This window comes from Prauserella sediminis, assembly GCF_014195435.1.
In the GTDB taxonomy this organism is placed as follows: Bacteria; Actinomycetota; Actinomycetes; order Mycobacteriales; family Pseudonocardiaceae; genus Prauserella; species Prauserella salsuginis.
In genome coordinates this window covers 765,001-880,004 of the sequence record NZ_JACIBS010000001.1, presented here as the reverse complement: position 1 = coordinate 880,004, position 115,004 = coordinate 765,001, and the positions used below count along the sequence as shown (strand labels likewise).

General features: G+C 70.8%; 106 protein-coding genes, 1 other RNA gene and 2 pseudogenes (2 of these 109 only partly in view). 70 read left to right on the top strand and 39 right to left on the bottom strand.

Annotation, left to right across the window (positions count from 1 at the left end; all coding sequences use genetic code 11):
• Together FB384_RS03915 and FB384_RS03910 are read left to right on the top strand one after the other, a co-directional pair.
• Positions 1-133, top strand: the final stretch of a protein-coding gene (locus tag FB384_RS03915) for an LOG family protein (RefSeq protein ID WP_183779220.1). 659 nt of this gene lie to the left of the window's left edge; only the last 133 of its 792 coding nucleotides appear in the window; its start codon lies beyond the left edge, outside the window; it ends in the stop codon at positions 131-133.
• A 2-nt stretch (positions 134-135) separates the two neighbouring features.
• Positions 136-705 (top strand): LOG family protein, encoded by a 570-nt coding sequence (locus FB384_RS03910; RefSeq protein WP_183784928.1) that lies wholly within the window; start codon positions 136-138, stop codon positions 703-705.
• A gap of 454 nt (positions 706-1,159) precedes the next feature.
• On the opposite strand, the gene FB384_RS03905 is transcribed toward FB384_RS03910, so the two are convergent.
• Complete coding sequence (locus tag FB384_RS03905) at positions 1,160-1,834, bottom strand: lysophospholipid acyltransferase family protein (protein ID WP_183779219.1); 675 nt, start codon at positions 1,832-1,834, stop codon at positions 1,160-1,162.
• Between the two features lie 76 nt (positions 1,835-1,910).
• Here FB384_RS03905 and FB384_RS26710 point away from each other — a divergent pair.
• A pseudogene (locus FB384_RS26710) lies at positions 1,911-2,222 on the top strand (DivIVA domain-containing protein); the annotation flags it as partial.
• A gap of 113 nt (positions 2,223-2,335) precedes the next feature.
• The gene (locus tag FB384_RS03895; RefSeq protein WP_308216712.1) at positions 2,336-2,935 is read left to right on the top strand and encodes a DNA-3-methyladenine glycosylase I; all 600 of its coding nucleotides are present in this window, start codon (positions 2,336-2,338) and stop codon (positions 2,933-2,935) included.
• A gap of 168 nt (positions 2,936-3,103) precedes the next feature.
• Here FB384_RS03895 and FB384_RS03890 read toward each other — a convergent pair whose 3' ends face one another.
• Positions 3,104-3,907, bottom strand: a complete 804-nt coding sequence (locus FB384_RS03890) for an enoyl-CoA hydratase-related protein (protein ID WP_183779215.1) — start codon at positions 3,905-3,907, stop codon at positions 3,104-3,106.
• A gap of 200 nt (positions 3,908-4,107) precedes the next feature.
• On the opposite strand from FB384_RS03890, the gene FB384_RS03885 reads away from it, so the two are divergent.
• Both FB384_RS03885 and FB384_RS03880 read left to right on the top strand, forming a co-directional pair.
• The gene (locus FB384_RS03885; protein ID WP_048807468.1) at positions 4,108-4,275 is read left to right on the top strand and encodes a DUF3117 domain-containing protein; all 168 of its coding nucleotides are present in this window, start codon (positions 4,108-4,110) and stop codon (positions 4,273-4,275) included.
• An 84-nt stretch (positions 4,276-4,359) separates the two neighbouring features.
• Positions 4,360-6,006, top strand: a complete 1,647-nt coding sequence (locus FB384_RS03880; RefSeq protein ID WP_228725956.1) for a leucyl aminopeptidase family protein — start codon at positions 4,360-4,362, stop codon at positions 6,004-6,006.
• A gap of 19 nt (positions 6,007-6,025) precedes the next feature.
• Here the strand turns inward: FB384_RS03880 and FB384_RS03875 are convergent, their stop codons facing one another.
• Positions 6,026-6,982, bottom strand: a complete 957-nt coding sequence (locus tag FB384_RS03875; protein WP_258938291.1) for a LysR family transcriptional regulator — start codon at positions 6,980-6,982, stop codon at positions 6,026-6,028.
• A 137-nt stretch (positions 6,983-7,119) separates the two neighbouring features.
• On the opposite strand from FB384_RS03875, the gene FB384_RS03870 reads away from it, so the two are divergent.
• Entirely contained in the window at positions 7,120-8,250 is a 1,131-nt protein-coding gene (locus tag FB384_RS03870) for an MFS transporter (protein ID WP_258938357.1), read from the top strand.
• A gap of 50 nt (positions 8,251-8,300) precedes the next feature.
• Here the strand turns inward: FB384_RS03870 and FB384_RS03865 are convergent, their stop codons facing one another.
• Positions 8,301-8,966, bottom strand: a complete 666-nt coding sequence (locus FB384_RS03865; RefSeq protein WP_183779209.1) for an O-methyltransferase — start codon at positions 8,964-8,966, stop codon at positions 8,301-8,303.
• Positions 8,967-9,250: 284 nt separating this feature from the next.
• Here FB384_RS03865 and sigE point away from each other — a divergent pair, with 284 nt between their 5' ends.
• From sigE to tatB, 4 genes are all read left to right on the top strand, one after another.
• The gene (gene sigE / locus FB384_RS03860; RefSeq protein WP_228725955.1) at positions 9,251-9,955 is read left to right on the top strand and encodes an RNA polymerase sigma factor SigE; all 705 of its coding nucleotides are present in this window, start codon (positions 9,251-9,253) and stop codon (positions 9,953-9,955) included.
• On the top strand, positions 9,952-10,788 hold the full coding sequence (locus FB384_RS03855; RefSeq protein ID WP_183779207.1) for an anti-sigma factor family protein: 837 nt from the start codon (positions 9,952-9,954) through the stop codon (positions 10,786-10,788). The genes sigE and FB384_RS03855 overlap by 4 nt, the downstream gene beginning before the upstream one ends.
• 166 nt (positions 10,789-10,954) lie before the next feature.
• On the top strand, positions 10,955-12,523 hold the full coding sequence (locus FB384_RS03850; protein WP_183779205.1) for a trypsin-like peptidase domain-containing protein: 1,569 nt from the start codon (positions 10,955-10,957) through the stop codon (positions 12,521-12,523).
• A 45-nt stretch (positions 12,524-12,568) separates the two neighbouring features.
• Positions 12,569-13,045: a Sec-independent protein translocase protein TatB gene (tatB, locus tag FB384_RS03845; protein WP_183779203.1), complete on the top strand. Its 477-nt coding sequence runs from the start codon at positions 12,569-12,571 to the stop codon at positions 13,043-13,045.
• Between the two features lie 670 nt (positions 13,046-13,715).
• On the opposite strand, the gene FB384_RS03840 is transcribed toward tatB, so the two are convergent.
• The 3 genes from FB384_RS03840 to FB384_RS03830 are packed head-to-tail and all read right to left on the bottom strand — an operon-like array spanning position 13,716 to position 16,709.
• A complete protein-coding gene (locus tag FB384_RS03840; RefSeq protein WP_183779201.1) occupies positions 13,716-14,861 on the bottom strand; it encodes an Mrp/NBP35 family ATP-binding protein in 1,146 nt (381 codons plus the stop codon).
• Positions 14,858-15,397 carry a DUF1003 domain-containing protein gene (locus FB384_RS03835; RefSeq protein ID WP_183779199.1) on the bottom strand — a complete coding sequence of 180 codons (540 nt, stop codon included), beginning with the start codon at positions 15,395-15,397 and terminating at the stop codon, positions 14,858-14,860. Before FB384_RS03835 ends, FB384_RS03840 begins: the two co-directional genes overlap by 4 nt.
• Positions 15,390-16,709, bottom strand: coding sequence for a magnesium transporter MgtE N-terminal domain-containing protein (locus tag FB384_RS03830; RefSeq protein WP_183779197.1), 1,320 nt, complete (start codon positions 16,707-16,709; stop codon positions 15,390-15,392). The genes FB384_RS03835 and FB384_RS03830 overlap by 8 nt, the downstream gene beginning before the upstream one ends.
• Positions 16,710-16,978: 269 nt before the next feature.
• Here FB384_RS03830 and FB384_RS03825 point away from each other — a divergent pair, with 269 nt between their 5' ends.
• The 5 genes from FB384_RS03825 to FB384_RS03805 all read left to right on the top strand — a co-directional run bounded on the left by FB384_RS03825 (position 16,979) and on the right by FB384_RS03805 (position 22,087).
• On the top strand, positions 16,979-17,500 hold the full coding sequence (locus FB384_RS03825) for a general stress protein (RefSeq protein ID WP_183779195.1): 522 nt from the start codon (positions 16,979-16,981) through the stop codon (positions 17,498-17,500).
• Between the two features lie 283 nt (positions 17,501-17,783).
• Positions 17,784-19,109, top strand: coding sequence for an ABC transporter substrate-binding protein (locus FB384_RS03820; protein ID WP_183779193.1), 1,326 nt, complete (start codon positions 17,784-17,786; stop codon positions 19,107-19,109).
• Positions 19,106-20,062, top strand: coding sequence for a carbohydrate ABC transporter permease (locus FB384_RS03815; protein WP_183779191.1), 957 nt, complete (start codon positions 19,106-19,108; stop codon positions 20,060-20,062). Before FB384_RS03820 ends, FB384_RS03815 begins: the two co-directional genes overlap by 4 nt.
• Positions 20,062-20,901: a carbohydrate ABC transporter permease gene (locus FB384_RS03810; protein WP_183779189.1), complete on the top strand. Its 840-nt coding sequence runs from the start codon at positions 20,062-20,064 to the stop codon at positions 20,899-20,901. The genes FB384_RS03815 and FB384_RS03810 overlap by 1 nt, the downstream gene beginning before the upstream one ends.
• A gap of 4 nt (positions 20,902-20,905) precedes the next feature.
• Positions 20,906-22,087 carry an ABC transporter ATP-binding protein gene (locus tag FB384_RS03805; protein WP_183779187.1) on the top strand — a complete coding sequence of 394 codons (1,182 nt, stop codon included), beginning with the start codon at positions 20,906-20,908 and terminating at the stop codon, positions 22,085-22,087.
• 84 nt (positions 22,088-22,171) lie between these two features.
• Here the strand turns inward: FB384_RS03805 and FB384_RS03800 are convergent, their stop codons facing one another.
• From FB384_RS03800 to corA, 3 genes are all read right to left on the bottom strand, one after another.
• On the bottom strand, positions 22,172-23,014 hold the full coding sequence (locus FB384_RS03800) for a ParB N-terminal domain-containing protein (protein ID WP_183779185.1): 843 nt from the start codon (positions 23,012-23,014) through the stop codon (positions 22,172-22,174).
• The gene (locus FB384_RS03795; protein ID WP_183779183.1) at positions 23,011-23,661 is read right to left on the bottom strand and encodes a metallophosphoesterase family protein; all 651 of its coding nucleotides are present in this window, start codon (positions 23,659-23,661) and stop codon (positions 23,011-23,013) included. Before FB384_RS03795 ends, FB384_RS03800 begins: the two co-directional genes overlap by 4 nt.
• 358 nt (positions 23,662-24,019) lie before the next feature.
• Positions 24,020-25,123: a magnesium/cobalt transporter CorA gene (gene corA / locus FB384_RS03790; RefSeq protein ID WP_183779181.1), complete on the bottom strand. Its 1,104-nt coding sequence runs from the start codon at positions 25,121-25,123 to the stop codon at positions 24,020-24,022.
• A gap of 488 nt (positions 25,124-25,611) precedes the next feature.
• Here corA and FB384_RS03785 point away from each other — a divergent pair, with 488 nt between their 5' ends.
• Entirely contained in the window at positions 25,612-26,721 is a 1,110-nt protein-coding gene (locus FB384_RS03785) for a DUF2332 domain-containing protein (protein WP_183779179.1), read from the top strand.
• Between the two features lie 55 nt (positions 26,722-26,776).
• Here the strand turns inward: FB384_RS03785 and FB384_RS03780 are convergent, their stop codons facing one another.
• Entirely contained in the window at positions 26,777-27,181 is a 405-nt protein-coding gene (locus FB384_RS03780; RefSeq protein ID WP_183779177.1) for an NUDIX hydrolase, read from the bottom strand.
• A gap of 268 nt (positions 27,182-27,449) precedes the next feature.
• Between FB384_RS03780 and FB384_RS03775 the strand changes: the two genes are divergently transcribed.
• The 6 genes and pseudogenes from FB384_RS03775 to FB384_RS03750 all read left to right on the top strand — a co-directional run bounded on the left by FB384_RS03775 (position 27,450) and on the right by FB384_RS03750 (position 31,169).
• Entirely contained in the window at positions 27,450-27,611 is a 162-nt protein-coding gene (locus tag FB384_RS03775) for a hypothetical protein (RefSeq protein WP_183657701.1), read from the top strand.
• A 19-nt stretch (positions 27,612-27,630) separates the two neighbouring features.
• Positions 27,631-28,191, top strand: coding sequence for a PH domain-containing protein (locus FB384_RS03770; RefSeq protein ID WP_183779175.1), 561 nt, complete (start codon positions 27,631-27,633; stop codon positions 28,189-28,191).
• Between the two features lie 88 nt (positions 28,192-28,279).
• Complete coding sequence (locus FB384_RS03765) at positions 28,280-29,152, top strand: PHP domain-containing protein (protein WP_183779173.1); 873 nt, start codon at positions 28,280-28,282, stop codon at positions 29,150-29,152.
• 7 nt (positions 29,153-29,159) lie between these two features.
• Positions 29,160-29,777 carry a MarC family protein gene (locus tag FB384_RS03760; protein WP_183779171.1) on the top strand — a complete coding sequence of 206 codons (618 nt, stop codon included), beginning with the start codon at positions 29,160-29,162 and terminating at the stop codon, positions 29,775-29,777.
• 31 nt (positions 29,778-29,808) lie between these two features.
• Positions 29,809-30,660: pseudogene (locus FB384_RS03755) on the top strand (RecB family exonuclease); the annotation flags it as partial.
• A 152-nt stretch (positions 30,661-30,812) separates the two neighbouring features.
• Positions 30,813-31,169: a hypothetical protein gene (locus tag FB384_RS03750; protein WP_183779167.1), complete on the top strand. Its 357-nt coding sequence runs from the start codon at positions 30,813-30,815 to the stop codon at positions 31,167-31,169.
• Between the two features lie 244 nt (positions 31,170-31,413).
• Here the strand turns inward: FB384_RS03750 and FB384_RS03745 are convergent, their stop codons facing one another.
• Positions 31,414-31,965 carry a sugar O-acetyltransferase gene (locus tag FB384_RS03745; RefSeq protein ID WP_221212637.1) on the bottom strand — a complete coding sequence of 184 codons (552 nt, stop codon included), beginning with the start codon at positions 31,963-31,965 and terminating at the stop codon, positions 31,414-31,416.
• Between the two features lie 90 nt (positions 31,966-32,055).
• On the opposite strand from FB384_RS03745, the gene FB384_RS03740 reads away from it, so the two are divergent.
• The gene (locus FB384_RS03740) at positions 32,056-33,003 is read left to right on the top strand and encodes a LysR family transcriptional regulator (RefSeq protein WP_183779165.1); all 948 of its coding nucleotides are present in this window, start codon (positions 32,056-32,058) and stop codon (positions 33,001-33,003) included.
• A 217-nt stretch (positions 33,004-33,220) separates the two neighbouring features.
• Here the strand turns inward: FB384_RS03740 and FB384_RS03735 are convergent, their stop codons facing one another.
• From FB384_RS03735 to FB384_RS03725, 3 genes are read right to left on the bottom strand one after another with little or no spacing between them, the layout of a single operon-like run.
• A complete protein-coding gene (locus FB384_RS03735) occupies positions 33,221-34,051 on the bottom strand; it encodes an alpha/beta fold hydrolase (RefSeq protein WP_183779163.1) in 831 nt (276 codons plus the stop codon).
• A 13-nt stretch (positions 34,052-34,064) separates the two neighbouring features.
• Positions 34,065-35,369 (bottom strand): Rv3212 family protein, encoded by a 1,305-nt coding sequence (locus FB384_RS03730; RefSeq protein WP_323985113.1) that lies wholly within the window; start codon positions 35,367-35,369, stop codon positions 34,065-34,067.
• Positions 35,370-35,374: 5 nt separating this feature from the next.
• On the bottom strand, positions 35,375-37,138 hold the full coding sequence (locus FB384_RS03725; RefSeq protein WP_183784916.1) for a DEAD/DEAH box helicase: 1,764 nt from the start codon (positions 37,136-37,138) through the stop codon (positions 35,375-35,377).
• 321 nt (positions 37,139-37,459) lie between these two features.
• Between FB384_RS03725 and FB384_RS03720 the strand changes: the two genes are divergently transcribed.
• Entirely contained in the window at positions 37,460-38,116 is a 657-nt protein-coding gene (locus tag FB384_RS03720; RefSeq protein ID WP_258938284.1) for a ferritin-like domain-containing protein, read from the top strand.
• A 72-nt stretch (positions 38,117-38,188) separates the two neighbouring features.
• Entirely contained in the window at positions 38,189-38,419 is a 231-nt protein-coding gene (locus tag FB384_RS03715; protein ID WP_183779159.1) for a DUF3107 domain-containing protein, read from the top strand.
• A 75-nt stretch (positions 38,420-38,494) separates the two neighbouring features.
• Here the strand turns inward: FB384_RS03715 and FB384_RS03710 are convergent, their stop codons facing one another.
• Positions 38,495-38,821 carry a DUF4873 domain-containing protein gene (locus tag FB384_RS03710; RefSeq protein ID WP_183779157.1) on the bottom strand — a complete coding sequence of 109 codons (327 nt, stop codon included), beginning with the start codon at positions 38,819-38,821 and terminating at the stop codon, positions 38,495-38,497.
• The gene (locus tag FB384_RS03705; protein WP_183779155.1) at positions 38,818-39,624 is read right to left on the bottom strand and encodes a TetR/AcrR family transcriptional regulator; all 807 of its coding nucleotides are present in this window, start codon (positions 39,622-39,624) and stop codon (positions 38,818-38,820) included. Before FB384_RS03705 ends, FB384_RS03710 begins: the two co-directional genes overlap by 4 nt.
• Positions 39,625-39,746: 122 nt before the next feature.
• Between FB384_RS03705 and FB384_RS03700 the strand changes: the two genes are divergently transcribed.
• Both FB384_RS03700 and FB384_RS03695 read left to right on the top strand, forming a co-directional pair.
• Positions 39,747-40,652 carry an AurF N-oxygenase family protein gene (locus FB384_RS03700; RefSeq protein ID WP_183779153.1) on the top strand — a complete coding sequence of 302 codons (906 nt, stop codon included), beginning with the start codon at positions 39,747-39,749 and terminating at the stop codon, positions 40,650-40,652.
• 20 nt (positions 40,653-40,672) lie between these two features.
• Entirely contained in the window at positions 40,673-41,656 is a 984-nt protein-coding gene (locus tag FB384_RS03695) for an alpha/beta fold hydrolase (protein WP_221213379.1), read from the top strand.
• Here FB384_RS03695 and FB384_RS03690 read toward each other — a convergent pair.
• Positions 41,595-42,218: a TetR/AcrR family transcriptional regulator gene (locus FB384_RS03690; protein ID WP_183779151.1), complete on the bottom strand. Its 624-nt coding sequence runs from the start codon at positions 42,216-42,218 to the stop codon at positions 41,595-41,597. The genes FB384_RS03695 and FB384_RS03690 overlap by 62 nt on opposite strands.
• A gap of 74 nt (positions 42,219-42,292) precedes the next feature.
• Between FB384_RS03690 and FB384_RS03685 the strand changes: the two genes are divergently transcribed.
• From FB384_RS03685 to FB384_RS03635, 11 genes are all read left to right on the top strand, one after another.
• Positions 42,293-43,366, top strand: a complete 1,074-nt coding sequence (locus tag FB384_RS03685) for an alpha/beta fold hydrolase (protein ID WP_183779149.1) — start codon at positions 42,293-42,295, stop codon at positions 43,364-43,366.
• A 51-nt stretch (positions 43,367-43,417) separates the two neighbouring features.
• Complete coding sequence (locus FB384_RS03680) at positions 43,418-44,593, top strand: DUF3152 domain-containing protein (RefSeq protein WP_323985112.1); 1,176 nt, start codon at positions 43,418-43,420, stop codon at positions 44,591-44,593.
• Between the two features lie 105 nt (positions 44,594-44,698).
• Positions 44,699-45,877 (top strand): adenylyltransferase/sulfurtransferase MoeZ, encoded by a 1,179-nt coding sequence (gene moeZ, locus FB384_RS03675; protein WP_183784912.1) that lies wholly within the window; start codon positions 44,699-44,701, stop codon positions 45,875-45,877.
• Positions 45,878-46,233: 356 nt separating this feature from the next.
• The gene (locus FB384_RS03670; protein ID WP_183779146.1) at positions 46,234-47,040 is read left to right on the top strand and encodes a TIGR02569 family protein; all 807 of its coding nucleotides are present in this window, start codon (positions 46,234-46,236) and stop codon (positions 47,038-47,040) included.
• A 265-nt stretch (positions 47,041-47,305) separates the two neighbouring features.
• A complete protein-coding gene (locus tag FB384_RS03665; RefSeq protein WP_267459306.1) occupies positions 47,306-49,606 on the top strand; it encodes a molybdopterin oxidoreductase family protein in 2,301 nt (766 codons plus the stop codon).
• Complete coding sequence (locus FB384_RS03660; protein WP_183779144.1) at positions 49,603-51,054, top strand: FAD-dependent oxidoreductase; 1,452 nt, start codon at positions 49,603-49,605, stop codon at positions 51,052-51,054. The genes FB384_RS03665 and FB384_RS03660 overlap by 4 nt, the downstream gene beginning before the upstream one ends.
• 69 nt (positions 51,055-51,123) lie before the next feature.
• Positions 51,124-52,512 (top strand): MFS transporter, encoded by a 1,389-nt coding sequence (locus FB384_RS03655; protein WP_183779142.1) that lies wholly within the window; start codon positions 51,124-51,126, stop codon positions 52,510-52,512.
• Between the two features lie 205 nt (positions 52,513-52,717).
• On the top strand, positions 52,718-55,237 hold the full coding sequence (gene nirB, locus FB384_RS03650; RefSeq protein WP_183779140.1) for a nitrite reductase large subunit NirB: 2,520 nt from the start codon (positions 52,718-52,720) through the stop codon (positions 55,235-55,237).
• Positions 55,234-55,596: a nitrite reductase small subunit NirD gene (nirD, locus tag FB384_RS03645; RefSeq protein WP_183779138.1), complete on the top strand. Its 363-nt coding sequence runs from the start codon at positions 55,234-55,236 to the stop codon at positions 55,594-55,596. Before nirB ends, nirD begins: the two co-directional genes overlap by 4 nt.
• Positions 55,593-56,708: a uroporphyrinogen-III synthase gene (locus FB384_RS03640; protein WP_183779137.1), complete on the top strand. Its 1,116-nt coding sequence runs from the start codon at positions 55,593-55,595 to the stop codon at positions 56,706-56,708. The genes nirD and FB384_RS03640 overlap by 4 nt, the downstream gene beginning before the upstream one ends.
• Positions 56,705-57,427 carry a sirohydrochlorin chelatase gene (locus FB384_RS03635; protein ID WP_183779136.1) on the top strand — a complete coding sequence of 241 codons (723 nt, stop codon included), beginning with the start codon at positions 56,705-56,707 and terminating at the stop codon, positions 57,425-57,427. Before FB384_RS03640 ends, FB384_RS03635 begins: the two co-directional genes overlap by 4 nt.
• A gap of 132 nt (positions 57,428-57,559) precedes the next feature.
• On the opposite strand, the gene FB384_RS03630 is transcribed toward FB384_RS03635, so the two are convergent.
• Complete coding sequence (locus FB384_RS03630) at positions 57,560-57,958, bottom strand: DUF3224 domain-containing protein (RefSeq protein WP_183779135.1); 399 nt, start codon at positions 57,956-57,958, stop codon at positions 57,560-57,562.
• A gap of 63 nt (positions 57,959-58,021) precedes the next feature.
• Between FB384_RS03630 and FB384_RS03625 the strand changes: the two genes are divergently transcribed.
• A complete protein-coding gene (locus tag FB384_RS03625; protein ID WP_183779134.1) occupies positions 58,022-58,999 on the top strand; it encodes a helix-turn-helix transcriptional regulator in 978 nt (325 codons plus the stop codon).
• A gap of 39 nt (positions 59,000-59,038) precedes the next feature.
• Here the strand turns inward: FB384_RS03625 and FB384_RS03620 are convergent, their stop codons facing one another.
• Both FB384_RS03620 and FB384_RS03615 read right to left on the bottom strand, forming a co-directional pair.
• The gene (locus FB384_RS03620; protein ID WP_183779133.1) at positions 59,039-59,419 is read right to left on the bottom strand and encodes a type II toxin-antitoxin system VapC family toxin; all 381 of its coding nucleotides are present in this window, start codon (positions 59,417-59,419) and stop codon (positions 59,039-59,041) included.
• A 10-nt stretch (positions 59,420-59,429) separates the two neighbouring features.
• Positions 59,430-59,693, bottom strand: a complete 264-nt coding sequence (locus FB384_RS03615) for a type II toxin-antitoxin system Phd/YefM family antitoxin (RefSeq protein WP_183779132.1) — start codon at positions 59,691-59,693, stop codon at positions 59,430-59,432.
• An 82-nt stretch (positions 59,694-59,775) separates the two neighbouring features.
• On the opposite strand from FB384_RS03615, the gene FB384_RS03610 reads away from it, so the two are divergent.
• Positions 59,776-60,624, top strand: a complete 849-nt coding sequence (locus tag FB384_RS03610) for a uroporphyrinogen-III synthase (RefSeq protein ID WP_183779130.1) — start codon at positions 59,776-59,778, stop codon at positions 60,622-60,624.
• Positions 60,625-60,640: 16 nt separating this feature from the next.
• Here the strand turns inward: FB384_RS03610 and FB384_RS03605 are convergent, their stop codons facing one another.
• Genes FB384_RS03605 through FB384_RS03595 form a run of 3 tightly spaced genes read right to left on the bottom strand, consistent with a single transcriptional unit; the run spans position 60,641 to position 62,335 of the window.
• On the bottom strand, positions 60,641-60,895 hold the full coding sequence (locus FB384_RS03605) for a hypothetical protein (protein WP_183779128.1): 255 nt from the start codon (positions 60,893-60,895) through the stop codon (positions 60,641-60,643).
• A 30-nt stretch (positions 60,896-60,925) separates the two neighbouring features.
• On the bottom strand, positions 60,926-61,987 hold the full coding sequence (locus FB384_RS03600) for a siderophore-interacting protein (protein WP_221212635.1): 1,062 nt from the start codon (positions 61,985-61,987) through the stop codon (positions 60,926-60,928).
• A gap of 57 nt (positions 61,988-62,044) precedes the next feature.
• Positions 62,045-62,335 carry an MGMT family protein gene (locus tag FB384_RS03595; protein WP_183779126.1) on the bottom strand — a complete coding sequence of 97 codons (291 nt, stop codon included), beginning with the start codon at positions 62,333-62,335 and terminating at the stop codon, positions 62,045-62,047.
• Between the two features lie 316 nt (positions 62,336-62,651).
• Here FB384_RS03595 and FB384_RS03590 point away from each other — a divergent pair, with 316 nt between their 5' ends.
• The 4 genes from FB384_RS03590 (at position 62,652) to FB384_RS03575 (ending at position 71,268) form a co-directional block, all read left to right on the top strand.
• Positions 62,652-66,062 (top strand): ATP-dependent helicase, encoded by a 3,411-nt coding sequence (locus FB384_RS03590; RefSeq protein WP_183779124.1) that lies wholly within the window; start codon positions 62,652-62,654, stop codon positions 66,060-66,062.
• Positions 66,059-69,499: an ATP-dependent helicase gene (locus tag FB384_RS03585; RefSeq protein WP_183779121.1), complete on the top strand. Its 3,441-nt coding sequence runs from the start codon at positions 66,059-66,061 to the stop codon at positions 69,497-69,499. The genes FB384_RS03590 and FB384_RS03585 overlap by 4 nt, the downstream gene beginning before the upstream one ends.
• A gap of 83 nt (positions 69,500-69,582) precedes the next feature.
• Entirely contained in the window at positions 69,583-70,590 is a 1,008-nt protein-coding gene (locus FB384_RS03580; RefSeq protein WP_183784907.1) for a potassium channel family protein, read from the top strand.
• Positions 70,591-70,779: 189 nt separating this feature from the next.
• Positions 70,780-71,268 (top strand): hypothetical protein, encoded by a 489-nt coding sequence (locus FB384_RS03575; RefSeq protein ID WP_258938268.1) that lies wholly within the window; start codon positions 70,780-70,782, stop codon positions 71,266-71,268.
• Between the two features lie 13 nt (positions 71,269-71,281).
• On the opposite strand, the gene FB384_RS03570 is transcribed toward FB384_RS03575, so the two are convergent.
• Together FB384_RS03570 and FB384_RS03565 are read right to left on the bottom strand one after the other, a co-directional pair.
• Positions 71,282-72,250 carry a neutral zinc metallopeptidase gene (locus FB384_RS03570; protein WP_228725952.1) on the bottom strand — a complete coding sequence of 323 codons (969 nt, stop codon included), beginning with the start codon at positions 72,248-72,250 and terminating at the stop codon, positions 71,282-71,284.
• Between the two features lie 145 nt (positions 72,251-72,395).
• Complete coding sequence (locus FB384_RS03565; RefSeq protein WP_323985111.1) at positions 72,396-73,361, bottom strand: neutral zinc metallopeptidase; 966 nt, start codon at positions 73,359-73,361, stop codon at positions 72,396-72,398.
• A gap of 542 nt (positions 73,362-73,903) precedes the next feature.
• Between FB384_RS03565 and FB384_RS03560 the strand changes: the two genes are divergently transcribed.
• The 6 genes from FB384_RS03560 (at position 73,904) to FB384_RS03535 (ending at position 80,587) form a co-directional block, all read left to right on the top strand.
• The gene (locus FB384_RS03560; protein WP_228725951.1) at positions 73,904-74,860 is read left to right on the top strand and encodes a hypothetical protein; all 957 of its coding nucleotides are present in this window, start codon (positions 73,904-73,906) and stop codon (positions 74,858-74,860) included.
• 54 nt (positions 74,861-74,914) lie between these two features.
• The gene (locus FB384_RS03555; protein ID WP_228725950.1) at positions 74,915-75,826 is read left to right on the top strand and encodes a hypothetical protein; all 912 of its coding nucleotides are present in this window, start codon (positions 74,915-74,917) and stop codon (positions 75,824-75,826) included.
• 61 nt (positions 75,827-75,887) lie between these two features.
• A complete protein-coding gene (locus tag FB384_RS03550) occupies positions 75,888-77,174 on the top strand; it encodes a M16 family metallopeptidase (protein ID WP_183779118.1) in 1,287 nt (428 codons plus the stop codon).
• Positions 77,171-78,556 carry a M16 family metallopeptidase gene (locus FB384_RS03545; protein WP_183779116.1) on the top strand — a complete coding sequence of 462 codons (1,386 nt, stop codon included), beginning with the start codon at positions 77,171-77,173 and terminating at the stop codon, positions 78,554-78,556. Before FB384_RS03550 ends, FB384_RS03545 begins: the two co-directional genes overlap by 4 nt.
• A complete protein-coding gene (gene nudC, locus FB384_RS03540) occupies positions 78,550-79,539 on the top strand; it encodes an NAD(+) diphosphatase (protein WP_183784896.1) in 990 nt (329 codons plus the stop codon). Before FB384_RS03545 ends, nudC begins: the two co-directional genes overlap by 7 nt.
• A 100-nt stretch (positions 79,540-79,639) precedes the next feature.
• Positions 79,640-80,587, top strand: coding sequence for a cobalamin biosynthesis protein CobD/CbiB (locus tag FB384_RS03535; RefSeq protein WP_183779114.1), 948 nt, complete (start codon positions 79,640-79,642; stop codon positions 80,585-80,587).
• Between the two features lie 25 nt (positions 80,588-80,612).
• On the opposite strand, the gene FB384_RS03530 is transcribed toward FB384_RS03535, so the two are convergent.
• The 6 genes from FB384_RS03530 to FB384_RS03505 form a co-directional block, all read right to left on the bottom strand.
• Positions 80,613-81,356, bottom strand: coding sequence for a M15 family metallopeptidase (locus FB384_RS03530; RefSeq protein ID WP_183779112.1), 744 nt, complete (start codon positions 81,354-81,356; stop codon positions 80,613-80,615).
• A gap of 243 nt (positions 81,357-81,599) precedes the next feature.
• The gene (locus tag FB384_RS03525; protein ID WP_183779110.1) at positions 81,600-82,346 is read right to left on the bottom strand and encodes a M15 family metallopeptidase; all 747 of its coding nucleotides are present in this window, start codon (positions 82,344-82,346) and stop codon (positions 81,600-81,602) included.
• 183 nt (positions 82,347-82,529) lie between these two features.
• On the bottom strand, positions 82,530-83,441 hold the full coding sequence (locus FB384_RS03520) for an SURF1 family cytochrome oxidase biogenesis protein (RefSeq protein WP_183779108.1): 912 nt from the start codon (positions 83,439-83,441) through the stop codon (positions 82,530-82,532).
• A 66-nt stretch (positions 83,442-83,507) separates the two neighbouring features.
• On the bottom strand, positions 83,508-84,416 hold the full coding sequence (locus tag FB384_RS03515) for a fructosamine kinase family protein (protein ID WP_183779106.1): 909 nt from the start codon (positions 84,414-84,416) through the stop codon (positions 83,508-83,510).
• The gene (locus FB384_RS03510; RefSeq protein WP_183784894.1) at positions 84,395-84,880 is read right to left on the bottom strand and encodes a low molecular weight protein-tyrosine-phosphatase; all 486 of its coding nucleotides are present in this window, start codon (positions 84,878-84,880) and stop codon (positions 84,395-84,397) included. Before FB384_RS03510 ends, FB384_RS03515 begins: the two co-directional genes overlap by 22 nt.
• A 51-nt stretch (positions 84,881-84,931) precedes the next feature.
• Complete coding sequence (locus tag FB384_RS03505) at positions 84,932-86,305, bottom strand: HNH endonuclease signature motif containing protein (protein ID WP_183779104.1); 1,374 nt, start codon at positions 86,303-86,305, stop codon at positions 84,932-84,934.
• Positions 86,306-86,663: 358 nt separating this feature from the next.
• On the opposite strand from FB384_RS03505, the gene FB384_RS03500 reads away from it, so the two are divergent.
• The 14 genes from FB384_RS03500 (at position 86,664) to FB384_RS03435 (ending at position 100,525) form a co-directional block, all read left to right on the top strand.
• Entirely contained in the window at positions 86,664-87,509 is an 846-nt protein-coding gene (locus FB384_RS03500) for a Nif3-like dinuclear metal center hexameric protein (RefSeq protein ID WP_183779102.1), read from the top strand.
• Complete coding sequence (locus FB384_RS03495; protein ID WP_183784892.1) at positions 87,506-88,243, top strand: zinc ribbon domain-containing protein; 738 nt, start codon at positions 87,506-87,508, stop codon at positions 88,241-88,243. Before FB384_RS03500 ends, FB384_RS03495 begins: the two co-directional genes overlap by 4 nt.
• On the top strand, positions 88,240-89,493 hold the full coding sequence (locus FB384_RS03490) for a bifunctional RNase H/acid phosphatase (RefSeq protein WP_183779100.1): 1,254 nt from the start codon (positions 88,240-88,242) through the stop codon (positions 89,491-89,493). Before FB384_RS03495 ends, FB384_RS03490 begins: the two co-directional genes overlap by 4 nt.
• A 38-nt stretch (positions 89,494-89,531) precedes the next feature.
• An RNA gene (rnpB, locus tag FB384_RS03485) (RNase P RNA component class A) lies at positions 89,532-89,955 on the top strand.
• Between the two features lie 51 nt (positions 89,956-90,006).
• Positions 90,007-90,708: a class I SAM-dependent methyltransferase gene (locus FB384_RS03480; protein WP_183779098.1), complete on the top strand. Its 702-nt coding sequence runs from the start codon at positions 90,007-90,009 to the stop codon at positions 90,706-90,708.
• 100 nt (positions 90,709-90,808) lie between these two features.
• Entirely contained in the window at positions 90,809-91,114 is a 306-nt protein-coding gene (locus FB384_RS03475; RefSeq protein ID WP_183779096.1) for a putative quinol monooxygenase, read from the top strand.
• 605 nt (positions 91,115-91,719) lie between these two features.
• Positions 91,720-91,986: a hypothetical protein gene (locus FB384_RS03470; protein WP_183779094.1), complete on the top strand. Its 267-nt coding sequence runs from the start codon at positions 91,720-91,722 to the stop codon at positions 91,984-91,986.
• Positions 91,987-92,001: 15 nt separating this feature from the next.
• A complete protein-coding gene (locus FB384_RS03465) occupies positions 92,002-92,517 on the top strand; it encodes a hypothetical protein (protein ID WP_183779092.1) in 516 nt (171 codons plus the stop codon).
• Between the two features lie 3 nt (positions 92,518-92,520).
• Positions 92,521-95,538 carry an ATP-binding protein gene (locus tag FB384_RS03460; protein ID WP_183779090.1) on the top strand — a complete coding sequence of 1,006 codons (3,018 nt, stop codon included), beginning with the start codon at positions 92,521-92,523 and terminating at the stop codon, positions 95,536-95,538.
• The gene (locus FB384_RS03455; RefSeq protein WP_183779088.1) at positions 95,535-97,613 is read left to right on the top strand and encodes a magnesium transporter; all 2,079 of its coding nucleotides are present in this window, start codon (positions 95,535-95,537) and stop codon (positions 97,611-97,613) included. The genes FB384_RS03460 and FB384_RS03455 overlap by 4 nt, the downstream gene beginning before the upstream one ends.
• A gap of 12 nt (positions 97,614-97,625) precedes the next feature.
• Positions 97,626-98,234, top strand: a complete 609-nt coding sequence (locus FB384_RS03450; protein WP_183779086.1) for a hypothetical protein — start codon at positions 97,626-97,628, stop codon at positions 98,232-98,234.
• Positions 98,235-98,237: 3 nt separating this feature from the next.
• Positions 98,238-99,239, top strand: a complete 1,002-nt coding sequence (locus FB384_RS03445; RefSeq protein ID WP_183779084.1) for a C40 family peptidase — start codon at positions 98,238-98,240, stop codon at positions 99,237-99,239.
• A gap of 17 nt (positions 99,240-99,256) precedes the next feature.
• The gene (locus tag FB384_RS03440; protein WP_183779080.1) at positions 99,257-100,258 is read left to right on the top strand and encodes a hypothetical protein; all 1,002 of its coding nucleotides are present in this window, start codon (positions 99,257-99,259) and stop codon (positions 100,256-100,258) included.
• A gap of 24 nt (positions 100,259-100,282) precedes the next feature.
• Entirely contained in the window at positions 100,283-100,525 is a 243-nt protein-coding gene (locus tag FB384_RS03435; RefSeq protein ID WP_183779078.1) for a hypothetical protein, read from the top strand.
• A 13-nt stretch (positions 100,526-100,538) separates the two neighbouring features.
• Here FB384_RS03435 and FB384_RS03430 read toward each other — a convergent pair whose 3' ends face one another.
• On the bottom strand, positions 100,539-101,483 hold the full coding sequence (locus FB384_RS03430) for an ATP-binding protein (protein ID WP_183779076.1): 945 nt from the start codon (positions 101,481-101,483) through the stop codon (positions 100,539-100,541).
• Between the two features lie 134 nt (positions 101,484-101,617).
• Between FB384_RS03430 and FB384_RS03425 the strand changes: the two genes are divergently transcribed.
• Positions 101,618-102,412 carry a helical backbone metal receptor gene (locus tag FB384_RS03425; protein WP_183779074.1) on the top strand — a complete coding sequence of 265 codons (795 nt, stop codon included), beginning with the start codon at positions 101,618-101,620 and terminating at the stop codon, positions 102,410-102,412.
• 21 nt (positions 102,413-102,433) lie between these two features.
• Here FB384_RS03425 and panB read toward each other — a convergent pair whose 3' ends face one another.
• Positions 102,434-103,333, bottom strand: coding sequence for a 3-methyl-2-oxobutanoate hydroxymethyltransferase (gene panB, locus FB384_RS03420; protein ID WP_183779072.1), 900 nt, complete (start codon positions 103,331-103,333; stop codon positions 102,434-102,436).
• Between the two features lie 222 nt (positions 103,334-103,555).
• Between panB and FB384_RS03415 the strand changes: the two genes are divergently transcribed.
• Complete coding sequence (locus FB384_RS03415) at positions 103,556-104,236, top strand: DUF998 domain-containing protein (protein WP_183779070.1); 681 nt, start codon at positions 103,556-103,558, stop codon at positions 104,234-104,236.
• A 15-nt stretch (positions 104,237-104,251) separates the two neighbouring features.
• Here the strand turns inward: FB384_RS03415 and FB384_RS03410 are convergent, their stop codons facing one another.
• The 3 genes from FB384_RS03410 to secA2 are packed head-to-tail and all read right to left on the bottom strand — an operon-like array spanning position 104,252 to position 109,275.
• Entirely contained in the window at positions 104,252-104,878 is a 627-nt protein-coding gene (locus tag FB384_RS03410; protein WP_183779068.1) for a methylated-DNA--[protein]-cysteine S-methyltransferase, read from the bottom strand.
• Between the two features lie 4 nt (positions 104,879-104,882).
• Complete coding sequence (locus tag FB384_RS03405) at positions 104,883-106,601, bottom strand: NAD+ synthase (RefSeq protein WP_183779066.1); 1,719 nt, start codon at positions 106,599-106,601, stop codon at positions 104,883-104,885.
• A gap of 55 nt (positions 106,602-106,656) precedes the next feature.
• A complete protein-coding gene (gene secA2, locus FB384_RS03400; RefSeq protein WP_183784890.1) occupies positions 106,657-109,275 on the bottom strand; it encodes an accessory Sec system translocase SecA2 in 2,619 nt (872 codons plus the stop codon).
• A gap of 58 nt (positions 109,276-109,333) precedes the next feature.
• On the opposite strand from secA2, the gene FB384_RS03395 reads away from it, so the two are divergent.
• Positions 109,334-110,893 (top strand): alpha/beta hydrolase, encoded by a 1,560-nt coding sequence (locus FB384_RS03395; protein WP_372497782.1) that lies wholly within the window; start codon positions 109,334-109,336, stop codon positions 110,891-110,893.
• 37 nt (positions 110,894-110,930) lie between these two features.
• Here FB384_RS03395 and FB384_RS03390 read toward each other — a convergent pair whose 3' ends face one another.
• Positions 110,931-111,707: an LppX_LprAFG lipoprotein gene (locus FB384_RS03390; protein ID WP_183779062.1), complete on the bottom strand. Its 777-nt coding sequence runs from the start codon at positions 111,705-111,707 to the stop codon at positions 110,931-110,933.
• 163 nt (positions 111,708-111,870) lie between these two features.
• Entirely contained in the window at positions 111,871-112,875 is a 1,005-nt protein-coding gene (locus FB384_RS03385) for a GlxA family transcriptional regulator (RefSeq protein WP_228725949.1), read from the bottom strand.
• A gap of 75 nt (positions 112,876-112,950) precedes the next feature.
• Between FB384_RS03385 and FB384_RS03380 the strand changes: the two genes are divergently transcribed.
• On the top strand, positions 112,951-114,246 hold the full coding sequence (locus FB384_RS03380; protein ID WP_183779058.1) for an MFS transporter: 1,296 nt from the start codon (positions 112,951-112,953) through the stop codon (positions 114,244-114,246).
• 24 nt (positions 114,247-114,270) lie between these two features.
• Positions 114,271-115,004: the 5' portion of a type I glutamate--ammonia ligase gene (gene glnA, locus FB384_RS03375; protein WP_183779055.1), read on the top strand. 610 nt of this gene lie beyond the right edge of the window; the window shows 734 of its 1,344 coding nt (coding positions 1-734); it begins with the start codon at positions 114,271-114,273; its stop codon lies off the right edge, out of view.

The following is a 115,004-nucleotide window of genomic DNA, read 5'->3' as shown; positions in this document are numbered from 1 at the left end:
GATCCGCGACACGGTGCTCGACAACGGGAAGATCGGCGAGCACGACGCCGACCTGCTGTACCTCACCGACGACGTCGACGACGCGGTGAAGGTCGTGCAGGAGTCGTACCAGGCTTGGGAGGACACGCACTAGTGCTGAGGCGGATCTGCGTCTTCTGTGGCTCGTCGGCGGGCGGCGACCCGGTGTACACCGAGGTGGCGGCCTCGATCGGGAAGTTGCTGGCCGGCCGGGACATCGGCGTCGTCTACGGCGGCGGTGACGTCGGCCTGATGGGCACGGTGGCCGACGCGGCGCTCGAGGCGGGCGGCGAGGTGATCGGTGTGATCCCGGAGCACCTCGTGCGGGCCGAGGTGGCCCACCGCGGCGTCACCGAGCTGAGGATCGTCGAGGACATGCACGAGCGGAAGGCCACGATGGCCTCGCTGTCGGACGCGTTCCTCGCGCTGCCCGGCGGCATCGGCACGCTCGAGGAGCTGTTCGAGATCTGGACCTGGGCCCAGCTCGGCCTGCACACGAAGCCGGTCGGCATCGTCGACGTGGCCGGGTACTACGCCAAGCTCGGCGAATTCGTCGACCACATGGTGGATTCCGGATTCCTGGGCACCTCGAGTCGCGAGCTGGTGCGGCTCGACTCCGACCCGGAGAAGCTGCTCGAGGCGTTCTCGCGGCACGAAGCCGTCGTGGTCGACAAGTGGGACGGCTGAGTCGGCGGTTCTCCCGTCGGATTCCCGCGGCGTGCGGTCCACGAATCCTGCTCGGCGCATCGCAGTGATTGTTCGACAGCGCCGAATTCGGTGACAATGTCCGTTGTGGCCATCCGCGGTTCGTCCGTTGTCCGTCCCTTGTAGACAACTGGAACGGGATGAGGTCGCGTCACAGCGGCATTGTCCGTGGTGAGCTCGATCATCGCGATGGTAGGGAACCGGTCCTGCGATCCCCCGGTTTCACGGGCGAAGATCGAGTCTCACGGGCGAACATCGATTCGCCGGTCGAGTTATTGGGTGTCGACACGGTTTCCGGTTCTGCAAACCCTGAGTCGACCGCCGCGCGACGGCGCCGTCGCCCGGCGGTCGAGTGCAGGACACGCGGTGCTGAGCGCAGGACACGCGGTGCTGAGTGCAGGACACACGGTGCCGAGTGCAGGACACGCGGTGTCGCTCAGGCGGCGTCGCCCTCGGGGCGCTTGTGATAGGCGTCGACGTACTCCTGGCCGGACAGTTCGAGGATCGCGTACATGACCTCGTCGGTGACGGCACGCCGGATCGGCGGCGACGCGGCGAGGCCGTCGTAGCGCGAGAAGTCGAGTGGTTCGCCGAACCGCACCGTGACGTTCGCGAGGCGGGGGATCTTCTTGCCGACCGGCAACAGGCCCTCGGTGCCGGACAGCGCGACCGGCACCACGGGCGCGCGGGTGGCGAGCGCCAGCGCGGCCACGCCGGTGTGCCCGCGGTGCAGCTTGCCGTCCAGCGAGCGCGTGCCCTCCGGGTAGATACCGAACGCACCGCCCGAGTCGAGCACCTTCTGCGCCGCGCCCAGTGCCGCGAGCCCCGCTGCCGCGTTGCCGCGCTCGACCGGCACGTACCCCAGTGCCGAAAGGAACGCCGCGCGTAGCCGGTCCTTCGGGCTCGCGCCCTGGAAGTACTCGGCCTTACCGAGGAAGGCCACGGGCCGCGGCGCGACGAACGGGATCACGGCCGTGTCGATCGCCGAGCGGTGGTTGGACGCGAAGATCACCGGCCCGTCGGAGGGCACGTTCTCGGTGCCGCGGACGTCCGGTCGCCACAGCATCCTGGCCAGAGGGGCGACTCCGCGGCGGATCAGCAGGTGCAGCACCCCTCAAGCATCGCACGACGCGGCAAGGCGACGTGAGGTCCGCGCGCGCAATGGAGGCCTGTGCCACGATCGGCGTGTGACCACCGCGCTCATCTATCTGCTCGTCATGTTGCTCGTGGCGGCGGTCGTGTTCCTGCTCGCGGCGCTCGTGTTCGGCCGCGGTGAGCAGCTCGCACCGCTGGCGCAGGGGGCTTCGCCGACGAGGCTGCCCGCCGAGGACATCACCGGCGACGACGTGGCGGCGGTGAAGTTCCAGCTCACCGCCCGCGGCTACAAGATGTCCGAGGTGGACTGGGTGATCGCACGGCTCGGCGGTGAGATCGACGGCCTGCGCGCGCGGATCGCCGACCTGGAGACCGAACTCGACGCGCGGGCCGCCCGTGGCGAACGCTCCGGCAGCCCCGAACGCTCCAGCGGCCCCGAACGCTCCGGCGGCCCCGAACATCAGGGGGCCGCCGAGGATCCCGGCTCCGCGGGGCAGGACATGAACAGGGCATCGCGGTGACGGCGGGCGAGACCGAACTGCCCGCGGCCGGCGTCGAGGAGCTGACCGGTCCCGACGGCGTGGCCCGCTGTGCGTGGGGCAACACCGCGTCCGACTACGCCGAGTACCACGACACGGAATGGGGCGTCCCGCTGCGCGGCGAGACGGCGCTGTTCGAACGGCTGTCGCTGGAGGCGTTCCAGTCCGGCCTGTCGTGGCTGACGATCCTGCGCAAGCGGGAGGCGTTCCGCAGCGCGTTCGCCGGGTTCGACCCCGGTGCCGTGGCGGCGTTCACCGACGACGACGTCGCGCGGCTGCTCGCCGACGCGCGCATCGTCCGCAACCGCGCGAAGGTCCACGCCACGATCGGCAACGCCCGCGCGATCGCCGAGTTGGACACCCCGCTGGACGACCTGCTGTGGTCGTTCGCACCGGACCGCCACGACCGCCCGGCGTCGATGGCCGACGTGCCCGCGGTGACGCCCGAGTCGACGGCGATGGCCAAGACGCTGAAGAAGCGCGGGTTCACGTTCGTCGGGCCGACGACCTGCTACGCGATGATGCAGGCCACAGGCATGGTCGACGACCACGTCGCCGGCTGCCACCGCGCGGTGTGACCCGTGGCCGGCGCCACGTCGGAACCGGCACGTCGACACCCGGCCACCGACCCGGAGCCCGCAACACGGGCCCCGGAACCCGCAACACGGCGGGTGGGTACCGGGCGCCCCGTTTCGCAGGAATCCGGGGCGCCCGGCCGGTGAGTGGGCCTCGGGTGTCGACCCCGGCTACTTCCCGGTGAACACCGGCTTGCGCTTGTTGACGAACGCGTCGACGGCCTCGGCGTGGTCGGCGGTGCTGCCGAGCACGGTCTGCGCCGCGTCCTCGGCAGCCAGCGCATCGGCGAGCGTGCCCTCGGCCGCCGTGGCCAGCGTCGACTTGATCTTCGAGTAGGCCACCGTCGGACCCGCCGCCAGTTTCAGGGCGACCTCGTGGACCCGGCTGGCCAGTTCGTCGTCGGCGACGACCTCGCCGACCATGCCGATGCGCAACGCCTCCGTGGAGTCGACCTTGCGCGCGAGCATCATCAGCTCCATCGCGCGGCCGTACCCGACGAGGCGCTGCAGCGTCCACGACGCGCCGCTGTCGGGTCCGAGCCCGACGCCCGCGAACGCCATGAGGAAGCTCGCCGACCCGGCCGCGATTCGCAGATCCGACGCGTACGCCAGCGCGGCGCCCGCGCCCGCGGCCGACCCGTTCACCCCGGCGATCACGGGCTTGGCCATGCCGGTGATCGCCTCGATGAGCGGGTTGTAGTGCTCGGCCACCGTGCGCAGCGGTGCGTCGTCGCCGGACCGCAGCAGGCCGACGTGCTCCTTCAGATCCTGGCCTGCGCAGAACGCCTTACCCGCCCCGGTGAGCACGACCGCGCGAACCCCGTCGTCGGCCGCCGCCTCACGCAGCGCGGTCAGCAGGCGCTCCTTCAGCTCGACCGTCAGCGCGTTGTACGCCTCGGGACGATTGAGTGTCAGCGTCCGCACCCCGGCGGGGTCCCCACTGTCGGTCACCTGCAGGACGTCGTCTGTCGTCACGGGAAAGCCCTCCGAATCGTTGTCTCGGCCGCGAGTCTGTCAGTCCTGTGAAGCGCATACCAGCGCCTATGCTCCGGCGCTAAGATCGGTCCGGCGTTCGCCGCCAACGGCCGATGGGGGACAATGGTGGGTGAGGTGCTTGACCCGGCTTATGACACGAACGCGAGCCGGGTGCTGGCTGAAGATGGAGGGAGCACGCTATGGCGGCCATGAAGCCCCGGACCGGAGATGGTCCCCTCGAGGTTGCTAAGGAGGGACGGGGCCTCGTGATGCGTGTACCGCTGGAAGGCGGCGGGCGCCTCGTCGTCGAGCTGACGGCCGAGGAGGCCAAGGACCTCGGCGCGGCCCTTCAGGAGGCCACGAGCTAGTCCGTCGTTCCCCGTAGTCCCCACCGCCGGTCGGGCAGTTACGTAGCCCGACCGGCTGATCTTCTTGTGCCTGGAGGGTCTCACATGGCGCGTGCCGTCCTGCCGCCCGTACCGAGTCCGATCGTCGAGGTCGAGGCAGGCGGTGCCGCCCGGCAAGGTGAACGGCTCGCCGTCGTCCACGCCGGTCCCGACGCCCTGACCGAGGCCGGTTACCCGCACGCCGACCTGGCGGCGGACCTGCACGTCACGGGCAAGGCGGGCGAGGTCGTCGACGTCCCGGTGACGGCCCTCACCGCCCGGCCCTCCGGCGCCCGGTCCGCTGGCGCAGCGTCCTCGGGTGCAATGTCCTCCGGTACAGCGTCCTCCACCGCACCGTCCTCCACCGCAGCGTCCTCCACCGCAGCGTCCTCCACCGCACCGTCCTCCGCGGCCGAGTCGGTCGGTGACGGGGCGCCGATGCCGACGTGGTTCGTGGGCGTCGGTGACGGGGAGCCCGCGCGGTACCGCTCCGCGGGAGCGGCGCTGGTGCGCGCGGCGCACGCGCTGGCCGAGGCGGAGTCCGACGCAGGCAGGCGCGTGCCCTCCCAGGTGGCGGTGCAGCTGCCCGCGGGTGTCGACGCCGAGCAGGCCGCCGCGTTCACGACGGGGGTCGTGCTGGGCGGCTACCGGTTCCGCGTGACAGGGGAGAAGCCGAAGCCGGCCGTCACCGCGGTGCGGTTCGACGGCGAGCCCGACGAGGAGCTGACCGCGGCCGTTGCCCGCGCCCGCGAGGTGGCCGCGGCGTCCGCGCTCGCACGGGACCTGGCCAACGCCCCCTCCAACGTCAAGAATCCCGCCTGGCTGGCCGACGTGGCCGCTCGGGTCGCCGAGCAGACCCGCGGGCTGACCGCGACCATCCGCGACGAGACGTGGCTCGCCGAGCAGGCGTTCGGCGGGATGCTCGCCGTCGGCGGCGGCTCGGCCAGTCCGCCCCGGCTCATCGAACTCGCCTACCGGCCGCGTGGCGCGACGTCGCACCTGCTGCTGGTCGGCAAGGGGATCACGTTCGACACCGGCGGCATCTCCATCAAGCCCGCCGCGGGCATGCACCTGATGCGCACGGACATGGCCGCGGGCGGTGCCGTCATCGCCGCCATGCGCGCGATCGCCGCGCTGCGCCTGCCGGTGAAGGTCACCGCGCTCGTGCCCGCGGCCGAGAACCACGTCTCCGGCTCGGCCTACCGGCCCGGCGACATCGTGCGCCACTACGGCGGCCGCACCAGCGAGGTCGGCAACACCGACGCCGAGGGCCGCATGGTGCTCGCCGACGCGCTCGGCTACGGCATCCAGCGGTTCCGTCCCGACGCGGTGGTCGACGTCGCGACACTCACCGGCGCCATGAAGGTCGCGCTGGGCCTGCGCACCGGCGGTGTGTTCGCCACCGACGACGCCCTCGCCGAGAGCGTGTGCGCCGCAGGGGATCGGGCGGGCGAGCAGTGGTGGCGGATGCCGCTGCTCGAGGACCACATGGGCGACGTGCGCAGTGAGATCGCGGACGTCAAGCAGGCCGCTCCCGGGCCCGGCGGGGTGACGGCGGCGCTGTTCCTGCGTGAGTTCGCGGGCGGACTGCCGTGGGCACACCTCGACATCGCGGGGCCCGCGCGGGCCGAGAAAACCTACGACGAGGTGGTGCCCGGCGGCACCGGTTTCGGTGCGCGCACGCTCGTCGAGCTCGCCGCGTCGTACAGCTGAGCCCCTACCGCTGAGCTCGTTACCGCTGAGCGATTCCCCGGTCCGCGTCGCCCGTCGAGGCGGGCGGCAGGGGCGCGCGGGCGCGCACATGGTCGCGGAACGCCGCCACGACCGGTGGCAGCGGCCGGTCGCCGTGCCAGGAAAGCCCGACGGTCCTGGTCACCCGCGGTCGCAGCGGCACTTCGACCACGCCGGCCGGGGTGCCCGGTTCGAACTTCGGCAGCAGCGTCACACCCAGTCCCGAGGCCACGAGCCCGCGTACGGTCTCCGATTCCTGCCCCTCGAACGCGACGACCGGCTCGAACCCCGCCTGCGCGCAGAGGTCGTCGGTGATCTGCCGGAGGCCGTAGCCGTGCTCGAGCATCACGAACACCTCGCGTTCGAGCTCGCCGAGGCGTACGTGGGAGCTGCCGGCGAGCCGGTGTCCCTGCGGTAGGGCGACGAACAGTTCCTGTTCGGTCAGCGGCAGCGAGTCGAGGCCGGGACCGTCGGCGGGCGGCGCGACCAGCGCGAGGTCGAGTTCGCCAGAGCCGAGCCTGTCGACGATGTCCTGGCGGGAACCCTGGACCAGCGTGAAGCGGGTGTGCGGGCGGGTTCGGCGGAACTCGCTCACCAGTCCGGGGACGAGGGATCGCCCGAGCAGGTGCAGGAAGCCGAGCGTGATGTGCCCGCGTTCCGGGTCGACCTCCTCCCGCAGCCTGCGCACGCCGTGGGCCAGCTCGGCCGCTGCCCGTTCGGCGGCGTCGGCGAGCAGCGTGCCCGCACGGGTGAGGCGGATGCCGCGGCCGTCCGGTTCGGTCACCGGTGTGCCCAGCAAGCCGGTCAGCGCCGCGAGTCGTCTGCTCGCCGTGGGCTGGGGCACGCCCAGTTCGGCGGCCGCGCGGGTGAGGTTCCCGGTGACCTTGAGCACCCGCAGCAGCGCCACGTGCGGTGCCAGCTCGGCCGTGACCCGCGCATCCTCGGATTCATGCACCACAGCATCGATTGTGGACCATATCTGCATTGGACGTATCGGTCGGCGGATACTTAGCGTCAGAAACCATGTCCGTTCGTACGTCCGCACCGGCCGGATCCGGCCCGCCGATCACCGCAACCGCGGTCCCGGTCCGCCGCGTGACCCTGGCGGTGACCGCGGCAGGGCTGTGCTCGTTCGCCCTGCTCTACGCGCCGCAGCCGCTGCTGCCGCAACTCGCCGAGCAGTATGCGCTCGACCCCGGCCGCGCGTCGCTGGCGATCAGTGTCGCGACCGGTGCGCTGGCGGTCGCCGTGCTGCCGCTCGCGGTGCTGTCGGAGATCGTCGGCCGCAAACCCGTGATCGTGGCGTCGGTGCTGGTCTCCGCGGTCCTCGGGCTGTTGCTTCCGCTCGCGCCGACGTTCGACGCGCTGCTGGTGATGCGCGTGCTGCAGGGCGTGGCCATCGCGGGTTTCCCCGGGGTGGCAGCCGCCTACCTGGCCGAACGTCTCGGGGCGGCAGGCGTGGCAGGGGCCGTCGGCGCGATGGTCGCCGGCAACACGCTCGGCGGGCTGTCGGGACGGCTCAGCGTCGGGTTCACCACGGACGCACTCGGCTGGCACGGCGCGCTGGCCGTCGTCGGTGGAATCGGCCTGGTGTGTGCGCTGATCACCGCGACCACGCTGCCCGGACTGCCCCGTCGTGCCACGCGGCCCCGGCTCGCCGACGTCGGTCGCGGCCTGGTCGCGGCCGCATCCGACCGCGTGCTGCTCGCCCAGTACGTCGTCGCCATGGTCGCGATGGGTTCGTTCGTCGCGCTGTACAACGTCGCCGGGTTCCGGCTCACCGGCGACCTGGGCCTGCACCCCGCGACCGCCTCGTTGGTCTTCCTCGCCTACGCGGGCGGCGCGGTCGCCTCGAGCAGGGCGGGACGGCTGGTCGCGCGGTTCGGGCGCCGGTCAACCGCGTGCGCAGGGCTGATCCTGACGATCGCCGGTGCGGCGCTGACTCTGCCGGACTCGGTGCCGCTGGTCGCGGCCGGTTTCGTCGTGCTCACGCTGGGCTTCTTCACCGCACACTCGGTCGCCAGCGGGTGGGCGGCCGCCGACGCCCCCGCCGCGGGACGTGGGCAGGCAGGCGGGCTCTACAACGCCTGCTACTACCTCGGCAGCAGCGTCGGGGGAGCGGCGGGCGCGGTCCTGTACGGCCACGCCGGGTGGGGCGGGCTCGTCGCAGCGGTCGCGGGCGCGCTCACGGTCGGCATCCTCGCGATCCTGTCCGCCGGCCGCTGAGTCCGACGCCCCGAAGGGCACCTCCGGGGCACGTGGCGGAGCGGCCGGGGTCAGGTCGAGGGGCCGACGACGGCGGCCGCGAGCAGCCCGCCGCCCAGGGGCAGCACGGCAGGGCGGAGGCGGTCGTCGTCGCGCATCGTCCTGGCGACCTCGCGGAGCGCGAGCAGTTCCGGGTTACGCCTGCCGTGGTCGCCGATGTGCACGTCGGCGAGCACGTTGTGGAGCACGATCACCCCGCCGGGCCGCAGCAGCTGCACCCCCTGGTCGAAGTAGCCGGGGTACTCGACGAGCGTGGCGTCGGCGAACACCAGGTCGTAGCCACCCGAGGTGAGCCGCGTGAGCACGTCGAGAGCCCGGCCCGTGATGGTGCGCACCCGGCCGGACGGGTAGCCCGCCGAGGTGAACACGCGGCGCGCGGTCCGGTGGAACTCCGGTTCCCAGTCGATGGTCGTCAGGACCCCGTCGGGCGCCATGGCCCGCAGTAGGTGCAGCCCGCTGACCCCGACGCCGGTTCCGATCTCGACGACCGACCTCGCCTGCACCGTCGTGGCCAGCAATCCGAGCGCGGCGCCCGTCGCGGGCGACACCGCGGGGCAGCCGAGCTCGCGGGCGCGTTCGCGAGCTCGGCTGATCACGTCGTCTTCGGCTGCGAAGCCGTCGACGAACCCGCTGACGGCATCGGCGAGCGCCGCAGTGGGATCGGTCTCCGAGGTCACGCGCGAAAGGTTAGCGTGCCCCCTGAGCAGGCCCGACCACCACGGCGCCACCCGGCCGCCATCGGCGACCGGCCAGGTTCTCAGGTCATTCTCAGCCGCACCTCATCGAATCCGTAAGGAAACCGGCAAGACTACGTCTCATCCACAGGAAGTGGCGGCCACGACCGAACCGCTCGGCGGAAGACGGGCGGCCCTCGGAGCTCGACTCACGGGGGAAATACAGGTCCGGCGGGAACATGGGGATCACGCCGGACGTTGAACGGCTAACGAAGGGGATCAGGCCGATGGAGGTGCCTCAGCTGTCGCAGAGCAGCACGACGCAACCCACGCAGGAGCAGCCGAGCGCGGCGGCGGTCGCCGAGCGGGTCGGCGGTGACAACGCGCCCGCGGCCACCGCTTCGGACGCAACCGGGAACGTGACGTCGGCGCCTGCCGCGTCGCCCGGCGATGTCGCCGCGACCTGGACCCCGCCGACGTGGGACGAGGTCGTCCGCGAACACGCCGACCGCGTCTACCGGCTGGCCTACCGGCTCTCCGGTAACGCCCACGACGCCGAGGATCTCACGCAGGAGACCTTCATCCGCGTGTTCCGCTCCCTCGCGTCGTACAAGCCCGGCACGTTCGAGGGCTGGCTGCACCGCATCACGACGAACCTGTTCCTCGACATGGCCCGCCGCCGTTCGCGCGTGCGTATGGAGGGCCTGCCCGAGGACACCGACCGCATCGTCGGCGACGATCCGAGTCCGGAACAGGTCTTCTCCGAGACGCACCTCGACCCCGATCTGCAGACCGCGCTGGCCGAGCTGCCGCCCGAGTTCCGCGCCGCCGTCGTGCTGTGCGACGTCGAAGGACTGTCGTACGAGGAGATCGGCGCGACCCTCGGCGTTAAGCTCGGGACCGTGCGCAGCAGGATCCACCGTGGCCGTCAGGCACTGAAGGCGTCGCTCGAGCGGGCGGCCGCCACACGTGAGCGGGAGGCGCTGGGATGAGCCGTCACCACGGGTCCGGCGGGTTCGGCCTTCCCGAGTCGCACCTGCTGCCGGACGCGGTCGTGGCGTTCGTCGACAACGAACTCTCGACGGGCGCCACCGAACGCGCCGCCGAACACCTCGCGCACTGCCCGTGGTGCGCAGCGGACGTCGAGGCCCAACGCCAGGCGCGGTCGGCCGTGCGTGATGCCGACGAACCGTCGATGTCGGCGGGCTTCCTGGCCAGCCTGCGGTCCATTCCCCAGGACACCGAACTCGACGAGACGCCGGACAACCTCGCGGTCACCGAGGACGGCCAGCTCGTCGCCGTGCAGCGACCCGAACGGGTGGCCGGCCTGCGCAGGCGTTCCGTCGGCGGGGCGGAGCCGCTCGGCGGTGGTTCGGCACCCCTCGGCGGTTCGACACCGCTGGGACAGTCCGACGCCGTGCTCGGCGGCGGAACCGGTGGAGGCAGGCGCCGTGCCGCGCAGGGGGCGGGCGTCGTCGTGTCCGGGCTAGTGCTGAGCGCACTCGCGCTCGTGACGACCACCGGCGGTACGTCCACCGATCCCGAGCGTCCCCGTCCCGGCGGGGGTGAGGTGAACACCAACGTGCTGCGTGCGCAGTTCGGCGGGGCCGGTTCGGCGGACTCGACGGGGGCACGCACGCCGACGTCGACACCGGCCGCGGCTCCGCGGTCCGGTGACCCTGCTGCCGGCACCACAGCGGCCGGCAGCACGGCCACCGGTGACGCACCGATGGTGACCACGTCGGCCCCGAACGAGGCGGCCACGACCTCCGGCGGTGCCGCAGCCACCGCCCCGGCGCTCACCCCGGCCTCCAGCGGGCGCTGACCGGCGCCGGCTCCGGCAGGCCGGGGCCAGAGGGGCCCACACTCATTTCACCGGTTTCGCGGCAGGATCATCTCGAGGTGTCTCACGGTGTGTGGGTACGGCGCGCCACGCACGCGTACTCTCCCTGCGAGGCACGAGCACGCGACGAACCGGATGCCGGGGGAAGATGAGCCAGCCACCGAACCCGTCCCACGAGGGCCCGTCCCACGAGGGGGACGAGCCACGGCTCCGGCCGCGTCCCCTCGCGCGCCCGTCCGTGGACCCGGCGGCCGCCTCGGCGTTCGGCAGGCCGCGCGGTGTGGAGGGCTCGTTCGACGAGCTGTCCCGCCCGGGCACGGCCACGGGTAACGGCAACGCGGCCGGCAACGGGAGCGGCCCCGTGCTGGCACCGCCGACACCGGAATCGCTGGCCCAGGCGTTCGGCCGGCCCGCCGGCGCTCGCGACGTCGTGTTGCAGCGTCCCGACGGCAGTGACGGCACCGCCAAGAACACCGCCACCGGCGCGGGTGATGAGGACGAGGACCCATTGTGGGCGTCGGAGGAGGATCCATGGCGGGATCCGGGCGCGGCCGCCGTCCTCGGCAGGCCCGCCGTCACCGGCGACGAGACCGGCGACGACACCGAAAAACCCCAGGGCGCGCAGCTGAGCCTGCCTGAGGTGCTGTTCGGCAGGCGCGTCAAACCCGTCGCGTTGGCGACGCTGGCCGTGATCGCTCTGCTGATCGGCGCCGCGGGCGGGCTTGTCGGCTGGGGAGCCGCCAGCACGGGCGACGAACTCACCGGCGAACTCAACGTCGCCGAGGCCGAAGCCGCGAAGGAACGCCCCGCCGGGTCGATCGCCGGTATCGCGAAACGCGTGGCGCCCGCGGTCGTGTCCCTGGAGGTCACGTCGGGCCAGAACGGCGGCGTCGGCTCCGGCGTGATGATCGACTCCGACGGTTACGTGCTCACCAACCACCACGTCGTCAAGCAGGCCGCGGATTCCGACGAGGCCGACATCACCGCCGTGTTCACCGACGGCACCAGGGCGAGCGCCGAGGTCGTCGGCACGGATCCGAAGACCGACCTCGCCGTCATCAAGGTGAACGTCTCCAATCCCGTCGTCATCCAGGTCGGCAAGTCGTCCGACATCGCCCCCGGCGACAGCGTCGTGGCCGTCGGATCGCCGTTCGGCCTGGACAACACCGTCACCGAGGGCATCGTCAGCGCCGTCGATCGTCCCGTCACCGCACCCGGACAGAACGGCGACGCCAACGTCACCTACGACGCCATCCAGACCGACGCCGCCATCAACCCCGGCAACTCGGGCGGTGCGCTCGTCGACTCCCGCGGCGCGCTCGTGGGCATCAACTCGATGATCCGCACCGTCGGCGAAGGCGAGGGCGGCAGCATCGGCCTCGGTTTCGCCATCCCCGTCGACCAGGCCATGCGCATCGCCGAGGACCTGATCAGCGACGGCAAGGTGCAGCACGCCGACATCGGCGTCAACGCCGCATCGGTGTCGGCGGGCAGTTCCGAAGGTGCCCAGGTGCAGAACGTGCGCGGCCAGGGACCCGCCGCCAAGTCGGGTATCAAGGAAGGCGATGTGATCACTCAGGTCGGCGAGCGGCAGGTGCGCAACGCCGCCGAACTGACCGTCGCCGTCCGCGAACACGAGGTCGGCGACACCGTTCCGGTGCGGCTCATGCGCGACGGCCGAGCACTTACCGTCGATGTCACTCTCGGTTCAGACTGACCTTGTAGGCTTGGCGGAGCGGCCGAGGAAGGCGGAGGTTCCCAGGTGTTCGAGAGCGTTGGCTGGTCCGAGATCCTCGTGCTGCTCGTGGCTGCCCTGTTCATCCTGGGCCCCGAGCGGCTGCCCGAGGCAGCGGCCTGGATGGGCCGGTCCGTACGCAAGGTCCGGGACTTCGCCACCGGCGCCCGGCAGCAGCTCAAGGACGAGATGGGCCCGGAGTACGAGGAGCTGCGCAAACCCATCGAAGACCTGCGCGGGCTGCGTAACTTCGACCCCAAGCGCGCCGTGACGCAGCATCTGTTCGACGGCGACCCCGACCCGGCCGGCCTGAACAACATCAACGGCACCCGGCCCGTCGGTGGTGACGGTGCGCAGACCACGCCGTATGCAGGCGGTACGCACGGCGGTGTCGGTGGCATCGGCGCGGGCAGTGCGGGAAGCGGTGCGGCACCCGCCACGAGCCCTGCTCAGGAACCGCTCAAGTCGGGGGAGAAGCCGCCGGTCGACCCGGACGCCACCTGACCTGCCACGCGTAGCACCGCGTGCGCCCGGTGCCGGACCTCCCACCACGCCGAGATCTGCACTCAACCCCGCGAGATCTGCGTTCAGTCCAGCGAGTTCTGCGTTCAGTGGGCTGATCTCTGCGTTCGGTCCCGTCGGATCCGCACTCGGCCCCGCGGGCGCTGTGTCCGTGCCCTCGCGGCCCGCATCCGCTCGGGTGACACCTGCTCTCGTTCCGTCACCGGACCACCGTCGCCCTGCCACCACGGAGCAGCCCGGCGCCCCGCGTCACGGGATCGGCGCCGCCCGCGACCCCCTACTTTCGTCGGGTCCTGCGCCCGGTCGGCAACCTTCGTCGGGTCGGATGCGTGAACCTCGTGTCCGACGGTTACGTGCCCGGACACCGGCCAGGGCCGAGGGCCTGACCGGCAGGTGGGTGACACCGGTTGCGGAGTGCGGCCAGCCACGGCAGGCGGTGTTCCGACCGGGGGAGCGCATGCGCGGATCGTGCACGCGCGGGTGGTCCCGAGGCATCCCTCGCACTGGGGGTGGAGGCCTCGGGACCACCGCTCACGCTCTGGTCACCGCCGCGACATCGGCCGAGTGCAGGACACGCGGACGGGCACAGTCGCGCGTCAGCGCGTCCGTGAGGGGCGGTGGCCGGGCGACGGGTGGGCGCAGGACACGCGGGTCAGCTGCCTGCGGGGGAGACGTTCAGCATCATCCCGGCCAGGCCACGTGCGCGGACCGACAGCTTCTCCGCCGCCGCACGCATGACCTCGGAGGCGGTGGCATCGGGGGCGGACAGCACGAGCGGAGTCCCCTCGTCGCCCTGTTCCCGCAACCGCGGGTCCAGCGGCACCTGGCCGAGCAGCGGCACCTCGGCGCCGACGGACTTCGACAGCGAGTCGGCGACCGTCTGCCCGCCGCCGGATCCGAAGATCTCCATCCTCGACCCGTCCGGGGCCTCGAACCACGACATGTTCTCGATCACGCCCGCCACGCGCTGGCGCGTCTGCAGCGCGATCGCGCCTGCGCGCTCGGCGACCTCGGCCGCTGCCTGCTGCGGCGTGGTGACGACCAGGATCTCGGCGTTCGGGATGAGCTGCGCCACGGAGATCGCGATGTCGCCCGTGCCCGGGGGCAGGTCGAGCAACAGGATGTCGAGGTCGCCCCAGAAGACGTCCGCGAGGAACTGCTGCAGCGCGCGGTGCAGCATCGGCCCGCGCCACACGACCGGGGTGTTGCCGGGCGTGAACATGCCGATCGAGATGACCTTCACGCCGTGTGCCTGCGGCGGCATGATCATCGACTCGACCTTCGTGGGCTTCTCGTCGGCGCCCAGCATGCGGGGCACCGAGTGGCCGTAGATGTCGGCGTCCACGACACCGACCTTGAGGCCGCGCTCGGCCATCGACGCTGCCAGGTTGACGGTGACGCTGGACTTGCCGACGCCGCCCTTGCCGGACGCGACGCAGTACACGCGCGTCATCGAGCCGGGCTGGGCGAACGGGATCACCGGCTCCTCGGCGTCCCCGCGGAGCTGCTTGCGCAGCTCGGTGCGCTGCTCGTCGCTCATGACGTCGAGCTCGACGCGCACTTCCGTCACACCGGGCAGTTCGGCCACGGCGGCCTTGGTGTCCTTGGTGATCGTGTCCTTCATCGGGCACCCGGCCACCGTGAGGTACACCTCGACGGTGACGACCCCGTCCTCGCCGACGGTGATGTCCTTGACCATGCCGAGCTCGGTGATCGGCTTGTGGATCTCCGGATCCTGCACCGAGTTCAGTGCGGTGCGGACGGTCTCGACACTGGGCTGTTCTTGCGTGGTGGTCACTGCTCGGGCACCGACCTTCTGTCGCTGGCGGCCTGCGGTTGCCTCCCCATGCTACGTGGCTGCCCGTCGAGGTCTTCGCGTAACTTGTCCAACTCGCTGCGCAGGTAATCCCGGGTCGCCACCTCGCCGACGGCCAGGCGCAGCGCGGCCAGCTCGCGTGCCAGGAACTCGGTGTCGGCCTTCGTCTGCGCGGCGCGTGCCCGGTCCTCCTCCAGGGAGACTCGGTCGCGGTCGTCCTGCCGGTTCTGTGCGAGCAGGATCAGCGGCGCCGCGTACGCCGCCTGGGTCGAGAAGGCCAGGTTGAGCAGGATGAACGGGTACGGGTCCCAGCGCAGCGTCACCGCGGTGAGGTTGAGCGTGATCCACACGACGACGAGCAGCGTCTGCCAGAACAGGTAGCGCCCGGTACCGAGGAAGCGGGCCAGGCGTTCGGCCGTGCTGCCGAACGACTCGGAGTCCAGATTCGGGGTGAACCGCTCGAAGCGGCGCGAATGCCGGGGTTGGTCGAGGCGCCTGCGGCTGGTCAGTTCAGGCATGGTCGCTCTCCGCGGGACTGTCGGGGGACGCCGGGGTCGCCGGGTCGAGGTCGCGCAGGCCGGTCTCGCGCCAGCCGTCGGGCAGCAGGTGGTCGAGCACGTCGTCGACGGTCACGGCGCCGAGCAGGTGATCGCGGGTGTCGACGACCGGTGCGCACGTGAGGTTGTAGGCGGCGAAATACCGCGTCAGCTCCGCGAGCGGGGCGGCGGGCGGCAGCGGCGGCAGGTCCGTGTCGGCGACGGAGGCGACGAGTTCCGCGGGCGGCCTGCGCAGCAGCCGCTGGAAGTGGACGCAGCCGATGTAGCGGCCCGTCGGGGTGGCTTGTGGCGGGCGGCACACGAACACCATGCTCGCGAGGGCCGACGTCAGATCGGGGTTGCGGATGTGGGCGAGCGCCTCGGCGACGGTGGCGTCGGGGGCGAGGACGATCGGTTCCGGGGTCATCAGCCCGCCCGCGGTGTCGGACGAGTAGGCCAGCAGCCTGCGCACCGGCCCGGATTCGTCGGGGTGCATCAGTTCGAGGAGCCGGGTCTGCTCGGTGGGCCCGAGTTCGCCGAGCAGGTCGGCGGCGTCGTCGGGGCTCATCGCTTCGAGCACGTCGGCCGCCCGCTCGTCGGCGAGGTAGTCGACGAGCTCCTTCTGGTCGTCCTCCGGCAGTTCTTCGAGGACGTCGGCGAGCTTCTCGTCGTCCATCGCGTCGGCGACCTCGTGCCTGCGCTTGAGCGGCAGGTCCCGCAATGTCGCGGCGACGTCGACGGCGCGCATCGTGTCGAACAGCATCAGCAGCTGGCCCGCGCCCTGCGGCTGGGTGCCGAGGTCGGCCAGGCCGAGGCCCGAGACGTCCTCCCAGCTCAGCACCTGCAGTCCACCCCTGCGGCCGGTGAGCTTCAACGGCCCGGTCCGCGGTTGCCGGACCGCCAGTTTGGCCAGCACCCAGTCGCGGGTGCGGGTCGGTTCCATCGCCGCGTCCACGACCGTGAGCCGTGCGCCCGAGGAAGCCAGGTGCGCGCGGGCGTCGAGGAGCTGGCCGAGCACGAGGACCTCGTTGGGCCGCTGGTGGAACCGCCGCATGTTCACCGAGCCCGTGGCGAGGGTGACGGCGTTCGACTCGATCGCCGTGACGCGCAACATCGGGACGAACACGCGGCGCCGGGTCGAGACCTCCACGACCAGTCCCAGTACCCGCGGCGGCTGGTGGTCCAGCCGGAGGCCCGCGACGAGGTCGCGGGCCTTGCCGATCGACTCACCGTCGGGTCCGAAGACCGGCAGTCCTGCCAGCTGAGCTGCGAAAACCCGGTTGACGGCCGCCATGGGACCAGCGTATGCGCGCCGTGGCCGGACTGCCCAGTGGTGATCACCTCACGGCGTGGCGCGGCCCGGCGTCACGCGCCGCGCGGCTTTCGCGCCGCGTCCGGTGATCACCCCGGCCCAAAAGTACGTATTGTTGTGGAGGATTCGCCGTTTCGCCCGGGTGCTCCCCGGGTGGGCGAACACGCATGAACGAGGACCACTGCGGGTACCCAGCCAGGTGGGCCGCTGCCTACAGTGCTGACAACGCAGCGAAGTCGAAAGCACAGGTGATGATCGTGACCGGTCCACTGTCGTCAGGCCGTCAGGCGCCCGGACAGCCGAAGCTGCCCACGCCGCCGACCGGGTGGCCGATCGGTTCGTACAACACCTACGAGGAAGCACAGCGAGCCGTCGATTATCTCGCGGACAACGACTTCGCCGTGCGTGACGTGACGATCGTCGGGGTCGACCTGATGCTCGTGGAACGCGTCATCGGGCGGTTGTCGTGGGGCCGCGTGCTCGGCACCGGTGCGGCGTCCGGCGCGTGGTTCGGCCTGTTCGTCGGCCTGTTGCTGAGCATGTTCAGCACCGCCGAGGGCATGGCGGCGGCGCCGATCCTCATCGGACTCCTCGTCGGTATCGGATTCGGTGTCGCGTTCGCGGCGGTGAGCTACGCGTCGACTCGCGGCAGGCGGGATTTCTCGTCGTCGAGTCAACTGGTGGCCGGCCGTTACGACGTGCTGTGCCAGCCGCGGAACGCCGAACAGGGCCGCGATCTGCTCGCGAAGCTGAACATGGGTACCCACGGCTGACGAGTACCGGCCCGGAGCCGACGAGTGTGGGCATCCGGAGCTGAGGTGATCGCGATACGCGCGGGCGCGAACGGCGTCCGCGCGTAGTTCTTTCGTCGGTAGTTGCCCGCGCCTTCGCCCCGAATCGTTACAGAGTGCGCTTGCCCTCCGTGATCATTGGGAATACCTTTCCCAATCGATCAATCGAGCGGTCGCAGGACCGTGAATTTCCCGGATTCTCATGCACGACGCGGTGCGGAGGCGGATTCCTCCGATCCGCGTGTATGACGTGGAGGAGGAGGAAATGGCGAAACGGCGGACGCGGCCCCGTCGGCACCGGCCACCCGCACGGGCGGCGGGCCTGGCGTGTGCTCTGGTCACCGGCGCAGGCCTGGTCACCGCGTGCGGCACCGACGACACCAGAACCATCGACGTCTACTACGCACCCGAGGACAACTTCCAGACGGTCGTCGACAACTGCAACGAGCAGGCCGACGGCCGCTACCGGATCGTCTACCACAAGCTGCCGCGTGACGCCGACGGCCAGCGGGAGCAGATGGTGCGCAGACTCGCGGCGGGCGACGAGACGATGGACGTGCTGGGGCTCGACGTCACGTGGGTTCCGGAGTTCGCCGAGGCGGGCTGGGTCGAGGAGTGGACCGGCGACCGCAAGGCGGAGGCACAGCGCGACGTCCTGCCAGGGCCGCTGGCGACCGCGAAGTGGGAAGGCAAGCTGTGGGCCGCGCCGAAGAACACCAACGTCCAGCTGCTCTGGTACGACGACCGCATCACACCGGAACCGCCGTCCACATGGGACGAGATGATCGAGGATTCGAAGCGGCTCAAACGTGAGGGCGAGCCGCATCAGATCCTGTTCACGGGCGCCCAGTACGAGGGCCTCGTCGTGGTCTACAACTCCATTGTGGAGTCGGCGGGCGGCCGGATCCTCTCCGATGACGGCAAGCGTGTGGTCATCGACGACGGTGCGGTCGAGGCGTTGCGCATCCTCAAGGAGGTCACCACCTCCGGGTTGACGGATCCGTCGCTGACGAACCAGCAGGAGGACGAGGTCCGCCTCGCGATGCAGCAGGGCCGCGGTGCCTTCGAGCTCAACTGGCCGTTCGTCTACGCCTCCTACGCCGCGGAGGAGCCGGACACCCTGCAGCACTTCAAGTGGGCGCCGTACCCGAGCGTGCAGCAGGGCGAGCCGGGCCGCAGCACCATCGGCGGCTACGACCTGGCCGTCTCGTCGGCGTCGACGAACAAGCCCGCTGCGTTCGACGCCGCGCTGTGCCTGCGCAGTGCGGAGCATCAGAAGTTCTCCGCGCTCTCCGACGGGGTGCCGCCGACCATCGAGTCGGTCTACGACGACACCGAGCCGCTCGACCCGTCGAAGTCGGCCGACCCCACCGGCAACCCGAGCATGGCGACCGAGTACCCGATGCGCGGCGCCATCAAGGAAGCCCTGCAGAACGCGGCGGTCCGGCCGTTGACGCCCGCATACCAGAATCTGTCCACGGTGATGGCCAAGGTGCTGTCACCGCCGTCCGACATCGACCCTCAGCGCACGGCGGAGCGTCTCCGTGAAGAGCTCACCGCCGCGCTCGACTCGAAGGGCGTGATCCCATGAGCCACGCGGTCACCGACGCCCCGGACGAGGGTTCCGCGGCGTCGCAGGCGAAGTCGAAGAAGGCCAAGCTCAGTGAAGGGAAGAAGGCCGAGCGCAGACTCGGCTGGCTGCTGTGCGCACCCGCGGCGATCGTCATGCTCGCCGTCACCGGGTATCCGATCGTCTACTCGATCTGGCTGTCGCTGCAGCGCTACGACCTGCGTTTTCCCGGCGAACAGGAGTTCGTCGGATTCGACAACTACATCGCCGTCCTGACGAACTCGTACTGGTGGACCGCCTTCGGCACGACGATGCTGATCACCGTCGTCACGGTGGCCATCGAATTCGTCCTCGGCATGGCGCTGGCGCTGGTCATGCATCGCACCCTCGTCGGCCGCGGGCTGGTTCGGACGGTCGCGCTGATCCCGTACGGCATCGTGACCGTGGCGGCGGCGTTCTCGTGGTACTACGCCTGGACACCGGAAACGGGATACCTCGCCAACCTCCTCGCCGAGGGCGGAGCCCCGCTCACCGAGTACGGGCCGTCGCTGCTGATCATCGCCCTGGCCGAGGTGTGGAAGACGACGCCGTTCATGGCCCTGTTGTTGATGGCGGGGCTGGCGCTCGTGCCGGACGACCTGATGCGGGCTGCCTCGATGGACGGGGCCAACGCGTGGCAGCGGTTCACCAAGGTGATGCTCCCGGTGATGAAACCGGCGATCCTCGTGGCGGTGCTGTTCCGCACGCTCGACGCGTTCCGGATCTTCGACAACATCTTCGTGCTCACCGGCGGGTCGAACGACACGTCGTCGGTGTCGATGCAGACCTACAACAACCTCATCAAAGGACTGAATCTCGGTATCGGATCCGCCATGGCGGTGCTGATCTTCCTGACGGTGGCGCTGATCGCGTTCGTCTTCGTGAAGGGCTTCGGCACGGCGGCACCGGGCAGTGACGACGGAGGTAAGCGCTGATGGCAATGCAGACGGCCACGGCAGGCCGCAAGGCGCGCTGGGCGCTGCTCGACATCATCGTCGTGGTGTACGCGCTCGTCCCGGTGCTGTGGATCGCGTCGCTGTCGCTGAAGTCGAAGGACACGATCGCCGACGGCAATTTCATCCCGCGCGAATGGACGCTGCAGAACTACAAGGACATCTTCGCGACCACGGAGTTCATCCGGCCGTTGTTCAACTCGATCGGCATCGCCCTCATCGCCACGTTCGTCGCGGTGATCCTGGGCATGATGGCGGCGTACGCGGTCGCCCGGCTGGAGTTCCCCGGCAAGAAGCTGCTCGTGGGGGTTTCGCTGCTGATCGCGATGTTCCCGCAGATCTCGCTGGTCACGCCGCTGTTCAACATCGAACGGGAACTGGGCCTTTTCGACACGTGGCCCGGCCTGATCCTGCCGTACATCACGTTCGCGCTGCCGCTGGCGATCTACACGCTCTCGTCGTTCTTCCGCGAGATCCCGTGGGAGCTGGAGAAGGCGGCGAAGATGGACGGCGCCACCCCGGCGCAGGCCTTCCGGAAGGTGATCGCCCCGCTGGCGGCACCCGGGGTGTTCACCACGGCGATCCTGGTGTTCATCCTGTGCTGGAACGACTTCCTGTTCGCGATCTCGCTGACCTCCACGGAGGCGTCGCGAACCGTTCCCGCGGCCCTGTCGTTCTTCACGGGTGCCTCGCAGTTCGAGGATCCGACGGGGACGATCTCCGCGGCCGCCGTCGTGATCACCATTCCGATCATCCTGTTCGTGTTGTTCTTCCAGCGCCGCATCGTCGCGGGGCTGACGTCCGGTGCCGTGAAGGGGTAAGGCAATGGCAGAGATCGTGCTCGACAAGGTGACCAAGCGCTATCCCGACGGGGCGCAAGCCGTGTCCGAGATGAACATCGAGATCGCCGACGGCGAATTCATCATCCTCGTCGGCCCGTCGGGGTGCGGCAAGTCCACCGCGCTGAACATGATCGCGGGCCTCGAGGACATCTCGGGCGGCGAACTGCGGATCGACGGGCAGCGTGCCAACGAGAAGTCGCCGAAGGACCGCGACATCGCGATGGTGTTCCAGTCCTACGCGCTGTATCCGCACATGAGCGTGCGGGAGAACATGGCGTTCCCGCTGCGGTTGGCGAAGGTCGACGACGCGACCGTCAACGAGAAGGTCGAGGAGGCGGCGCAGATCCTCGACCTGAACCAGCACCTCGACCGCAGGCCCGCGAACCTGTCCGGGGGACAGCGGCAGCGCGTCGCGATGGGCAGGGCGATCGTTCGCAGTCCGAAGGCGTTCCTCATGGACGAACCGCTGTCCAACCTGGACGCCAAACTGCGCGGTCAGATGCGCACGTCGGTGTCGAAGCTGCAGAAGCAGCTCGCCGTGACGACCGTGTACGTCACGCACGACCAGACCGAGGCGATGACGCTCGGCGACCGGGTCGTCGTACTGCGCGGCGGTCACGTGCAGCAGATCGGTTCGCCCCAGTTCCTCTACGAACAGCCCGCGAACCTGTTCGTCGCCGGGTTCATCGGCTCCCCGTCGATGAACTTCGTCCCCGGCACGCTTGAAGACGGGGTGCTCAAGAGCGTCCTCGGCACGACGGTGCTGACCGACCGGGTGCGCAGGCTCGTCGAGGCGGCCGGCGGACCGCGTGAGGTGATCGCGGGCATCCGGCCCGAGCACTTCGAGGACGTCTCGCTCGTGGACGAGAAGCACCGCGAGGCCGGTGCGACCTTCCGCTCCACCGTGGACGTCCTGGAATCGATGGGCGCGGAGAAGTATGCGTACTTCTCCCTCGACGAGCAGCTGACCGGCAGTGAGGAACTCGCCGAACTGGCCGCCGACGCGGGGTCGGCGGACGTGCCCGGCAGCGGGTCGACGATCGTGACCCGGCTCGACGCGGCCTCGGCCGCTGCCGAGGGCAGGGAGCTGGAGGTCTGGTTCGACCCGGAGCGGCTCCAGCTGTTCGACCCGAAGTCGGGCAAGAACCTGACCTTCGACGGCTGAGCGGGCGGCCCGCTGCCGGGACCGCCCACGCGGCGAAGGTGTGTCCCGCCGGGACGCACCTTCGCCGATTCGGCCGTTGCGGGGTCAGCGGCGCCGGGAGCGGATCGCTTCGATGACGGCGTCGTCCCACGAATGCGTCCGGATGAGCCGGTAGCGCTCACCCGCGACCCACAGGTACGCCTCGGCCTCGGTGCGCGACCCCACCAGGTCGGCCTGGCGCAGCATCCGAACCACCGGTTCGTACTCGTCGGTGTACCACCGCGCGGCGATCGTCGCCCGGTCGAGGAACACGCCGGAGTCCTGCATCAGCCGGAACCCCCACGCCTCGACGTGTTCGCCGAGTTCCGCGTAGTCCCACGGGTCGGTCACCACGACCGAGGCGCGGGCCTGGCCGGTGAGCGGCACGCGTTCGAGGAACAGCCGCCGGTAGTCCTTGACGATGAGGTCGCCGCGGTGGCGGATGCCGGCCGGGTCGAGTTTCGTGCGGACCTCGGTGACGAACGCGTCGATCGTGTCGAGCCCCAGGGCGTGCGCCACGGACACCCGGTGATGACCGTCGATGACGAAGTGCAGTTCGCCCACGCGGTACACCTCGATCGGCGGGATCGCCTCGCCGCGGCGACTGGCCAGCGCGAGGCGTTCCCAGCGCTGGCGGACCCGGCCCGAGGTCGGCCGGAACCGGCGGTCGAAGTCGGAGTCACGGTCGACACTGCCGACGATGCTGTCCAGCTTGATCACACGCAGGCCGAGGCGGCGCTGCCCCTCCCAGCCGAGCGCGGCGACCACCTCGCCGAACGGCAGCGTGATGTTCACGTCGTCGGGTTCGCGGCGCAGCCAGGTCGCGAGTCGCGACAGCACCTGCCGCCTGCGGGCGCGCAGGAAGTCGTGCTCGGCGTCGGCGCGGGGGAACCCGGTGTCGCGGTTCATGCCGAGCCCACCAGCGACCCGAGTTCGAGCACGTGGCTGCCCACGACGTTGCGCACCGTGGTGCCCGCCAGTCTGCGATCGCCCGCGGCCTCGCCCCAGGGGTGGATGTGGCCGTGCAGCAGCCACCGCGGCCGCAGTCGCCGGACGGTCTCGTGTAGACAGTCGAAGCCGTGGTGGGGCGGATCGTCGCGGTCGCCGACCCCGCGCGGCGGAGCGTGGGTCAGCAGGACGTCCACGGGCCGACCCCGGCACCGCCGGACCAGCCTGCGCGCTCTGCGTGCCTGCGCGCGCTGCGACCACTGGTTCGGCCCACCGTTGTAGCGCACCGATCCGCCGAGCCCTGCGATCCGCAGGCCCGCGGCCGTGACGACGCGGCCGTCGGCGTCGATCCCGCCGGCGGGCCCCGGCCAGGCCGTCGGGATGCCGCCCCGCAGCGGCAGGCCACGGTGACGCGTGAATCCCGTCAGATCCGGGTCGTGGTTCCCCGGCACGAACACCAGCGGCACGTCGAGCAGGTTCGCGAGGTGCTCGAGGTAGCCGAACGGCAGATCGCCCGCGCCGAGCACCACGTCGACCCGCGGGTCGAGGTCACGGCCGCACCACAGTGACTCGTCGACCTCGTCGGCGACCACCAGTGCTCGCACCATGGCGACAGGGTACGCCGACGCGGGCGCAGCACACGCGGTTCTGAGTGCAGGACACGCGTGGCTGAGCGCAGGACACGCGCGACGACGTAGCCGCGCGTCAGCGCGTCGCTAGGGGGTGGCGGCCGGGCGACGGGTGGGCGCAGGACACGCGCGACGTTTGGGTCAGCGCCGCCGCGTCAGTGGGTCACCGCGGCGGCGTCGGGGTTCATCGCGATGAACGCGATGACCACGACGAGCCAGGCGATGCCGAGCATGACGCCCCAGAACTTCAGGTCGGTGAGCTTGCGGATCATGACAACTCCCCATGAATGATCGATCGAACCCGGATGTGCCCCTCAGTGCCGGCCCGAGCGCGTGCTCAGAGCCAGCGGTTCTTCCGGAATATTCGATAGAGCAGCAGACAGAGGCCGAGAATGATCGCGAGCACCAGCGGATAGCCGAACTTGAAGTTCAGCTCCGGCATGTATTCGAAGTTCATGCCGTAGATGCCCGCGATCGCGGTCGGCACCGCGATGATCGCCGCCCAGGCGGTGATCTTGCGCATGTCCGAGTTGAGCTGCAGCGTGATCTTCCCCAGCGTGGCGTCGACCAGGGTCGTCAGCAGCTCGTCGAACGACTCGACGCGCTCGGCGACCGTCGTGACGTGGTCGTGCACGTTGCGGAAGTACGAGCGCACGTCCTCGGGCACCAGCCGGGTGTAGCCCTCGGAGAGCCTGCGCAGCGGCGTCGCCAGCGGCGAGACCGCACGCCGCAGCTCCAGCACCTCACGTTTGAACAGGTAGATCTGCTCCGACGTGACGCGGCTGCGCGGGGCGAACACCTCGGCTTCCATCTCGTCGATGTCGTCCTCGATCTTGTCGGTGACGTCGAGGAAGTGGTCGACGACGTGGTCGGCGATCGCGTGCAGGACGTCGGCCGGCCCGTTCTGCAGCCGCTCCGGATCGGCGTCCAGCTCGCGCCGCAACTGCGCCAGCCCCGTGTGGTTCCCGTGTCGCACGGTGATGATGAAGTCCTTGCCCAGGAACGCCATGAGCTCGCCGGACTCGACGATCTCGTTGGCCGTCGTCGGCGAGGAGTGCTCCACGTAGCGCACGGTGCGAAACACCATGAACAGCGTGTCGTCGTAGCGCTCGAGCTTCGGCCGCTGGTGCGCGTGCACGGCGTCCTCGACGGCCAGCTCGTGCAGGCCGAACGTCTCGGCGATGCCCTGGATCTGGGGTTCGGTCGGCTCGTGGAGGCCGATCCACACGAAGCCGTCGTCGCGGCCGCGGACCTCGTTGACCGCCTCTTCGTGTGTCCAGGTGCCGGGCTTGCGCTGGCCACCGATGTAGACGCCGCAGTCGACGACGGACGCCGACAGCGGCTGCGGCCGGCGCTGCGGGGCCTGCGCCGGGGCGCGGCGCCCACGGGCGCCTCTGCCGCCACGGCCCCGCAGGTTGCCGAAGGAAGGAATCGCAGGCATGGCTTCTCCAGGCTGAGTGTCGCCGGATCATCACTGAGGTGCCACGCCCGGCCGGTGTTCAACCGGTCGAGCTCGGCGGGTGCTCAGGACCGCTTCCGCGCTGGAGCGAACAGGGCTGCCACGGCGAGTGGACTCGCCGCCTGCAACCCGTGGCGCATGCCGCTCGCGGCAAGGGGAGGTGCGACTGGCCGACGTGGTCGGTCCGGACGCTGCTCGCCGGAGGGTCAGGCCGATTCGGGCCGGCGTGAGGAAGCGGTGCCCGTACTGAGCGGGCTGGCGGTACTGAGCGGACTATCGTCACTGCTCATCTGCATTCCTCACCTCCTTCGGCCGGTCTGCACGCGACGTGGTGTTGCTCGCGTTGACGCATTGCGCGCCGATGGTCAAGGGTACCTCTAGGGTTGTCTCGCATCATCGCTGGGGGATCTTCGAGGAGGGCTCTGACGTGCGGTTCGGAACTTGGGTGATCGTCGGGCCGGAGCGCCGGCATGGCTGATGTCGGCACGGTGAAGGAACGGCTGCGGCGGTTCGCCGACCACGAGGCGGCCGGGATTTCGCCGCTCTACTCCCATCTCGCGGGCCAAGCCGCCGAGGACGACGACGTCGCCGCGCTGCTGTCGGAGGCGGGCACCGACGGGGACACGCACCCGACGTTGCTGCTGGCGGCCGCGCACCGGCTGATCCAGGCGGAGCCGATCCACCCGCTGTCGCGGTACTACCCGTCGCTCGGCGGGATGGACGGCGTGGACGGTGCGACCTGGCCCGAGTTCCGCACGTTCCTGCTCGAACGCGCCGACCGTGTGGCGGACATCGTGCGCACCCGGTTCACCCAGACCAACGAGGTCAACCGCGCGGCCGTGCTGTATCCGGCCGTGGCGCGTGCGGCGAAGCAGGCGAAGGGCAAGGTCGGCCTGCTCGAGGTGGGCTGCAGCGCCGGGTTGCTGCTGGGGATGGACCGGTTCGCGTACCAGTACCGACTGCCGGGCGGGGAACAGCTCACGGCGGGTCCGAAGAAGACACCCGTCGGCCTGCACTGCGCGGTCGAGCTCGCCGAAGGGGCCGGGCCGCCGACGGTGCCGACGAAGCTGAACGTCGGCGCGAAGGTCGGCCTGGACCGCAATCCGGTCGACGCGCAGGACGACGACGAACTCGCCTGGCTCGAGGCGTGCGTGTGGGCCGATCAGCCGGACCGGATCCGCATGCTGCGCACGGCAGCGGCGGCCCAGGCCAAGGACGTCCCGGAACTGGTGGCGGGCGACGCCGTCGACGACCTGGCCGCGGCCGCGGCGCGGGTTCCGGAGGAACTGCCCCTCGTGCTGTTCAGCAGCCACGTGATGGCCTACATGGCGGCCGACCGGCGCGAAGCGTTCGTCACTGCGGTGGGTGAAATCGCCGAGAAACGACCGGTGTGGTGGGTCACGCTCGAGTCGTACGAGGCCGGGCTCGACGTGGTGCTGCCCGGCAGGGACGAGCTGGCCTACGGAGTGACGGCGCGTCCCACGCTCGGCCTTGTGACCTGGAAGAACGGCAGTCCCGACGCGCAGGCGCTCGCGCTTGCCGATCCGCACGGGCAGCGGATGACCTGGCTCGGCCCGTGAGACACGGGTCCGCGCCGGACGCCGGTGGCGTTCGCTACGGACCCGGCTCGAGTCCTCACTGAGAGTCGTGGGGCAGCATGTCCCATGCACGCAAAGTGTTGACCAGGTTTTCCGTCAACTCGTCGTGGTCGTCCATCCGAGTGAGTTCACGGTGGTCGACCCACCGGGCGTCGGACGCGTCGTCGCCCGGCGTCAGCCGCCCACCGCGAACGAGACAGCGGTAGTCGTTGATCAGGTACGGCTCGCGCATGATGCTGCCGACGAACGGACCTGCCTCGACGGCCAGTCCTGTCTCCTCGGCGAGTTCCCGCACCACCGCGGCGCGGTCGGTCTCGCCCGCTTCGACCCGTCCGCCCGGCAGTGACCAGCGGCCCCGTGCCGGATGATTCGCCCTACGGATGAGCAGCAGCCTGCCCGCGGCGTCGTGCACGATCCCGCCCACGCACCGGATGTGATCCATCCCGCTCCCGTCCCTCGGCCGCGACGAGCGGGCCGTCGTATCCGTCCTGCCGGCCTCCGGAAGCCCCGCGTGCAGGAGGTCAACGCGATGCGGCGGCGCCCGCCCCTGTGGTCACGATGGGTAGCGATCACGCTACGATCACCGCGCGTACTGCCCCAAGCGCAGGACTTACCTCCCGTAGCGACAGGTAGTGCGGTACAAACTTAGTGGCACCTCACCCAACAGGTCCAAGCAACTGGTCTGCACTCGAGAGACGGGATTGATCGCCGTGAACGCGAAGAAGCTCGCAGGAATTGCCGCTGTCGCGTTGGTTCTGTTCTTCGTGATCGCGCAGCCAGGTCAAGCTGCGGGTTTTGTCAACAACATCATCGGCTTCCTGCGCGACGCCGCCGAGGCCGTGATCACGTTCGTCAGCAACATCTTCACCTGACGCGCGTTACCCTCGGTTCATGTTCGCACCACGCGACCCAGACGAGTACCTCCTCGACACCGAACGTCGGGTGATCCGCATCCGACGCCATTGGGCGTGTCTCGGGTGGAACGTATTCGAGGCCATCGCCATGATCGCGATCTGCGTGATGATCTCGTACATCCTCCCGCCGTCGATGTGGGTCGTACAGAACCTGCTCTGGTACGCCGCGCTCGGCGTCGTCCTCTGGTTCTCGTACAAGGTCATCGAATGGTGGGTGGAACGCCTCGTCGTGACCGACAAGCGGTTCATCATGACGACCGGCGTCTGGACCACGCAGGTGCTGATGATGCCGATCACCAAGGTCACCGACCTCACCTACGAGCGGACCTTCGGCGGGCGCATCTTCGGGTACGGCACGACGGTCATCGAGTCGGCCGGCCAGATCCAGGCGCTCAACAAGATCCGGTACCTGCCGGAGCCGGAGAACTTCTACGACACGATCTCGGAGCTCGTCTTCGGCGACAAGCAGAAGCAGGCCGAGCGGTTCTCCATGATCAAGGCGCAGCGCGCCGCCCGCGGCAAGAAGGTCCGCGGCTGACGGTCCTGCGTCGTCGCTGCAGCGCAGGACCACGTGCTGCGGTCGTCGCGGTGCCTGCCGCGGGGGCGCCCCGCGCGCGTGTTGGACAATGGACGTCGTGCGCATCGACCTGCATACCCATTCGACCGTCTCCGACGGCACGGACGACCCCACCGAGCTCGTCGCCGTCGCGGCGGCCGCCGGGCTCGGTGTCGTAGCGCTGACCGACCACGACACGACCGCGGGCTGGCGGCCGGCGGCCGAGGCACTGCCGCCGGGGATGCGGCTCGTGCCAGGGGCCGAACTGTCGTGCGTATCCGACGACGGCCGCGGTGGGCGGGTCAGCGTGCATCTGCTGGCCTACCTGTTCGACCCCGACGCCCCCGCCATCGTCGCCGAGCAGCGGCGACTGCGGGAGCAGCGACGGTCGCGCCTGCGGGCGATCGCCGACCGGATGGCCGCCGACGGGCTGCCGGTGGACGCCGACGAGATCCTGGGCAGCCTCGGCCCGGACGCCCCGGCCGGTAGGCCGCACCTGGCGCAGGCGCTCGTGCGTGCGGGGCTGTGCGACACCGTCGACGAGGCGTTCGCGAGCTATCTGGCGACCGGTCGCGGGTACTCGGTGCCGCGCCGGGACACCCCGGTCGAACATGCTATCGACATGATCGCCGAGGCGGGCGGTGTGACGGTGCTGGCGCATCCGTTCGCGTTCCAGCGTGGCCCGACGGTGACGGCCGAGGTCGTCGAGACGCTGGCACGACGCGGTCTCACCGGGGTCGAGGTCGACCACCCCAATCACGACGCGCGCACTCGCGACGAGCTGCGCGCCCTGGCGAAGGATCTCGGGCTCGTGCGCACCGGGTCGAGCGATTACCACGGAACGAACAAGTCGATCCGGATCGGCCAGGAGGTCACGCCGCCGGAGGAGTTCGACGCACTGGTCGCGCAGGCCACGGGGACCGACGTCGTGGTCGGCGGCTGAGGCGGCGATGGACTACTTCAACCTGACGCTGTTCACCGAGGCTCTGATCACGCTCGTGGTCATCATGGATCCGCCCGGCACGGTGCCGGTGTTCTTGAGTCTCGTCGGCCGCAAACAACCGTCGGCGCGGGCGCGGGCCGCGTTGCAGGCGGTGCTGGTGTCGTTCCTGGTCGTCGCGCTGTTCGCCGTCGCGGGACAGGCGATCCTGGCCTACCTGGGCATCGGCATCCCTGCGTTGCAGGGCGCGGGCGGGCTGCTCCTGCTGCTCGTCGCCCTGGACCTGCTCACCAGCAAGGGCGGCAGTGAGCCCGAAGTGGCCGACGACGTGAACGTCGCACTGGTGCCGCTGGGGACTCCGCTGCTGGCCGGGCCGGGTGCCATCGCCGCGACGATCGTGTTCGTCCGCGAGGCCGACGGCGATGCCGGCGGCTACATCGCGCTGGCGTGCGCCATCGTGGCCGTCCACGTGATCATCTGGGTGTGCATGCGCTACTCCGGAGTCCTCATCAAGGTGCTGCGGGAGAGCGGCATCACGCTGCTCGCGAAGATCGCCGGTCTGCTGTTGGCGGCGATCGCGGTGCAGCTGGTGGCGGATTCGGTGCGCGGCTTCATCGCCGGCGCGTGAGGTGTCGGGGACTGTCGGTACGGTGCGCGTGATGGAGCAACTGGGGTTCGACTTCGGTGTGACGCCGCGTCGCCTGATGAAGGTGACGCCGGCGCGGTTGTCGACGTTCGACGATTGCCCGCGCCGCTACCGCCTGGCGTACGTCGACCGTCCGACGCCGCAGCGCACGGGGCCGTGGGCGCACAGCACCCTCGGCGCGGTGGTGCACAACGCCCTGCGTGCGCTGTTCGACCTGCCCGCTGCCGAACGCACACCTGCACGCGCCGCCGCGCTCGTGGACCGGCACTGGAAGGGCGCCGGGTTCGCCGATTCCGAACAGGCCGGGCGGTACCGGCGGCTCGCGAAAGAGTGGACTTCCCGGTACGTCGCCGACCACGACCTGAACACCGACCCTCGTGGCGTCGAGCGGTGGGTGTCGGCGCCGGCGGCGGGTGGGGACGGTCCGGCGTCGATGATCGTGGAAGGTCGCGCCGACCGGATCGACGAGCGTGACGGCGAACTCGTGGTCGTCGACTACAAGACCGGCAGGCGTGCGCCCGACGAGCACGAGGCGCGTTCCTCCCAAGCGCTTGCGTTGTACGCCGTCGCGGCCGAACGGACCCTGCACACGCCGTGCCGGCGCGTCGAGCTGCACCATCTGCCGAGCGGCACGGTCGCTGCGGCCGAGCACACGTCCGACAGCCTGAGCAGGCAGCTCACCCGGGCGGAGGAGACGGCCACCGACCTGCAGCAGGCCGCGGATAAGCTGGCCGACGGCGGCGACCCGGACGAGCTGTTCCCGGCGCGTACCGGCCGCCGTTGCGCGTGGTGCGATTTCCGTCCGAGCTGCCCCGCCGGACAGCAGGCAGGCCCGGCGGCGCGGTCGTGGGATCTGCTCGCTCCGCTCCACGACGATGCCGATGACGACCGCACCGGGGGCTCCGGTGACGGCACCGGCGGCGCTGGGGACGGCGCGGCCGGTGACGGCGAGCGCGGCGGGGACGGGACTTCGGCGCGCGCCACGGCCGGAGCCGACCGATCATCAGGGGGTGTGTCGTGACCCGGGCTCCGGGCTGGACGAGGACGACGGCAGCGGCCGACCGCACCGAACCACTGGAGACGCCCGTGACCGAACCGGACGCGCCGGGGGCGGGCGGGCGCGCGTGGCGGGGCTTCACCGGCTCGGTAGCCGCGGGATTCACGCTGTTGGCGGTCGTGGTGCTCGTGGTGGCGCTCGCCACCGACGGCGGGCCGGGCATGGCGGTCGTCGTGTGGCACCTGCTCGGTGCGGTGGCGGCACTCGCGCTGCAGGTGGTGCTGGTCGACCGGGGACGGGGCCCGGCCGCGGGGCTGGCGGGCGTCGGCGTGGTCGGTCTCGCCGGCATCGTGCTGTGGACGTGTTGGTGGGCATGAGGTCCGGCCTGCGCCGAGGTGAGTCCGCGGCAGCCGGGCAGTCGGCCGCTGAGCCGCGGCCGGCCGCGATGAGGACTACGTGCGCCCGCAGGCCGTGAGAACGGTGGTGGCGGTTCTGCCGATTCGGGCCGAGGTGGCCGGGGTTGGAACGGCGGCCGCTCGAGTGCCGTGAGAACCGGCGCGTGTCGGTTGTAGCGCGCTGCGGGCGGCAGGGGACACGGACCGCCGGAGGGGCGGCCAGGGGTCATTCGATCGTTCTGATCACGTGGGCGGGGACTCCCGCGACCAGGGTGCCTGCGGGTACGTCCCGGGTGACGACGGCGCCTGCGGCGACCACCGAACCGGCTCCGATGGTCACTCCCTGGGTGACCACGGCGGCCGTCCCGATCCACACGTCGTCTTCGACGACGATCGGGGCGAAGGAGAGGTACTCGCGACGTTCGGCGAGGCGCAGCGGGTGGCCTCCGGTGATGAGGCTGACCTTCGGGGCGATCATGACGCCGTTGCCCAGGTGGATTCCGCCTTTGTCCATGAGCGTGCACCCCTGGTTGATGAACACGTTCTCCCCGAATGTCGTGTTCAGTCCGTGTTCGGTGAACAGCGGCGGATAGATGGTCACCGAATTCGGGAGTGGGCCGCCGAAAACAACGGAAAGTAGTTCGGCGCGCTTCTCGTGGTCGCTGAACGGCAGCACGTTCAGCCGAGACGTCGCGTCGGTCACCTCGGCGATCCGTTCCGCGTGGTGCGCGAACTCGGGCGTGTGGACGTACATGACCTGGTCTGTGCGGGTGGACATGCGCTGATCCCACCACCGCACGGAAGTCGTAATCAAACAACACTACGCCGCACGCGATACAACTGACGGTTGTGAAAGTACGGTGACGATGTGGATATCGACGCGCTCCGGACGTTCGTGACCGTCGCCGAGACAGGCCAGTTCCAGGCCGCGGCGGACGAGCTGTGGATCAGCCAGCAGGCGGTCTCCAAGCGGATCGCCGTCCTGGAGCGTCATCTCGAGGTCTCGCTCCTGGTGCGGACCTCCCGCGGCTCCCGGCCGACGCTGGACGGGCAGGTCTTCCTGCCGCACGCCAAGAACGTCCTCAACGCTCTAGATCAAGCCGAGCTAGCCGTGCGCCCCGGCAGCAGGCCGTTGCGGGTCGATGTCCTCAACCGGCGTATCGCTCCGGCCCAGGCCGTGTACCGGTTCTACCTTTCCCACCCGGAGATGAACCTGGACGCGGTCACGTTGAGCGACGAGAACGCGGTCCAGGCCGCCCAAGCCGTGCTCGACGGAACGGTCGACGCGTCGTTCCGCGCCCTGCCGGCATCCCAGGTGCCTGCCGGTATCCGAGCCGAACGACTGCTGGACGCGCCGCTGGAGCTATTGGTCGGGCCCGGCCATGCGCTGGCGAGCGAGTCGTCGGTCAGGCCGGCGGACCTGGCCGGCCACCGCATCTGGATCCCCGGGATCAGGCGGGGATCTGAGTGGGAGGCGTTCTATCGGGCGCTGTCCGAGGCCTTCGGGTTGAGCATCGACGCGTTGGGTCCCCACTTCGGTGACGAGGCACTGATGGACGCGCTGGCCGACTCGGCCTCGCTGGCCAGCCTCGTCGGCAGCGGGGATCGGTACCTGTGGCCTCGGAATCACGACCTGCGGCGAATCCCGTTGCGCGAACCCACACCCGTGTACCCGCATGCCCTGCTGTGCCGCAGTGGGGATGAGCACCCGCTGCTCGCCGCACTGCGCGACCATCTGCGCACTACACGGCCGCGAACCCCGGACGGTGCATGGACACCGGACGATGCATGGACACCGGACCGGATGGGCGACTGACCGGCCACGGCGGCGCCCGGACCACCGCCGAGCGGCCACACAGCATTTCCGGCACCCGGAAGCCGCAACACGGGCCCCGAAAGCCGCAACACGCGGCTGAATGCAGAGCACCCGGGCGTGAACGCAGAACACGCGCGGCTGAACGCAGAACACGCGGGTCCGAATGCAGAACACGCGGGGGGCGACGACCGGCTACGGCCGTGGCTCCCGAACGCCCCTAGATCCAGGCTCGCCATTCGGCGAGCAGGACGTCGAGCAGGGCGTGCGGGTTCTCGGTGTTGGGCGAGTGTGCTGCCTGCGGAACGACCGTGAACGCTGCGGCGAGTCTGCGGGCCATGTCTTTCTGCTGATCGACCGACCAGGCGTCGTCGTGTTCGCCCGCGACGACCAGTGCGGGGCGGTCGCCGAGTGCGGCGGCGAGCTCGTCGGTGCGGTCCGGTTCGGTGCGCAGGCCCCTGGCCATACCGAGCAGGCCGGCCGCGCTCGAGCTGACGAACCGCGTGCGCAGGAACGCGCGCAGTTCCGCGGCGGGCAGCCCGCCGAGCTGTTCGCGAATTGCGTAGACGGCTTCGACACCCTGGGCGCGCAGCAGCGGTTCACCCGCTTCGAGTGCCTGTGCACGGAGGCCGTGCGGCAGCCGGGCGGGACCGCTGTCGAGCAGCGTCAGCCCGGCGACCGGCGCGCCCGCGAGCACGGCGCCGCGGGAGACGAGCCCGCCGTAGGAGTGGCCGAGCAGCACGACAGGGCCGTCGAGCGAGGCGATCAGGTCGGCGACGACCTCCCCGAGCCGGTCCGGCAGGTAGGCGGTCTCGTCGTCGGGTCCCGGTGACTCGTACTGGCCTGGCAGGTCGATCGCCAGCGGATGCAGGCCGCCGTCGGCGATGCCGTCCAGAAGCGGGGCGAAATCCTCCTTCGACCCCGTGTAGCCGGGTACGAGCAGTGCGGTGCCGCCCGCATCGGCCGGCGCGGGGCCGGACAGCGCGGCGATGCCGCCGGGAAGGTCGATGCGCCTGCCGCCGTGCGGGGACAGCTGGGAGAACGCGGTCATCGGGGGTCTCCCGTCATCGCAGTGCCACCACCTCGTCGCCGCGGCGTTCGAGCACGACGGGGCCCGCGGTGGCCATGGTGATCTGTCCTCGATGGTCGTCTCGGTCGACGGCGATCGTGCGGACCGTGTCGCCGCTCGCGGGGTCGAGCACGGCCAGGCCGCCGCCGATCGGTGCGAGATACCGGCCCGCGTACGACGTTCCGGCGCCGCGCGTGTTGTGCACCGTCCACTGCGGAGTCAGGTCCGCCGTGGACAGTGCCATGGTGCGGGATCCGGTGAACCAGTAGACGTTCCGCGGTCCGCGGACGGTGGGCATCACCCCGTCGCGCGGTTCGCGGTCCAGATCGGACCGGGGAAGGTCGAGCGGATACCGAGTCCGCTCCCGGCCCTTGGCGTCGTACAGCACCAGTTCCTTCGCCTCGGGCAGCAGCACCGCCGAGCCGCCCGGCACCATCGCGACGAGCTTGGCGCCTCGTTCGGGCAACGTCTGGGAGAACTCCTGTTCCGGCTGGTCGGACTCCTCGGGCGCGGCCTTGAGCACGGTCAGCAGGGCACCGGTGCGGCCTGGGCAGCGTTCGATCACGCCGACCCGGCCCGACGCCGCGGCGACGGTGCCGTACCGGCAGTTCGGCCGCGGCTGGTACCCCGCGTTGACCTGCGCGTACACCCGGCCGAACTCCATGCTCTTCACCAGATCGTCGCGCCAGGTGTTGAGCAGTCGATCGCCCGTGGTGGTCACGTATCCGCCGTCGCCGAGGAGCCTGGTGCCGCGTTCGGCGTCACCGTTGCGCTGCGCGGTGCGCGTGCCGGTTCCGGCGTCGAGCTGGGTGACCTCACTGCAGCCCGCGTCCTTGCGGTAGACGGCGAGTGCGCGTTCCCACTCGGCGCCGACGGTGCACAGCGGCAGGTCGCGGGCGTACCGCCAACGGACCGAGCCGGTCTCGGGGTCCCTGCCGGTGACCTCGCCGCCGTCGCCGGTGATCACGGTGCCCGCGGTCGCGACGGGCGCGGGGGTCGCTGCGCTCGGCGCCCGCCACGCCTCGTGGAACTCGGCGGGCACGGACGCCGGCTGGGCGGGGGTGTTCGCGGGCGGGGGCGCGGTCTCGCTGATCGTGGCCCTGCTGTCGCTGCCGGCCCAGACGACGAGGCCCGCCACGACGGCCGCCACGCCGAGCAGCGCCGCCGCGATGCGGTCGCGGCGGCGGTCCCACGGCGAGCGGCGGCTCCGCACCGTGGTCGATGCGGAGCCGCTGTTGTTACCGACCGTGTCGCCGGTCGTGCCGCCGGAGTCCGGCGGGAATGATCCGGTGGAGCTCACGGATGTCAGTCTGCCGTGGCGGACGTTTCGCTCGTGTTGGTGGTCTGCGCAGCGTTGTCCTGCGTGGCCTCGCCGCTGCCCCGGCCGCGGCCGCCACGGCGGCGACGCCTGCGCGCGGGACGCTGGCCGCCGTCGGCCTGGGCGTCACCGGAGGCGGCGCCGTCGGCCGAGGCGTGACTCTCGGTGGCGGGCTTCGAACCGCTGCCGCCACTGCGGGTGCGGCGGCGCGACCGCGACCTGCCCGAACCGGACGAGGCCGTGGCGCCGTTCTCGCTGTCGGCCTGCGACGTCGAACCGGAGGACTCGGCGGAATCGCCGTCGGCGGACTGGCCGCCACGGGTGCGCCTGCGGGGCTTGCGGTTGCGCGAACGGGTCGCGCCGCTCTCCCTGGACCCGCCGCGCTCGCGGGACCCGCCCCGCTCGCGCCGCTTGTCGCCCAGGTCCTCGGCGTCCTCCGCGGCCAGGCCCTCGCGGGTGCGCTTGCTCAGCGGCAGGCGGCCCGTCGCGTCCTCGGCGATGCCGAGGTCGGAGAAGAGGTGCTTGGACGTCGAGTAGGTCTCCACCGGCTCCGGCTGGCCGAGGCCGAGCTCGTCGGAGATCAGCTTCCAGCGAGGGATCTCGTCCCAGTCGACGAGCGTGACCGCCACGCCGGTCTTGCCCGCACGGCCGGTGCGGCCGATGCGGTGGACGTAGGTCTTCTCGTCCTCGGGCATCTGGTAGTTGATGACGTGGGTCACGTCGTCGACGTCGATGCCGCGCGCGGCGACGTCGGTGGCGACGAGCACGTCCACCTTGGAGGAGCGGAAGGCGCGCAGCGCCTGCTCCCGCGCGCCCTGGCCGAGGTCGCCGTGCACGGCCGCCGCGGCGAACCCGCGGTCGGTGAGCTCGTCGGCGACCTTCTGCGCGGTGCGCTTCGTGCGCGTGAAGATCATCGTCAGGCCACGGTCGGTGGCCTGCAGCACCTTCGCGACCAGCTCGGGCTTGTCCAGCGAGTGTGCCCGGTAGACGAACTGCGTCGTGCGCTCGTGGATGGCACCCGCGTCGTTCTCCTCGGCGCGGATGTGCGTCGGCTGGGTCAGGAACGTCCTGGCCAGGGTGATGATCGGGCCGGGCATGGTGGCCGAGAACAGCATTGTCTGCCGCTCGTCCGGCACCATCCGCAGGATGCGCTCGATGTCGGGCAGGAAGCCCAGGTCGAGCATCTCGTCGGCTTCGTCGAGCACGAGCGAACGCACCTTGCCGAGCACCAGGTGGCGCTGTTCGGCCAGGTCCAGCAGCCTGCCGGGGGTGCCGACGACGATGTCGACGCCGCGCTGCAGCGCTTCGATCTGCGGTTCGTAGGGCCTGCCGCCGTAGATCGACTCGACGGTGATGCCGAGGTTCGCACCCGCCTCGGCGAGGTCCTTGGTGACCTGCACGCACAGCTCGCGGGTGGGGACGACGATCAGCGCCTGCGGCGTGCCGTCGCCCGGCGTGTCGAGCCGCTGCAGCAGCGGGACACCGAAGCCCAGGGTCTTGCCCATGCCGGTCCTGGCCTGCCCGATGACGTCGTCGCCCTTGAGGGCCAGCGGCAGCGTCAGCGCCTGAATGGCGAAGGTGCGGTGTTTGCCCGACGCCTCGAGCGCCGAGATGATCTCGGGCTTCAGGCCGAACTCGGCGAAGGCCGGCGTTTCGGCTTCCGCCGCGGGCCGGGAGACGTCGGGTGCGACATCGGTGGCGGGACCGTCGGCGCTATCGGTGCCGGCGGTCTGGTTCTGGTCCTGGATGATGGGAAATCGCCTCTCTCATACCGGCGCGCAAGCCAGGCATATACCGCGATGGCTCGACCACACTCACATCCGTGCTTTCGCGTTCATGACCAGCGAAGAAATACGGTGTGGGAACATCGCCGAGGCGTGCACGCACATTGCTTCTCACCTGCGTGTTCACGTGCCACGAATATGTCTTTCGCGGCGTTCACGAGTGGTGAAAATCGCTCTCGGTTCTCAAGTGTACAGCGAAGACGCCGACATATCGTGATGCCTGCCGCATTCGATCACGTGTCGTTGGTAACTGCTGGCCGGTTTGCGCTCTCGACTACGGTGAACGGCGTGACGGAGGCGCGTGCGGAAATCAGTAGCGGCGTGGTCGACCTGCTCGGGGTCCTGGCCTACGGCGAGTTGTCGGCGTTCGATCGGCTGGCCGAGGATGCGCGATCGGCTCCGACCCTGGCCGGGCGGGTCGCACTGGCGTCCATGGCAGGCGCGGAGATCGGGCACTACGAGATGCTCGCCAACCACCTGTACGCCCACGGTGCTTCGGTCGAGGAGGCGATGCAGCCGTTCCGCAAGCACGTCGACGCGTTCCAGGAGTCGACGGCGCCGCGGACGTGGCTGGAGTCGCTGGTCAAGGCGTACGTCGTCGACAACCTGGCCGCGGACCTGTACCGCGAGCTCTCGACCGTGCTCGACGACGAGGTGCGGCGCATCGTGCTCACGGTGCTCGACGACACCGGCCATTCGGCGTTCGCCGAACGCGAGGTGGCGGCTGCCATCGAGGCCGACAGCACCCAGCGCGACCGGTTGTCGCTGTGGTCGCGGCGGCTGCTCGGGGAGGCGCTGACGCAGGCGCAGTACATCGTGGCCGAGCGGGACGGGCTCGCCGAGCTCATCGTGGCCGGTTCGGTCGACCTGTCCGGGATCGCCGCGTTGTTCCGCAAACTCCAGCAGGGACACGCCAAGCGCATGCAGGTCCTCGGCCTCGGCTGAGTGGAACACGTCCGGCGCGCTAGCCTGGACGGGGAACGAACAGGCTCAACTTTTTCGCAGCGGAGGTTGCACGTGGAGGTCAAGATCGGCATCAAGGACACCCCGCGGGAGCTGGTGGTGTCCAGCGGCCAGACGCCCGAGGAGGTCGAGAAGCTGGTCGCCGAAGCGCTGGGTGCCGACGACGGCCTGTTCAGCCTGACCGACGACAAGGGCCGTAAGTACCTGGTCCCGTCCGACCGCATCGCCTACGTCGAGATCGCGCCGTCGGACTCCCGTCGCGTCGGCTTCGCCGTCGGCGGCTGATCCGCCGCCCCTCGAACCAGCGAACGCCGCGCCTCCCGGATCGGGAGGCGCGGCGTTCGTCGTGTGCGGGCAGGTTCAGTGCGCGGTCGCCTCGACCTCTTCGAGGGTGGTCGGCACCGCGAACGGCGGGGTGCTCGTGCCCATGATCCGGTACCGGTCCCACGGGTCGGGGTCGGAGATCTCGCCCTCGGCGGTGCCCTCCGGGGTGCTCAGTCGCACCTTCCGCTTCTTGCCGCCGGTGAGGGTCATGAGCTCGTCGTTGGGCTTGATCCGGCCGTACCAGTGGTAGTAGCCGTCGATCGGCTGGAAGTGGCCGCGCAGGTGCACCTCCACCGCCACTTCGGTCTCGTCCACCAGCAGTGTCGCCGCGCCGGTGTAGCCGTCCTCGTCGTGTTCGCTCATTGTGCTGCTCCAGCTTCGTCGATGGGGCGTGCGGTGTCGTCGCCGGCGTCCTCGCTGCGGCTGAACTGGACGATCTTGTTGGTATCGACCGGCCGGTCGGGGTCGATCTCGATGCCGTGCTGCCTGGCGAGGCCGTCGATGGCCGCCCAGATGATCTGGGTCAGGTACTCCACCACGGCGTCGCGGCTCATGCTGCGCCTGGCCAACCACCATTCGCCGGTGTTGTGGACCAGCCCGACCACGCCGTGCGCCCAGGGTTCGGCCGCGCCGGAGTCGACGTTGAACATGCGCAGGTAGTCCCCGAGCAGCGCGGTCAGCGCGTTGGCGATGAGCGCCTTGTCCTCCGCGACGACGTCGGTGACCTCCGAGTCCAGCGGGCGGTCGGCGAACCGTCTGCGCGCGAGCAGGCGGTAGAGGTTGGGGTGCTCTTCGAGCACGGTGAAGAACGCGTCGAGCGCCGTGCGGATGCGGGGTACCGGGGCGAGCTCGGTGTTGATCGCGGGCATGAGGCGTTCGAAGAGGATCTCGGTGCCGCGGTCGCCGAGGGCGAGGTAGAGGTCCGCCTTGTCCTCGAAGTGGCGGTAGAGCACCGGCTTGGTTACGCCCGCCGCGGCTGCGACGTGTTCCATTCCGAGGTCGGGGCCCTGCTCCTCGAGCGCGGCGAGTGCCGCGTCGACGAACTCGGCCCGGCGTGCGATGCGGTGCTTGCGCCAACGGTCCTTACGGGCGTCACCACTTCCGGGTGTTGCCTTGTCGGACGACTTCTTCTTGCTCGACTTGACAGGGTCCGGCATGCCTTTCATGCTACCAGAAGTAACTGTTACTGGAAGTTACATGAACTGCGACAGGTGCTCCCGGAGCAGCCCCGGATTGCGGGCCGGCCGGGGAGCAGCCAGCCGTCAGCTGTGAAAGGTGGTAGGCCGCAATGACGCGGACCCTGGGCGATGCCGGGCGGGAGAAGACCGCTGAGCGTCTTCTGAAGTCGTCGGCCAACAAGTTCTACGACCCTGAAGTCGACATCGACTGGGACGCTCCCCTCGTCGAGGGCAAGCGGTTCATCCCCGAGGAACGTTCGAGCCTCTACGGCACCGAACTGTGGGACAGGCTCACGCCCGAGCAGCGCATCGAGCTCGGCAAGCACGAGATGGCCAGCATCGCCACGAACGGCATCTGGTTCGAGGTCATCCTCATGCAGCTGCTGCTCAAGGAGGTCGACAACGGCGACCCGACCACGAGTCACGCGCAGTACGCGCTGACCGAGATCGCCGACGAGTGCCGACACTCGACGATGTTCGCGCGCATGTCCAACAGGTTCGACTGCCCGCACTACGGCCCGGTGAAGTGGCGGCACCGACTGGCCAGGATCCTCCCGATCATCGGATACGGCCCCGCGCTGTACGGCTCGATCCTGGTCGCCGAGGAGATCCTCGACCGGCTCCAGCGCGAGCAGATGAACGACCCGCAGATCCAGCCGCTGGTGCGCATGGTCAACCGCATCCACGTGCTGGAGGAGGCGCGGCACGTCACGTTCGCGCGCGAAGAGGTGACCCGCCGGATCAAGGGCATGGGCAAGGTCGAGCTGGCCTACCAGCGCTGGATGATCGCGTTCGTGTCCTGGCACATCTGCCGCAGCCTGATCAACCCGCACGTCTACAAAGCCGTCGGCATCCGCCCCAAGGAGGGGTACCAGGCTGCGCTGAACAATCCGCACTGGCGGGCCACGCTGTTGTTCTCGGGCGAGAAGATCATGCCGTTCCTCGACGAGGCCGGCCTGGTCGGCGCGCCCGGCATGAGGCTGTGGCGCAGCGCGGGCCTGCTGCCGAACAAGTGAGGGCATCCGTGGTGACGACCGTGACCGCGTCGGACGGCGCGCGCATCGCCGTCGAGACCAGCGAACCGGAAGGCGGCGGCGACCATCGGGTCACGCTCGTGCTCGTGCACGGGTGGACCCAGGATCGGCGCACCTGGGACCGCGTGGTGGGCGAACTCTCCCCGGGGGTGCGCACCGTGCGCTACGACCTGCGCGGTCACGGCGACTCCGACCCCGCGGGGCCGCGGTCGGCGACGATCGACCGGCTGGCCGACGACCTCGCCGAGGTCATCGCCACGCAGGTGCCGTCGGGCCCGATCGTGCTGGCAGGGCATTCGATGGGTGGCATGACGATCATGGCGCTCGCGGACCGGCACCCGGACCTGGTGGCCCGACGCGTCGCCGGGGCGGCGTTCGTGGCGACGTCGTCGGGGAACATGGACCGCCTCACGCTCGGCTTTCCGGGCGCGCTGGGCAGGGGTGCAGCGCGCCTGGAACGCCGGCTCGCCAAGCTGCTGGTGGCCTACCGGCGGGAGCGGCTGCCGGTGGCACGGCCGCTGGCGGCACTGGGCGGCCGGTTCCTGGTGTTCGGCAAACGGCCGCGGAAGGACGACGTGCGCTCGGTCGCGGAACAGCTGCGCAAGGCGCATCCGCGCAGTATCGGCGGGTTCCAGAACGCGATCTCGCTGCACAACCGTGTGACCGCACTGGCGGCGCTGGCGACCGTGCCGACGGTGGTGCTCGTCGGTGACCGGGACCGGCTCACGCCGGTGGAGCACGCGGAGGCCATCGCCGAGGAGCTGCCCCATGCGCGGTTCGTGCTGTTCCCTGGTGCGGGGCACATGATCACGCAGGAGCGCTGGACCGGTGTCGCCGATGCGATCGCCGGTCTGATCGCCGACGCCGGTACCACCGCCGTGCCCGGGGGCACGGCAGCGGACGGTGCCGCTACGGACCGTGCCGCTACAGGGGGTGCTGAAGCGGGAAGCCCGCGCCGATCCCGCGCCACGCCAACGTCGACGTGAGCCGTACGGCGTCGTCGCGGCTGACGTCGCTGCCGCGATCCAGCCAGTAGCGTGCGCTGACCTGGCTCATGCCCACGAGGCCGACGGCCAGCAGTCGCGCCCGCTCCGCGTCGAGCCCGGCGTCGGACATGATCGTCTTGGCGATCGCGTCCACCGTCGCGCTGGTCGCCCTGTCGACGGCCCGCTGCACGTCGGGTTCGCCGCGGAGATCGGATTCGAAGACCATGCGGAACGCACCGGCGTCGCCGTTGACGAAGTCGAAGAACGCGCCGACGGCGTTCTGGACCCGCTGCTTGTTGTCCGTGGTGGACGAGAGCGCGTCCTCGACCGCGCGCACCAGGTCGTCGACGTGGCTTTCCAGCAGCGCGATGTAGAGCTCGAGCTTGCCGGGGAAGTGCTGGTAGAGCACCGGTTTGCTGACACCCGCCTGTTCGGCGATGTCGTCCATGGCCGCCGAGTGGTAGCCGTTCGCAGCGAACACCTGTTGTGCCGCGGTCAGCAGTTGGGCACGTCGCTGCGTGCGGGGCAGCCGCACGCCCTTGCCGTGCGCCGTTTCGGTCATCTCTTGCCTCCAGACTTCCCAGGGCACATTACTCGCCAGTATGTAAGTAACGCCAAACATCGAGTTCATGCGGCATGCTGGACGTCGTGTTCGAGACCGCATCGTCGACGAGTGCCCCGATCCCGCAGCACCGGCAGCGCCCTGCCGTCCGGCCCGCGGACACGCGCCGCGGGCCGTTGACACACGTGCCCCTGTCACGGGCGTCGCTGCCCGCCTACGACCCGATGCTGCCCCCGTGGGAGGGCTCGTGGGAAGCCATCGGCGGAGGTGACGACCGCGGCCAGGACGGAGCGCGGCTCCACGTGCGGCGCACGCCCGGCCTGCCGGACCGGACGGCGGTGTACGTGCACGGCCTCGGCGGCTCCTCGACGAACTGGACGGATCTGGCCGCACAGCTGGCGCCGCAGGCCGAGGGGATCGCGCTGGACCTGCCCGGATTCGGCTTCTCCGAGCCGCCCCGCGGGTTCCCCTACAGCCTGGACGCGCACGCCGACGTCGTCGCCCGCTACCTCGAGTCGCTGGGACGTCCGGTGGACCTGTTCGGCAACTCGATGGGCGGGGCGGTCTCATTGTTGCTTGCCGCGCGCAGGCCCGAACTCGTGCGCACGCTCACACTCGTCTCGCCTGCGATGCCCGACCGCAGGCCGGACCCGCGCAGACTGTCCGACCCGCGGATGGCACTGGCGATGCTGCCCGTGATCGGCACGCCCGCGCGCAGACAGCTGGCGCGGCTGACCCCCGAGGAACGGGCGCTGCAGACGATCCGGCTCGTCTACGCCGACGCCGACCGGTTCCCGCGGCACCGGCTCACCGAGCAGGCCGAGGAGTTCGCGGCGCGCTCGAAGTACGCGTGGGCAGGTGCCGCGCTGGCGCGCAGCACGCTGGAGATCTTCCGGTCGTGGTTCACACCGGGGCCCGGATCGCTGTGGTCGGCCGCGCCGCAGGTGCAGGTGCCGACGCTCGTGGTGTGGGGAACCGAGGACAGGGTGATCTCGGTGCGACGCGCCCGGCGTACGGCCGATGCGATCCCGTCGGCTCGGCTGCTGGTGCTGCCCCGCACGGGGCATGTCGCCCAGATGGAACGTCCCGTGACCGTGGCGCGAGCGGTCCTGGGCATGTGGGAACACCTCACCGGCGGCCGCTGGTAGCCCGCCGGGTGAGACCGCATGCGGCGCGGACGGTGTGGCAGTCTGGACGGCGTGGACAGGGTGTCGCACGAAGCACGGCGGGAGGATGAGCGGACCGGGTATTCCGGCCGCGGCCCCGGTCGCGCACGGCGCACCCGCGCGCCGGGCGCGCGGCCGCTCGACGAGCGGTACGGGCCCGGAGTGCGCAGGCCGGGTGAACCGCTGCGAGCGTCGTGGCGGCCCCACGACCACGACTACGACCCCGACGCGGAGCTGCGGGAATCCCACTCCGATATCGATGTGGCCGCCGACCACGACGCCCACGGGGCGGATTCCGGCGGCGAGCGACGGGGCGGGCGTCCGAAGAAGTCGAAGTCCGGTCTGCGCAAGCTGATCGCCACCTACGGCTGGCGGGTGTACGCGATCCCGGTGCTGCTCGTGGTCACCGCGCTGGTCGTCGTCGACACCACCAAGACCGATCCCGACGAACCCGGCGCCCAGGCGGGCGACGCGTCGGTTGCGGCCGACGCGGGCGAGAGCGGCGGCCGCGGCGGGGTCGACGAGATCCCGGCGGGAAAGCAGGACCTGAACATCCCCACGGCCGAGCTGCCCGACGGCAGTGAGTTCACCCGTCGGGGGCAGGGCACGTGGCACGTCGTGCCGGGCGGCAGCGATCCCGTCGGCGCGGGCGGCCGGCTGCTGCGCTACACGATCGAGGTCGAGGACGGTATCGACCCTGCGGGCATCGCGGGGGAGGACAGCTACGCCTCGACCGTGGAAGCCATCCTCGCCGACGACGACCGCGGCTGGGTCAGCAGTGGCGACGTGCGGCTGCAACGAGTCGACGACAGCGGACCCGAGGCCGACTTCTACGTGAGGCTCACCACTCCCGAGACGGCGAAGGACGTCTGCGGCGACGCGATCCCGTACCCGGCGTCGTGCCACGTCAACGGCGAGGTCGTGATCAACCTCGCTCGCTGGGTGCGAGGCGCGAAGGCGTTCAGCAGCGACCTGACGGCGTACCGCCAGTACGCCATCAACCACGAGGTCGGCCACGCTCTCGGCAATGGTCACGTGGGGTGCGCCAAGGAGGGCGCGCTGGCGCCCGTGATGATGCAGCAGACGTTCGGCGTCGCGAACGACTACGTCGCGAAACTCAACGACACGCAGGGCGGCGACGCCGGCAGCGTGCCCGCCGACGGCAAGACCTGCCGTCCGAACGCGTTCCCGAACCCGCAGGCCCAGTGAGCCGGATCTCCCGGAAACTGTCCACGATGTGGACACCGGGAAGGTTCCGGGGCCCGGACCCGTTATGAATGGATGAACTGCGACAAGCGCGAGATGGAGGACGTGATGTCGACTGCGCTGCCGCCGCTCGTCGAGCCGGCTGCCGAGCTGACCAAGGAAGAGGTCGCCCGGTACAGCAGGCACCTGATCATCCCGGATGTCGGAATGGACGGGCAGAAGCGGCTGAAGAACGCCAAGGTGCTCGTGATCGGCGCGGGCGGGCTCGGTAGCCCGGCGCTGCTGTACCTCGCCGCCGCGGGGGTGGGCACGCTCGGCGTGATCGACTTCGACGTCGTGGACGAGTCGAACCTGCAGCGGCAGGTGATCCACGGTCAGTCGGACATCGACAAACCGAAGGCCGTCTCGGCCAAGGAGTCGGTCGCGGAGGTGAACCCGTACGTCGACGTCGTGCTGCACCAGGAGCAGCTGACGAACGAGAACGCGCTCGACGTCTTCCGCGATTACGACCTGATCCTCGACGGCACCGACAACTTCGCCACGCGCTACCTGGTGAACGACGCCGCGGTGATCCTCGGCAAGCCGTACGTGTGGGGCTCGATCTTCCGGTTCGAGGGCCAGGTCAGCGTGTTCTGGGAGGACGCGCCGAACGGCCGCGGCCTGAACTACCGGGACCTGTACCCGGAGCCGCCGCCTCCCGGCATGGTCCCCTCGTGCGCCGAGGGCGGTGTGCTGGGCGTGCTGTGCGCCTCGATCGGTTCGATCATGGTCACCGAGGCGGTCAAGCTCATCACCGGCATCGGTGAGCCGCTGCTCGGCCGGCTGATCAGCTACGACGCGCTCGAGATGCGCTACCGCGAGGTCAAGATCCGGAAGGACCCGGAGACCCCGAAGATCACCGAGCTGATCGACTACGAGTCGTTCTGCGGCGTCGTCTCGGACGACGCGCAGCAGGCCGCCTCCGGCAGCACGATCACGCCCGCCGAGCTGAAGGCCAAGTTCGACGGCGGTGAGAACTTCGAGCTCATCGACGTTCGCGAGCCGCACGAGTACGAGATCGTCAACATCAAGGGCGCGAAGCTGATCCCGAAGGACCGCATCCTGTCGGGGGAGGCGCTCGCCGAGCTGCCGCAGGACAAGCCGGTCGTGCTGCACTGCAAGTCGGGCCAGCGCAGCGCCGAGGCGCTCGCCGCCCTGCACAAGGCCGGTTTTTCGAGCGCAACGCACCTCGGCGGAGGCGTTTTGGCATGGGCGAAGCAGATCGACACGAGCTTGCCTACATACTGATAGGTGGCAGCGCCTGCTGAAGGCGTCGTCTTGTGCTGCCGGCTGAGACTTGCTCAGGCCATCTGGCCGGTTGCAGGGTGCGGCGGAGGCCCCGGAGCTGGAAACCCCAGCGCCGGGGCCTTCGTCTTTCCAAAGGGCTGTCTTTCCAAGGGGCTGTCCTTCCAAAGGGTTGTCCTTCCACGGGGCTGTGTTTGTCCCGGGGGCTGTCTTCGTCCGGGCTGTGTTTCCCGGCTCGTCTTTCGTGGACCGGTGTCGCCGGGGCGTCCTCGTCGGCGTTCGTCCTTCCCGGGACGGCGTCGGCGCCACCGGCGGGTCGCTCACCCGGCCGTGTGGTGTCGGCGGTAACGTCCGTCGGCGTGGGGTATGGAGCCGAACGTCCGCCGTCGCATGTGCGCGCGGCCTTCGGCCTGAGCACCGCTGCCGCCGAGGACGGTGAGCAGCTGTCGGGCGCGGCCGCGTGGCGCTACGGCGACGTGGTGCTGCGGAAGGTCTCCGACCGGGCGCACGCGGTGTGGCTGGCGCGCACCCTCGCCGCACTCGACGCGCCGGAACTGCGCATCGCGCGGCCGCTGAACACCACCGACGGGCGCTGGGTGATGGGCGGCTGGGCCGCGAGCCGGTTCGTCTCCGGCAGGCCCGAGAACCGCGCCGACGACACCGTGCTCACCGCGATCAAACTGCAGCGGGCCATGGCCGACCTGCCCGAACCCGACTTCCTGTCCGGCAGACAGGGCCTGGCCGCGGACGCCGAGCGCATGGCCTGGGGCGAGGTCGACCTCGAGCTCGACGAGTCCAAGGGCGGCCGCTGGTTCGAGATCCTCGCCCCCGCCCGCAAGCCGCTGTCCTCACCGCCGCAGCTGGTGCACGGGGAGCTGTTCGGCACGGTTCTGTTCGACGGTGACGCCCAGCCCGGCATCGTCGACCTGGTGCCGCACTTCCGGCCCGCCGAGTGGGGAGCCGCGGTCGCCGCGATCGACGCCGTGGCGTGGGGCGGGGCCGACATGGCGTTGTTGCACCGCTGGTCCTACCTGCCCGACTGGTCGCAGTTGCTGCTGCGCGCGACGCTGTTCCGGCTCGCGTATCACGCGCGGTACCCCGGTTCTGCCGACGTCGAAGCCACCCGCCTGCGCGCCGCAGCCGCCCAGGTCAGCGAACTGCTGTAGGCCTTACGCGGTTCCCGGCGGGCACGGCGGTGACGAACACCCGCCACGCCCCACGGTGACGGCCGCACCGCACGCGACGTCGACACGTCCCCGGCGCGTGCTCACCGCGTCCTCGCGCAGGTCGCGGAGCAACGTCAAACGCCTGAAACATCAGCGCATCCCCGGGTAACACGCGCTTCCTACGGTCGCCGGAACGCAGGCGACCAGCAGGAGGTGCCCGTTGACGCTGCAAGCCGTGACCCCGCCAGGGCCGGACGTACCGGCCCTGCCCGCTCCTGCCGGCAGGACGGCGACACCGGACGGCGACGGGACGCGGACCGACACGCACTGCCCGTACTGCGCGCTGCAGTGCGGCATGACGCTCACACCGGCGGCCGACGTCGCGCCGCGCGAGTTCCCCGCCAACCGCGGCGGACTGTGCCAGAAGGGCTGGACGTCGGCCTCGCTGCTGGACTCCCCGGCGCGGCTGACCACCCCGCTCGTGCGCACCGGCGGCGAGCTGCGGCCCGCGAGCTGGGACACCGCACTCGACGTGATCGCGGCCAGGCTCACCGAGCTGCAGGCCGCCCACGGCAACGACGCGGTGGCGGTCTTCGGCGGCGGCGGGCTGACCAACGAGAAGGCCTACCTGCTGGGCAAGTTCGCGCGGGTGGCGCTCGGGACCTCGCAGATCGACTACAACGGCCGGTTCTGCATGTCGTCGGCCGCGGCGGCTGGCCTGCGGGCGTTCGGCGTCGACCGGGGTCTGCCGTTCCCGATGACCGATTTGGCCGGCGCCGACGTGATCGTGCTGGTCGGGTCGAACCCGGCCGAGACGATGCCGCCGTTCCTGCAGCACCTGCAGGGCGCGGCCGCCGCGGGCGGGCTGGTCGTCATCGATCCGCGGCGAACGCCGACCGCCGAGCAGGCGAACGTGCACCTCGCACCCGCGCCCGGCACCGATCTGGCGCTGGCGCTCGGCGTGCTGCACGCGACCGTCGCCGAAGGGCTGCTCGACGAGGCGTACGTGGCCGAACGCACCGCCGGGTTCGATGCGATGTGGCGGACCGTCGCCCGGTACTGGCCCGAGCACGTCGAACGCATCACCGGGGTCAGTGCTGCGGATCAGCGGGCGCTCTCCCGCGGGCTCGCCGGTGCGCGCAGCGCCTACGTGCTCACCGCGCGCGGCGCGGAACAGCACGCCACTGGCGTGGACACCGTGAGCGCCTGGATCAACCTGGCGCTCGCGCACGGACTTCCCGGCAGGGCGGGATCCGGGTACGGCTGCCTGACCGGCCAGGGCAACGGCCAGGGCGGCCGGGAACACGGGCAGAAGGCCGATCAACTGCCCGGATACCGCAAGCTCGACGACCCCGCCGCGCGGGAGCACGTGGCGGGCGTGTGGGGCATCGCCCCGGAGTCGCTGCCCGCGCCCGGCCGGTCGGCCTTCGAGCTGCTCGACGCGCTCGGCCAGCCGGAGGGGCCGAAGGCGATGCTCGTGTTCGGCAGCAACGTCGTGGTGTCGGCGCCGCGCTCGCAACGGGTGGCCGAGCGGTTGGCGGCACTCGACTTCCTCGTCACCGCCGACCTCGTGCTGTCGGAGACGGCCGCGATGGCCGACGTCGTGCTGCCCGTGACCCAGTGGGCCGAGGAGGACGGCACGATGACCAACCTCGAAGGTCGCGTGCTGCTGCGGCGCAAGGCGATCGACCCGCCGGACGGGGTACGCAGCGACCTCGACGTCCTCGCCGGTCTCGCCGAGCGGTTCGGCCAGCCCGCGGGCCGGTTCCCCGTCGACGCGGAGGAGATCTTCACCGAACTGCGGGCCGCGTCCGCGGGCGGCGTGGCCGACTACTCGGGCGTGACCTACGACCGGTTGCGCGCCGGTGAGGCGCTGCACTGGCCGGTGCCCGCGGTCGATCACCCCGGTACGCCGCGGCTGTTCCTCGAGGCCTTCGCCCACGCCGACGGTCGCGCTCGCTTCGTGGCCGTCGACCACACCGGCCCCGCCGAGCCGCCGGACGCGGAGTTCCCGCTGCAGGCCACGACCGGGCGACTGTTGCAGCACTACCAGTCGGGCGCGCAGACGCGGGCCGTGCCGGAGCTGGCCGAGGCCGCGGCCGAGGCGTGCATCGAGGTGCATCCCGACACGGCCGCGCGGGCCGGGCTCGGCGTGGGGGACGTCGCGACCGTCGAATCCCGCCGCGGCGCGGTGACCGGCCGGGTGCGATGTGTCGCGTCGATGCGGCCGGACGTCGTGTTCGTGCCGTTCCACTTTCCCGGCGGGCAGCGGGCCAACCTCATCACCAACCCCGCGCTCGACCCGACGAGCCGGATGCCGGAGTTCAAGGTGTGCGCGGCCCGGCTCGTCCCCGCCGACGCTGAGCCATCGGCGACGCAGCCGGAAGCAGTGACGCAACAGAAACCGGTGACGCAACAGAAACCGGTGACGCAACAGGCATCGGTGGAGCTGCAGAAATCGGTGACGCAACAGGAATCAGGGACGCAACAGGCATCAGGGACGCAGCAGGCATCGGGGACGCAGCAGAAGTCGGTGGAGCAGCGGGAAACGGGTGGTGCCTCGTGACCGCGCGCAGGGTGGTCGTGCTCGGATACGGCATGGCGGGAGCCCGGCTCGCCGACGAGATCCGCAACCGGGATCCGGAGGCCGAGCGGGTGGCGCTGACGGTCGTCGGCGCGGAGCCGCACGCCGCCTACAACCGGGTGTTGCTGTCGGCGGTGGTCGCCGGAACCATGCAGCCCGACAGCGTCCGCCTGCACGACGAGGGCTGGGCGCAGCGCAACCACGTCGAGCTGCGGCTGAACGTGGCGGCGCGGCGCATCGATCGCCGGCATCGGACGGTCCGGCTGGACGACGGCACCGCGCTGCCGTACGACTCGCTGGTGCTGGCCACGGGCAGCAGGCCGTGGCTGCCGCCGGTCGAAGGGCTCATCGGCGACGACGGCGAGCCGGCCGACGGCGCGCTGGCGTTCCGCAGCCTCGACGACTGCGATCGGATCCTCGATGCGGCGAGAGTGGGTGCCCCGGTTGCCGTGCTCGGCGGCGGGTTGCTCGGCCTCGAAGCCGCGCGCGGTCTCGCCGGACGGGGCAATCGGGTGACGGTGGTGCACCCGGCACCGCACCCCATGGAACGCCAGCTCGATCCCGGTGCGGGGCGCGTGCTCGCCGGCACGCTCGAAACGTCCGGCATCGACTTCCGGCTGGGCAGGGGAGCGGCCAGGTACCTGCCGGGCGACGGGCTGAAGCTCGACGACGGCAGCCAGGTCTCGGCGGAGCTGCTGGTCGTGTCGACCGGTGTGCGTGCCGAGACGGCGCTGGCCGCGGATGCGGGGCTCGCCGTCGAGGCGGGGGTGGTCGTCGACGACCAGCTGCGCACCAGCGACGGCCGCATCCATGCCATCGGTGACTGCGCACAGCATCCCGCCGCCCCGGGTGGGCTCGTCCAACCGGCGTGGGAGCAGGCGAGTGTGCTGGCGGATCTACTCACCGGTGCCGACACCGCGTCGCGTTATCGCGGGACGTCGGTCGTTACGCGGCTCAAGGCGAAGGGCGTCGACGTCATGGCGCTCGGTGACACCGTGGTCGCCGCGGACACGGCAGCCGAGGACACCGAGGTCCTGTGCGTCGACGATCCGGCGCGTGGCCGCTACGCGAAGTTGGTGGTGCGCGACGAGAAGGTGGCGGGCGCCATCGTGCTCGGCTTTCCCGACGCCGCGGCGACGATCACGCAGCTCTACGACCGCGGGGTGCGGGTGCCGGAGGACCGGCTCGCGCTGCTGCTCGGCCGGGCACTGCCCTCGGCGTCACCCGCCGCGGCCAGCCCCGCGGATCTGCCCGGTTCGGCGATCGTCTGCCGCTGCAACTCCGTCAGCAAGGCCAAGATCGTCGACGCGTACCGCGCCGGGGCGTCCACAGTGGATGACATCGCACAGCGGACCCGCGCCGGCACCGGCTGCGGCGGCTGCCGCGACGCCGTGTGCGGCATCGCCGAATGGCTCACCAGTACCGACTAGCAGCTCCGCGCGCAGGCGGTTCCGGAACGGAGCCGCCCCGCGACGCCCGTCACGCCGAAGGAGACTTCCATGACGCTCGCACCCGAGAAACCGGCCGACGAGCCCACGCTCGCCCGACGACGAGGACGATGGATCGACAACTGGGAGCCCGAGGACCCCTCGTTCTGGAACGCCGTCGGCCGAAAGGTCGCCTGGCGCAACCTCGGCTTCTCGGTCCTCGCCGAACACCTCGGCTTCAACGTGTGGATCCTGATGAGCATCGTCGTGGTCAACCTCGGTGACGCCGGGGTGCACTTCGGGGTCGGGCAGACTTTCTGGCTGATCATCGTGCCGAACCTTGTGGGCGCTCTGCTGCGGGTGCCGTACACGTTCGCGATCCCGCAGTTCGGCGGGCGGGTGTGGACGACGATCAGCGCGTCACTGCTACTGATCCCGTGCGCCATGCTGGCCGTCGCGGTGACCACGCAGGCGCCGTTCTGGTTCTTCCTGCTCACCGCGGCCGCGATGGGTTTCGGCGGCGGCAACTTCTCGTCGTCGATGAGCAACATCTCGTTCTTCTTCCCCGAGGGCAAGAAGGGGCTCGCGCTGGGCCTGAACGCGGCGGGCGGCAACCTCGGCGTCGCCGTCACGCAGCTGCTGGTGCCCCTGGTGATCAGCATCGGCACCGGCGTCAACCTCGCCTACGCGGCGCTGATGTGGATGCCGTTGATCGTCGTCGCATCGGTGTGCTCGTGGACGCTGATGGACTCGCTCACCTCGGCCAAACCGGACGGCAGTTCGTACCGCACGGCGTTGCGCAACAAGCACACCTGGGTGATGTCGTTGCTCTACATCGGAACGTTCGGCTCGTTCATCGGCTTCTCGTTCGCGTTCCCCTCGCTGATCGACCTCACGTTCACCGGTTACGGCGAGTTCGTCGGGCTCGCGTTCCTCGGCGCGCTCATCGGGTCGATCACGCGGCCGTTCGGTGGGTGGCTGGCCGACCGGCTCGGCGGCGCTCGCATCACCCAGTGGAACTTCGCGGGGCTGGCGGTCGGCACCGTCGGGGTGATGATCAGCGTCGCGCAGGAGAGCTTCGCGTTGTTCTTCGGCTCGTTCATCCTGCTGTTCGTGCTGACCGGGATCGGCAACGGTTCGACGTACCGGATGATCCCGATGATCTTCGCCGAGGAGGTCAGGAAGAACGCCGGAGCCGGCGCCGATCCGGACACGGTCGCCAAAGCGGCCAAACGGCAGGCGGGCGCGGTCGTCGGGGTCGCCGGTGCGCTCGGCGCGTTCGGTGGCGTGCTGGTGAACCTCGTCTTCAAGTTCTCCCTCGAAGGCGGCGGAACCCTGACGCCCGCGCTCATCGCGATCCTCGCCTGTTACGGCGGGTGTATGGCGACGACGTGGTGGTTCTACCTGCGGACGAGTTTCGCCGTGGACCGGGCGCCGAGTCTCGCGTACGCGCGGGTGTGAGCGCCGCGCAGTGGATGCAGTGGATGCGGTGGATGCGGCACACCGGACCGGACACGTGCGACGCGGGTGTGCCGGCCGCCGCATCGCCGTCACGGTCGCCGAGCTGGGAAGGGAACTGTTGGTAACGCACCGGAAACACGACGGAAGTGGTCAGGACACGACCACTGGTGAGCATGGAACGCAGGCATCGGTGGAGGTGTGAGTCATGAGTCGAACGCTGGTGGTCGCGGGGCACGGCATGGTGGCCCACCGCCTGGTGGAGGCGCTGCGCGGCGGCGACGTCGACGGAACGTGGCGGGTGGTCGTGTTCGGCGAGGAGCCGCGGCCCGCCTACGACCGCGTGGCGCTGACGTCCTATGTGGACACGTGGGATGCCGATGGGCTGGCCCTTCCGGGGTCCGAGTACTCCGGCGACGACCGCGTGGAGCTGGTGCTGGGTGACCCGGTCGACGCGATCGACCGGCAGGCCAACCGCGTCACGACACGGAGCGGGCGGGTGCAGGACTACGACGCGCTCGTGCTGGCCACGGGGTCGCGGCCGTTCGTGCCGCCGGTCGAGGGGAAGGACCTGCCCGGTGTGTTCGTGTACCGCACCATCGAGGACCTCGACGAGATCCGCGCGGCGGTGGCGCGTGCCCGCGAGCGCAGGGGCAGGCCCGCGGCGGCGGTGGTCGGCGGCGGGTTGCTCGGTTTGGAGGCCGCGAAGGCGCTGCGTGACCTGGGCCTGTCCCCGCACGTGGTCGAAATGGCGCCGCGGCTGATGCCACTGCAGATCGACGACGGCGGTGGTGCGCTGCTCAACCGGCTGATCACCGACCTCGGCGTCACCGTCCACACGGGAACGTCCACGGCGGCGATCGCGCAGGACGGCGACCGGCTGCAGGCACGGCTCGGCAACGGCACCGAACTCGACGTCGACCTGCTCGTGTTCTCCGCGGGGGTGCGGCCACGGGACGACCTGGGCCGGGAAGCGGGCCTCGACGTCGGCGAGCGCGGCGGCGTGCTCACCGACGCGGCGTGCCGCACCAGCGATCCGCACATCTTCGCCGTCGGGGAATGCGCCTCGGTGGAGGGACGGGTGTACGGCCTCGTCGCGCCCGGCTACTCGATGGCCGAAGTGGTGGCGACGACGTTGCTGGGCGGCGACGCGGAATTCCCCGGCGCGGACACCTCGACCAAGCTCAAGCTCATGGGCGTGGACGTCGCCAGTTTCGGTGACGCGCACGCCGCGACCGAGGGCTCGCTCGAAGTCGTGGTGAACGACCCCGTGAACGGGTCGTACAAGAAGCTCGTCGTGTCCGACGACGCGACGACCCTGCTCGGCGGGGTTCTCGTGGGTGATGCGAGCGAGTACAACCTGCTGCGCCCGCTGGTCGGCGAGGAGCTGCCGGGCGAGCCGGCCGCGCTGATCGGTCCCGCCGGTGGCGGCGGCGAGGCGGTCGGTGTCGAGGCGCTGCCCGACGACGCGCAGATCTGCTCGTGCAACGCGGTCACGAAGGGCGCGATCAACGGGGCGATTCACGACGACGGCTGCGACAGCGTCGGGGCGATCAAGAGTTGCACGCGGGCAGGCACGTCGTGCGGCTCGTGCGTGCCGATGCTCGGCAAACTGCTCGCAGCGTGCGGTGTCGAACAGTCCACGGCGCTGTGCGAACACTTCACGCAGTCGCGCGCCGAACTGTTCGAGATCGTCCGCGCCACGCGGATCACGACGTTCAGCGAACTGATCGCCGAACACGGCACCGGCACGGGATGCGCCGTCTGCAAACCCGCCGTGGCCTCGATCCTGGCCACCCTCGGCAACGGCCACGTGCTCGGCGGGGAGCAGGCGACGCTGCAGGACACCAACGACCGGTTCCTGGCGAACATGCAGCGCAACGGCACGTACTCGGTCGTGCCACGCGTGCCCGGCGGGGAGATCACGCCGGAGAAGCTGATCGTGATCGGCGAGGTGGCCAAGGATTTCGGCCTCTACACCAAGATCACGGGCGGGCAGCGCATCGATCTGTTCGGTGCGACCGTCGAGCAGTTGCCCCGGATCTGGCGCCGGCTCGTGGACGCCGGATTCGAATCGGGTCACGCATACGGAAAGGCGCTGCGGACCGTCAAGTCGTGTGTGGGTACGACGTGGTGCCGGTACGGCCAGCAGGACAGCGTGGGCCTCGCCGTGGAACTCGAACTCCGTTACCGCGGGCTGCGGTCGCCGCACAAGCTCAAGGCCGGGGTGTCGGGATGTCAGCGCGAGTGCGCCGAGGCCCGCAGCAAGGACTTCGGCGTCATCGCCACCGAACACGGCTGGAACCTGTACGTCGGCGGCAACGGCGGCGCGGTACCGAGGCACGCGGACCTGCTGGTGTCCGGTGCCGGCACCGACGAGCTGATCCGGATCATCGACCGCTTCCTCATGTTCTACGTCCGCACCGCCGACCGGTTGCAGCGCACCGCGGCGTGGCTCGACGAACTGGACGGCGGCCTCGACCACCTGCGGGCGGTGGTCGTCGACGACAGCCTCGGCATCGGCGACGAGCTGGAAGCCGCGATGGCCGAGCACGTCGCGAACTACGAGGACGAGTGGAAGGGCGTGCTGGAGGACCCGGACAAGCTGGCGCGGTTCACCTCGTTCGTGAACGCACCCGGCACGCCGGATCCGACGGTGGCCTTCGAGACCGAACGCGAGCAGCCCGTGCCCGTGATGCTGGGCGTACCGGAGGTGGCGAACCGATGACCGTACTGTCCGAAAAGCGGTCCGCCGGGGCCGAGGTGTGGACGCCCGTGTGCCGGGCGGAGCAGGTGCCGCGCGCCGCGGGGGTGGCGGTGCTGCTCGACGACGGGGTCCAGGTGGCCGTGTTCCGCACCGTCGAGGGCGACGTCTTCGGGCTGTCCAATGTCGACCCGTTCTCCGGCGCCGCCGTGCTCTCCCGCGGCATCGTCGGCGATGTGGGCGGCGTCCCGGTGGTGGCCTCGCCGGTCTACAAGCAGAACTTCGACCTGCGCACCGGACAGTGCCTCGACGACGCAGGTGTCCGGATCGAGGCGTACCCGCTGCGCGTCACCGACGGCATCGTCCACGTGGGAGTGCGATGACCGACGTCCTGCCGCTCGCCGGGTACGCGATCGGCATCACCGCGGCACGCCGGGCCGACGAACTCGGCGCGCTGCTGGTGCGCAAAGGTGCCACGGTGCGCTGCGGCCCGGCCATCCGGATCGTCCCCCTCGCCGACGACTCGGAGTTGCACTCCGCCACGCGGTTGCTGCTCGACGAGCCCGTCGACGTCGTCGTCGTGACCTCCGGGATCGGGTTCCGTGGCTGGGTCGAGGCCGCCGAGGGCTGGGGAATCGGCGACGAACTGATCGACCGTCTCGGTGCTGCCCAGGTACTGACCCGTGGGCCGAAGGCGAAGGGCGCGGTGCGGGCGGCGGGACTGTCCGAGGCGTATTCGCCGGGGTCGGAGAGCAACGCCGAACTGCTGCAGTATCTGCTCGACTCCGGAGTGGATGGGCAACGCATCGCGGTGCAGCTGCACGGCCAGCCGCTGCCGTACTTCGTGGAATCGCTGCGTGCGGCGGGTGCCGACGTCGTCGAGATCCCGGTCTACCGGTGGGTCGGGCCCGCCGATCCGGGGCCGCTGGACCGGCTGATCGACGCGGTGATCGACGGTGCGATCGACGCGATGCCGTTCACCAGTGCGCCCGCGGCGGCGAGCTTGCTGGCGATGGCCTCGCGCACCGGCCGGCACGCGGGCCTGGTGGATGCGCTCAGCAGCAGGGTGCTGGTCGCGTGTGTCGGCCCGATCACCGCCGGTCCGCTGGCCGCGGTGGGCATCCCGACCGTCCAGCCGCAGCGATCGCGGATCGGCGCGCTGGCACGCGAGGTGGCGGACACGCTCGTGGCGCGATCGCCCCGGCTGGCTGCGGCGGGCAGCGAGATCGAACTGCGCGGCCAGGCCGCCGTTGTGAACGGGCAGCTGCGGGAGGTGGCGCCCGCACCGATGGCGGTGCTGCGCGCGCTGGCCCGGCGTCCTGGTCATGTCGTGTCGCGGCGCGAACTGACGGCTGCGTTGCCCGGTGGCGGCGAGGAACACGCCGTCGAGACGGCGATCGGCAGACTCCGCACCTCGCTCGGGGAGGGAACACTGGTGCAGACGGTTGTCAAACGCGGCTATCGCCTGGCCGTGGCGGCGGGAGGCGACGGGTGATCGTGCTGACCGCGCACGGCACGCGCGACCCCGCTGGAGCCGAGGTGATCGCCGAGCTGGCGGGCCGCGTGCGGGCGCGGGGCGCGGAGGTCGCGGTCGCCTACGCCGACGTCCGCGAGCCCGACGTCACGACCGTCCTGAACGGACTGGCCGGACGGTCCGGTTCCGCCGATCCCGTTGTGGTGCCTGCCTTTCTGGCTGCCGGCTACCACGTGCGGACCGACATCCCGCAACAGGTCGCGGCGAGCGCACTGCCGCGTGCGCCGGTGGCAGAGGCGTTCGGCCCCGCACCGGAACTGATCGACGTGCTGGTCGATCGCGTGCGGCAGGCCGGCTATCGGCCGGGCGACGCCGTGGTGTTGGCCGCCGCGGGGTCGAGCGATCCGCGAGCGCTGGACGAGGTGTCGACGGCGGCACGGATGCTGAGCGCACGCCTGCGTGCGCCGGTGCGGATCGGTTACGCCGCCACCGCCGACCCGGATGTCGCCGCCGCCGTCGCCGAGGCACGCCACTCCGGCCGCCGGGTGCTCGTCGCGTCGTGGCTGCTGGCACCGGGGTTGTTCCAGCGGCGGCTGGAGGCGACCGGCGCCGACGCGGTGTCGGCCCCGCTCGGCGCCCACCCCGCGGTGGCCGACCTGGTGGTGCGCCGCTGCGCCGAAACCCCCGACACTCGGGCGGAACCGGCGGGATGGGACCGGACGGTACGGCTGGCGGTGTGACCGCCGCGGTGACGATCCGCGCAGCGTCGGCCGGACTCGGTGCGCACGTGCCGCGGCGGCCGATCGCCGGTGCGCCGACGCCGGCCGGGCCGCTCCATCGGAGTGCAGGACGACCGGACTCGGGGCCGGCCCTCAGTCGAACCGGTAGTCGAACGTGTACCCGATCGTCGCGGTGTCGCCCTTCGACGTGCCGTGTCCCGTGATGCCGGCGAGGTCGCCGGTGCCCGAGCCGGGGACGACCGCCCATGTGTCGTCGATCCCGTCGGCGCCGTAGCGCACGTCGTGCCGCACGACGAAACTGCCCGTGCGCCCGGCGACGGTGCCCTCGATCCGTTCGATGCCGGGGGAGGCCTGCCCGCCGTCGGTGAAGCCCTCGCCGGGGTAGTAGAGCAGGTAGTCGCAGGTCGATGTGCCGTCGATGACGCCCGTGTAGGCGAAGGTCGCCCGCGCGTGGGCGTAGCGCGGCGCGCCCTCGCCACCGGAGGCGACGTGTTCGGTCCAGGTGCTCGTGGTGAAGGTTCCCGTGTTCATGGCAGCCACTCTCACGGGCTTTCCTGCCATCTTCTGTCAGGTTTTCCGAGCAGAATGGGTGGCATGCGCGCGGGCCGGTTGCTGTCGATCCTGCTGTTGCTGCAGAACCGCGGGCGGATGACGGCGGGCGAGCTCGCCGCCGAGTTGGAGGTCTCCGTCCGCACCGTCTATCGCGACGTCGACGCGCTGTCCGAGGCAGGTGTCCCGGTGTACGCCGACCGCGGTCGGGCAGGTGGCTTCCAGCTGCTCGGCGGTTACCGCACCCGGCTGACCGGGCTGAGCGAGGACGAGGCGCGGTCGCTGGCACTGGCCGGGCTCCCCGACGCGGCGGCGGAACTGGGACTCGGCACGGTACTCGGCGCAGCGCAGCTGAAGCTGTTCGCGGCGCTGCCGGAGCAGCTGCGCGCCGGTGCGGGTCAGGTGGCGGAGCGGTTCTACCTCGACGTCCCCGGTTGGCACCGCGAGATCGAACGGATCGCCCAGCTGTCCGACGTCGCCGACGCGGTGTGGCGCACGCGGCGGCTGCGCGTCGACTACCACCGGTGGGACGGCTCCGCCGTGACGCGCACCCTCGAACCGCTCGGCCTCGTGCTGAAGGCCGGCGTCTGGTACCTGGTCGCACGGTGTGACTGCAGCGACCGTACTTACCGCGTGAGCCGCATCGTGACGATGTCCGACGCGGGCGAGTTCGCGCGGCCGGACGCGTTCGACCTCGCCGAGTACTGGCGCGCGTGGTCGGAGGGCTTCCAGCAGCGGTTATACCCGGAGACCGCGACCGTGCGGCTGTCCCCGCTCGGACGACGACTCGTGCCCGTGTACCTGGGGAGCGTGGGCGCCGAGGCAATGAAGACGGCGCAGGCCGAGGGCGCTCAGCCCGACGAGGACGGCTGGTGCACGGTGCGACTGCCCGTCGAAGCAGGCAGGCCGGGCGTGGGGGAGCTGCTGCGGTTCGGCCCCGACCTGGAGGTCCTCGAACCCGAGCGGCTGCGCACGGCCGTCGCCGACGCGATCGCGGCGACCGCGGCCCGCTATGCCCGGTGAGCGCCGGGACGGCGGCCCGGCCCCGCGCGACTCGGCCGCTCAGGCCGTGGCGACGTCGACGAGCCCGTCGAGCGCAGCGAAATCGGCCGGGTTGCGGGTCACCAGACGCGCGTCGTGGGCGTGTGCGGTGGCGGCGATCAGCAGGTCCATGGTGCGGGCCCGCGGCTGCCGGCCGGACCTGGCCACGGCCGCGGCGAGTTCGCCGTAGCTGGCGGCGACGGCGTCGTCGAAGGGCAGTGGGTCGAACCGTTTGGCGAGCGTGGCGAGCCGCTTCAACCGGTGGGCGCGGGTGTGTTCGTCGCGGGCGACCAGCACACCGAAGTGCAACTCGGCCACGGTGGCGGCACTGATCGCCAGTTCGCCGGGGATCGGCTCGACATCGGCGGCGATGACGATGCAGGTGTCGAGGACGGTTCTCACTCGGCGGTTCTCACTCGTCTGTCCACGGGTTGCGCACCGTCTGATCGATCAGATCGCGGTCGCGAGCCCACTCGGGGTCGGCCGTGCCGTCGAAGAGGTCCGCGACGTCGTCGTATGTTCGCCACCTGCGGGGGCCGTCGATGGGCACGAGGCGTGCGCTCGGGCGGCCCGCAACGGTGATCGTCACCTCACCGCCCGCCTCGACCCGGCGGACCAGCTCGGAGGCGTTCTGCCGCAGTTCACGCAGCCCCACCGAGTCTGCCGCTGTTTCCATGGCCACGATTGTAGCTCATGTGCTACTGCGCGGAGGCGGGATATCGTGGCCGTTCGCGAGCAGCGGGTGAGAGTGGGGAAACATGGCAGAGCTCGACGACGTCGCCATCGGCATCACGGCGGAGCGGCGCTCCGGCGAGTTCATCGACGCGCTGGAACGGCGGGGCGCGTCGGTGTGGCACGGGCCGACGCTGCACATCGTCCCGTTGGCCGACGACGACCGGCTGCGCGCGGCCACCGAGGACGTCGTCGCGGGCGGGGTCGACCTGGTGGCCGTGACGACCGGCGCGGGATTCCGCGGGTGGTTGTCGGCCGCCGAAGGCTGGGGCGTCGCCGACGAGCTGACGGGCGCGCTGTCGCGGGCTCGGCTGTTCGTGCGCGGGCCGAAGGCGAAGGGCGCGGTCCGCGGGCACGGGCTGACCGAGGAGTGGTCGTCGCCGGAGGAGAGCAACCGGGAGCTGTTCGCGCACCTGCTCGACCGCCTCACCGACGGGAAGGGCTCTGGCGGGCAGGGCGTTGGCGGGCCAGGTCCAGAGGGTCGCCGGGTGGCGGTGCAGCTGCACGGGCAGGCGCTGCCGGAGTTCACGGATCCGCTCCGGGAGGCGGGTGCGACGGTCGTCGAGGTGCAGCCGTACCGGTGGCAGTGGCCCGTCGACCTGGCGCCCGCTCGGCGGCTGATCGACGGGGTGCTCGACGGTCGGCTGCAGGCGTTGGCGTTCACCAGTGCGCCCGCTACGGCGAACCTGTTGCGGCTCGCCCGCGACGACGGCCGCTACGAGGAACTGCTCGCGCGTCTCGGCACCGACGTGCTGTGCGCGTGCGTGGGACCGGTGACGGCGGCACCGCTGGTCGACGCGGGCGTGCGGGTCGTGCAGCCGGAGCGGCAACGACTCGGCGCGTTGGTGAAGCTGCTCGTTGCGGAACTCGGGTAGTCCCCGCAGAAGCCGGTCAACCGGGCAGCGTGTCGAGGATGTGAGCGGCCACGCGCTCGGCGAGTCGGCACGGGTCGCCGTCGGTCACCGCGCTGACGTCGGCGTTGAAGGTCTGCGCATCGTCGTCGGGAACGAGCGCGACTTCGACCATGCACGAGGTGCCCCGTGGCTTGATCCTCATCGCGGTGGCGGCGATGCCGCGCACCTCGGAGTCGCTGAGCTCGACGTTCGCCGTGTCCGTCGTCAGGCTGATCCCCGACCCGATCGTCACGGAGTCGCGTCTTCGTAACGCCGTGGAGTGCTAGCTCGCCGAAGCCGAAGCCGAAGCCGATGTTGCAGTCGATGTCGAAGTCGCAGTCGACCCGGCGAGATTCTCCCTGCCGACCTCTTCCTCCGAGCGGCCCTTACGCCAGTATCCGGTGAACGTGACGGCGCGCTTGTCGACGCCGCGGTCGCGGACCAGGTGGCGCCGCGCGAACTTCACGAGCTCGGCCTCACCGGCCAGCCACGCGTACGGCGTGGTGGCGGGAAAGTCGGCCGCGCGGACCGCGTCGAGCACCGCGTCGCCGTACGAGCCGGGGTGGCGGACGATCCAGCGGACGTCGACGTCGGCGGCCGGGCTCGGGAGGTTGAGCCGGTCGGCGGGGTCGCCGACCTCGATGAACACGCGGGCGCAGGCGTCGCGGGGCAGCTGTTCCAGGATCGCGGCGATCGCGGGGATCGCCGACTCGTCGCCGACGAGCAACTGCCAGGTCGCGCTGTCCGGGACGGCGTAGATGCCGTGCGGGCCCATCAGTGCGATCTCGTCGCCCGGGCGTGCGCCCGAGGCCCAGGTCGAGGCCGGGCCGCCGTCGGGGTGGAGCACGAAGTCGATGTCCAGTTCGCACTGCTCGGGCCGGAACGCGCGGACGGTGTAGGTACGCATCGGCGGGCGGACGTCGTCGGGCATGGCCAGGTAGGTGCGGTACCACGACGTGGTGTCGCCCTCGATGGGAGGCGGCAGGTCCGGGCGGGTGCGGCCGCTGTGGGGGAAGAAGACCTTGACGTACTGGTCGGGTGCGGCGGTGACGAAGCCGTCGAGGTCGTCACCGGTGAAGGTCACGCGCACCAGGTGCGGGGTGAGCTCCCGGGTCGCCGACACCGTCAGGCGTCGGAAGGCGAACTGCGGCCGGGCGGGCGTTGTGGTGACCTCGGCGTGCGTCGTGCCTGCCCGGGTCGCGGAACTGGTCGTGGCTTCGGTGTCCTGCACGGTCGAATCCGGCGCGGCCGGGTCGTGCGTGCCCGGACTCGGTGCGGTCGGACTCGGTGCGGTCGGGGCGGGAGCCGCGGTCGGGGCCGCGTGGGACTGCGCCGTGACGGTCATTAGGCAAGCCTAACCGAATGCGCAAGTCCCTGGTGGTGATGTGGCGGGACTCTCGGACTACTCCGGCCGCCACCGGTAGGTGCGCAGATCGATGCGCCGCCCGTCGGCGAGGACGCCTTCGCCGCGAAGCAGTTCGAGTTGCCGGCCCGCGATGTGCGGCGCCGGGGTGCCGTTGGCGCGCAGCACGCGATGCCAGGGGATGTCGGCGCCGTCCTCGGACAGGACCCGGCCGATCAGCCGGGGCGTCGGGGCGCCGGCGAGGGCGGCGATGTCGCCGTACGTGGCGACGGTGCCGGGCGGGATCGTCGTGACGGCGTCGCGGATCCGCTCGTGCAACTCCTCGTCCATGCCGCTGAGCTTAGGTGTGGGCCGGACTCGCCCCCAAGGGCATCTTGGGCATCGAACACCGTCTCCCACCTCCACCCAACCGGAGGCGCTCCGCGCGGCAGTGTTCGACAGGTGCCCCGTTCGACGGGTGCCCCGTTCGACGGGTGCCGTATTCGACGGGTGCCCCGAAGGTGCCCTTGGGGGCGCTCCCGTCGGCCCGGTCACGCCTCTCGGTGGGGCGGCTGTTCCCGAATGCCCCGGTGGGCCGACGCCGTGGCCGCCGGTGAGTCGACGCGGGCGGCGGGGCTGTCGGGGTGGCGTGGTTCCATCGGAAGCCGTGAGCAGGAGTGGTCTGAATGCCCGGTTGGTGCGGCCGTCCGTACCGGCCGTACCCGCTCATGTCTGGGAGCCCGAGGTCGCCCGGCTGTTCGAGGCGCCTGCGGGGTTCGTCCGGGTCGTCGGCGGGCCCGGCACCGGCAAGACGGCGCTGACCGCGGAACTCGCGGCCGAGCGAATCCGCGGCGGGGCCGACCCCGAGAGCATCCTCGTCGTGACCTCGTCCCGCCGTGCCGCGAATGTCGTGCGCAGGGACATCACGCGCCGCATCACGGCGGCCGACACCGCGGACGACCCCGACGCCACGGGAACCAACCGCACGGGAACCCACCGCACGGTGCGCGAACCGATGGTGCGGACGGTGCATTCGTACGCGTTCGCCGTCCTGCGGCTGCAGGCGAACCTCACCGGGCAGCCCGAACCGCGGCTGCTGTCCGGGCCCGAACAGGACGTCGTGGTGCGCGAACTCCTCGCGGGCGACCTGGAACGCGGCGCGTACGACTGGCCGGAGCGACTCCGTCCCGCGCTCGGCATCGCCGGGTTCGCGGAGGAGTTGCGCGACCTGATCCTGCGTGCCGCCGAGCGCGGCCTCGGACCCGAGGACCTGGTCAAACTCGGCCGGTCCGAGGGCCGCGAGGAATGGGTCGCGGCCGGGAACTTCTGGCGGCAGTACGAAGAGGTCACGCTGTTGCACGGGTCGGGCGGCCACGCGATGGGCACGCCCGGTGCGCCCGCCATGGACGCCGCCGAACTCGTCGCCAGCGCGCTCGTCGAACTGGAGGGCGACCCGGAACTGCTGGAGCGTGAACAGCATCGCCTGCGGCACGTGCTCGTCGACGACGCCCAGCACCTCGACCCGCTGCAGTTGCGGCTGCTGCGCCTGCTGGGCGGCACGGCCGACGACTTCGTGCTCGCCGGCGACCCCGACCAGTCCGTGTTCTCCTTTCGTGGCGCGGATCCGACGCTGCTGTCCGGTCTCGACGGGGCCGAGACCGTCACGCTGACCCGCACCCACCGGCCCGCGCCCGCCGTGCACGACGCCGTGACCCGCATCGCGCGCGGGTTCGCGGGCACCGGCCTCGCCCGCGACACCCGGATCGCCGAACCCGATTCGGACGCGGAACCGGGCGCGGTGCGGGCACGGCTGTTCCCGACGCCTGCCGCCGAGGCGTCCTGGCTCGCCGACCGGCTCCGCCGGGCACACCTGCTCGACGAGGTGCCGTGGGAGGAGATGGCGGTACTGGTGCGGTCCCCGACCCGGTCGATGCCGGTGCTGCAGCGTGCGCTGGCGGCCGCGGGCGTGCCGATCGCGTCGGCCGCCGAGGAGGTCCCGCTGGCCCGCCAGTCCGGGGTGCGGCCGCTGTTGGAGATCCTGCGTCTGGCCACCGACCCCGACGCGCTCGACGCCGACGTGGCCGAGATGTTGCTCGCCTCTCCGCTCGGCGGTGCGGATCCGCTGGCACTGCGGCGGTTGCGGCGCGGGTTGCGCCGCTTGGAGCTGACCGGGGGCGGCGAGCGTTCCAGCGACGACCTGCTCGTCGAGGTGTTGCGCGGCGGCGACATCCTCGCCGGCCTTGCCGACGCCGAGGCGGCACCGGTGCGCCGCGTCGGTGGCCTGCTGGCCACGGCACGGGAAGCGGCGCAGAGTGGTATGGACGTCGAGAACGTGCTGTGGCGCGTGTGGCAGGCGAGCGGACTGGAGAAGCGGCTGCTCCGGCAGATCGAACGCGGCGGTTCGCTCGCCGCGCAGGCCGATCGCGATCTCGACGCCGTCGTCGCCCTGTTCGACGTGGCGGGTCGCTATGTCGACAGGTTGCCGAAGGCGAGCGTCGGCGGTTTCGCCGAGTACCTGACCTCGCAGCACATCGCGGGGGACAGTCTCGCGCCCGTGGCCGCGCGGGGCAGCGGCGTCTCCCTGCTGACGGCACATGCCGCGGCGGGTCGTGAGTGGACGGTCGTGGCCGTCGCGGGTGCCCAGGAGGGCGGCTGGCCTGATCTGCGGCCACGCGGCACCCTGCTCGGGGTGGAGCGGCTCGTCGACCTGTTGTCCGGAGTGGACGGCGACGGTGTTTCGGTGATCGCGCCGCTGCTGGCGGAGGAGCGACGCCTGTTCTACGTGGCCGCGAGCCGGGCTCGTTCGGAACTGCTGGTCACGGCGGTGCAGGGGGAGGACGAACAGCCGTCGCGGTTCGTCGAGGAACTGCTCGCCCACGAGGACGCCGCCGACGCGGGCCCGGACGTGCGCGTCTACCGGCGCGAACGGGCGCTCGTGCTGCCGGAACTGGTCGGCGAGCTGCGCTCGGTGGTGTGCGACGACGGGGAAACCCCCGACCGCCAGCGGCGCGCCGCGACGCAGCTCGCCCGTCTCGCGCGGGCTGGTGTGCCAGGAGCGCACCCGAGCCAGTGGTACGGCCTGCACGAACCCAGCACCGTCGAACCGCTCCGCAAACCGGGCGAACCCGTGCGTGTGTCCCCGTCCACGGTCGAGGTGCTCGCGAAGTGCCCGCTCCGCTGGTTGATCGAACGACACGGCGGTGCCGACCCGTCGCAGCTCGCCGCGGTCACCGGAACGCTCGTGCACGCGCTCGCCCAGGCGGCGGCATCCGGCGCCGACCACGCCGAGATCACCGCCGAACTCGACAAGGCGTGGACCAAAGTGGACGCCGGCGCGCCGTGGTTCTCCCGCCGCGAACGGGTGCGGGTCGAACAGATGGTGCAGAACTTCCTGAACTGGTTGCAGCAGAGCAGACAGGACCTCACCCAACTGGCCGTGGAGCAGGAGATGTCGGTGGAGCTGCCCGTGACCCTCGACGCGGCGGTCGGCGACGGCGACGCGGACAGTGACCCCGATGATCCCGACGACCCCGACACCGACACGGCTGACACCGACGACGCCGACACGGCCGGTGTGAACGCAGCGGGCGACGACGGCGCGGACGCGCAGCTGCGGGTCACGTTGACCGGCAGGGTCGACCGGCTCGAGGTGGACGGTCAGGGCAGGCCCGTCGTGGTCGACCTCAAGACCGGCAAGAACGCCGTCAGTGCCAAGGACGCCGAACAGCATCCGCAGCTCGCGGCCTACCAGCTGGCGGTGCTGCTCGGCGCGTTCGAACACCACCTCAGGACCACGCAGGCCGCGCGGAACCCGCAGTCGGCGCAGGCGGCGGCCAAGCCCGGCGGTGCGAAGCTCGTCTACGTCGCCAAGTCGCACACCAAGACCGGCGCCAGCGAACGGCAGCAGCCGCCGTTGGACTCCGACGGCGAGGTGCACTGGCTCCAGCTGGTGCGGGACGCGGCGGCCGCCACCGCGGGACCGTCGTACGAGGCGCGCGAGAACCAGGACTGCGACCGGTGTCCCGCGCGGTCGTCGTGCCCGGCACGTCCGGAGGGCAGGCAGGTGACGGGGCCGTGACGCAGCTGGTGAGCCCGGCCGAGGTCGCACACGCCCTCGGCCTGCCCACGCCGACCGACGAGCAGGCCGCGGTGATCGCGGCGCCGCCTGAGCCGTCGCTGGTCGTCGCCGGTGCGGGCGCGGGCAAGACGGAGACGATGGCCGCGCGCGTCGTGTGGCTGGTCGCGAACGGCCTCGTCACGCCGGAACGCGTGCTGGGACTGACGTTCACTCGCAAGGCGGCGCGGCAGCTGGCCGACCGCGTGCGGGCCCGGCTGCGGGTGCTCGCGGGGTCGGGGCTGCTCGACCGCATCGATCCCGGTGGCACGCGGCGGGCGTCGGTGCTGGCCGGCGAACCCACGGTGCTGACGTATCACGCCTACGCGGGGCGGCTGCTCGGCGAACACGGTCTGCGGTTGCCGGTGCAGCCGGGTGCGCGACTGCTGTCGGAGACCGCGTCGTGGCGGCTGGCGCACCGCGTGGTGTCGACCTGGGATCACGACCTGGACACCGATCTGGTGCCCGCCAGCGTCACGGCGCAGTTGCTGGGGTTGACGGGCGAACTCGCGGAACACCTCGTCGACGAGGAACCGCTTGTCGAGCACACCACGTGGCTGTGCGAGTTGATCGAGAACGCGCCGCGGGCGAAGGGCCAGCGTGCGGCGATGCCCGTCGACCTGCAGAAGATCCTGACGTCGCAGCGGTTCCGGCTCTCGCTGTTGCCCCTCGTGGAGGCCTACAAGCAGCGCAAGCGCGCCGAGGGGGCGCTCGACTTCGCCGACCAGATGTCACTGGCCGCCCGCCTCGCCGAGGGGCACCCTGAGGTCGTCGCCACCGAACGCGATCGGTACGGCGCCGTGCTGCTCGACGAGTACCAGGACACCGGCCACGCTCAGCGGGTGCTGCTGCGGTCGCTGTTCGGCGGCGCGGACGCCGACGCGTTGCCGGTGACTGCCGTGGGCGATCCGGCGCAGGCGATCTACGGGTGGCGCGGCGCGAGCGCGGCGAACCTGCCCCGGTTCACCACCGATTTCCCGCGCGCCGACGGCGAGACCGGACGCAGCCTGCCCGCCCGGGAGTACGGCATGCTGGCCAGCTTCCGGAATCCGCCCGAGGTGCTGACCCTCGCCAACGCCGTCGCCGAACCGTTGCGTGCGGGCGGGCTCGGCGTGCAGCGGCTCCGCGCCCGCGACGGTGCGCCCGCCGCCGACGTCCGATGTGGACTCCTGTCGGACGTGCGCGCCGAACGTGAGTGGCTCGCCGACGAACTCGCAGGCACCTGGTACGCCGAACGCGACGCGACGGGCACTCCGCCCACCGCCGCCGTGCTGGTGCGGCGCCGCGCCGACATGGCCCCGATCGCCGAACGGCTGCGTGCCCGCGGGCTGCCCGTCGAGGTCGTCGGCCTCGGCGGGCTGCTCGACGAACCCGAGGTGGCCGACCTCGTCGCGACGTTGCGGGTGCTGGCCGAACCGCTGTCCGGCACCGCCGCGGCACGGTTGCTGACCGGCGCGCGCTGGCGGATCGCCGCCGCCGACCTCGGCGCGTTGTGGCGCAGGGCCGGCGAGCTCTCCGCCGACGGCGACGACATCGTCACCGAACGCGCCGAGGAGGCCGGCCTGATCGACGCGCTCGACGACCCCGGCGACCCGGGGCGGTACTCGGATACGGGCTACGCGCGCATCACGCGGCTCAGCAAGGAGCTCGGCGCGCTGCGCAGGCGACTCGACCAGCCGTTGCCCGAACTGGTCGCCGACGTCGAACGCACCATGCTGCTCGACGTGGAGGCCATGGCCCGTCCCGGCGGCGCGGGCCGGGCGCATCTCGACGCGTTCGCCGACGTCGTCACCGAGTACGCCGAGAACTCGCCCACCGGCACGCTGCTGTCGTTCGTGGACTATCTCGCCACCGCCGAACACGCCGAGGACGGGCTGCCGCCCGGCGAGGTCGAGGTCGCCGCCGACCGGGTGCAGGTGCTCACCGTGCACTCGTCGAAGGGCCTCGAATGGCGGGTCGTGGCCGTGCCACATCTGGTGAAGGGCGTGTTCCCGGGGGACCGGCGGTCGTCGTCGTGGCTGCGGACCGTCACCGAGCTGCCCGCGCCGCTGCGCGGCGACCGCCAGGACCTGCCGGACCTGCACCTGCGCGGAGACGAGAACCGCAAAGAGGTCCTCGACGCCTGCAAGGAACACGAGGCCGCGTTCGTCGACCGGCACGCCGAGGAGGAACGCAGGCTCTGCTACGTCGCACTGACCCGCAGCGAACAGCACCTGCTCGTATCCGGCCACTGGTGGGGCGAGACGAGCGGGTCGCCGAAGGGACCGTCGGCGTTCCTGACCGAGGTCGCCGAGACCATCACCGAGGACGAGCGCATCGGCACGATCACCACGTGGGCCGAGGAACCCGAGGAGGGCGCCGAGAATCCCCTCGCCGGGGAGAACGCCGAACCGGTGACCTGGCCCGCCGACCCTCTCGGCGCGCGCAGGGACGCCGTTCGTGACGGTGCCGACGCCGTGCTCGCCGCGATCGCCGCGCTGGACGAGCCCGCCGGTCCCGGGACGTCCCCGGAGTCCACCGTGTCGGAGTTCGCAGCACCGGAGCTCGCAGCGCCGCAGTCCACCGCACCGGAGTCCACCCTGTCGGAGTTCGTAGCGCCGGAATCCACCGTGGCTGCGGACGAGCACGATCAGCTCGCGTTGCCGCTGGGTGGCGAGCCGTATCCGGAGCCGGCCGAGCCTCCCGAGGACGACCCGCTTTCCGAGGACGAACCCGACGCCGATCCCGAAGGTTGGGCCGCCGACACCGACGTGCTGCTGGCCGAGCGCGAACGCGCCTCCGGGCGCACCGAGGACATCGCCCTGCCGGGGCAGCTGTCGGTGAGCCAGCTCGTCGAGCTCGCGGGCAGGCCGGACGAACTGGCCCGGCGGCTGCGGCGGCCGCTGCCGTTCCCGCCGAACGCCTACGCCCGCCGCGGCACCGCGTTCCACGGCTGGCTGGAACGCCGATTCGCTGGTGATCGGCTGTTCGACCTCGACGACCTGCCCGGCGCGGCGGATCAGGGCGAGGCGCCGGACGAGGAACTGGACGCCCTGCGCGAGGCGTTCGAACGCAGCGCGTGGGCGCACCGCACGCCGCACGACGTCGAGGTGCCGTTCTCCACCGTCGTCGACGGCGTCACGGTTCGTGGCCGCATGGACGCGGTGTTCGCCGATGCCGATGGCGGGTGGACCGTCGTCGACTGGAAGACCGGTGGGGTGCCGGACGAGTCGGCGATGCAGGCGGTGTCGGTGCAGCTCGCGGCGTACCGCCTCGCGTGGGCGGGCCTGTCGGGTGCGCCGCTGGAGAAGGTGCGCGCCGCGTTCCACTACGTACGCCACGACCGCACCGTCCGCCCGGCCGACCTGGCCGATGCCGACGGTTTGCGTGCGCTGCTGCGATCGGTGGACGACAACGGCTAGGGTTGCTCAGCGTGATCAAGGGACTGCTCCGGCAGCGGCCGCTGTCCGAACAACCGGGCCACGCGCTGGTCGGCGTCATCCGGATGCCGGATGCCAAGGTCAGCCCGCTCAACGCGATCGTCCGGCGCATCGTCGGCGCGGTGTTTTTCCTGTTCGTGGCCGTGGTCATCGTGTACATCGGCCGCGACGGGTACACCGACAGCAACGGGGACGGTATCTCGTTCCTGGACGCCGCCTACTACGCGACCGTGTCGCTGTCGACCACCGGCTACGGCGACATCTCGCCGGTGACCGATTTCGCGCGGCTGACCAACATCGTTGTCATCACCCCGTTGCGGGTGGCGTTCCTGATCGTGCTGGTCGGCACCACACTGGAGGTGCTGACGGAGCGTTCGCGCCAGGCGCTGCGGATCCAGAAGTGGAGGAACAAGGTGCGAGACCATGTGGTGGTCATCGGATTCGGCACGAAGGGCCGGTCCGCGATCAACGCGCTCCTGGCGGAACACGACGTCGAGGCGAACCAGGTCGTGGTCGTCGACACCGACCAGCAGGCGCTCGACGCCGCCAGCGCGCTCGGCCTGATCACCGTCCACGGCAGCGCCACGCGAGCGGACGTGCTGCGGGTCGCCGGGGTGCAGCGTGCCCGGTCGGTGGTCATCGCACCGAACCGCGACGACACGGCGGTGCTGGTCACGCTGACTGCACGGGAGCTGGCGCCGAAGGCGAGCATCCTGGCCTCGGTGCGGGAGGCGGAGAACGTGCACCTGCTGAAGCAGTCGGGCGCCGATCAGGTCGTGGTCTCCAGCGAGACGGCGGGCAGGCTGCTGGGCATGGCCACGCGCACCCCGCTGGTGGTCGACATGGTCGAGGATCTGCTCACCCCGGAGACCGGCCTGGCGATCGCGGAGCGGCCGGTCACCCCGAAGGAGGAGGGCGGTTCCCCGCGGCATCTGCCCGACACGGTTCTCGGACTCGTCCGCGCGGGGCAGCTCTATCGGGTGGATGCGCCCGAAGCCGACGCGCTCGAACCCGGTGACCGCCTGCTGTATGTCCGTCACACTACGGGATCGGATGACGACGACGAGCGCTGACGGGCGCACACGGGCAGCTCCTCACCCGGCGGCTCTCCGCTGCCACCGGGCGGGCTGAGCTGGGAAAACGGCTTCCCGTGCGGTCGTAGTCGGACGAGCCGCCGGCGGTCACACTGCGCGGTCACGGTGTGATGTTGGCTGCCCCGGCTTTTCTGGGCCGGTGCCGGGATATCTGCGACGATTGGGCGCGTGCGGCAACAAGCGGAATCGGGCAAACCGGCGATCGCCGTCGGCTGGCGGTCGGCCGGGCTGGCGGTCGTGGCCGGCCTCGTGATCACGGCGCTGGCGTGGCTGGCGGGCCCGTCGCTGTTCGCCACGGCCGGCGGCGCGGATCACCGCACCGTCGAGGCCACCGTCACTGATCCCACGGACTGCACCGACGCGGCCGCGGGGGAGACCGTGCGGTTCACCGACGGCGGCACGACCAGGACGGGCACGCTCAGTGGCTGCGGGCACGACAAGGACGAGACCGTGCACATCGCCGTGCCCGACCAACCGGCCGAGCCCGCCGGTGAACCGATCTCGGTGCACCTGGCCAGCACGGATGCGGGAATGGGTGAGCTGGGCAGGCCGCTCGGCATGGCGCTGCTGGTGCTGAGCTGCGCGGCGGGCGGCGTGTACGCCTTCCTCGTGATCCGCGGTCCCCGGCAGGGCGGTCTTCCCGGACGGTTCGCGTAACGCCGGTGCCGGATCACGACACCTTCGACGCCGGGGCGGTGAAGGTGTTGCAGTCGACGATGCGGTTCGACTCCGCCCCCGCCCGCCACCAGGCCGCGTAGTTGGCGTTCGAGCCGTGGTCGGTGGTTCCCGACGTGTCGTCACCGCGGGTGTCCTGGTCGTACCAGGCGGCGTCGAACATCTGCTGGGTCACGCCCTCCGGGCCGCTGCGGCCGGTGTGGGCGCCCATGAACATGCCGGAGAAGCACTGTGCCTGCAGTTCGCGCCTGCGGGACAGGTCCTGACCCCGTTCACTGTGCTGGCCGGCCGCGTTGATCTGCGCCCACACGCCGTCCATGATCCCCGCGACCTCCTGCACATGGTGGCCGTACTCGTGGGCCAGCACCGACAGGTAGATGCCGGCCTGGCGGCCGTAGTAGTCGGTCTGCAGGCCGTCGAACGGCACGTAGAGGTTGTCGTTGCAGTAGTAGGCCGCGGTCGTCACGTCGACGCGGATGTCGCCGCACGGCGTGCGGAACGAGGGGCCGTCGGGGAAGTGCAGTGTCGGCTCGCGGAACGGCAGGTCGTAGCGACGCAGGAACGGCTCCCACGCGCGGTTCAGGCAGTCGGTGGCGACGGTGAAGAACCGTTGCGCCGCGGCCGGGTTGCTCCGCCACTCGGGGAGCGAACACGACACGGCCTGCAGTCCGGCGTCGGGGTCTTTGAGCATCGGCCGGTCGCCGAGCGCGCGGATGTCGCCCGGCACCGTCTCCGTGGCCCGGGCCGAACCCGCGTTGCCGCCACCGGACGGTGCGCCGCCCTCGTCGTCGCCGGTGAAGGCGACCAGTGCCAGCACGCTCGCCAGTGCCAGCAGGACGACCCCCGCCAGTGAGAACACGACGACCGGCACGCGGGTGCGGGTGCCGCCGCGCCGCGCGTGGCCCGAACTCGGCATGTCGCCGGAATCCTCACCGGACGCCGCGTCCGGTCCGGGATCTGTCATGTCGCGGCCCCGTCCGCCTCACTGGTCGCTCCCATCACCATAGCCGGGCACCCTAGGCGCAGGCCGGGTGTGCCCGGTGTCGACGCTCCGTGGGGCGCTGACGCGGGCGGGGAGAACTCGGACGCCGGCTGCGCGAACCGGACAGTCAGGACACCGAGCCGGCCTCGGCGAGCCAGGTGTTGCACTGGTACAGGCGGTTGTCGCGGCTGCCCTGTTGCCACCAGGCCGCGTAGTTCTCGTTCGAGCCGTGGTCGGTGGTGCCGGAGGTGTCGTCGCCGCGTTCCTGCTGGTTGTACCAGGCGTGATCGAGCATGGTCTGTGTGACGCCGTCGGCGCCGCTGCGACCGGTGTGCGACCCCATGAACATGCCGGAGAAGCACTGTGCCTGCAGCTCCATCCGGCGCGACACCGCGTCCCCCTTCGTGGTGCCGAGGCCGCCGGCGTTGTTGATCTGCTGCCACGCCGCGTCGAGGATGCCGGACACGTACTGCACGTGGTGGCCGTACTCGTGGGCCAGGAGCGCGAGGTGGATGCCCGGTCGGTTGGGATAGTTCTCGAGCTGTAGCCCGGCGATGGGCACGTACAGGTTGTTCTCGCAGTACACGGCGGCGCGCTTGATGCTGACCTGTTCCGTGCCGCACGGCGTGTTGTACGACCGGCCGCGTGGGAAGTGCAGCGTCGGCCGTTCGAACGGCAGGTTGTAGGCGCGCAGCAGATCGCCCCACGTGGTGTTCAGACAGTCGTTCGCGGCAGTGAGGAACGCTTTCGCCGCCGCGTCGGTGTCCTGCCACGCCGGCAGTGGGCACGCGTTCGCCGTGAGACCGCCGTCGGTGTTCTGGAACAACGGATGCTGGCCCAGCTTGTAGACCTTCTCCGGACCGGCAGGCGCCTCGGCCCCGGATTCCTCGGTGAACGTGACGATGCTGCCCGTCGTGCTCGACTCGGTCTCGCTCGACGGCGAGGTCGTCTCGGTGGAGGTCTCGGTGGTCGACTTCGACTCGGTGGTGGTCGATGCCGGTGCGTCCACGCCGCGGTGGGCGTACCGCTCGGACGTGTCGTTGCCACTGGTCAGCGTCGCGATGAGGACCACGACCACGGCCAGTACGCCCACCCCGCCGAGAGCGGCGGCGATGGCCGGGCCGTTCGACTTCGGCGGACGCGGAGGACCGTACGGGGGTGGTCCGTACGGGGGTGGGCCCTGAACGGGTGACCCCTGCGGGGGCGGGCCGTACTGGGGAGCGCCGGGGTGTTGTGGACCATGCTGCGCGGGTCCCTGTTGAGGCGGAGGCCCCTGCGGTGGCGGAGGCCCCTGCGGTGGCGGAGGCCCCTGCGGTGGCGGAGGCCCCTGTTGAGACGGAGGCCCCTGAGGCGGAGGTCCCTGCGGCGGCGGAGTGCCCGGCCACTGGCCCCCGGCACCGGGCGGCCCCTGCGGCCCTTGTGGACCCTGCGGGCCAGGCGGTCCCTGCGGGCCGGGCGAGGCCGGTGGGCCTTGGCGGCCGTACGGGTCGCCGCCGGGCGGGCCGGGCGGTGGCTGCGTCATGCGGTGTGCTCCCCCAGTGGTGATCGCGTGCGCGCCAGAGCATAAGTGAAGCCGGACGGGGCCACGGCGCGGTCGCCCGGTCAGCGTGGAACCCGGATGGCAGGATCGGCGTTATGAGCGATTCGAGTGGCATGTCGAACGGTGACTCCGAGCTGCCGCGCTACCCGTCGTCGGGCGGCGCCAACGACGGGCGGCAGCCCGGGGTGATCCCGCTGGAACCGCTGCGGCTGGGCGAGGTCGTCGGCGGCGCGTTCACCACCATGCGGTCGTACGCCGGCATCGTGTTCGGCACGTCGTTCGTGATCGCGGTGATCAGCGGCGCAGTGTCCTACTTCGTGACGCGGTCGATGCTCGCCGACGTCGCGGAGATCGACCCGGCCGCCTCGCCGGAACGGCAGATGCAGCAGCTCGAGAACATGCTGGGGGACATGCTGCCCGCGTTCGCCGTCCAGCTCGCCGTCATGCTGCTGGTGCAGGCCGTGCTCACGGGTCTGCTGATGACGGTGGTCGGCAGGGCGGTGCTCGGCAAGCCGATCACGTTCGGCGAGGCGTGGGCCGAGCTCAAACCACGCCTGCTGTCGGTGCTCGGCCTTTCGGTGGTCGTCACGGCTGCCCAGGTGATCGTCGCCGGGCTGTTCGGCGCCTTGCTGATCACGGCGATGGGCGCCTTCGGCGTGCTGTTGACGCTCCTGCCGGTGATCGCGCTCTGGGTCTACCTCAGCCTGGCCACGGCGGCGCTGGTGCTCGAACGCGGCACCATCGGTTCGGCGATCAAGCGCTCGGTGGCCCTGGTCAAGGGTTCGTGGTGGCGGGTGTTCGGGTTCCTGCTCGCCGCCGTGGTCATCGGTGTCGGCGTCAGCCTGGTCATCGGCCTCCCGTTCTCGTTGGCTGCGCCGCCGCCCGGCCAGGCACTCAGCGGGGGTGACGTGTTCATCCAGGAGATCGGCACCGTCATCACCAGCACGATCGTCACCCCGTTCATGTCGCTGGTCGCCGGGCTGATCTACATCGACCAGCGCATCCGCCGTGAGAACCTCGCACCGGAGCTGCGCCGCGCCGCCAACATGTGACCGCGAGCCCTGGGCGTGGATCGGCGTGGCACACCCCGTGACAGTCTGGGTGGTATGGACGATTCGAGCGGTATGCCGCACGGCGACCCCGGGGAGCCGCGTCACCCGTCTCCGGGAGACGGCCCGGCCCCGGGCGAAGCCGAGGCGCCGCAGCCCGGGGTGAGCCCGTTGCGCCCGTTGCGGCTCGCCGAGATCACCGACGGTGCGGTCGCAACGATGCGCAGGCACGCCGGCGTCGTCTTCGGTGCGGCCGCCCTCATCGCCCTGATCCACGTGGTGCTGGTGCAGGTTGCGGAGCTGTATCTGCTGGCACAGCCGGGGCGGGTCTGGGAGATGTCCGTGAACGCGCTGGCCGTCAACGCCGCGTTCGCGTTCGTCGACCTGCTGGCACACGCGCTCGTCGTCGGCGTGCTGACGGTGGTGGTCGGCCGCGCCGTCGTGGGCGAACCCGTGACCGCCGGTGACGTGTGGGCCGAGTTCAGGCCGCGGCTCCTGCCGGTGCTGGGGCTGACGATCGTCGTCACGGCGGTCACCGTCGCAGGACTGGTCCTGCTGGTCGTCCCCGGCGTCGTGGCGTACGTGTTCCTCGGCCTGGCCGTGCCCGCGCTGGTGCACGAACGCCACAGCGGGGTCACCGTCGCAGTGAGGCGGTCGGTGAACCTGGTCGCCGGCGCATGGTGGCACGTGTGCGGCCGGCTGTTTGCGGCGTTGCTGATCACGCTCCTGATCAGCGTGATCATCCAGCTGCTGGTCACCCAGCTCCTGCCGCTGGGGGCAGGCACGCCGTCGTTGGCCGACGGCACGCTGGCCGGACATCGGCTGATCCTCGGGATCGGGAGCGTCGTCGCCCAGACCGTCGCGGTGCCGTTCAGCGCCGCCGTCACGGCGTTGATCTACCTCGATCAGCGGATGCGGCGCGAGCACCTCGACGCGGCGCTCCGGCTCGCGGCGGACCGTTCCGGCTGACCGGCGCCCGATATCGGTGAAGGCGACGTGACCACGCGTGGGCCTCCCGTAGGGTGGCTACATGGCCGAACCCGTTCTCCACAGACTGACACTGGACAACGGCCTGCGGGTGGTTCTGGCGCCAGACCGGAGCGCCCCGGTCGTCGGCGTCAGCGTGCACTACGACGTGGGTTTCCGTTCCGAACCCGAAGGCCGCACCGGCTTCGCGCACCTGTTCGAACACCTGATGTTCCAGGGCAGCGAAAGCCTGGAGAAGCTGGCCCACTTCCGGCACGTCCAGGGCAGCGGAGGCTCGTTCAACGGCTCGACGCACCCCGACTACACGGACTACTTCGAGGTGCTGCCGTCCGCGGCGCTCGAGCGCGCGCTGTTCCTCGAGGCCGACCGCATGCGCGCGCCGAAACTGACCGCCGAGAACCTGGCCAACCAGATCGACGTGGTCAAGGAGGAGATCCGCCTCAACGTGCTGAACCGGCCCTACGGCGGATTCCCGTGGATCCTGCTGCCGCCGGTGCTCTACAACACGTTTCCCAACGCCCACAACGGCTACGGCGACTTCACCGACCTCGAACAGGCCAGCCTCGAAGACTGCGCCGCGTTCTTCGACACCTACTACGCACCCGCCAACGCGGTGCTCACCGTCGCGGGCGACATCGAGGTCGACCGGGCGCGCGAACTGATCGAGAAGCATTTCGGCGACGTGCCCGCACGCCCGCGGCCCCAACGGCCGTCGTTCGCCGAACCCCGGCCGACGAGCGAGATCCGCGAGACACACGCCGATCCGCACGCTCCGCTGCCCGCACTGGCCGTCGGCTACCGCATGCCCGACCCGGTCGGCGAAATCGACGCCTACCTGGCGCACCTCGTACTCGCCAGCGTCCTCGTCGACGGCGACGGGTCCCGGCTGCAGCAGCGACTGGTGCACGGCGAACCGCTCGTCACCGACATCAACGCCGGGGCGGGCCTGTTCGGGCCGTTCGAGGCGCGCGATCCCGACACGTTCTCGATCACGGCGATGCACACCCCCGACGTCGGGGTGGACCGCATCCTCGGAGCCGTCGACGAGGAACTGGAGTCGCTTGCCGCACAACCGCCCACCAGTGACGAACTGGCGCGGGTGACGGCGCGTTGGAGCGCGATGCTGCACGCCGAGCACGACCGCCTCGTGAACCGCACCCTCGGCTTCGGTTCGTTCGAACTGCTCTACGGCGACGCCGCGCTCATGCACGAGGTCGCCGACCGGATCGCCGCCGTGTCGGCGGACCAGGTGTCGCACGCGGCGAAGGGGCTGCGGCCGGATTCGCGCGCCGTCCTTCTCGTCGAGCCCGCGCAGGGAGGTACCCAGTGACCGCATCGCAGACCCACCGCACCGCGGAGGAGATCGGCCGGACCCCGGTGGGGCCCCGCGAACTGCCGCCGCTGGGCGAGCAGCGGTCGGCCAGTCCGCCGGAGCACGTCGACACCGAGATCGGCAACGGGTTGCGGGTGCTGGCGGTGCGCAAGCCCGGTTCGCCGATGGCCGAACTGCGCATGGCGATCCCGTTCGCCAGTGACGACCCGATGCACCCGGCCACGGCGGAGGTGCTGGCCGACACGATCGCGACCGGCACGCGCCGGCGGGACCGGGTCGCGATGGACACCGACCTGGCGCTCATCGGCGGCGACCTCGGCGTGGCCGTCGACCCGGAGCATCTGTCCGTCTCGGCGAGCGCGCTCGCGAGCGGCCTGCCGACCCTGCTCGACGTACTCGCCGACATCCTCACCGAAGCCACCTACGCCGACCACGAGGTCGAGCTCGAGGCGGCACGACTGGTCGAACGCCTGGCCGTCGCGCGCACCCAGCCCCGGGTGATCGCGAGGGAGGCGTTGCAGCGGCAGCGGTACGGCGACCATCCGTACACCCGCGAGATGCCGCGACCCGAGGACGTCGAGCAGGTGACACCGGAAGCGGTGCGGGCACTGCACCCCGCGGCGGTCCTGCCGCGGGGCTCGGTGCTGGTGCTCGTCGGTGACATCGATCCGCAGACCGCGGTCACCGAGGTCGAGCGGGCTCTCGACGGCTGGCGTTCCGACGTCGTGGCACGGGAACTGCCCGAGTTGCCCGACCTCACGGGCGGGGATCTGGTGCTCGTGCCGCGTGCCGGCGCCGTGCAGTCGCAGCTCCGCCTGTCGGCGCAGAGCCTGCCGCGCACCGCGGAGCGTTATCCGGCGGCGCAGCTGGCGAACCTGACGTTCGGCGGCTACTTCTCGTCGCGGCTCATGGAAAACATCCGCGAGGACAAGGGCTACACCTACGGCGCCCACTCCGGATTCGAGTTCACCAGAGGCAAGGCGACGGTGCAGGTCGACGCGGACACCGCGAGCGATGTCACCGCGGCCGCGCTGCTGGAGACCCGCTACGAACTCGGCAGGCTCGGCCTCGTGCCGCCGACCGACTCCGAGGTCGAGACGGTGCGGCAGTACGCCACGGGCTCGATGCTGATCGGGGCGGCGTCGCAGGCCGGGTTGGCGAACCAGCTGATCGGCCTCACCGCGGTGGGCCTCGGGCTCGACTGGCTGCTCGGCCACCCGGAGCGGCTCGCCGCGGTGACGACCGAACAGGTCGCCGAGGCGGCGCTGGAGATCTTCGCACCGGTCCGTTTCACCGGTGTCGTCGTCGGGGACGCCGATGTGCTCGGCCCGCAGCTCGAGGCCCTCGGCGGTGTGCGCGTCGCGGACCCGGAATCGTGAGGCCGTTCGAGCTGCAGGAGGTTCCGGCGCTGTCGCGGTCCACAGTGGACCGGCAGGAGGCGTTGCGGACGGACCCGCAACGCCTCACCGCACGGTGGCCGGACGCGCGGATCATGGTCATCGACCACGGGGGCCGGACACCCGTCCGGCGCGAGGACGTCGACTCCGGACCCGCCTCCCTGAGCACCCGGAAGGCCGCCGAGTTCGCAGGGGAACCGCCCGCCGGGGCGTCGTTCCTCGGCGAATGGGAAGGCGTCGACTACTGGATGCTGCCCGTTGACCCGCCGTCCGAATCGGACACGATCGAACTCGACGGTGGCTGGGGTGTGCGACAGGAAGTGCCGGTCAGCGCCGACGAGGCGTGGCTCGATCTGCGCGGTCACGGCGCACTGCTCGACGACACGTCGGCCGGTCTGCTGACGACCGCGGAGGCGCTGCGGAACTGGCACCGACGCGGCACGTTCTGCACTCGGTGCGGTTCCGCGGTCCGACTGGTGCAGTTCGGCTGGATCTCCCACTGCACCGGATGTGACCGCGAGGAGTACCCGCGCACCGATCCGGCGGTGATCTGTCTGGTGCACGACGACATCGGCGTCAACGGCGCCAACGTGCTGCTGGCGCGGCAGCCCGTGTGGCCGCCGAAGCGGTACTCGGTGCTGGCGGGATTCGTCGAGGCGGGCGAATCGCTCGAGGGCTGCGTCGAACGTGAAGTACTCGAGGAGGTCGGCGTCGCCGTCACCGACGTGCGCTACCTGGGCAGCCAGCCGTGGCCGTTCCCCCGGTCGATCATGCTCGGATTCGCGGCACGGACCGTCAACGGCGCCGAGCTGACGCCCGCCGACGGGGAGATCGAGGAGGCACGCTGGTTCAGTCGCGCCGACGTGCGCGCGGCCATCGACGGTGAGCACGACGAGCTGCTGCTGCCCGGCAGCACGTCGATCGCGTCGGTCATGATCCGCTCGTGGGCCGCCGCGGAGCAGTAGCGCCGGCCGAGGATCGGGGCGTCGACGCGGACCCCGCGAAGCGGCATCGCGGCCCTCGGTAGGCTGCTGCGTAGCTTTACCGGTTTGGGGGTTTCGGATCGTGAGTGCGCATCGAGCCGTCGGGCTGCTGCTCGGCGTGGTTGCGGACGGTCTGATCGGCGAGCCGCGGCGGGCCGGCCCGCCCCGTCCGGTCGCCGCGTTACCGCAGGCCGCCGACACACTGGCGCGGCGCATCGGGGCCGCCGGCGCGACAACGGTGGTGACCACCGGCGCCGTCGCCGTGGGCATGCTGGTCGAACGCGCGGTGGGTCGTCACCGGTTACTGCGTACGCTCGCGGTCGCAGCGGGCACGTGGTCCGTCCTCGGTGGGGCGCGGATCGCGGCCGACGGCACCGAACTCGCCCGCGACCTCGAGAACGGCGACTTCGACACCGCACGCGCACGCATCTCCACCGTCGACCTGCGCTGCACCGAGGACCTGGACCTGCCCGGTTTGTCGCGGGCCTCGATCGAAGTCGTCGCGGACCAGACCTCCAACGCCGTCGTGTCCCCGCTCGTCTGGGGCGCCGTCGCGGGACTGCCGGGAATGCTGGCGGCCCGCACCGTCACCGTGCTCGGCAGGCGGCCCGGCATGGAACTCGACATCGCCTCTGCCCGCTCGGCCGATCCGGTCGCACGGCGCCTCGACGAGATCGCGAACCTCGTGCCCGCCAGGCTCACGGCCACGCTGACCACGGCGGCGGCACCGGTCGTCGGCGGTTCCGCGCGGAGTGCGTGGCAGGCGTGGCGCCGCGACACCGCCGCCCACCCCAGTCCGAACGCGGGGCGCGCCGAAGCCGCATTCGCCGGGGCGCTCGAGATCCGCCTCGGCGGCCGGACGGTCTACCCGCGTGGTGTGGCGGAACTGCCGGTGCTCGGTGCGGGACGCAACCCCGACGCCGGTCACGTGACGCGCGCCGTCGAACTGTCCCGTGTGGTCGGGCTCTGCACGGCAGGTGTGTCGGCCGTGCTGGCGGCCGTATCCGGCCTCGGCAGGCGCCGCCGCTAGGAAGGCGACGGCGCGTCCGTCGGCGTCAGCAGTTCGGCGCAGAGCTGTACGGGGTGGGGTCGTTGGCCACGTGGACGTGGTCGTTGTGGCCCTCCGCGCCCGGCCCGATGATCTCGGTGAACCCGGCCTCGTGCGCGGCGTCGTACAGCGTGCACTGCGGGTGTTCGTTCGCCCCGATACCGAGGTCAGCCGTCTCGCCGTACATGTGCCTGCTGGTGCTCGACCCGCCGACCGAGTCGTTGCACGACACGCTGCGGAAACCGGATGTGATGCCGAGCGGGACGTCGCCGAGCTTGTGGCGCATGGCCTCGAGCTGCCACATGACGCGGCGGGAGTTCTCCTTCGCGGTGGCGGCGTCGACCTTGCCGCCCTCGAAGTTGTTGGCGCCGCAGTTGTCGTCGAACTCGGAGTAGGAGAAGTGCTCGGGAGTGCAGTCGTCCTGCCCGAGGGCGTGCAGCACCTCGCGTGTCTCGGCGTCGACCACCCCGGACGGTGCGATGTCGTAGCCTTCCTGGAAGCGTTCGACGGCGGCCTCGGTCGCCGGGCCGAACTCGCCGTCGATCGTCAGATGTTCGCCGCGGCTCACCCAGCCGGCGACGCGGACCTGCAGCTCTTCGACCGCGGCGCCGCTGTCGCCTTCGGACAGATCGCTGTCGAAGGTGAAACAGCCGTCGGCTGCTGCCGTCGCCGGGTTGACGAGCGTCGCGGTCGTGAGGCCGCCGGCCGCGAGTGCGGCCGCCGCCACCACGGAGAGAACTCGGTTGCGCATGGCACCTCCAGGGTCGTTGCCGACGTGCCGACCGGTCGGCACATCCGGAACCTTGGCGTGAGGAGTTGACGAAGGGCCAGCGATTCCGGTGAATGCATACCAACGGCGGGGTGCGAAAGTCGGATTCGCGGAGTGGGGGAAGCGCGAACCGCGTCGCCAGCGTTCGTCACCGCATCCGCACACGAGAACGGGGGTGGTCCCGGTGCGGCACCAGGACCACCCCCGTCACAGGGGTGCGAACAATCAGCAGTTCGGGGCACTGCGGAACGGGCTCGGATCGTTGGCCACGTGGACGTGGTCGTTGTGGCCGCTGTAGCCCGGCCCGAGGATCTCCGTGAAACCGGCCTTCCATGCAGCGTGATACAGCGTGCACTGGGAGTGAACATTCGCGCCGATGCCCATGTCGGCCGTCTCGCCGTAGAGATGGCGACTCGACGACGAACCTCCGACAGCGCTGTTGCACGAGTAGCTGCGGAAACCTGACGTGATGCCGATGGGCCGGTCGCCCAACTTGTGGCGCATCGCCTCGAGCTGCCACATGACCCGGCGGGTGTTCTCCTTCGCGGTCGACGCCGACACGGCGCCGCCGTTGAAGTTGTTGGCACCGCAGTTGTCGTCGAACTCCGAGTAGGAGAAGTGAGCCGGAGTGCAGTCACTCGACGTCAGGTCGTAGATCTTGCTGAACGTCTGCGGACCGGCCACACCGTCGGCGCCGAGGCCGTAACCGGACTGGAACCGCTTGACAGCCGCCTCGGTCGCCGGGCCGTACACGCCGTCGATGACGAGGTGCTCACCGTGGCTCACCCAGCCCGCAACCCGGATCTGCAGCTCCTTCACGTCAGAGCCGCTATCACCGCGAGACAGGGTGCTCGACCATTCGTAACACGAGGCCGCGCTGGCAGGTGCCGGCGTCGTCACCGCCGTGGCGGCCGTGAGGCCGGCCGCAGCAACGGCTGCGGCAGCCAGAAGGGATAAGAAACGTTTACGCATGGGACCTCCGCAGTTGTCCAGGTGCCGCGTTGGGGGATTCGGCACGCGATAGGCAATCTGCCCGAGTTGTCCCGGTCCTTTGGTGGGGATATGAAAGAAACCGACGAACGTTCTAGGTAGAAAGTGGGAAACAGCCGTCCGAAGTCACGGAAAGCACACGCAGGCGTTACCGAAAGACGTCGCTCAGCGGAGTGCGTCGGCCTCGTCGTCCTCGGCGAGGATCTGTGCCACCGACTTGCGCTTCTGCTTGCCCGGGTGCTTGCCCTGCTGCTGTTGCCCTGCCGACGTCCCTGCCGACTCGGCGGTCGTGGGCTCGGCCGCGTCGCCGGAAGCGGCCTCTGCGGAGTCGGCGAGGGCGCCGCCCGGGCGGGCTTCACGGATCGTGAAGTAGAGCCAGCCGAGCAGCGCCATCGCACCGAACGCGATCCACTGCAGCGCGTACGAGAAGTACGGCCCGGCCTCGAGCTGGGGGAGCGGCAGTGCCGTCAGCACCCCGGGCTCGCCGGGTTCGAGCTGATAGTAGCCCGGCTTGATGTCCAGACCGGTTGCCCGAGCCACCACCTGCGAATCCACCGAGTAGGAGTGCAGCCTGCCGCCGGTGGTCTCGTCGGCGAACGCATCCCGGTTCGACGGATCGTTCTCGTCGATGCGCACGCGGGCCTCGACGGTGACGCGGCCCTGCGGCGGGGCTGCGAAGTCCGGAACGCCCGTGTCGTTTGCGGGACGCACGAAACCGCGGTTGATCAGCACGATCGGGCCGCCGGTCGTGCGCAACGGCGTGAGCACCTCGAATGCCGGTTCGCCCTGCACGGTACGAAGCCGCGCGATGACCTCGTCGTCGGGAAGGTAGGTGCCCTCGATGACGGCGCGCCGCCATTCGGTGTCGCCGTCCGGAGCTGAGTTGCCGGGCAGCAGTTCCGCCAACGGTTGGGGAGAGGCGGCAGTGGACGAGGACACGGCGTTGTTCCGGGCGGTACGTTCCTCGTGCCGATCGAACTGCCACGGGGCGAGCACGGTGAAGCACAGGGCGGCGAAGACGAGCACCACCACCGTCAACGCCAGCCAGCCGGGCTTGAGCAGGAACTTCCACCGCACACCCACTACGGTAGGCGGCCACGCCGGGCGCCTCATCGAGTGGTCGTGTCTTGCGCGGTGTGCGTCTCAGCGAGTGGCGCGGAGGGCCTGCTGTGCGGCGGTCAGTGCCTGGCGAGCGTAGCCGCCGCCGAACAGCACCGTATGGACGAGGAGAGGGAACAGTTGGTGCAGGCCGACGCGGTCCTCGTGGCCGGTGGCGAGGGGATTGCCCGCGTCCGTGGCGGTTTCGGCGTAGGCACCGAGGATGCGGTCGAGGTGCGGCGCTCCGAACAGTCGCAGCATCGCGAGGTCGGTTTCGCGGTGGCCACCGTGGGCGGCTGGGTCGATGAGCCAGCCGCGGCCGTCGGTGCCCCAGTGCAGGTTGCCGGTCCACAGGTCGCCGTGGAGGCGTGCGGGTGGTTCGGTGCCCGGTTGCAGTTCGGGGAGGCGGGTGCAGACTGCGTCGAACACGGCAGCCTCGTCCGCACCGAAGATGCCTTGGTCGACGGCGGTGCGGACGTACGGTTCGATTCGGTCTCGGGCGTAGAAGGTGGCCCATGTGCCGTCGTCGTGCGTGGTGTCGTTGGCCATCGGGGCGAGGCCGATCCAGGCGTCGACCGGTCCGTCGGGTGGTGGGGAGCCGAAGGCGGGTGCGCCGCGGAGGTGCAGGGCAGCGAGGCCGCGCCCGAAGGATTCGGCTGCGGCAGGCGAGGGGGAGCCGCCGGCGGGTTCGATGTAGTCGAGCACCAGCCAGTCGTCGTCCCAGCCGTGCGCATGCGGTACGGGCACGTCGCCGGGTTCGGCCAGCCAGCGCAGGCCTGCGCCTTCGGCGGCGGTGGCGTTCGGGCCTGCTGCGGGCTTGGCCACCACGGTGGTTGTGCGGTCGTTGAGGCGTGCGACGACCGCACCGCCGCTGAGCGGGCGGATGTCGGTGGGCTGGGCGTCGGTGTGGCGGACGATCGCGTCGTAGGCGGTCACAGTCGGGTGCGTGCCCATGAGATCAGCTCCGGCATGGCGCGTTCGATCATGTCGAGGACGTCGGTGAAGCCGTCGTCGCCGCCGTAGTACGGGTCGGGCACTTCGGCGTCGGCGGGCGCGGACGGGTCGAAGTTGCGGAGTAGAGCGACCCGGCTGGGGTCACCTGCGAAGTCGGTGACGTCGCGCAGGTGGCTCTTCGTGGCGACGACGAACAGGTCCGCGTCGTCGTGGTGGCTGCCGAGTTGCGCGGCGACGTGGTCGTCGGGGTAGCCGGCGGCGCGCAGGGTGGCGCGGGCGCGGGCATCCGCGGGCTCGCCTACGTGCCAGGGCCCGACGCCGGCGCTCGTGACCGTGACGTTGTCGGTGAGACCTGCGTCGTCGAGTTGCTTGCGGAACACGAGCGCTGCCATCGGGGAGCGGCAGATGTTGCCCGTGCAGACGAAGCAGATGTGGAGGTTGCCGTCGGGGCGCTGCTGGTCCATCACGGTCTCAGTCTGCCGAATCGGCCGGCGCGTTCGTCGGTCCGGTCGTCGTCACGGGCTTGCGTCGCGCGCCGGGTTCGTTCGCCGGGCGGGGCCGTCCTGCGGAGTGGCGTCACCCCGTGGACGGCGCCTGCGCCGATGGCGTGTCTTGCCGCGTGGTCGGCCACCGGTGTGGGGTTCGGGCCGTCGCCGCGGTTCCTGGGTGCCGGGACTGTCGCCGGTGCTGCCGGCGCTCGTGCGCCGGGTGCCGAGGTCCTTTTCGTGTGGTGGCGGCGCGGTGATCCGCCGGTCGGTGGGTGTCGTGATGTGGACCGTGCCGTCGGCTTCGAGCCGGAAGGTCCAGCCGGGGCTGTGTTTGACCTGGTGGTGGTGTCGGCAGAGTCCGATGAGGTTGGCCGCGCAGGTGGGTCCGTCGCAACCGTGGGGGATGACGTGGTCGAGGTCGACGTGGTCGGAGGGTCGGTGGCATCCGGGGAAGCGGCAGGTGCGGTCGCGGACTTTGACGTAGTCGGCGAGCGCTTTCGGTGGCCGGTATCGGGTGCGTCCGACGTCGAGTGGGACGCCGGTGTGCGGGTCGGTGATGATCCGCCGCCAGGTCGAGGCCGGGTCGTGCGCGATCGCTCGTGCCACAGGGGCGGGCAGCGGGCCGTGTCCGGCGAGCTCGGCCGGTCTTTCCGTCAGACCGACGAGTGTTGTGAGGTCGATGTGGACGAACACATCCGCCTTCGGGGGCGGGGACGTCACGGCTGGTGGTGACGGTGCCTGGGTGGGCAGGGCGGCGGCGACGGCAGTCTCGTCGCGGCCGAGCAGCAGGTCGCTGTAGACGTCGGCGCGGAGCTGGTCGAGGCTCCGGCGGTCGCCGCCGCGACGCAGGGTCCGGGCCGTGGTGTCGACGCGGGCGTATGCGGCTTGAGCTGTCTCGGCGGGCAGTTCGGCGGCCAGGGTGGCCGTGCTGCCGTCGTTGTGGCTGAGTCGAACGTGCCGTTGGGCGCGTTCCTGCTGAGCTCGCTCGGCCTGGCCGTCGGGATCGACGTCGAGCACGGTCTTCTTGACGAGCCGCTGTATCGACCCGGCGGTGGCGCCGTCGAGTCGTCCGGCCATCAGCTGGTCGACCCGGATCGCCAGGGTGTCCGGCAAGGTCGCGGTCGGGCCGGCGACCTTCGACGCCTTGACCAGGTCGACCTCGCCATGGGTGAGCGCGTCCAGCGTGTGCGGTAATCGTTTCACCAGTTGTTCGGCGAGATCGAGTCGCTGTCGGGCGAATCTTCCGGTCCAGCCGAGTGCGACGCCGACCTCTGCGGCGGATTCCTCCGTGTGTCCGCGTACGGCGACGAATCGCGCGGCCGCGTTCACGAAGCGTGCGTGTAGTCGTGCGACGGCCCGTTCGATGCGGACCATCTCGTCCAGTTCTGTTCCCCCATCCATCACCCCGCCGACGCTACCTACGCCTACGCGGCATTGCGAACACCTGTTCGGGTATTCGGCGGCTTCGGACCGTGGCCGCCGTGCCGCGGTGGATGGCGCGCGAGTGTCACCACTCGTGCGCTTCCGCAAAAGTCCGACGGTGTATCGGCCGTGTCGACCTCGGAGAACGCGTCGTGCCTTGTCGAGACTATCGGTCTCGTCTGACTGGGCCGGTCAGGTGTCATCCGGACAGGTACCTCCGGCAGGCACAGCCGCCCCGGACCCGTCCAGCTCCGCCCGACATCAAATGGCCCGACGAGCCGTGGCGTTCCTTCGGCGGCGTGCCTGCGCGGAAACAGCCGCATGGGAGGATCGCGCCATGCCCGCCACCAGTCCGAACTCCCCCGCGCCGGCCGTCGCCGACGTCGTCGCCGCACTGGACACGGCGTATCCCCGCGAGCTCGCCGAGTCGTGGGACGCGGTCGGCCTCGTGTGCGGCGATCCGGCCGACCGGGTCGACCGCGTGCTGGTCTGTGTCGACCCGGTCGCCGCCACCGTCGACGAGGCCCTGGAACTCGGTGCACAGCTGATCGTCGCCCACCATCCGCTTCTGCTCCGTGGGGTGCACGGCGTTCCAGCGGACACGTCGAAGGGCTCGCTCGTCCACCGCATGATCCGCGAGGGTGTGGCGCTGTTCTGCGCGCACACCAACGCTGATTCCGCCAGCCCCGGTGTCTCCGACGCGCTCGCCGCGGTCATCGGACTCGACGTCCAGCGTCCACTCGTCCCGCACGTCGACGGCGCCGACACCGGGCTCGGCCGCATCGCCGTGCTGCCGGAACCGGAACCGTTCGCCGCGTTCGTCGATCGCGTTGGCGCGGCACTGCCGGCCACCGCCCCCGGCGTGTACGGCGCGGGGGACGCCGACCGCCTGATCCGCACCGTGGCGGTATCCGGCGGCGCGGGCGACGGTTTTCTCGACACGGCGACGGCCGCGGGCGTCGACGCGTACGTCACGGCGGACCTGCGGCACCACCCTGCTGGAGAGCATCTCGAGCAGCCCGGCGCGGTCCCCGCGTTGGTCGGTCTGACGCACTGGGCGAGCGAATGGCCGTGGTGCGGGCAAGCGGCCGACGTGATCGGGCAGGCGGGTAACGTCGAGGTTCACGTCTCCACACGGTGCACCGATCCGTGGAACGTCCGAGCGAACGGGAGTACGAAGTGAAGGCAGACCCGTCCCTGCAACGCGAGTTGCTGGACCTCGCCGAAGTGGACGCGGAGCTCGCACGTGTCGCCCACCGGCGCCGGAACCTGCCGGAGCTGGCCGAGATCGAGGGTATCGAGAAGACCCTGCGGGACAAGCGTGATGCGCTCGTCAACGCGCAGACATCGGCATCCGATCTGGAACGTGAGGTGACGCGGCAGGAACGCGAGGTCGAGTCCGTGCGCGTCCGCGCGGACCGAGACCGCAAGCTCATGGAGTCCGGTTCGGCCGGGGCGAAGCAGCTCACCGAACTGGAGCACGAGCTGGAGACGCTCTCGCGCAGGCAGCAGGTCCTCGAGGACGATCAGCTCGAGCTGATGGAACGCCGTGAGGCGGCCGACATCGAGGTACAGCGCGCGGCGGCCGAGGTCGACAAGGCGGAGCAGGACCTCGAGGACGCCGTGACGCGCCGCGACGAGGTGCTCGCCGATCTCAACGCAACTCAGGCGCGGCGCGACGCCGATCGTGCCGCGCTCGTGCCGAAGTTCCCGGAAGCTCTGCTCAAGACGTACAACCGCGTGCGTGAACAGCGGGGTATCGGTGCCGGGCTGCTGCGCTCGCGCCAGTGCGGCGCGTGCAAGCTGGAACTCGACCGCAGTCAGCTGTCGGACATCAAGAACGCGGCCGAAGACGACGTCATCACGTGCGAGAACTGTGGCGCGATCCTGGTCCGTACCGGGGAGTCGGGCCTGTGAGCAGACGTGTCGTCGTCGAGGCGGACGGTGGTTCGCGCGGCAATCCAGGGCCCGCCGGGTACGGCGCGGTGGTGAAGGACGCCGACACCGGCGAGGTGCTGGCAGAGCGTGCGGTCGGCATCGGGACGGCCACGAACAACGTCGCCGAGTACAGCGGTCTCGTCGCGGGGCTCGAAGCCGCGGCCGCCACCGGCGCGTCCACTGTGGACGTCAAGATGGATTCGAAACTGGTCGTCGAGCAGATGTGCGGTCGGTGGAAGATCAAGAACGCCGCGCTGCAGCCGCTCGCGCTCGAGGCGCGTGACCTCGCGGGCCGGTTCCAGCGGGTGACCTACGAGTGGATTCCCCGCGCGAAGAACTCTCACGCCGACCGGCTGGCCAACGAGGCCATGGACACTCAGGCCGCCATCGGCAGCACTGAGCCCGTCGGAGAGCAGGAGCCTGCAGCGGAGGCCGAACAGACCGCGCTGCCGCTGGCCGCGGCATCCGCCACGACCACACCCGCCCCGACAACACCCGCCACGACAACACCCGCCACGACGGTGTCCGCCGACGCGCCGACTGTCGAGGCACAGACAGTCGAGTCCGCAGGTCGCGCACCGACCGGGTGGACGGGCGCGACGGGAACACCGACGCGGCTGCTGCTCGTCCGGCACGGCCAGACGGAGATGTCGGTCGACCGGCGCTACTCCGGGCTCGGCGATGTCGCGCTGACCGAGACGGGCCGGTGGCAGGCGCAGGCCGTGGCGAAACGACTGGCCGGAATGGACAGTGTTCGTGACGTCGACCCTGTCGTCGTCTCGTCACCCCTCACGCGTGCTGCGGCGACCGCACAGGCCGTGGCCGAGGCCCTCGGCGCGCGGGTCGAGACGCAGCAGTCGTTGCGGGAAACGGACTTCGGCGCATGGGAAGGGCTGACGTTCGCCGAGGCCTCGCAGCGCGACCCGGACGTGCACGGCCGGTGGATGAGCGACACGTCGGTGCCGCCGCCGGACGGCGAGAGCTTCGACGCGGTGTACGTGCGCGTTCAGCAGGCATACGAGCAGCTGCTCCGGAAGTACCAGGGCCGGACGGTCGTCGTCGTCAGCCACGTCACGCCGATCAAACTGCTGCTGCGACTGGCGCTCGACGCCGGTGCGTCGCTGTTGTTCCGCCTGCATCTCGACCCGGCGTCGCTGTCGATCGCCGACTTCTACCCGGACGGCAACGCCAGTGTGCGGCTCGTCAACGACGTGTCCCACCTTCGGTGACACCTGCCCGAGGGTACGGAGTAACCTGAGTTCGAGGACGAGTTGGCAGGGCGGCCGCGACGCCGCGCCCGAGTGGCGTGGTTTCGAGGAAAGTCCGGACTCCACAGGGCAGGGTGGTTGCTAACGGCAACCCGGGGTGACCCGCGGGAAAGTGCCACAGAAAGCAGACCGCCCGGCGGTGCTGCGCCGGTGCCCGTGGCGCCGGCGCAGTGGCCGGGTAAGGGTGAAACGGTGGTGTAAGAGACCACCAGCGTCCCGGGTGACCGGGACGGCTCGGTAAACCCCACCCGGAGCAAGGTCAAGAGGGAGCCCCAGGGTTCCTGCGCAGGCGTTCGAGGGCGGCCCGTCCGAGGCCTGCGGGTAGACCGCTGGAGCCTGTCGGCAACGGCAGGCCGAGATGGATGGTCGCCGCCCACGGCTGGGCCGTGGGAACAGAATCCGGCTTACATGCCAACTCGTCCTCCCAGCACTGGCGGCGCGGATCGGCGGGTTCGATGGCAGCGGAGGTGGCCCGTGTCGGCAGCTGACGTACGTGACGCCTACGGCAGGCGGGCGGTCGAGTACGCCGACTTCGCGTGCGCTCCCGAACTCATGGCCGAACCGGACCGGAACCTCGTCGCCCGCTGGGCCGCAGGCGTCGACGGCCTGATCATCGACGCCGGATGTGGCCCCGGGCAGTGGACCGACTTCCTTCGCCGCAGCATCGGCGGACCCGACAGCGCCGGACCCGACAGCGCCGGACCCGACAGCGGTGGCCCCGATATCGACCGCACCGGCAGCGATGATCGCCGCGTCGAGGGTGTGGACCTCGTTCCGGAGTTCGTCGACATCGCTCGCACGCGGTTCCCCGCCAACCCGTTCCGCGTCGCTCGGCTGGACGCACTCGGCGTCGCCGACGCGTCGGTGGACGGCATTCTGTCGTGGTATTCGATCATCCACACCGAGCCCGCTGTGGTACCTGGCGTGCTCGCAGAGTTCGCGCGTTGTCTGCGCGGCGGCGGCAGCTTGCTGCTCGGGATGGCTCGCCAGGTCGACGGCTCGCGGGTCGAGGCGTTCCCGCATGCCGTGACGACGGCCTACTTCTGGCCGGTCGACGTGATGTCGCGGCTGCTCACCGGCGCGGGTTTCCACGTCGAGGAGGTCGAGACCCGCGACGACCCCGGTCACCGTCCCCACGCGGCCCTCGTCGCTCGCCGGGTGCTCGACGTGTCGTGACCGGTCGTCACCCGGGCGTACCGGCCGACGTCGCCGTTCGCCCGCCGACGTCGGCCTGTCGCCCAGCACTGCGGGCAGCCGCCGGAGGTAGGTTGGCCGCATGACCTTCGCCAACGTGGGCACGCTCGGTGCGGTGCCGGGGCGACGCGACGAGCTCGCCGCCCACCTTTCCCGGCGCAGCGACGTGCTGGCCGAGGCGGGCTGCCTGCTGTACGAGGTCGGTGTCGGCGAGGATCCCGACACGGTGTACGTCATGGAGTTGTGGACCAGCGCCGAGGCGCACCAGGCGTCGTTGCAGCTGCCCGCCGTCCGGGAGTCGATCGAGCAGGCGCGCCCGATGCTCTCCGGCGTGTTCGGCGGCTTCCGCTTCGACGTCGTCGGCTCCCCGCTCCGCGACACTCCGTAGGCCGCCCGCGGCATCTCCGCAACGCGCTACGGCCCGGTTCCGGCGGTCGCGGTCGCACCGCCATCCGGTTGAAGCACCGCCCTGTGGTCGAAACCGACCCGAACGGGTGACCAAACCACTTACGGTGGTTCTCCGCGCGGACTGAGTGGCGCGACGGGGTCGGTTTTCACCGGATCGGTCAGATCGTCCGGTTCGGACGTCTACACAGGGCCTTTACACGGTGGAGCGCTGTGATGCGGCCGAATGGGTCATGATTCACTAGTCGCGCCGGCGCATCCCGTGACACGGCCGGGTACGGCGGAACTCAGCGTGAGGTCGATCTTGGCGTGTGAGTGAGGCCATCCGCACACTAGGAAAACCGGGTGGCCACCGTTAACCCTGGAGCTTCGGGCAGCGATGATGGAGGTCGGACGAGGTGGGTGTGCACACGCGCGACGCCCACGGAGGCGGGACCCTCCCTTCGGGGTCGCGCTGCGGGTGTACGGGTCTTTGACCGCCACACCTCGTCACGCCATGATGTTGTTCGAACACGGGAAGTGCTGGACCACCCGCGCGGTACGGACCATCCGTACCGGCACCACACTCCAGGCACTCGGGAGTAGGCGATGACCACGATGACGCTTGCGGCTCTGGCGCAGCAAGGCGAGCTCGGCACCGGAGGAGTCCGTACCTGGCTCCTCGACAACATTGTCCCGCTCGTGCTGCTCGCCGTCGCGCTGCTGCTGCTCTGGCTGGGTGGCGGCAAAGGCGACAACGCCGGCGTGATGCGCAGGCTCGGGGGCGTCGTGATCGCCCTCGCGCTCATCGGTCTCGCCGTCAGCGGGCTCGGTGTCGACGTCGGCGAGTGGCTCGCCGGCCTGTTCACAGGCTGACCGGGGCTCGCGGACGTGCGCATACGTACCGACGACGAGATCTACCGGGTCGACGCCGTCTGGCTCGGCCCGCCGAAGGCGACGTTCCCGTGGCGCGCGCGGTACGTCGCCTGGGGCGTCGGCATCCCGATGTTCCTGGTGATACTGGGCATCGAACGCCAGGTCGGCATCGGTTTCGGGTTCTTCAGCACCGCATGGGCGTTCGTCCTCGCCATCGCGATCACTCGGATGATCACCGCGAAGATCACGCACGAGCGGCCGCTCTCGGCGGTGTTCGCGATGTGGTTGCGCGAGTTGCATAGCCCGAGGGAGAAGACCCGTGCCGACGGCGGTGCCGTCAGCGCGAGCAAGATCAAGGTCAGGGCGGAGCGACCCCTGCCGAAACACAAGCGCGGCACTCGCGGGGCACGTCCCCGCGGGGGCGCGTATCCGGTCCGGCCCGGCGGGCCGGCGTCCGGACGCCCGTCGGCAGACAGCACAGCACGAGCGCACCGGCGCACCGGCCGCATGCCGGCGTCGGTCGGGAGGTAGGCCTTGTTCGGTCGCGACCGAAGCGGCACCAGCAGGAACGCCGCGAAACCGGCACCGTCGACGAAGACCGACGGCCGGGGCCGCAGACTGCCCGGTGAACAGGCGATCCCGACCTACACGCCGTCGATCGCCGCCCGCTCGATCGACGGACATCTGCTGCGCACGGGCAACGAGGTGTACGCCTGGTACCGGCTCGCGCCCCAACGCTGGTCGTTCCGGTCCGACTCCCAGCGACAGGACCTGATCGCGGCGATCGCGGGCCAGTACGCCGAGCTGCAGGGCCGGTGGATGCACCTGCGCGTCACCACCCGCCCGTACCCGATCCGCATGTGGGCCGAGGCGCACGTGCACAACGCCCACGACCGGCCCGCGGACGTGCCGGGTGCGCCGTCCTTCGACGACTACCTCGTCGGGGAGCAGCAGCAGCTGATGGGCCGGTCGATGGCGGAGAAGGAGGTCTACCTGGGGGTGCAGGTCCAGACCCGCCGCGTCATGGACCGCGCGGTCGAACGTGCCGCGCCGCTGCTGCGCAAGATCCTCCCCGAGGCCGTCGACGCCGAGCTGTCCGCCCTCGACTCCGAGGTCGAGCACCTCGACGGGGTGATCGGCTCGTCCGGCCTCGAAGGCAGGCCGGTCAGCGCCGACGAGATGTCCTGGCTGATGCACCGCTCGTGTTCGCTGGGGCTGCCCGCGCCGCGCACGATGCCCGCCGTGCCGACGTCGACCTGGGAGCCCGAGGACCTCGCCAGCTTCACCGACGCCGCCGACTTCCACGCCGATCCGTACGCGCCCACCGTCACGGTGCGCGGCCGTACCGGATCGAACGCCGGGGTGAAGCGTCACGTCGCCGTGCTGACGGTCGGCCAGATGCACGGCCTGCAGATCCCCGAGGTCGACGATCCGTGGGTGCAGCACGCCGACCGCCTGCCCGCGCCCGTGGAGTGGTCCGCGCGCATCTACGTGCGCAGGCCCGAAGAGGTGGCGGGCGAGCTGCAGCGGCAGATGAACAAGGTGCGCTCGCAGGTCAAGCACTACACCGACGAGCACGAACTCGAACCGCCGCAGTCGTTGGCCCGGCAGGCCTCGCGGGTGCTCGAGGTCGACGACGAGATGACGTCCGGCTTCACCGCCCTCGCCACGCGCGTGCGTTCGTGGTGGCGCATGTCGGTCTCGGGCAGCAGCGAACGCGAGGCCCTCAAGCTCGCGCAGCAGCTGCTGGACCTGTACAAGCCGAAGATCGCCATCGAACACCCCGAGGCGCAGTACGCCCTGGCCAGGGAGTTCATCCCCGGTGAGGCGCTCGCCTCCGGGGCGTACCTGCGCCGCGGTTCGGTGGTCTGGGCCGCCGCGTCGGTGCCCACGGCTACGGCCGAGGTCGGCGACCGCCGCGGCATCCTGCTCGGCGAGACCTGCACCGCCACCCGCCGCCCCGTCGCGTGGGACCCGTGGATGGCGCAGGAGATCCGCGACGGCTCCGGGCTGACGTCGATCGTCGCCGGTCTCGGTGGCGGCAAGTCGTTCCTCGGCGGTGGCATCGTCTACAAGACGCTCCGCGCCGGCGCGCACTGGACCATTCTCGACCCGTCCGGTCCGCTGTCGCGGTTGTGCGAGCTGCCCGAGCTGCGTCCGTATGCGCGGCCGATCAACCTGCTCAACGCCCAGCCCGGCATCCTCAACCCGTATCGCGTCGTCGCCGAACCGCAGCTCGAGCACTTCATGGATGAAGAGGACCCGGAACGCGCGTGGCGCAGGGAACGCGCCCTCGCCGGGGCGACGCGCAGGCGGCTCGTGCTGGACGTGCTCACCGGTGTGCTGCCTTACGACGTCGCACGCATGCCGCAGACCCGCATCGTGCTGCTGCGTGCGGTCCGCATGGTCGGCGGACGGCACGACGCCGATCCCGGCCAGGTCATCGACGCGCTGCGGCGTGACGCCAGCGAGCACTACGACCACGCCGTCGTCGTCGCCGACTTCCTCGACGAGCTGCGCGAACGCATGTCGCTGCTCATCCCGGAAGCCGACGCCGATCCGTACACCGACCAGCGGGACGACCGGCTGACCGTGCTCACCATGGCGGGGCTGACCCTGCCGAAGGAGGGTGTCGGCCGCGAGCACTGGACCGACGCCGAAGCGCTGGGCGTCGAGATGATGAACCTCGCCGCGTGGCTGACGGCGCGCTCGGTGTACGACAAGCCCAAGTCGGCGCGCAAGGGCGTGTGGATCGACGAGGCGTTCTTCCTGTCGGAGGTGCCGACGGGCCGGGTGCTGATGAACCGGTTCGCGCGTGACTCGCGTAAGTGGAACGTCCGAGTGCTGTTGTCCTCGCAGATCCCCGCGGACTTCCTGAAGATCCAGGGTTTCGTCGCGCTGCTGGACTCGGTGTTCGTCGGCAGGCTCGACGACGACGAGGCGCAGGCCGACGCGCTGCGCCTGCTCAAGGTGCCCGTGGGCGCGGGTTACGAGCAGGTCGTGTCCGCGCTCGGCCGCCGTCCCGGCGGGCAGCGCGAGGCCGAACGCGACCGTGAGCCGCGGCAGTTCATCTTCGGTGACGGTGCGGGCGGTGTGGAACGCATCCGTGTCGACTTCACCGGACCACACCTGCAGCAGCTGCGTGATGTCCTCGACACCACGCCGGGTGGGACTCCCGAACGGCCGGCGCAGCCGCCAGGTGCCGATACGCAGGCCGTCGAGAGCCGACCCGCCGACGGCGGTGAGGCGGACCGGACGGCGGAGCGGGCGACGTCACGCTCGGCGCCGACGGAGCCGGTGCCGGCGTCGCCCGGCCGTGAGCCGGAGGAGGATCTCGAACTCGAGGCCGAGTTGGAGGTCGGGCTCACCGAGGACCAACTGCTGTCCGACACCGCGTTCGACGAGGGCGGCTTCGACGACAGCCGTTTCGACGAGGGCGGCTTCGACAAGGACGGCGTGGACGAGGGCGGCGACACCGGCGCCGACGGCGGGCAGGAGCCCGCCCGCGCCGGCGGCCGGGGCAAGAACGGCACCGGCAGGGACGCCGCATGATCACGATGACGGTGCTCGCCGCACTGGTGTGCGCGTGGGTGTGGCTGCGTGCGCGTCGCCGGCAACCGGGCCGCCCGCAGGTCGCCCGGCGCGGACCGGCGATGCTGGCCACGGTCGCGGTGCTGGTGTGCCAGGCGTTGCTCGCCTCGCCCGCGCAGGCGCAGACCGGTGGCTCCGGTTGTGAGGCGCCGAACCCGGAACGGCCCGGTTCCGGCATGGTCGGCGCGATCGACACCCCGGAGGGCAACGGCGAGGCCGGCAGCGCCTACGCCGACTACAGCTACGCCGGCATGGTCTGGCACGTCCACGACTGCGACAGCGGCGTGATGGGCGGCATGACCGACCCGAGCACGACCGTGGACACGTGGCTCGGAAACCAGCTGTTCAACGTCGCCAAGAACATCGTGGGGGCGACCAACGCGCTGCATTACGAGGTGCTCGACGGCGGTGTGCTCCAGCCGCTCACCGAGGCCGTCTCGCGGGGCGCGGAAGCGGTCTACAACAACGTCTACGCCCAGCTGTTCGGGCTCGCGGCGCTGCTGCTGGCGATCTTCCTGTTCCGCAACATCTGGCGCGGCGACCTCGCGACGGTGAGTAAGCGGGCGCTGTTCGCCATCGGCGGTCTGTGGCTGGCGGCCTCCTCGCTGGCCCTGCTGCAGTACCACGACGAGATCGACCACGCGATCGTCCAGACCACCACCAACATCCAGGCCGGTTTCGTCGACGAGGAACAGGACCGCGTCGTGCGGCACATCCTGCCGACCGAACTGCACGAGGAGGTCGTCTACGACAACTGGCTGCGCGGCACGTTCGGCAACGACCAGCAGGACGAGGAGGCCAAGGAGTACGGCCCCGACCTGCTCGACGCGCAGGCGTTCACGTGGGACCAGATGAGGGCGGGCGATGACGGCGACGAGAACGTCATCAACGAGAAAAAGGCCGAGTTCGAACGCATCGCAGGCGAGCTGCAGGCCTCGAGTGGCTACTTCAGTGGTGAGGACGGCTCGCGCGCGGGCACGGGCTTCCTGGCGATGTTGCAGAGTCTCGCGTATTCGCTGTTCCAGCTCGTCGCCAAGCTGGCCGTGCTGTTGGCGCAGATCCTCGTGCGGCTGTTCACGCTCACCGCGCCGCTGATCGGCCTGCTCGCGATCCTGCAGCACGACGTGCTGCGCAAGGTCGGCCGGGTCATCGGCGGCGTGGCGTTCAACCTGCTCGTGCTGTCGGTGCTCGCCGGTATCCACGCGCTGCTGCTGCAGGCGATCTTCGCCGCGTCCGGAATGGACATGATCGTGCAGCTGGCGATCGCGGGCCTGGTGACGATCATGATGTTCGTCGTCGGCCGGCCGGCGCGGCGGCTGTGGCAGATGGTCGAGACATCGGTCAGCCTCGTGGGCTCCGCCGTGCCGAGCCAGGGTGGCGGGCTGTTCTCCCGCTTCCGTAAGAAGTCGTCCGAGCCGACCCCGCAGGACGAGTTCTGGCAGACCGTCAAGAACGACGACGAGGCCGAGGGTGGCGCGGCCACCCGCGGTGCCGGAGCCGCCGGTGCGGGCGGCCGGTTCCGTCCCGAGGCGACGATCGCCAGTGCCCAGCGGCTCGACGGGCCGCAGACCGGTGCCCATCCGGCATCGCACTGGCCGGGTACGCGCCAGCAGGTCGGCGGGGCGAGCCCGGCGCTGCCCGCGGGCGGCGGCGCGGCACCGCCGGTGTTCAACACGGCCCCGCCGAGCCGTGGGTCGGGCGACCAGCAGCCGATGGTGGTGCCGAGCAGACGGGTCGACACGGCGCCGGTGACCGATCGCGGGATCGACCGCGCCGACGATCCGGATCCGTTCGTCGTGCCGTCGCGGATGAACCAGCCTGCGGGAGCGTTCGACACCGGGCGGACCGGTGGTCAGGGCGGTGCGCAGGCCGTGCCGACGCCCGCGCCTGCCGCACCGGCACCGGCCGCGCCGGAACCGCGGCGCGCCGACAGTGAACTGGTCGCGGGCAAACCCGTGTACGTGCTGTACCGGCCGTCGCGCGGGCTCGAAGTGCGCCCGGACGACGTTCGCGACACCGACCGTGCGGTGCGGTAGGGGCGAGCGGACATGCCGATTCGCACCAACCGCGGCCGCGCGGCGATCTACCGGCGCCTGTGGAGCTGGCCGATGCGGTCGCCGTCACATCTGGTCGGCACGATCATCCTGTTCGTGGCGCTGATCGTCGCGGCCGGCATCGTCGTGCCCCGCCTGGTTTCCGACGGACAGGCTTCCGGGGCGACCCCGCCCACGTCCGAATCCGGCAGTGCGCAGCCGGGCGAGCCCGGCGCGTCGAACGGTTCCGGCGGTTCCGGGCTGCCGCCGGTCACCCGCTTGACCGAGCCGCGTGAGACTCCCAGTGAGGCACCGGCGGCCCCGCAGGCGCTGCGCGTCGCCGAACAGTGGGCCACAGCGTGGGTCGACCACGACGACGACACGACCGCCGACGCGTGGCTCGACGGTCTGCGCCCGTACACCACCGCCGAGTTCCTGCCCGTGATGCGCAGCGTCGACCCGGCGAACATCCCGGCGACGAAGGTCGAGGGCAAGGCCGAGGCAGGCGAGTCCTATCCCCGTTCGGTCGAAGCGAGGATCGCCACCGACGGCCCGGACCTGTCCATCACCGTGATCAAGACCGAAGAGGGCTGGCGCGTCTCCGACTACAACCGGGTGGGCTAAGCCGTGCGCGGGGGATTGCTGTTCGGGTGTGTGATGGCGGCGGCACTCACGGTGGTGCTGGCGGTCGGGCTGATCACGGTCATCGACGGGTCCCGGCAGCAGGCCATGAGCGGCGACGTGACGGAACTGTCGTGTGATGCCGCCATCGGGCCGACCAGGCCGGGCCAGGCCGGCAACGGTGCGGCCGACGCCGAGTCCCTCGACGGTGAGCAGCGCGAGATCACATCGCTGATCATCAAGATCGGCAAGGAACGTGGCATGTCGCCCCGGGCGTGGCAGATCGCCATTCAGGCGGGCATGACCGAGTCGCGGCTGAAGAACCTGAACTACGGCGACCGCGACTCGCTGGGCATCTTCCAGATGCGCCCGTCGATGGGCTGGGGCACGCCCGAGCAGGTCACCAACCCGCCGTACCAGGTCAACAAGTTCTACGACGTCCTCGAAGACGTGCCCGGCTGGCAGCACATGCGCCCGGGCGAGGCGGCGCAGGCCGTCGAGCGGTCGGCGTTCCCCGACCGATACCACGAGTGGGAACCGATGGCGGTCCACCTCGTGCAGAACGTCGGGGAGATCCGCAACGCGAGCGGCTGCGGCGAAGCCCGCGGGGACGTCGTGCTGGCGTCGAACTCGTCGGTCCAGCAGGCGATCGACTTCGCGATGGGCGAGCGTGGCAAACCGTACGTCTGGGGTGCCACCGGGCCCGATTCGTACGATTGCTCCGGGCTCATGTTGCGTGCCTACGAGGCCGCAGGTATCACCATTCCACGGGTGTCGCGCGACCAGTACAAGGCGGGCTCGATGCTACCGGTGGAGCAGGCACAACCCGGTGACCTGCTGTTCTGGGCGTACGATACGGCCGACCCGAGCACCATTCACCACGTGGCGATGTACCTCGGGAACGGCAAGATGGTCGAGGCGCAGCAGAGCGGCGTCCCGGTGCACGTACGTGACGTGTCGTGGGACGAGGGTGAGCTCGTCCCGCAGGCCGTCCGGCCTGGTGTGTGAACGCAGGAGGGTGTCTCGTGGGCAAAAAGTGGGGTAAGCGCGGAAAGAACGCGGGCCGCGGCGGTGCGCAGATCGACCCGTTCGCGATGCAGGCACGTCCGCCGGCCCCGCGGCACGCGCCGCCCGCGTCGAGCACGCCGCTGTCGGACTACCTGCGACGGGAACAGCCCGGCGTCACCGACGGTTACGTCGTGCTGCCGCGCGCTCTCGTCGAGGACATGCCGTTGCCGTGGCAGCAACAGCTGGTGAACCTGCTCGCCCAGTTCCACGACGGCCACGCGCGACTGGACTGGCCCGCCTACCGGGTCGTTCCCTCGCGGCCCGAACGTCTCGTGGACCTCGACGAGGAGCAGCTCGCCGAGGCCGGCTACCTCGTCGAGATCGACTCCGAGGGCGAGATGGTCTACCGCGAACGCAGCGGCCGGAAGGTCGACGACCCCGATTCGGTGACCGTGCTCGTGTCCTGTTTGGATCCCGTGGTGCAGGGGAGTCGTCCCCGCACCGCGCCCGCCGTCCCCCAGCAGGGGAAGGCTGCGCCCATGAACATCGGCCCGCAACCGGTGTGGGAGACACCGCCGTCGGGTTTCGTCGCCCCGTCGGCGGGCACCGCCGCCGCACCCGGATCGACCCCACCCGGATCGGCTGGGCAGGGGTCGACGCCCACGGCGGAATCCGGGACACCGACCCCGCCGTCCGGCACCGCCGTACCGGCGTCGCCGGCTGGGCAACCGCAGCCGGCCCAGCCGCCGCAGTCACCGCCGCAGCCGTCGCAGCCATCGCAGCAGGTTCCCCCGGCGGCGGGGCCTGTCACGGCGAGCGGCTCGTTCCCGGTGGTCCCGCCACCGGGCGCCGCACAACCGGATGCTGCACGGTCGGATGCCGCGCAGCGGGACTGGTTCGACGAGATGCCGGCCGACGGCGCCGGGGCGTCCGCTGCCGAGGGTGCCGACGGAGACGGGGCCGTGTTCGGACCGACCGGTGCCGAACCGACGGAGATTCCCTACCGCTTTCGCAGGTGACGAGGGTTGTGCCACGCTCGAGGCATGGGCTGGCGCAAGAAGGACCCGAATCCGCCGTCTGGCTGGTGGTACAATACCCGCACCGGAGAGATCGAGCACGGCGAAGTGTCGCGGTCGATCGACCTGCTCGGACCGTATCCGGATGAGGCCACCGCCCGGCAAGCCCTCGAGATCGCGCGGGCGCGCACCGAGGCCGCCGACGAAGCCGACGCCGAGTGGGACGCCGCCGACGACGACGGCAGCGACAGCGACGGTGGCAGGAACTGACCGGTAGACCGGCCTACACGCGAGCCGGGGGAGCGGGCACGAAGTCCGGGTCGACCTGGTCGGCGAGTTCGGAACCGGCCCACGCCCGGACGTTGCGCAGGTGCAGTTCGACCGCCTGCGCCTGGTAGGCCTCCCAATCGCGTTCGACGGCGTCCACAGTGGAGCGCATGGTGTCGAGTACCGCGAGGTTGGCGGGCTCCAGCTCGCTGATCGGGCGGTGCCGGCCGCGTTCGGCGGAGCGAACGTGCCGCGACGTCGACAGCCAGCCGATCAGGTCGTCGCCCACTTCGTCACGCAGGAACGCGACGTCCTCGTCGTCGGCGACCTTGTTGCCCACGACGGCGAGGCGCACGTCGAACTCGCGCGCGTACTCGGTGTACTGGCGGTACACGCCGATACTGCGCATCGTCGGCTCGCACACGAGGAACGTGACGTCGAAGCGCGTGAACAGACCGGAGGCGAATGCGTCGGCGCCCGCGGTCATGTCGACGACCACGTACTCGCCCGCCTCGTCGACGAGATGGTTGAGCAGCAGCTCCGCGGCACCGGTCTTCGAGTGGTAGCAGGCGACGCCGAGATCGTCATCGGTGAACCGGCCGGTGACGGCGACGCGCGCGCCGCCGATCTCGCGCATGCACGCGTCGGTGATCGGGTTGTCCTCGCGCGGGGTCATCAGCCGTGAGCCGCGCCCCGGCGGAGTGGTCTTGATCATGGCGTCGGCGTTGGGGATGCGGGGGTTCTCGCCCCGCAGGTAGTCCTTGATCAGCGTCAGGTTGTCGCCGAGGGTCGGCAGCGCGTCCGCCTCGTCCGGAGTCGCGCCGAGTGCGACGGCGAGGTGCTGGTTGATGTCGGCGTCGATGGCCAGCACCGGGGCGCCCGAACCGGCGAGATACGAGGTGAACAGGCCGCTGAGCGTCGTCTTGCCGCTGCCGCCTTTGCCCACGAACGCGACCTTCATGAAAACCCCCAAATGGATGTCATTTTCATCAGTGGTCGGCACGGTACCGAGGGGAGCGGTTACCCGATCGGGTCGGGGGTGGATGGACGTCGGGGGTGGATGGACGGATGGACACTGTGGGGCAACATGGCGCCATGACGACGTTCACCGACGACCTCGGCGCCGATGTGCCGTTGCCGGACCCGCCGCGACGGGTCGTCTCGCTCGTGCCGGCACTGACCGAGGCCGTCGAGTACACGACGCCGGGTCTGATCGTCGGCGCGACGGACTACTGCACGCACCCGCCGGACCTGGATGTCCCGCGGGTCGGTGGCTCGAAGTATCCGACGGCCGGCGCCGCTGCCGAACTGCGGCCCGACCTCGTACTCGCCAACGCCGAGGAGAACCGGCCACAGGACGTGCAGGCGCTCCGCGACGCCGGGATCCCGGTGTGGGTGATGGAGGCGCCCGGGACGGTGCCCGCCGCGCTCGCCTCGCTGCGGGCACTGTTGACGGGACCGCTCGCCGGCTGCGCCGGAACACCGGCCGATGGCGTTCCGGCGTGGCTGGCGGAGGCCGAACGGCTGTGGCTGACGGAACCCCGGCCGGTGCGGGCGCGTGCGGTCGTGCCGGTGTGGCGCAAGCCGTGGGTGGTGCTGGGCCGCGACACCTTCGGTGGTGACGTCCTGCGCAGGCTCGGTGTCGACCACGTCTACACCGGCGCCGACGAGCGTTACCCCCGGCCCAAGCTCGACCAGCTGCGGCAGCGGTTCGCCGACGGCGAGGCGGACCTGCTCGTACTGCCCGACGAACCGTGGGAGTTCACCGACGGCGACGGCCCCGACGCGTTCCCCGGCGTGCCGTACGTCCTCGTCTCCGGCCGGTACCTGACGTGGTACGGACCGTCCCTCGTGGCAGCCCACGGTGAACTCTCGGCCGTTCTCCCGTGAGTGCTCCTGGCGTGTGTCCCGCTAGTCGAAGGTGTGCTCTGCGGCCGGGAACTGCCCGCCGCGGACGTCGGCGGCGAACTCCTGGGCGGCGCGGGTGAGCTCGCCCGCGACGTCGGCGTAGCGCTTGACGAACCGCGGCGCCCCGCCGGTCCGCAGCCCCGCCATGTCCTGCCACACGAGCACCTGTGCGTCGCACTCCGGGCCGGCGCCGATGCCGACGGTCGGGATCGCCAGCTTGCGGGTCACCTGCCGTGCGGCCTCCCCCGGCACCATTTCCATCACCACGGAGAACGCCCCGGCGTCCTGCAGCGCGAGCGCGTCCTCCAGCAGCTCGACACCTGCCTCGCCGCGGCCCTGCACCCGGTAGCCGCCGAGCGTGTGCTCCGACTGCGGCGTGAACCCGATGTGGCCCATCACCGGCACACCCGCTGCCGTGATCGCCTCGACGTGCGGGGCGAACCGGCGCCCGCCTTCCAGCTTGACGGCGTGGGCGCGGCCCTCCTTCATGAACCGCACCGCCGTGGCCACGGCCTGCTCGACCGACACCTGGTACGAGCCGAACGGCAGGTCGGCCACGACGAGCGCGTGGGTGGCCGCGCTCGAGACGGCCCGGACGAGCGGCAGCAGCTCCTCGACCGTGACCGGCAGCGACGTGTCGTAGCCGAAGACGTTGTTGGCTGCCGAGTCGCCGACGAGCAGTACCGGAATGCCCGCTTCGTCGAACAGCTTCGCCGTGTACATGTCGTAGGCCGTCAGCATCGGCCACGGCTGCCGGGCTTCCTTCCACTGCCGCAGATGGTGGATGCGCACCTTCTTCCGCTCGGGTGCGCGGCCGCCGTGATCGCCTGTCGGGCCGGCGGGGGAGCCGTACGGTGCGGGCTGCTGGTCGGCGGAGTCGCCGGGTGTTTCGGAAACGGACATCGTCGTCGAACCGTCCTTCCCTCGAGGCCTGCGCGGCAGGTCCCCGGGTCGTGGATCGTTACCCATTGAGCGTGGCAGCACCGCCGACAGGCCAGGAAGCTCGGTGCGAGCAGCTTCACAGCCCCGGGGAGCACACATCACTGCCGCGTAGTGAGGTCATTACGCTGTGTGCGACACCATTTCGGGTTTCGGTTCGGCCGATAGCGTGATAGGTAGTTCGCTATGCTGCCGGAGCTCCGCGGTTCGACGACCCTCACCGCGGTGCGTAGAGCGGGGATATCCCTGCTGGTCATCGCCATCATCGGCCAGCTCGGCTGGTTGGCGGAGTTCGTGCTGCACACCCACATGTCCTCGTTGCGGACGGTGACGTCGGCCCTCGCGGTGCCCGGCCAGCCTCATGCGCCGCTGTTTCGCGCGGCGGAGCTGGTGGCCGGGGTTGCGCTGGTGCTGGCGGTGCCGCCGTTGCTGCGGATCACTCCGGTGCACAGCAGTGCCCGCGCCACGATGGTGCTGGTCGGCATGCTCGGTGTGCTGTATCTCGTCCGGGGTGTCTTCCCGCTGGAGTGTCGCGTCGTCGCGGGAGGCGGGTGCGCGCCCGACCCCGATCCGTCGCTGGGCGGCCAGCTCCACATCGCGGCGTCGATCCTGGTCAACGTGTTCTGTTCGGCAGGTCCGGTCGCGCTGCTGCTCTGGTGGTACGGCCGGTGGACGATCGCACCGGCGATCGGCGTCGGCCTCGGCACGCTCGCGTGGCTGCTGCTGGTGCTCGACGATTTCGTCGGCCCCGGCGAGTTCGCCGGTCTGGCTTCCCGCGGGCAGATGATCAGCGCGAGCATCGTGCTGGGCGCTGGGGTCGCCTACCTCCGCAAAACCGGAGGCGACCGCACCGCCCGCATGGCTTGAACCACCGGCGCCGGTTCAGAACAGCGTGGGCGGTGTGAGATGGACGCCTTCGGTCTCGAGAATGCGCTCCTTCGTCGCCAGCCCACCCGTCGCGGAGAAACCGCCCGGCTTGCCGCCGGCGGCGAGAATCCGGTGACACGGCACGATCGGGGCGAACGGATTCGCACCGAGCGCCTGCCCGACGGCCTGCGCCGCTCCCGGTTCCCCGAGTCGCCGTGCGAGCTCGCCGTACGTGGTGGTCGTGCCGCGCGGGATCGTGCGCGCGAGTTCGTACACCCGTGCGTGGAACGGCGGCACCGACCGCAGGTCCAGCGGAATTGTCGACAGGTCGACGTCCTTGCCGGCCAGCGACGCTCTCACCGCCTCGATCGCCTCGGCAACCCACGTCGGCAGCGAGGTGCGCGCATCGTCACCGGCCGGAGCGGTGCCGCCGTGCTCGGTGGCACCGTGCTCCGTGCTGTCGTGTTCAATGGCGTCGTGTTCAATGGCGTCGGGAAACCGGGTCCGCAACCGTGTCCGCGTGCTCGCTGCGTCGGTCTCGGGCAGCTGGCTTCCCACGACGGCATCGGTCGGCTGCCGGGTCCAGGCGAGACCGCAGTGCCCGAGCGACGTCGGGAACACCGTGAAACCGCCGCCGCTCATGACGTCAGTGGGTCTCGCGCCAGCGGTTGGTCATCGGCAGCCTACGGTCGCGGCCGAACGCCTTGAACGTGATCTTCGTGCCCGGCGGATACTGCCTGCGCTTGTATTCGGCCCCGTCGACCATGCGCACCACGCGGTCGATCACCCCGGGGTCGAACCCGGCGGCGAGCAGGTCCGCGTAGCCGCGGTCCCCTTCGATGTAGTCGTCGAGCACGTCGTCGAGCAGCTCGTAGTCCGGCAGCGAGTCGGTGTCGACCTGGCCGGGACGCAGCTCGGCCGACGGCGGCTTCGAGATCGAGTTCTCCGGGATCGGAGGTGTCTGCCCGCGCTTGACGGCCTCGTCGTTGCGCCAGCGCGCGAGCGCCCACACGTGCGTCTTGAACACGTCCTTGATGGGAGCGAAGCCGCCCACCGCGTCGCCGTAGATCGTCGAGTAGCCGACGGCGAGTTCGGTCTTGTTGCCGGTGGCCAGCACTAGGTGTCCGTCCAGGTTGGACAGCGCCATGAGCAGCATGCCGCGCACCCGGGCCTGGATGTTCTCCTCGGCCAGGCCTCGCAACGACAGCTGGTCGACGTACACCTGCACCATGTCGGTCACCGGTTCGAGCCGGAAATGGCAGCCCAGCCGCTCGGCGAGATCGGCCGCGTCCGATTTGGAGTGGTCCGACGAGTACACCGACGGCATCGCCACGCCGTACACCTTGTCCGGCCCGAGCGCGTCCACGGCCAGTGCGGCGACCACGGCCGAGTCGATCCCGCCGGACAGCCCGAGGATCACCGAGCCGAACCCGTTCTTGCCGACGTAGTCGCGCAGTCCGAGCACGAGCGCGGACCAGACCTCCGCCTCGTCCGGCAGCGGTTCGCCGATCGCCGGACCGCCCAGCGGCTCGCGCGGGGGCGCCGGGCCGTCACTCAGCGTCCGCCGGTGCACGGTGAGCCCTGCGAACTCGCCGTCGGCGGTGTGGCCGCCCGGCTGCACCTCGACGTCGGTGACGAGCAGCTGCTCGGTGAACTGCCCGGCACGCGCCAGTAGCGTGCCGTCGGTGCCCACGACGATCGAATCGCCGTCGAACACGAGATCGTCCTGCCCCCCGACGCAGTTGGTGTAGACCACTGGTGCGCCGGCTTCGCGGGCCCGCGAAGCGACCAGCGGCAGTCGCACGTCGTCCTTGGCGCGTTCGTACGGCGACGCGTTCGGCGACACAACCAGGTCCACCCCTGCTTCGCCGAGCGCCGCGACCGGGCCGCCGTCCTGCCACAGGTCCTCGCAGACGACCATGCCCACGTCGACCCCGTGGAGGCGCACGACGTCGAGCTCGGTGCCCGGCTTGAAGTTGCGGCGTTCGTCGAACACCCCATAGTTCGGCAGGTGGTGCTTGTACTGCCTCGCCACGACCCGGCCGCCGAGCAGGGCGACGACGGCGTTCCGCGGACCGGCTTCGTCCTGGTCGAGGTAGCCGACGTACGTCAGCAGGTCGCCGCAGCCGGCGTCGGCCAGCCGCTGTGCGACCACATCGACCTGTTCGCGGCACGCGCGCGCGAACGTCTCCCGCAACGCCAGGTCCTCCACCGGATAGCCGGTGAGCGTCATCTCCGGGAACACGACGACGTGCGCTCCGGATTCGGCGGCTTCGCGGGTGCGCTCGACGATCAGGTCGGTGTTCCCGGCCAGGTCGCCGACGGTCGTGTTGATCTGGGCCAGTGCGATGCGCAGGTGCGGCATACCGTCATTGTCGCGCACCCGCGCAGCGCTCCGCGCGTGAGATCGGGTTCGCCCGTCAGCTGCGCTTCTTGCGCAGCATCCCGCGCACCTTCTTCAACGCCTGCTCGGCGTCCGAGTCGAACGGGTTGTCCTGCACCAGGTACGTCCACGTCGATGTCGGCCTGCGCACGCCCGCCGCCGCGAGGTCGACGCCGTCGGACGTGATCTCCGCCGACGCGAGGGTCTCCGCCGACCGCGACTCCACTCTGCCGCGGATCTTGTGGAACTCCGGGATCGCGACCCGGTGGAACTCGTCCAACGGCTGCTCCCTCGCCATCGCCCGCAGATGGATCGTCTCCCGCACGTTGTTGAGGAACGCCAGGTGATCGGCCCACAGCTGATCCATGTGGAACAGCATGATGCGGCGGCACACGGTCGTGAGCTCCTCCTCGCCGAGCTTGTCGGCCAGCTCGGCGAGACGCGCCTCGTCGAGCTGCTTCGCATCGGCTTCCGCGGCGTCCCCGGCATCGTCCGTGGCGGCGTCCGGGGCCGCGGCATCGTCGGAGGCCGTGTCGCCCTCCGTCTCGTCGTCGGATACCGCGTCGTCGGATACCGCGTCGGCCTCCGCTGCCGCGTCGTCGGATGCCGCGTCGTCGGCGGTCGAGGTGTCCACCTCCGCGTCGTCGGCGGACTTCCTCTTCTCCTTGTGCTTCTTCGTCTCGCCGGTGGCCTTGTCCTCACGTGTGGCGTCCGCACGTGCGGCGTCCTCACGTGCGGACGCGAGCTCGGCGAGGACCTTCTTGGCGGCGTCGGTGCGCAGCACCTCGTCGCGCCATTTCAGCAGCTCGGAGCGCTGGTGCTCGATCAACCGGGTGTAGCGCCACGTGTTGCGGTGGATCTCCAGGTCGACGCCTTCGGCGACGCGCTGGGCATGGTTGATCTGCCGGTGCGCGGCATTGTCGGTGACCTCGCCGGTCTCGGGGTCGGCGTCGATCCCGTCCGGCACGTCCGGTGCGTGGCCGAGCACGAGTTCGTCGTTGAGGCTGGCGAAGAACACCGAGCTGCCCGGGTCACCCTGCCTGCCCGCGCGGCCGCGGAGCTGGTCGTCGAGCCGGCTGCTCGGATAGCGCGCCGTGCCGATGACGTGCAGGCCGCCCAACTCGGCGACGCGTTCCCGGTCGGAGCCGTCGGCGCCGCCCAGCCGGATGTCGGTGCCGCGGCCCGCCATCTGGGTCGACACGGTGATCCGCTCGTAGGTGCCTGCCTCGGCGATGATGGCCGCTTCCTCGGCGTCGTTGCGCGCGTTGAGCACGACGCAGGGCAGCCCCGCCTTCTCGAGTTTCTCGGCGAGTTCCTCGGACTCGGCGACGTCCTGCGTACCGACGAGGATCGGCCGCCCGGTGGCGTGCACCTCCTCGATCTCGGACACGATCGCGCGCAGCTTGTTGTTCGGCGCGGCGTAGATCCGGTCCGTGGTGTCCTCGCGCACGTTCGGCGTGTTCGGCGGGATCACCGCGACCTCGAGTTCGTAGAACTCCCGCAGCTGTTCGGCGACGGCCACGGCCGTGCCCGTCATACCCGCCACCTGCGGATACCGCGCGACGAGCGCCTGCACCGTGATCGAGTCGAGGATCTCGCCCCGGTCGGACGCCGGCAGCTGTTCCTTGGCCTCGACCGCAGCCTGCAACCCGTCCGGCCAGCGTTGCAGTTCGGCGACGCGGCCGCGGGAGGCGTTGATCAGCTGGACCTTGCCGTCGCGCACCAGGTAGTCGACGTCCCGGGTGAGCAGCGCGTGCGCATGCAGCGCCACGTTGACGGCGGCGAGGCGGTCGGCCCCGTCCTCGGCGTACAGGTCGATGCCGCCGAGGGACTTCTCCACCACGGAGGCGCCCGCCGTCGTCAGCCACGCGTTGCGGCCGTCGGGGTCGGTCTCGTAGTGCAGCCCGACACGCAGCCTGCGGACGATGTTGGCGACCTCAAGGTCAGCCACTCCCGCGTCGACCGAACCGGCCATCACCAGCGGCACGCGCGCCTCGTCGACGAGCACCGAGTCGGCCTCGTCGACGATCGCCACCTCCGGCTCGGCCTGCGCGAGCTCACCCGCGTCGGTCACGAGGCGGTCGCGCAGCACGTCGAAGCCGATCTCGCTGACCGCTCCGTAGCAGATCTCCGCGCCGTACGCGGCCCGCCGGTCCGACGTCTCCAACGACGGCTCGACCCAGGCGACGGACACGCCGAGCAGGTCGTAGACGGGCCGCATCCACTCGGCGTCACGGCGAGCCAGGTAGTCGTTGACGGAGATGACGTGCACCCGCTTGCCCTGCAGCGCGTAGCCGGCTGCAGCCAGCGCACCGGCGAGCGTCTTGCCCTCACCGGTCTGCATCTGCACGACATGCCCGGTCAGCAGCCCCATCGTGCCCAGCAGCTGGACGTCGAACGCCCGCTCGCCCAGACCGCGGCGCGCGGCCTCCCTGCCGAGTGCGCACACCTCGATGAGTTGCCGGTCACTGAAAGTCCCGGTGGCGGACAGGTCGTCGCCCAGTTCGGTGGCGGCGGCGGTCAGTTCGCTGTCGTCGAGCTTCTCCAGTTCCGGCTCACGCTTCTCGATCCGCGGCAGCAACGCCTCGTACCGCGTCAGCTCCACGCTCGCCGGACGCTGGATGATCCTGCGCAACCGCTTGCTCACCCGGCTCATCAACGCCACGCGTGGTCTCCCATCTCGCTCCTCGTGCTGCGATGGCACGATCACTTCCGTGCCTTCTGTCGAACGCTACCTGGCCCTCGCCACCTGTGTACTCGCCTTGGGCGGGCTGACGACCGCCTGCTCGTCCGATCAACCCGAGCAGAAGGGCCCGGTCGGACCCGTGCCCCAGGGCCTGGATCGGTTCTACGGGCAGGCGCTCGACTGGGGTGAATGCGAGCCGTACGCCACCTCCGAGATGGCGCGTTCGTCGTTCGGCGCGGAAGGGCTCGAGTGCGCGCGGCTGACCGTGCCGCTGGACTACGACGAGCCCGACGGCCCGGAGATCGAGCTCGGCCTGCTGCGGCACCGGGCGACGGGTGACGACCGGATCGGCTCGCTCGTCGTCAACCCGGGTGGGCCCGGCGCTTCGGGAATGCTGAGCGCGGCGTCGATGGCGGGCCCGACGGCGGACACGGAGATCGGCCAGCGGTTCGACCTCGTCGGCTTCGATCCGCGCGGCGTCGGTGCGAGCGAACCCGCGCTCGAGTGCCTCACCGACAACGAACGCGACGCCGACCGCGCGGACGATGTCGAATACGACGGCAGCAGGCAAGGGGTGCGGGCGACCGAAGAGGAGGAACGCCGGTTCGCCGCCAAGTGCGCGGAGCGCACGGAGCACGGTGAGGACATGCTCGCCCACCTGGGCACCCGCGACGTCGTCCAGGACATGGATGTGCTGCGGTCGGTGCTCGGCGACCGCAAGCTCAACTACGTCGGCTATTCGTACGGCACGCGCATCGGCTACACCTACGCCGAACGGTTCCCTCGCAACGTCCGGTCGCTCGTGCTCGACGGTGCTCTCGACCCCGAACAGGACTCCGTGGAGTCGCTCGTGTCCCAGGGCGAGGGGTTCGGCAAGTCGTTCGAGGAGTTCGCCGCGTGGTGCCAGGAGCGGTCCGGCTGCCCGTTGACCGGCGACCCGACGAAGGCCTACCAGGACCTGGTGCGCCCACTGCTCGACGACCCCGTCGACGTCGGCGGCCGCGTACTGTCCTACGACGACGCCACGACGGGCACCATCCAGGCGCTGTATTCGGAGCGCATGTGGCCGCAGCTGAAGTCCGGTCTCGCCGAGCTGTCGCAGGGCAGCGGTTCGACCCTGATGGCGTTGGCCGACATGTACAACGAGCGTGACTCGTCCGGTAACTACGCCAACACGCAGGACGCGTTCGTCGCGATCCGCTGCGTCGACGACCCGCCGGTGGAGGACAGGGAGAAGATCCGGGACGCGCAGCGGCGGTACGCCGAGGTGGCGCCGTTCCTCGACCCGGGAACCCGCCCGTCGGCGGCCCGCGACGCCTGTGCGTTCTGGCCCGTGGACAGCACGTCCGAACCGCACCTGCCCGATGTCGACGGCGTGCCGCCCGCGTTGGTGGTGTCGACGACCAACGACCCCGCGACGCCGTACCGGGCGGGAGTGCAACTGGCGAAGGCCCTCGACGGGAGGCTGCTCACGTTCGAGGGCAATCAGCACACGGTGTTCCTGCAGGGCAACCAATGCGTGGACGGGGCGGGTGCGCGCTACCTGATCGACGGCACGCTGCCGCAGGAGGGCAAGCGCTGCGGATGATCGGCGCGGGCGGCAAGGGGCTGCGCCGGCGGCCGCGTCAGCTGCTCGGCGCCGGCGCCGAGCTGGAGACCTCGATCGGCTGGTTGTGTTCGCTCAGCCCGAGTTCGATCATCGTGGCGCCCTCGTTCTGCTTCCGCGGCGGCACCTGCAGCCAGACGCGTAACAGCGTGCGCTCGGGGTTGTCCGTGACCCAGAACTTGACCGCGACGTCGTCGGGTACCCCTGGCAGCAGTTCCGAGATGTCGGCCTGGGGGAGAGTGCCGCTGACGCGATAGGTCGGCACGTCGCCGATGTCCTCGCGGCTCTCGGTGCTCAGTTCGGTCGCGTCGCCGAGCAGATCGTGCAGGCCGCCGTCGCCGGCGAGCAGGTTCGCGGGGGTGAACCGTTCCGGTACGACGGAGGTCGTCATCACGTCGTCGGAGTCGGTCAGTGTGACGGTCGTGTCGCGGGCGGCTTCGGCGCTGCTGCCCTCGGGGACCGCCGACGTGGCCGAACCGCCGGAGGAGGACGCGCCCTCCCGATGGCCGAGTTCGTACTCGTACTGCACGCGTTCGGTGGGCAGCTGCATGTCGACCTCGCCCGTCGACCAGCCGGAGCGGGTGGCCACGCCTTCGATCGACCGGATCGGAAAGCCGGGCAGTGCTCCCTGGGTGCGCAGGTCGAAACGGACGCTGGTGACGTCGCGCAGCGCGGCCGAGGCGTCGCGGACCAGCGAAGCGCCTGGCGGCTCGCTCTCGGGTGCCTCGGGTGAGGAGGTGCACCCGGCAACGAGCGTGAGCACAGCTGCGGTGACGACCAGAATCCGCCGGGACATGCCTGAGGACTTTACTGCCGGGCGAAGCCCGTCGGGTTGGGCGGTGGCGGGTGAGGGGCCGGCCCTTACTGCCGGGCGAAGCCCGTCGGGTTGGGCGGTGGCGGGTGAGGGGCCGGCCGTACTGCGGGCAGGAGGCTGCCGGATGGCGTGGTGACGGACCGGGTCACCGGGTGTGGGCCGGTTCGTCGGGATGGGTTCCTGCGGCCTGGGCCTGTGCTGCGAAGGTGCGCCGGTAGGCGAGCGGGGAGACGCCGATGGCGGTGCGGAGGTGTTTGCGCAGCGATGCGGCGGTGCCGAGGCCCGATTCGGCGGCGACCCGGTCGACGGGCAGATCGGTGACCTCGAGCAGGTGCCTGGCGTGCAGGACGCGCTGGCGGGTCAGCCACGTGTGCGGCGGCAGGCCGGTTTCGTCGCGGAACCGGCGGTTGAAGGTGCGCATGCTCATCCGCGCGTGTGCTGCGAGCGCGGCCAGGTCGAGGGGTTCGCCGAGCCGTTCCAGCGCCCATGCCCTGGTGGGTGCGGTGCTGCCGGTGACTGCGTCGGTGAAGGGGCGGTCGATGTACTGCGACTGGCCGCCGTCGCGCCAGGGCGGGACGACGCAATAGCGGGCGGCACGGTTGGCGACGTCGCTGCCGTGGTCGGAGCGGACGACGTGCAGGCACAGGTCGACGCCCGCGGCGAGGCCTGCGGAGGTGAGCACGTCGCCGTCGTCGACGAACAGCACGTTCTCGTCGAGGCACACCTCGGGGTAGAGCGTGCGGAGCCGGTCGGCGTGCGCCCAGTGTGTGGTGGCGGGGCGGCCGTTCAGGAGGCCTGCGGCGGCGAGGACGAACGCGCCGGTGCAGATCGACATGACCCGGGCGGAGGCGGGGATGCGGGCGAGTGCCGTGGTGACGTCGTCGGGAAGTGACCCGTCGCGGTGCGGGCCCGGTAGCCGGGTGCCGGGCACGATCACGGTGTCGGCGTCGTCGAGTGCTTCGGGGCCGTGGTCGAGCAGCGCGGAGTAGCCGGAGGACACCCGCACCGGTCGGTCGTCGACCCCGCAGACACGCACGTCGTACAGCGGCCGCCCGCCCTGTTCGGCGCACGCGAAGATCTGCGGCGGAATCTGCATGTCGTAGCCGACGACCTCGCCGACGGCGAGGACCACCACCCGGTGCACACCCATGGCAAGATCCTCGCACATATTGGCATTCGTGCCACTCGTCGCGGCGGCAGCGGTTGATCATCCTCGAATGTCGTGATGACGTTGCGTACTTCCCGGCGGCCGGCTGTCCGGCCGCGGTTGCACTGGGCATGGCTCGTCGCCGCGGCGGCGTTCGTGGCGCTGCTGGCGGCGGGCGCGTTCCGTGCTGCGCCCGGCGTGCTGATCGACCCGCTGCACGCCGAGTTCGGCTGGTCGCGCGGCACGATCTCGCTCGCCGTGTCGGTGAACCTGCTGCTCTACGGTCTGATCGCACCCTTCGCGGCTGCGCTGATGGAGCGACTGGGCATGCGGCGGGTCGTCGCGGGCGCACTGGTGCTGGTCGCGGCGGGCAGCGGGCTGACGGTCCTGATGACCGCGAGCTGGCAGCTGCTGTTGTGCTGGGGTGTGCTCGTCGGGGCGGGCACCGGATCCATGGCGCTGACGTTCGTCGCCACCGTGACCGGTCGCTGGTTCGTCACCCACCGGGGCCTGGTCAGCGGCATCCTGACGGCGGCGAGTGCGGCGGGCCAGTTGGTCTTCCTGCCGCTGGTCGCCGGGCTCGCGACGGGACACGGCTGGCGGTGGGCGTCGTTGCTGATCGCGGCGGCCGCGCTGGCGGTCGTGCCGGTGGTGCTGCTGTGCCTGCGGGAACAGCCACGCGACGTCGGCACCGTGGCCTACGGCGCGTCCGGCACCGATGACACGGGGGACACGGCCGCGCCGCCGGCGGGTGGCAGCGCCGCTCACGCGCTGCGCACCCTGCGCGATGCGATGCGGACACCCGCGTTCTGGCTGCTGGCGGGCGGTTTCGCCATCTGCGGGGCGTCGACCAACGGACTGATCGGTACGCACTTCGTCCCGGCCGCGCACGACCACGGTATGCCGGCGACGGCCGCCGCGGGCCTGCTCGCGGTGGTGGGGATCTTCGACGTCGTGGGCACGGTCTTCTCCGGGTGGCTCACCGACCGCGTCGATCCCCGCGTGCTGCTCGCCGTCTACTACGTGCTGCGCGGCCTGTCGCTGGCGATCCTGCCGCAGTTGTTCGCACCGACGACCGAACCGCCGATGTGGGCGTTCATCGTCTTCTACGGATTGGACTGGGTCGCCACCGTCCCGCCGACCGTGGCGCTGTGCCGCGAACGGTTCGGGAACGCGGGGCCGATCGTCTTCGGCTGGGTGTTCGCGTCCCACCAGATCGGAGCGGCTCTGGCGGCGTTCGGTGCGGGGTTCGTACGCGACCAGCTGGGCTCCTACGACCTCGCCTGGTACGTCGCAGGCGGGTTGTGCGCGGTGGCGGCCGTGATGTCCGCGAACATCCGCCGAACCGGCGTGACCCACGAAACATTGCGTTAACACAGTGCGCATAGGGTCACGCCCATGGATCGTCAGCAGGAGTTCGTGCTGCGCACGCTCGAAGAACGCGACATCCGCTTCGTGCGGCTCTGGTTCACCGACGTACTGGGCTTCCTGAAGTCGGTGGCGATCGCCCCCGCGGAACTGGAAGGCGCGTTCTCCGAGGGGATCGGGTTCGACGGCTCCGCCATCGAGGGCTTCGCGCGCGTCTACGAGTCGGACATGATCGCCAAGCCGGACCCGTCGACGTTCCAGGTGCTGCCGTGGGAGCAGGCCGACGGCGGGCACTACTCGGCGCGGATGTTCTGCGACATCGCGATGCCCGACGCCTCGCCGTCGTGGGCCGATCCTCGGCACGTGCTGCGCCGTCAGCTGTCGAAGGCGGGCGAGGCCGGCTTCACCTGTTACGTCCACCCGGAGATCGAGTTCTATCTCCTCCAGGATCTGCCTGAGGACGGCAAGGAACCGGTGCCCGCCGACAACGGCGGCTACTTCGACCAGGCCAGCCACGCGACGGCGACGCACTTCCGGCGGCACGCCATCGAGGCGCTCGAGGCGATGGGCATCTCGGTGGAGTTCAGCCACCACGAGGGCGCACCGGGGCAGCAGGAGATCGACCTGCGGTACGCCGACGCGCTGACCATGGCCGACAACGTCATGACGTTCCGGTATGTGGTCAAGGAGGTCGCGCTGACCCAGGGCGTGCGCGCGACGTTCATGCCGAAGCCGTTCACGGCTCACCCGGGCTCCGGGATGCA

Coding starts and splice junctions, on each gene's coding strand:
- FB384_RS03885 (WP_048807468.1), top strand. CDS start 4,108: ATGGCGGCCATGAAGCCCCGGACCGGAGATGGTCCCCTCGAGGTTGCT.
- FB384_RS03880 (WP_228725956.1), top strand. CDS start 4,360: ATGGCGCGTGCCGTCCTGCCGCCCGTACCGAGTCCGATCGTCGAGGTC.
- sigE (WP_228725955.1), top strand. CDS start 9,251: ATGGAGGTGCCTCAGCTGTCGCAGAGCAGCACGACGCAACCCACGCAG.
- FB384_RS03855 (WP_183779207.1), top strand. CDS start 9,952: ATGAGCCGTCACCACGGGTCCGGCGGGTTCGGCCTTCCCGAGTCGCAC.
- FB384_RS03850 (WP_183779205.1), top strand. CDS start 10,955: ATGAGCCAGCCACCGAACCCGTCCCACGAGGGCCCGTCCCACGAGGGG.
- FB384_RS03835 (WP_183779199.1), bottom strand. CDS start 15,397: ATGCCTGAACTGACCAGCCGCAGGCGCCTCGACCAACCCCGGCATTCG.
- FB384_RS03830 (WP_183779197.1), bottom strand. CDS start 16,709: ATGGCGGCCGTCAACCGGGTTTTCGCAGCTCAGCTGGCAGGACTGCCG.
- FB384_RS03825 (WP_183779195.1), top strand. CDS start 16,979: ATGATCGTGACCGGTCCACTGTCGTCAGGCCGTCAGGCGCCCGGACAG.
- FB384_RS03820 (WP_183779193.1), top strand. CDS start 17,784: ATGGCGAAACGGCGGACGCGGCCCCGTCGGCACCGGCCACCCGCACGG.
- FB384_RS03815 (WP_183779191.1), top strand. CDS start 19,106: ATGAGCCACGCGGTCACCGACGCCCCGGACGAGGGTTCCGCGGCGTCG.
- FB384_RS03810 (WP_183779189.1), top strand. CDS start 20,062: ATGGCAATGCAGACGGCCACGGCAGGCCGCAAGGCGCGCTGGGCGCTG.
- FB384_RS03805 (WP_183779187.1), top strand. CDS start 20,906: ATGGCAGAGATCGTGCTCGACAAGGTGACCAAGCGCTATCCCGACGGG.
- FB384_RS03800 (WP_183779185.1), bottom strand. CDS start 23,014: ATGAACCGCGACACCGGGTTCCCCCGCGCCGACGCCGAGCACGACTTC.
- FB384_RS03795 (WP_183779183.1), bottom strand. CDS start 23,661: ATGGTGCGAGCACTGGTGGTCGCCGACGAGGTCGACGAGTCACTGTGG.
- corA (WP_183779181.1), bottom strand. CDS start 25,123: ATGCCTGCGATTCCTTCCTTCGGCAACCTGCGGGGCCGTGGCGGCAGA.
- FB384_RS03785 (WP_183779179.1), top strand. CDS start 25,612: ATGGCTGATGTCGGCACGGTGAAGGAACGGCTGCGGCGGTTCGCCGAC.
- FB384_RS03780 (WP_183779177.1), bottom strand. CDS start 27,181: ATGGATCACATCCGGTGCGTGGGCGGGATCGTGCACGACGCCGCGGGC.
- FB384_RS03770 (WP_183779175.1), top strand. CDS start 27,631: ATGTTCGCACCACGCGACCCAGACGAGTACCTCCTCGACACCGAACGT.
- FB384_RS03765 (WP_183779173.1), top strand. CDS start 28,280: ATGGACGTCGTGCGCATCGACCTGCATACCCATTCGACCGTCTCCGAC.
- FB384_RS03760 (WP_183779171.1), top strand. CDS start 29,160: ATGGACTACTTCAACCTGACGCTGTTCACCGAGGCTCTGATCACGCTC.
- FB384_RS03745 (WP_221212637.1), bottom strand. CDS start 31,965: ATGTCCACCCGCACAGACCAGGTCATGTACGTCCACACGCCCGAGTTC.
- FB384_RS03735 (WP_183779163.1), bottom strand. CDS start 34,051: ATGACCGCGTTCTCCCAGCTGTCCCCGCACGGCGGCAGGCGCATCGAC.
- FB384_RS03710 (WP_183779157.1), bottom strand. CDS start 38,821: ATGAGCGAACACGACGAGGACGGCTACACCGGCGCGGCGACACTGCTG.
- FB384_RS03705 (WP_183779155.1), bottom strand. CDS start 39,624: ATGAAAGGCATGCCGGACCCTGTCAAGTCGAGCAAGAAGAAGTCGTCC.
- FB384_RS03700 (WP_183779153.1), top strand. CDS start 39,747: ATGACGCGGACCCTGGGCGATGCCGGGCGGGAGAAGACCGCTGAGCGT.
- FB384_RS03690 (WP_183779151.1), bottom strand. CDS start 42,218: ATGACCGAAACGGCGCACGGCAAGGGCGTGCGGCTGCCCCGCACGCAG.
- FB384_RS03685 (WP_183779149.1), top strand. CDS start 42,293: ATGCTGGACGTCGTGTTCGAGACCGCATCGTCGACGAGTGCCCCGATC.
- moeZ (WP_183784912.1), top strand. CDS start 44,699: ATGTCGACTGCGCTGCCGCCGCTCGTCGAGCCGGCTGCCGAGCTGACC.
- FB384_RS03655 (WP_183779142.1), top strand. CDS start 51,124: ATGACGCTCGCACCCGAGAAACCGGCCGACGAGCCCACGCTCGCCCGA.
- nirB (WP_183779140.1), top strand. CDS start 52,718: ATGAGTCGAACGCTGGTGGTCGCGGGGCACGGCATGGTGGCCCACCGC.
- nirD (WP_183779138.1), top strand. CDS start 55,234: ATGACCGTACTGTCCGAAAAGCGGTCCGCCGGGGCCGAGGTGTGGACG.
- FB384_RS03640 (WP_183779137.1), top strand. CDS start 55,593: ATGACCGACGTCCTGCCGCTCGCCGGGTACGCGATCGGCATCACCGCG.
- FB384_RS03630 (WP_183779135.1), bottom strand. CDS start 57,958: ATGAACACGGGAACCTTCACCACGAGCACCTGGACCGAACACGTCGCC.
- FB384_RS03625 (WP_183779134.1), top strand. CDS start 58,022: ATGCGCGCGGGCCGGTTGCTGTCGATCCTGCTGTTGCTGCAGAACCGC.
- FB384_RS03615 (WP_183779132.1), bottom strand. CDS start 59,693: ATGGAAACAGCGGCAGACTCGGTGGGGCTGCGTGAACTGCGGCAGAAC.
- FB384_RS03610 (WP_183779130.1), top strand. CDS start 59,776: ATGGCAGAGCTCGACGACGTCGCCATCGGCATCACGGCGGAGCGGCGC.
- FB384_RS03600 (WP_221212635.1), bottom strand. CDS start 61,987: ATGACCGTCACGGCGCAGTCCCACGCGGCCCCGACCGCGGCTCCCGCC.
- FB384_RS03595 (WP_183779126.1), bottom strand. CDS start 62,335: ATGGACGAGGAGTTGCACGAGCGGATCCGCGACGCCGTCACGACGATC.
- FB384_RS03580 (WP_183784907.1), top strand. CDS start 69,583: ATGCCGGATGCCAAGGTCAGCCCGCTCAACGCGATCGTCCGGCGCATC.
- FB384_RS03570 (WP_228725952.1), bottom strand. CDS start 72,250: ATGACAGATCCCGGACCGGACGCGGCGTCCGGTGAGGATTCCGGCGAC.
- FB384_RS03560 (WP_228725951.1), top strand. CDS start 73,904: ATGAGCGATTCGAGTGGCATGTCGAACGGTGACTCCGAGCTGCCGCGC.
- FB384_RS03555 (WP_228725950.1), top strand. CDS start 74,915: ATGGACGATTCGAGCGGTATGCCGCACGGCGACCCCGGGGAGCCGCGT.
- FB384_RS03550 (WP_183779118.1), top strand. CDS start 75,888: ATGGCCGAACCCGTTCTCCACAGACTGACACTGGACAACGGCCTGCGG.
- FB384_RS03530 (WP_183779112.1), bottom strand. CDS start 81,356: ATGCGCAACCGAGTTCTCTCCGTGGTGGCGGCGGCCGCACTCGCGGCC.
- FB384_RS03525 (WP_183779110.1), bottom strand. CDS start 82,346: ATGCGTAAACGTTTCTTATCCCTTCTGGCTGCCGCAGCCGTTGCTGCG.
- FB384_RS03515 (WP_183779106.1), bottom strand. CDS start 84,416: ATGGGCACGCACCCGACTGTGACCGCCTACGACGCGATCGTCCGCCAC.
- FB384_RS03510 (WP_183784894.1), bottom strand. CDS start 84,880: ATGGACCAGCAGCGCCCCGACGGCAACCTCCACATCTGCTTCGTCTGC.
- FB384_RS03505 (WP_183779104.1), bottom strand. CDS start 86,305: ATGGATGGGGGAACAGAACTGGACGAGATGGTCCGCATCGAACGGGCC.
- FB384_RS03500 (WP_183779102.1), top strand. CDS start 86,664: ATGCCCGCCACCAGTCCGAACTCCCCCGCGCCGGCCGTCGCCGACGTC.
- FB384_RS03475 (WP_183779096.1), top strand. CDS start 90,809: ATGACCTTCGCCAACGTGGGCACGCTCGGTGCGGTGCCGGGGCGACGC.
- FB384_RS03470 (WP_183779094.1), top strand. CDS start 91,720: ATGACCACGATGACGCTTGCGGCTCTGGCGCAGCAAGGCGAGCTCGGC.
- FB384_RS03455 (WP_183779088.1), top strand. CDS start 95,535: ATGATCACGATGACGGTGCTCGCCGCACTGGTGTGCGCGTGGGTGTGG.
- FB384_RS03450 (WP_183779086.1), top strand. CDS start 97,626: ATGCCGATTCGCACCAACCGCGGCCGCGCGGCGATCTACCGGCGCCTG.
- FB384_RS03435 (WP_183779078.1), top strand. CDS start 100,283: ATGGGCTGGCGCAAGAAGGACCCGAATCCGCCGTCTGGCTGGTGGTAC.
- FB384_RS03430 (WP_183779076.1), bottom strand. CDS start 101,483: ATGAAGGTCGCGTTCGTGGGCAAAGGCGGCAGCGGCAAGACGACGCTC.
- FB384_RS03425 (WP_183779074.1), top strand. CDS start 101,618: ATGACGACGTTCACCGACGACCTCGGCGCCGATGTGCCGTTGCCGGAC.
- panB (WP_183779072.1), bottom strand. CDS start 103,333: ATGTCCGTTTCCGAAACACCCGGCGACTCCGCCGACCAGCAGCCCGCA.
- FB384_RS03415 (WP_183779070.1), top strand. CDS start 103,556: ATGCTGCCGGAGCTCCGCGGTTCGACGACCCTCACCGCGGTGCGTAGA.
- FB384_RS03410 (WP_183779068.1), bottom strand. CDS start 104,878: ATGAGCGGCGGCGGTTTCACGGTGTTCCCGACGTCGCTCGGGCACTGC.
- FB384_RS03405 (WP_183779066.1), bottom strand. CDS start 106,601: ATGCCGCACCTGCGCATCGCACTGGCCCAGATCAACACGACCGTCGGC.
- secA2 (WP_183784890.1), bottom strand. CDS start 109,275: ATGAGCCGGGTGAGCAAGCGGTTGCGCAGGATCATCCAGCGTCCGGCG.
- FB384_RS03390 (WP_183779062.1), bottom strand. CDS start 111,707: ATGTCCCGGCGGATTCTGGTCGTCACCGCAGCTGTGCTCACGCTCGTT.
- FB384_RS03385 (WP_228725949.1), bottom strand. CDS start 112,875: ATGGGTGTGCACCGGGTGGTGGTCCTCGCCGTCGGCGAGGTCGTCGGC.
- FB384_RS03380 (WP_183779058.1), top strand. CDS start 112,951: ATGACGTTGCGTACTTCCCGGCGGCCGGCTGTCCGGCCGCGGTTGCAC.